This is a genomic window from Dactylosporangium darangshiense, from assembly GCF_039537565.1.
GTDB lineage: Bacteria > Actinomycetota > Actinomycetes > Mycobacteriales > Micromonosporaceae > Dactylosporangium > Dactylosporangium darangshiense.
Genome location: NZ_BAABAT010000003.1, coordinates 454,906 through 569,899 on the forward strand (window position 1 = coordinate 454,906; position 114,994 = coordinate 569,899).

A 114,994-nucleotide genomic window follows, 5' to 3' on the forward strand; every position below is an offset into this window, starting at 1 on the left:
CAGGAGGGCGAGGCCCTGGCTGCGGTACGCCAGGTTGGCGAACGCCTGCGTGGCGAGCGCCCCGACGTCGGCCTCGGCGGCCGGCACGGCGGCCCCGACGGCGAGGAACTTGCTGGCCACGGCAACGCCGAAGGACTGCCCGTCGGCCGAGCGCCCGACGATCGAGAACGTCATGGACCCACCGTAGAGCAGTGCTTCATTCCGAAAGCACTCCCGGTGGCTGGGACAGGCAGACGAAGGGGCCGCGGACGCCGGCGCTGAAGCGTTCGGCGGCGCGCAGGGCGACCTCGACGCGGCGTTCGGGGGCCATGCGGGACTGTGCGGTGGCGAAGAGGGCGCCGAGGGCGATCTCGTCGCCGACGCCGACGGCGGCGTACCCGTCGGCGGCCTCGGCGACCTGATAGTCGTCGTGGACGGTGAAGAGCCGGCCCTTGACCCCGACGAGGAACGTGCCGCCCTCCTCGCGCTCGCTGTCGCGGCGGGCCCAGCCGCCGGTCTTGAGGCACTCGCGGACGGCGTCGATGAACTTGGTGGCCATGAACCGTTCGATGTCGCCGACCGGCTTCGGAGGCTTCAGGGAGTACCGGATGAGCTGACCCATGCGGAAGGACGTGGTGAAGCCGAAGAGGTAGCCGTTGTTGTGGAAGACCTTGCTGTCGGCGCGGACGGTCAGGCTCCAGCCGGAGGCGCCGGCGCTGTCGCCGCCGATGTAGACGGTGCCCCGGTGCACGAGGCCGACGATCGCGGTCACCGGGCGGCACCCTTCGCGTGACGGGCGAGGCCGTCGACCATGAGGTCGATGGCGAACGCGAACCGCTCGTCGCCGCTGCCCTCGATGAACGCGGGGGCCATGGCGACGAGGTTGGGGAACTCGTCGGCGGGCAGGCTCGCCATGTAGTCGCGGACCTGGGCGAGGTAGGGGGCGGCGTCGGCCTCGGTGCGCCGGCCGAGGTCGGCGTGGACGGCGGCCTCGACGGCGTCGGCGACGATGACGAGCGCGAGCTGGTCCATGCCCCACGCGCAGATGCGGTCGGGGATGCCGGCGCCGCGCAGGACGGCGAGGAGCGCCTCGGTGTACCGCAGCGAGTTGGGGCCGGTCGGGATGTTGGCCCGGGCGACCTTGACGAGGTCGCGGTGTGCGCAGAAGACGGCGCGGCTGGCGTAGCAGCTGCGCTTGACCTCCTCGGTCCAGTCGGGCGCGCCGGCGGACGGGAGCGGGATCTCGCCGACGATCCGGTCGAGGAGCTGTTCGAGCAGCTCGTCCTTGTTGGCGAAGTACGCGTACAGCGAGGCCGCGCCGGTGCCGAGCTCCTGCGCGACGCGGCGCATGCTCAGCGCGTCGAGGCCGTCGCGGTCGACGAGGCGCAGGGCGGTGCTCAGCACCGCCTCCGCGCTCAGGGGCTGGCGGGCGGCCGGTGGCTTCTTCGGCGCCCGCCATGGTGGGGCGGGGATTGCGGCTGCTGGCACCCGACAATATTACTTGACACGAACAGTGTTCGAACGTAGAACGATGTTCGTGACCAACGAACACCGTTCGCAACCAAGCGCCGATGAGCAGCCGAACATCCACGACCAGCCGGGCGCCGAAGAGCACACGCGGGCGCCCGACCCCCACCGATGGCGGTGGGCCGTCCTCGCCGTCGTGCTCGCCGCCGAGGTGATGGACCTCCTCGACGCCACGATCATCGCCATCGCCGGCCCCTCCGTCCGCGCCGACCTCGGCGGCGGCACCGCGTTCCTGCAGTGGCTCGCCGCCGGCTACACCCTCGCGTTCGCCGTCGGCCTCGTCACCGGCGGCCGGCTCGGCGACATCTTCGGCCGCCGCCGCATGTTCCTCGCCGGCGCCGCCGGGTTCACCCTCATGTCCCTGCTGTGCGCCGTCGCGCCCGGCCCGGCCTGGCTGGTCGCCTGCCGCGTCCTGCAGGGGCTGTGCGGCGCCGTGCTCATCCCGCAGGGCCTCGGCCTGATCAAGGCCGCCTTCCCGCCCGACAAGCTCGGCTCCGCGTTCGGCGCGTTCGGCCCCGTCATGGGCCTGTCCGCGGTCTGCGGCCCGATCCTCGCCGGCGTCCTCGTCGACGCCGACCTCTTCGGCACCGGCTGGCGGATGATCTTCCTGATCAACCTGCCGGTCGGCCTCGCCGCGCTCGCCGGCGCCGCGCTCGTGCTGCCCCGCGCCGCCGAGCGCGACCGCGCCCTGCGCCTCGACCTGCCCGGCACCGCGCTGCTCGGCGGTGCGCTGCTGCTGCTCGTCTTCCCGCTCGTGCAGGGCCGCGAGCTCGGCTGGCCGTGGTGGTGCTGGGCGGCGATGGCCGCCTCGGCGCCGGCGCTGTGGGCGTTCCAGCGCTACGAGCGGGGGCGGGTGCGCGCCGGCCGCTCGCCGCTGGTCGAGCCGTCCCTGCTGGCCAAGCGCCGCTTCAACGCGGGCCTGCTGGTCGGGCTGATCTTCTTCGCCGGGTTGATGGGCCTGACGCTGATCATCAGCGTGTACCTCCAGTCAGGCCTCGGCTACTCCCCGCTGCGCGCCGGCCTCGCCCAGTCGCCGTGGGCGTTCGGCACCGCCGTCGGCGCGGTCGCCGCGCAGGTCCTCGGCGCCCGGTTCGGCGGCCGCCGGCTGCTCGTCGCCGGCACCGCCGTCGTCGGCCTCGGCGCCGCCGCGCTGCTCGCCACGCTCGCCGCGACCGGCGGCCCGGCCACGCCGTGGCCGCTGGTGCCGGCCCTGCTGGTGCTCGGCATCGGCATGGGCGCGTCCATGGCCCCGTACTTCGACATCGTCCTGGCCGCCGTCGACGAGCACGAGGTCGGCTCGGCGTCGGGCACCCTGACCGCCGCACAGCAGGTCGGCGGCGCCATCGGCGTGGCCGTGCTCGGCACCGCGTTCTTCTCGTGGGTCGGCGGCAACGGGTTCACCGGCTCGCTGGAGCGGGTCCTGTGGCTCGAGATCGCGCTGCTCGCCCTCGCCGGCGCGCTGTGCTTCCTGCTGCCGCCCCGCGCCCGCGAGGAGCCGGGCGACGGCAGCGAGCCGGACAGCACCGTCGTGACCCGCGAGACGGACGGTGCGCACGCGGCCACAGTTACGGGTTAGCCCCGGCCACGGCGGGGAATCAGGGGAATACGGGCGAGAGGAGAAGCCATGACGTACACCCTGAACGACCGCCCGGCCGCCGCGCCGCGCGTGCAGAACCCGATCACCAGCCCGGCCACGCCGGTGAGCGAGCGGTCCACCGCAGAGCTCGTCCGGCTCGCGGCCGAGCAGATCTCCACGCTGGTACGCGACGAGCTGAAGCTCGCCCAGATCGAGCTCACCCAGAAGGGCAAGCGGGCCGGCGTCGGGGTCGGCATGTTCGGCGGCGCCGGCGTCGTGGCGCTCTATGGCGTCGGCGCGCTGCTCGCCGCCGTCATCATCGGGCTGGCCACCGTCATGCCGGCGTGGCTGTCGGCCCTCATCGTCGGCGTGGTCCTGCTCGCCGTCGCCGGGCTGCTCGCGCTGCTCGGCCGCGGCCAGGTCCGCAAGGCGGTGCCGCCGATGCCGCAGGAGACCGTCGCGGGCGTCCGCGCCGACATCGACACGATCACCGCCTCGGTCAAGCACGGGGGGAACCGATGACCGCGACCGAGTCCTCCCAGGACCGCTCCGGCATGGGCGAGGACGCGAGCCAGCAGCAGCACGACCGCCACAACGGCCACAAGACGGTGACCGACCCGGCCGCGCTGCGCGAGGAGATCGCCCGGACCCGGGCCGACCTCGGCCAGACCGTCGAGGCGCTCGCCGCGAAGGCCGACGTCAAGGCGCGCGCGCAGGGTGCGGTCCACTCGTCCGTCAACGCCGCGAGGCTGCGCATGCGCGAGGGCGTCGAGCAGGTGGCGGTCAACGCCGCCTACGCCAGCCGCGAGCTGCGCACCCGCCCGCGGCAGAGCGTCGAGCGGGGCCTGTCGCGCATGGCCCGCTCGGTGCGGGAGCGCCCGGCGCCGTGGGTGGTCGGCTCGGCGCTGCTGATCCTGGCCGCGTTGATCGGCTACCGCAACAACTACCGCAATGACCTCCGCAACTCCTACCGCACCTACTACTGGAACTGACCCGCCGCCCTGCACGCCAAAGCCGCCGAGCCGAGGAGCGTACGTGAGCAAGCTGTTGTACAAGCCGTTCAGCATCGCGTCCAGCGTCGCCGGCGGGGTCGCGGCGGGCTTCGTGTTCCGGCAGGTGTGGCGGCGCCTGGCCGGGGAGGACGAGGCGCCGGAGGCGACGTCGCGCGAGTACGGCTGGGGCGAGGTCCTGGCCGCCGCCGCCCTGCAGGGGGCCATCTTCGCGGTGGTGAAGGCGGCGATCGACCGCGGCGGCGCGGCCGGCGTGCGCCGCCTGACCGGCAACTGGCCGGACTGACGGCCGCACCGGAAAGGTACGGCCGCCCCGATGATGCCGGGCCCCGAGGAACACCGGCCCCGAACCACGCGGTGACGCGCACCGCGGATCCCGGGCCGGCGCGGCGCACCGGCCCGGGAGTCGTGCTACTTGAGCAGCGCCTGTGCGCGGTCGCGCACTTCGGCGTACACCTTGCGGATCCCCTCGGTGGGCACGGCGGTGACCTCGGCCGCGGACAGCGGCCAAGACGGCGCCTCCGCCGTGCCGCGGAGCGCCCACGCCGCCTGGCGGGCGGCGCCGAGCGCCACGTACTCCCCCGGCTCCGGCACGCTGACCGGCATCCCGAGCAGCGCCGGCGCGATCGCCCGCACCGCCGCGGAGGCCGCCGCGCCGCCGATGAGCAGCACCCGCTCCACGGGGACGCCGACCGCGCGGACGGCGTCGAGGCCGTCGGCGAGGCCGCACAGCATGCCCTCGTACGCGGCGCGGGCCAGGTTCGCGGGGCCGGCGTTGGCGCGGGTGAGGCCGTTGAGCAGGCCGCGCGCGGCGGGGAGGTTGGGGGTGCGCTCGCCGTCGAGGTAGGGCAGCAGCGTCAGCCCGCCCGCGCCCGGCTCGGCCGACAGCGCCAGTTCATCCAGTGTGGACAGTGACACGCCGAGGAGGTCCGCGGCGGCGGTGAGCACCCGGGCCGCGTTCAGCGTGCAGACCAGCGGCAGGTGCCGGCCGCTCGCGTCGGCGAATCCGGCGACGGTACCGCTGCTGTCGGCCACCGGCGTCTCGCACACGCCGAACACGGTGCCGGAGGTGCCCAGCGACACCACGACGTCGCCGGGGCGCAGGCCGAGGCCGAGCGCCGCCGCCATGTTGTCCCCGGTGCCGGGGGCGAGCAGCGCGCCGCCCGCGGTCTCGCCGACGACCTCGGCCGGCCCGGCGACCCGGGGCAGCGCGAGGTCGCGGCCGAACGCCAGCCGGACGAGGTCGGTGCGGTACTCCCCCGTCGCCGGGGACCAGTACCCGGTGCCGGAGGCGTCACCGCGATCGGTCGTCGGTCCGGCGCCCTTGTCGGCGCGCAGCAGGTGCGTGATCCAGTCGTGCGGCAGGACGACGGCCGCGGCGCGCGCCGCGACCTCCGGCTCGTGCCGGGCCACCCAGCGCAGCTTGGTGACGGTGAAGCTCGCCACCGGCAGCGAGCCGGCGGCCTCCGCCCAGCCGGCCGCGCCGCCGGGCAGCTCGGCGATGAGGTCCTCGGCGGCGCCGGCGGAGCGGGTGTCGTTCCACAGCAGCGCGTCGCGGACCACCTCGCCGGCCTCGTCGAGCAGCACCATGCCGTGCTGCTGGCCGCCGACGCCGATCGCGGCGACCCCGTCGAGCAGGCCGCCGGCGGTGGCCTCCTCGAACGCGTGCCACCAGTGCGCGGGCGCGACCTCGGTCCCGTCGGGGTGGCCGGCGCGGCCCTCCCGCAGGACCGCGCCGGTGTCCGCGTCGCACACGAGCACCTTCGTCGACTGGGTGGACGTGTCCACCCCCGCGACAAGGGTCATGAACGCACCCCGAGCAGGTGCTCCATCGCGAGCTGGTCGAGGACCTCGAACGCGCCGCCGCGGGCGGCGAGCTTGTCGACGTCGAACTCCTCGGCGCGCAGCGACTCGATGGTCTCGCCCTCGCCGAGCGTCGGCTCGTAGAGCTCCTCGACGCGCGCCGCCGCCAGCGCCGCGGCCACGTCCGGGTCGGCGCGGAAGGAGCGGACCCGCTCGCGCAGGATGAGGTAGTTGCGCATGCAGGCGCGGGCGGTCTCCCAGACCCCGTCGTAGTCCTCGGTGCGCGGCGGCTTGTAGTCGAAGTGGCGGAAGCCCGTGTACCCGCCGGTCTCGAGCACGTCGACGGTCCAGAACGCGCCGCGGAGGTTCCCGGCGCCGAAGCGCAGGTCCTGGTCGAAACGCGGCCCGTGCTGCCCGTTGAGGTCGATGTGGAACAGCTTGCCGTGCCACAGCGCCTGGGCGATGCCGTGCGCGAAGTTCAGCCCCGCCATCTCCTCGTGGCCGACCTCGGGGTTGAGGCCGACGCGGTCGGGCTCGTCGAGCGTCGCGATGAGCGCGAGGGCGTGTCCGATCGTGGGCAGGAGGATGTCGCCACGGGGCTCGTTGGGCTTCGGTTCAAGAGCGAAGCGGATGTCGTACCCCTGGTCGCGCACGTAGGCGCACAGCAGGTTGAGCCCTTCGCGGTAGCGGTCGAGCGCGGCGGCGACGTCCTTGGCACCGCCGGACTCGGCGCCCTCGCGCCCGCCCCACAGCACGTAGGTCTCCGCGCCGAGCTCGGCGGCGAGGTCGATGTTGCGCAGCACCTTCTTGACGGCGAACCGCCGGACGGCGCGGTCGTTGGAGGTGAACCCGCCGTCCTTGAAGATCGGGTGGCTGAACAGGTTGGTGGTGACCATCTCCACCCGCACGCCGGTCTCGTCGAGCGCGTCCTTGAACCGCCCGATGAGCTTGTCCCGGGTCGCGTCGTCGCTGCCGAACGGGAACAGGTCGTCGTCGTGGAACGTCACCGCGGCGGCACCGAGGTCCGACAGCCGGTGCACGGCCTCGACGGAGTCCAGCGGCGCGCGCGTCGGCCCGCCGAACACGTCCTGGGCCTGCCAGCCGACGGTCCACAGCCCGAAGGAGAACTTGTCTTCGCGGCTGGGCTGGTAATCGTTCATGAGCTACCTCTTCGCGGGCGGGGTGTTGGCGGATGTGGGCCTCAGGTTACGCCGCGGGCGAGGGTTTGTTCAAGATAAGAACTAACCTCGATCACACGAGGTTCCCGCCCCTTCTCCACGGCAATTTCACCCGGTAGAGGGCGATCTGTCCCGGCTGCGGCGCACAGGAAGCCCCCTACCCGCAGCAACGCCTCACACAACGCCGGACGGCAACGGGCGCGCCGTCAGCGGCAGCGCAGCGCGGCGCAGCGCGGCGCGGCGCGGCGTTGGAAGCGACGCGGCGTTGGAAGCGACGCGGCGTTGGAAGCGACGCGGTGCTGAACGGGAACGCAGCCTCAGGCGCGGAACACCACGCGGTAGTACGTCTCCGAGTGCTGCAACGCCAGCAGCACCGCCCCTCGCACCTCGGCATCCGGCCCGAGCACCGACGCCCGGATCTCCACCCCGCGCAGCGCCGGCGCGAGCGCGTGCCGTTCCACCGCGGCCCGCAGCGGGTCGAGCAGCAGGTCGCCGATGGCCGCGAGGCCGCCCCCCACCACGACGAGCGCCGGGTTGTACGCGTTGATGAGCCACGACGCCGCCAGCCCCAGGTGCTCGCCGACGGCCGCGATCACCGCACCCGCCACCGCGTCACCGGCCTGCGCGGCCGCCGCCACGTCCCGCGCGTCGAACCCGTCGAGCCCGGCCAGGCTGGAGTCCTCCCCCGCCGCCAGGGCCCGCCGCGCGGCCCGCACGATCGCCGGGCCCGACGCCACCGTCTCCAGGCATCCGACGTTGCCGCAGTTGCAGGGCTCCGAGAGCCCCGGTACCGCGTTGTGCCCGATCTCCCCCGCGGTCCCGCCGACGCCGTGGAACACCCGCCCGTCGGACAGCACCCCGGCGGACAGGCCCGTTCCGGCGTAGAGCAGCGCAAGGTCCCCGGCGCGCTCGCCCGCCCCCTCGAGGTTCTCGGCGACGGCCGCCGCCTGGCCGGCGTTGTGCACGTACACGGGCGCCCCGAGCTCGGCGGCGAGCATGTCGCGCACCGGCACGTCGCGCCAGCCGAGGTTCGGCGCCAGCAGGCAGACCCCGGTGTGGAAGTCGGTGAGCCCGGGCAGCACGGCCCCGACGGCGGCGATCTTCGCACCCGGCAGCCCGGCCCCGGCGATCGCGTCGCGCACCTCGGCCGCCACCCGCCCGAGCACCACCCCGGGCTCCGCGGGCGCAAGCCCGTCCCACGAGCTGCTGTCCCTTGCCCCCACGCCGCCGTCCCGCGTCGGAGTGTCGCTGTCACCGCGCATGGTGCCATCCGCTGCGTCGTCGCGAGCGGCCGCGGCCGCTATCTCCTGCGCGGACGGGTCGGCATGGGGTGCGGACGGGCGTTCCATCGGGCGCGGGGTGGGGAACTCGCGGCGGGCTATCTCCTCGCCGGCGGCGTCGCCGATGGCGATCGTGGTGCGGCGGGCGCCGATGTGGACGCCGACGACCAGTTGGGAGCGGGCGTTGAACTCGAGCAGGATCGGGGGGCGGCCGCCGCTGACGGCCGTGGAGCCGGGGCCGATCTCGCGGACCAGGCCGTCGGCGATGAGCTCGTCGACGATCGCGGACACCGTGGGCTTGGCCAGGGTCGTCGAGCGGGCGATGCTCGCGCGCGAGACCGGGCCGCCCTCCTTGACCAGGGCCAGCACCAGTGAGCGGTTGACCTCCCGCATCACATTGTGGTCGGCGCCGCGGCGCGGCTCATCTGATCGCATAATCCGACAACGCTACCCCGGCGATCACCCGTGGGCGGGCCCCCTACATTGGTATCGGACAACCTACGCCACAAGCCCGGCCGGAAAGGCAGCCTTTCGATGCACATCTCGGCGCGCGGGGATTATGCCGTTCGAGCCTCGCTCGGGCTCGCCGCCGCCTACCCGGCGGTGGTGTCGGCCGCCGGACTCGCCGACGAACAGGACATGCCCCGCAAGTTCCTCGAGGCGGTGCTCGGCGACCTGCGCCGTGCGGGCCTGGTGCGGGGGCAGCGCGGCGTCGACGGCGGCTACGTGCTCACCCGCCAACCCTCGGAGATCATGGTCGGCGACGTCCTGCGCGCCGTCGACGGGCCGCTCGCGGAGGTGCGGGGGGTGCGGCCGGAGGAGGCCATGTACTCCGGCACCGCCGAGCACCTGCAGCAGCTGTGGGTCGCGGTGCGGGCCGCAGTGCGCAACGTGCTCGACGAGGTCAGCCTCGCCGACGTCGTGCGCGGGCGGATGCCGGCACACGTGCGGCGCCTCACCACGCCGCCGGCGGCCTGGCAGCCCCGCTGACCGGTGCATGGCGCGGCGCCTCGCCACGCCATGCTCCGGCGGTCCAGCGGCCCCCGCCGACCAGCGCGCATGCGCTGCGCCTTGCCGCATCGCCGGCGGCCTAGAGGCTCCGCCGACCGGCGCACGCGCGGCGCCTCAGCACGCCGCCGGCTTGGACACGCCCGCTGACCAGCGCGCACGCGCGGCGCCTCACCACGCCGCCGGCTTGGACGCGCCCGCTGACTAGCGCGCACGCGCGGCGTCTTACCGCGCCGCCGGCTCGGTGGCCCCGCCGACCGGCGCATGCGCGGCGCCTCAGCACTTACCGGCGACCAGGCAGCGCGCTGGCACGGAGCGCCGCTCGCGCGGATCTCAAGAGCGGCAGTGCTCACCAACGGCACGGCGCATCGCGGGAACCCGAAGCCGCTCACCGGCCAGGCGCATCGCTTCCGGTCGGCCGTTGCATCGATCGACGGCTAGCTCACGCCGGCGGGGGTGAAGGAGTCGCCGATGCGGGTCACGTACTCGGCGGCGGCCGTTCCGGCGTTCGCCAGGTCCTGTTCCACCACGGCCAGGCCGGGGTCCACGGGGACGGCGGCCAGTTCGGTGAGCAGTTCGCGCAGGTGGCGTTCGGTCGCCTCGGCCTGCTGCGGTACGCCGGCGGTGACCACCGTGACGGCGGCCGCGTCGCGGAGGGCCTGCGGCGGGAGCTGGTCGAGCAGGACCTTGAGGACGCCGGTGTAGGTGCCCTTGTACGTCGGGGTGGCCACGACGAGCACGCTGGCGCGGCGCAGGCGGTCCAGGGCGTCCTGGACCTGGCCGTCGGCGGGCTGCAGCAGGCGTGTGCCGAGCGCGGCGACGTCGATGGTGTGCGGCACCGGCTGGGCGAGGCGGGCCGCGAGCGCGGCGCCGACCTCCTCGGCGAGGTGCAGGGTGCGGGAGTGCGGGCGCGGGTTCCCCGAGAGCACGACGATCACCCGCCGATCGTATCCCCTATCAATCCGATGGGGAATAGCGGGTTTTTCGGCTCTTGGCACCGCGGAGGTGGCAGCGGAGGGCCGCCAGGCCCGAAGCGGTGTCTGGTGGGAACAACGGTCGTCAGTTGCGCGGGCCCGAGTCCCGGAAAAAGGTCCTTACACCCAGGCTCGCGGGTCGGCGACCAGGTCGCGCACGCGCTCGGGCAGCTCGCCGGTCACCACGTCCTCGATCGTGACGGTCTCGAGGATGAGGCGCTCGTTGGCGCGCAGCGCGATCCACACGTCCTGCAACGCCGACGCGGCGCCGTGGTAGCCGAGCTCCTCCGGGCGCTGGCCGCGAACGTTGGCGAGCGGGCCGTCGATCACGCGGATGATCTCGGCCAGGGAGATGTCGGCGGCCGGGCGGGCCAGGCGATAGCCGCCCTCGGGGCCGCGCTGGGCGACCACCACGCCGCCGCGGCGCAGCTGCAGCAGGATGCTCTCCAGGAACTTCGGCGGGATCTGCTGGGCGCTGGCGAGGCGGTCCGCGGTCACCAGCTTGCCGTCGGCGGAGGTGGCCGCCAACTCCGCCACCGCGCGCAGCGCGTAGTCAACTCGGGCCGAAAGGCGCATGTCATCATCCTCCCACGCGTCGCAACAGGCCCTCCTGCACGGCCGTGGCGATGTGGCGGCCGTCCACGGTGAACATCCGGCCGGTGGCCAGGCCGCGGGCGCCGGAGGCCGACGGGCTCACGCAGTCGTAGAGGAACCACTCGTCGGCGCGGAACGGGCGGTGGAACCACATCGCGTGGTCGAGGCTCGCGCCGACGAAGCCGCCGGGGCCCCAGACGGCGCCGTGCGCGGAGAGCACCGAGTCCAGCAGCGTCAGGTCGGAGGCGAAGGTGAGCACGCAGGTGTGCAGCACCGGGTCGTCGGGCAGCTTGCCGTCCAGGCGCATCCAGACGCGCTGGCGGGCCTCGGCGGGGCGGTCGCCGGGCGGCACCCAGCCGGGCTCGCCGACGTAGCGCACGTCGATCGGTTGCTGCACGGTGGTCCAGATGCCGGCGCGCTCCGGGTACTTCGCCAGGCGCTCGGCCATCGTCGGCACCTCGTCCGGCGGCGGCACGTCCAGCGGGGCCGGCTCGTGGTGGTCCAGGCCCTCCTCGGGCCGGTGGAACGAGGCCGACATGAAGAAGATGACCTTGCCGTGCTGCTCGGCGACGGAGCGGCGCACCGAGAACGAGCGGCCGTCGCGGATGCTCTCCACGGTGTAGGTGATCGGCACGCTCGGGTCGCCGGGGCGCACGAAGTAGCCGTGCAGCGAGTGCACCTGGCGGCCGGGCTCGACGGTGCGGCCGGCGGCGACGAGGGCCTGGCCGGCCACCTGCCCGCCGAAGACACGCTGGGGGCCGACCGGCGGGCTGATGCCCAGGAACCGGTCGTCCCCCAGCGCCTCGAGGTCCAGGAGCCGCACGAGCGCGTCCACCGCGGCCTGCCCGCTAGCCAGTTCGGTCACACGGACAACATACGCAGGAACTCGCCCGCCGGGCGGCGTCAATCCTGTGACAGTGCTCCCAGCTGGTGGACGCGCAGCGTGTTCGTCGAGCCCGGGGTGCCGGGCGGGGAGCCGGCGACGATGACCACGTCGTCGCCGGGCGCGAGCCACGGCAGGCCGACGAGGGCCAGGTCCACCTGCTGGAACATCTCGTCCGTGTGCTCCACGAACGGCACGTCGAAGGTCTGCACGCCCCAGCTCAGGGTGAGCTGGTTGCGGACCGTGGGCTCCGGGGTGAACGCCAGCAGCGGCAGCTCGCAGTGCAGCCGCGCCAGGCGGCGCACGGTGTCGCCGGTCTGGGAGAACGCGACGAGGGCCTTCGCGCCGATGTTGCGCGCGATGTTGGACGCCGCCGACGTCAGGGCGCCGCCCTTGGTGCGCGGGTCGTGCTGCAGCCGGGGCACGGACAGCGAGCCGCCCTCGGTGGTCGCCACGATGCGGGCCATCGTCGAGACCGTCAGGATGGGGTACTTCCCGACGCTGGTCTCCCCCGACAGCATGACGGCGTCGGCGCCGTCGAGCACGGCGTTGGCCACGTCGGAGGCCTCGGCCCGGGTCGGCCGCGCGTTCTCGATCATCGAGTCGAGCATCTGGGTCGCGACGATGACCGGCTTGGCCTGCTCGCGGCACAGCTGCACGGCGCGCTTCTGCACCAGCGGCACCTGCTCCAGCGGCATCTCCACGCCGAGGTCGCCGCGGGCGACCATGACGCCGTCGAACGCGTTGACGATCGCCTCGAGCGCGGCGACCGCCTCCGGCTTCTCGACCTTGGCGATGACGGGGCGGTGCACGCCCTCCTCCGCCATGATCTCGTGGACGAGCTTGATGTCGTCCGGCGAGCGCACGAACGACAGCGCGATCCAGTCCACGCCCAGGCGCAGCGCGAAGCGCAGGTCCTCGGCGTCCTTCTCCGACAGCGCGGGCACGCTGACCGCCACGTTGGGCAGGGAGACGCCCTTGTTGTTGGAGACCATGCCGCCCTCGGTGACGAGCACCGAGATGTCCGGGCCGGTGACGCCGGTCACCTCGACGGCGACCTTGCCGTCGTCGATGAGCAGCCGGTCGCCGGCCTTGACCTCCTGCGGAAGCTTCTTGTAGGTGCACGAGACGCGGTCGGCGGTGCCGATGATCTCGTCGCTGGTGATGACCGCGGTGTAGCCGGTCGGCCATTCGTGCGGGCCGTCGGCGAAACGGCCGAGGCGGATCTTGGGACCCTGCAGGTCCGCGAGGATGCCCACGGGGCGGCCGGCGCCGATGGCGGCCTCCCGAACGAGGTTGTACACCGAGGCGTGGTCCTCGTGGCTTCCGTGGCTGAAGTTGAGCCGCGCGACGTCCATACCGGCGTCGACGAGGCCACGGAGCCGCTCGGCCGACGAAGTGGCGGGGCCGAGCGTACAGACGATTTTGGCGCGTCGAGTCACACACTGAGGCTAGCCCCTCCACCACAGCGCGTATCCGCTGCCCCGGCCCCCACGCCATCAGTTGAGACGCTGGAAACCCGGGCTTTGCTCGATACTGGTCCGATGTCCACCCTCCCCCAGTGGCGCCGGCCGATGCGGGCCCGCGACAGCAACGAGCCGCACCGCGTCGCCACCCCGCTCGAGCTGCTGTTCGACCTGTGCTTCGTGGTCGCCATCGCGCAGCTGGGCCAGCTGCTGCACCACTCGGTGTCCGAGGGCCACGCGGCGCACGGGATCGCCGGGTTCCTGATGGTGTTCTTCGCCATCTGGTGGGCGTGGATGAACTTCACGTGGTTCGCCTCGGCGTACGACGCCGACGACGTGCCCTATCGGCTGACGGCCCTGCTGCAGATCTCCGGGGTGCTGGTCCTCGCCGCCGGGGTGCCCGCCGCCTTCGAGGGCCGGCTCGGCTTCGTGACCCTCGGTTACGCGATCATGCGGATCGGGCTCACCGCCCAGTGGCTGCGCGCCGCGCACGCCCGCGACGAGGGCCGGGGCACCGCGTTGCGGATGGCGGCCGGCGTCTCGACGGTCATGGTCGGCTGGGGCCTGATCCTGTTCTCCCACGGCACCGCGCACACGCTGCTGTTCGTGCTGATGGCGGCGGCCGAGCTCGCGGTGCCGGTGTGGGCGGAGCGGCGCTGGTCCACGCCGTGGCACCCGCACCACATCGCCGAGCGGTACGGCCTGCTGTTCATCATCGTCCTCGGCGAGATCGTGCTGTCCACCACGCTCGCCGTGGAGGGCGGCTTCGACACGGCCCGCCTGTGGTGGGTGGCCGGCAGCGGCCTGCTGATCGTGTTCTGTTTCTGGTGGCTGTACTTCGAGGAGCCCGTCCACCACCGCCTGGTCGACAACCGGCGCGCGTTCGTGTGGGGCTACGGGCACTTCTTCGTGTTCGCCTCGGCGGCGGCGCTGGGCTCGGGCCTTGCGGTCGCGCTGACCGTCCCCGACGGCCCGACGCTGCGCGGGAACCTGGCGGTCTGCATCCCCGTGGCGCTGCTGCTGGTGTCACTGCAGCTGCTGCACCTGCCGCGTTCCGGGGCGATTTTGGTGTACATCTCGGCGCTGGTTGTGATGTGTGCCGCATTCGCCGGTCCCGCGCTGCCCATCGTGGCCTTCGTCCTGGTGGCGATGGTGGCGGCCAGGGTGCTCATTCGCGCCCGGCTCACTCGCGACCGGTGAACGCTTCTGCCCGGGCGCGGCCGTCGACGCTGTGGCTGAACACGCGGGAGTCGCTGTCGGTGGTGACGGTCTGCCCGGTCAGCGTCGCGTGCACCGGCATTGCCGAGCCCACCTCGGCCCGCAGCCGCGGCAGCGCCGCCGGGTGCGCGTCGCGCAGCCACGTCACCAGGTGCTCGCGCACGAAGCAGCGCAGGTCCCACAGCCGCGGCGCGTCCTGCGCGCTGACGAGCGCCCGCAGCCGCATCGCGCTGCCGGTCGCCTCGATCACCTGCAGCACCGAAACCCGCCCGTCCCACAGGTCCGTGGACTCCAGCCCCCGCCGCAATTCCTCGCGCATCTCCGCCACCGGCAGCCACCAGTCCACGTCGAAGTTGACGGCGCCGAGCAGCGCGGAGTCGGTCCGCGTCCAGTTCTCGAACGGCCGCTCCGTGAACCGCGACGTCGGCAGGATCAGCCGCCGGTCGTCCCAGATGTGCACGACGACGTACGACAGGGTGATCTCCTGCACCCGCCCCCACTCGTTCTCCACGATGACCACGTCCCCGAGCCGCACCGCGTCGGAGAACGCCAGCTGCAGCCCGGCGAACACGTTGCGCAGCACGCTCTGCGCGGCCAGACCGGCGAGGATGCCCGCGAACCCGGCGCTGGCCAGCACGCTCGTGCCCACCAGCCGCGCCTGCGGAAACGTCATCAGCATCACGGCAGCCGCCAGCACCGCCATCACGGCAACGGTCACCCGCCGGACCATCACCACCTGTGTGTGCACCCGCCGCGCCGTACGGTTGTCCGGCACGTCGGTCCGAAACCGCGACAGCGCCGTCTCTTCGGCCACCACGAGCAGCGCCGCAAGCAGCCACGCCGCGGTCCCGATGATGATCAGCTGATCGAGGTGCAGAAACGTGTGCCGCCACGAGGCGCCGTCGGCGGTGGAGCGCACCGACAAGTACACCGAGCAGAGCACAACGACCCACTGCACCGGCCGGTGCGACCGGTTGGCCAGGTCGGTGACAAACTTCGACTGCCTCCCGGCCCGCAACAACACCTTGTGCACGAAGTGCACCGCCAGCAACGCCAGGAGCGCCACCCCGAGCGCAACCCCGAGCGGCGCGAGCGTGTCAACGACCGTCTCCCGCATTCTGCGCGCCTTACCCGCGCCGGGTGATCGCCACACTCCCGCGGGAGGTGATCAATCTCGCGGTACCGTCCCCTCCGGCCTCACCTGCGCACGCGCGCCGCCCGCCACAACACCAGCCCGGCGAGCAGCACCAGCGCCACTCCCCCGGCGGCCACCACTGCCGCCTTGACCGGCTTTCCGCCCGTCCCACCCCCCTCCGCCGAGGCCGACGCCGGGACCGGCGGCGCTCCCGCCGACGCCGACGACGACGGCTGGGGTGGCGGGAGGTCGGCGGTGAGCGCGGCGAGCGGATTCACGACCCCGAAGCCGTACTCGTCATCGCGGCCCGGCCTGCCCTTGTCCGTAGCCGTGGCCGTGATCCGATGGACCACCTCGGGCCCGGACAGGCTCGGATACTTGGCCCGCACCAGCGCCACGACCCCGGACACGAGAGCCGCCGCATCACTCGTACCGCTGCTGACGGCGTACTTCCCGGACGGCTTCGTCGAGACGACGTCGACCGCCGGGGCAGCGATCACCAGCTGCGGCCCGGTAGCCGAAATCGATGCATGGTTGCCGCCGCGGTCGGTTCCGCCGACAGCGAGTACTCCGGGTAGCGACGCCGGAAACGCGACGGCGGTCTGGTCAGGGGTGTTGCCCGCAGCGGCGACGATGACGACATCCGATCGCATCGCCCGCTCGACGGACTCCCGCACCGTGGCATCCTCACCGGTACCCCCGGCGATGCAGATCACCCTCGCACCATGGTCGACGGCCCAGTCGATACCCGCCGCGAGGAACGCCGGGACGCCGTGCCCGTCCTCGCTGCGCAGCGTCTGGAGCGGCAGGATCATAGACTTCGGCGCAACTCCGAGCACACCTCCGCCACCGGGCAGCCCACGGCCCGCAATCAGCCCGGCCATCGCGGTGCCGTGGCCGATCCAGTCGATCTTGCCCTCGCTGTCGTTGCCCTCGCCGAAGCCTTTGCCCGGCAGCACGGCACCTGCCAATTCGGCATGGGTGACGTCGACCCCGGTGTCCGCGAGGCCGACGACGACCCCCTCGCCCTGACCGAGCTTCTGCGCCTCGGCAATCCCGAGCGCGGCCAGGTACCACTGCTCGTCCCGAATGTTGTCGGCGGTTGCCGGACGGAGCGCGGTCAGCAGAACGACAACGACCGTAGCGGTGACAACGCCCGCGCGGCGAAGCGAGGCGGTCAACGGTCGATCCCGAGGACTCCGGGGCCTGGATCGTGCCGTCCAGCGGCCGGCGCGTCCAGCACGGGCGGAACTCCCTCGTCCACCGCCCAGAGCCCGTCGTCGTCAACGCGCCTCGACCGGCGGCGCTCGGCGTACACCTCGAACGAACGGTCCCGGTATCCGCCGGCCGGGCTGCTCGAGCCTCGCGACCCGGCAGACTCGGACGAGGCGGCGGGCCGGCCGGCCGTGGCCCGCCGAGCCGCCGGCGCCGAACCGGCTCGGGACCCGGCACCAGTCGTGGGTACGGTGGTGAACCGGCCGCCGGCCTGGGCGTAGGTTCCTGGCGCACCGATCACGCCGCCCGGACCGATGACACCCGGACCCAGCGAGCTCCCGACGCCCGATCCCGCTGTCGGGCGGCTTGGGCCCGCACCGAAGTCCCCGCCGATCACTCCGACCGAGCCCGGCGGCGTGGCGCCGACGATGGCTCCGACGGCGCCGCCCGGGCGCTCACCCAGGTCGCCCGTGAGTACGACATCGTTGCCGCCAGTCGATCCGGGATCGGAGTCCGCGAGACCGCCGTCAATCGGGCCTGAGACAGGCGGCGCATCGAAGATCGGCGGGCGCAGCAACTCCGACTGGCTGCTGCCGTTCGACGCCCGCGAGCCCGCGGACGATCCTGCGCCGCCATCGACGCCGTCCGTTGGTTGCCGGTCGATGGTTTGGCCGTCATCGGCGTAACGGCTGTACGGCGGCAGGCCAGTGTTGATCTTTTCGGAGGCCTTGGCGACCTTCGCGTCGGCCGCGACGAGTACAGCTCGACCGCGCTCGTTCAGCTGCGCGTCGTTCGCGCTCGGGGCCACCATGTCCGCGCCGCGACCTCGGTGAGAGTACGCAGCCATCAGCGGCTCGATCTGGCGCCTGGCGTCGCGGATCGCGGCGAACACCTCGTCAACGCCGACACAGACACGCCCGGCCGCGTCCGCAGCGAGCGTCAGAGTATCGATCATGGCGTTGATCCGGCCGACAAAGGCGGCGGCAGCCTGGCTCCTTGCCGGAGGCCAGCCGTCGATCAGGCGGTCCCGCTGCGCCCTGAGGTTGTCGCGTTGCTGCTCGAGCGCCACGCGAAGCCGATTCAGGGCGTTGACATGGATGAATCCAGCCTCTGGGTCCTCACTCGCGACCATGTCCCAGAGCTTGGGCAACGGGAGCCCGTCGTAGGCCTCTGCCATCAGACGGGCCTGCCAGTCTTCGGATCAACCGCTTGCGCATCAGCCGCCGAAAGACGCTTCGCGCTACCGAAGGCGCCATCAACCTGCTCCTGCGACATCACGTCCGCGTCCGCGTACGCATCGGCGATGTCCTGCGCCGCCTGTGCCATGACCGCCCCGTTATGCAGCAGGACGTCCAGCAGGTCGTACAGTTCGAGCAGCCGGGCGTAGTAGTCCGCGGCCGCCTGCCGCACGACCGGACTTCGCGTCGTCGCACCGAACATCTGCGCGCCCGAAAAGATGTGCAGGGTCTGGATCTTCTCGGACGACAGATGTACGTCGAGGTCGTGCCGAAGGTCCGCAGCAAATGCCCGGACCGCCTGGGGGTCCACCGCGAAGCCGCGCTGGTCACTCATCGCGCCCTCCCCGCCACGATGCGCATCGAACATCGTGACCGTAGCGGAAAAGGCGGGTGTGGTGCGGTCCCGGCGGGGCGATCCCGCACAAGGCGCAAAACGGGCGCGTCAGCGGTGGCCTGGGAGCGAACCGGCTGCGTGGTCCGCTCCCGAAGAGCGTCTCAGGCGGACAGGGCCACCGCGGACGGGTCGACCGGCGACGGCAGGGTGCCGTCGCCGCCCAGGTAGGCGTGGATCGACGCGGCGGCGGCGCGGCCCTCGGCGATCGCCCACACGATGAGTGACGCGCCGCGGTGCATGTCGCCGGCGATGAAGACGCCGGGGGCGCTGCTCTGCCAGTCGCTGCCGGTGTCGATGCCGCCGCGGCGGTTGCGGGTCAGGCCGAGGTTGGCCAGCAGCGGACCCTCCTCGGTGCCCTCGAAGCCGATGGCCAGCAGCACCAGGTCGGCGGGGTACTCGCGCTCGGTGCCCTCCACGACGCTGACCGTGCGGCGACCGTCCAACCTGGACACCTGCACTTCGGCGATGCGCACCGCGGTGAGGTTGCCCTCGGCGTCGCCCTCGAACGAGGTGACGGCGACGGCGAAGGCGCGCTCGCCGCCCTCCTCGTGCGCGGGGTAGTTGCGCAGGATCCACGGCCACGTCGGCCACGGGTCGCGGGACTCGTCGCGCTCGTCCGGCGGCAGCGGGTACTGGTCCAGCTGCAGCACCGAGCGGGCGCCCTGGCGGTGCGTGACGCCGAGGCAGTCGGCGGCGGTGTCGCCGCCGCCGATGATGACCACGTGCTTGCCCTCGGCGCTGATCGACGCCGACGGCTGCCGGCCGGCGACGACCCGGTTGGACTCGACGAGGTGCTCCATCGCGAGGTGGATGCCGCGCAGCTCGCGGCCCGGCGTCTGCGGGGTGTCGCGGCCGGCGAGCGCGCCGCAGGCCAGCAGCAGCGCGTCGTGCGAGGCGCGCAGCTCCTCGACGGAGACGGTCACGCCGACGTTCACGCCGGTCTTGAAGCGCACGCCCTCGGCGCGCAGCTGCTCGAGGCGCTTGTCGATGTGCTCCTTCTCGAGCTTGAAGTCCGGGATGCCGTACCGCAGCAGCCCGCCCAGCGCGTCGTCGCGCTCGTAGACGGTGACGTCGTGGCCGGCGCGGGCCAGCTGCTGCGCGGCGGCGAGGCCCGCGGGGCCGGAGCCGACCACGCCGACGCTCTTGCCGGAGCGCTCCGGGGCCGGCCGCGGCGTGACCCGCCCGGCGGCGACGGCCCGGTTGATGATCTCGACCTCGACCTGCTTGATGGTGACCGCCTGGCCGCCGGCGATGGACAGCACGCAGGCCGCCTCGCACGGCGCCGGGCACAGCCGGCCGGTGAACTCCGGGAAGTTGTTCGTGGCGTGCAGCGCCTCGATGGCGAACTCCCAGTCGCCGCTCCGGACGAGGTCGTTCCAGTCCGGGATGCGGTTGCCCAGCGGGCACCCGTCGTGGCAGAACGGGATGCCGCAGTCCATGCAACGGCTCGCCTGCTCACGGACCAGCTCGTCGGAGGCGGGCGGGTACACCTCCCGCCAGTCCTGCAGGCGGACCGGCACCGGCCGCCGGGCCGGCAGCCGCCGCTCGTAGCGCAGGAAACCGTTCGGGTCAGGCACGTGCCACCTCCATGACAGCCGCATCCACGTCGCGGCCGGCAGCCTCGGCGGCCCGCATCGCCTCCATCGCGCGCTCGAAGTCGCGCGGCATGACCTCGGTGAACTCGGCGACCGCCGAGTCCCAGCCGGCCAGCATCCGCTCGGCGACCGCCGAGCCGGTTTCGGCGAGGTGCTCCTCGACCCGGGCCCGCAGCGCCGCCGGGTCCGACACCGGGCGCAGGTCGACCAGCTCGGCGTTGACGAGGTCCCGGTCGAGCCGCCAGACGAAGGCCACGCCGCCGGACATGCCCGCGGCGAAGTTGCGGCCGGTGGCGCCGAGCACGACGACGGTACCGCCCGTCATGTACTCGCAGCCGTGGTCCCCGACGCCCTCGACGACCGCGTCGGCGCCGGAGTTGCGCACCGCGAAGCGCTCGCCGGCGCGGCCGCGCATGAACAGCTGCCCACCGGTCGCGCCGTAGAGGACGGTGTTGCCGCCGATGATCTGCTCCTCGGCGACGAACGGCGCCCGCTCGTCGGGGCGCACGACGAGCCGCCCGCCGGACAGGCCCTTGCCGACGTAGTCGTTGGCATCGCCGATGAGCCGCAGGGTGACTCCGCGAGGGACCCACGCGCCGAACGACTGCCCGGCGGTGCCGCGCAGAGTAATGTCCACCGTGTTGTCGGGCAGGCCCGCGCCACCGACGCGGCGCACGATCTCGCCGCCCAGCATCGCCCCGACGGAGCGGTGCTCGTTGCGCACCGCGACCTCGAGCCGGATCGACTCGCCCGCGTCCAGGGCGGGCGACACGGCGGCGATGAGCTGGTTGTCCATCGCCCGCTCCAGCCGGTGGTCCTGCTTGGTGGTCTGGCGCCGGGCGGCGTCGTCGGCGAGAGGGGGAACGTGCAGCAGCGGGGTCAGGTCCAGCCCGCCGGCCTTCCAGTGGTCCACCGCCGGGCGCACGTCGAGCAGCTCGGTGTGGCCGATCGCCTCGTCCAGCGTGCGGAAGCCGAGCTCCGCGAGGTAGCCGCGGACCTCCTCGGCCATGAACCAGAAGAAGTTCTCGACGAACTCCGGCGAGCCGTTGAACCGCTTGCGCAGCACCGGGTTCTGCGTGGCGATGCCGACCGGGCACGTGTCGAGGTGGCAGACGCGCATCATGATGCAGCCGGAGACGATGAGCGGCGAGGTGGCGAAGCCGAACTCCTCGGCCCCGAGCAGCGCCGCGATGATCACGTCCCGCCCGGTCTTGAGCTGGCCGTCGACCTGGACGCTGACCCGGTCACGCAGGCCCGACAGCAGCAGGGTCTGCTGCGTCTCGGCCAGGCCCAGCTCCCACGGCGTGCCGGCGTGCTTGAGCGAGTTCAGGGGCGACGCACCAGTACCGCCGTCGTGTCCCGAAATCAGGATGACGTCGGCCTTCGTCTTGGCCACGCCGGCCGCGACGGTGCCCACGCCGACCTCGGAGACGAGCTTGACGTGCACGCGCGCCTCGGGGTTGACGTTCTTGAGGTCGAAGACGAGCTGCGCGAGGTCCTCGATGGAGTAGATGTCGTGGTGCGGCGGCGGGGAGATGAGCCCGACGCCGGGCGTCGCGTGGCGGGTCTTGGCGATCCACGGCCAGACCTTGTTGCCCGGCAGCTGCCCGCCCTCGCCGGGCTTGGCGCCCTGGGCCATCTTGATCTGCAGGTCGTCGGCGTTGACGAGGTACTCCGTCGTGACGCCGAAGCGGCCGCTGGCGACCTGCTTGACCGCCGAGCGGCGGCGCGGGTCGTGCAGCCGGTCCGGGTCCTCGCCGCCCTCGCCGGTGTTGGACCGGCCGCCGATGTTGTTCATCGCGATGGCGAGCGTCTCGTGCGCCTCGGCCGAGATCGAGCCGTAGGACATGGCGCCGGTCGCGAAGCGCTTCACGATCTCGGCGGCCGGTTCGACCTCGTCGATCGGCACGGCCGGGCGCGCGCCGGTGCGCAGCTCGAACAGGCCGCGCAGCGAACCGGCGCGCCCGGCGAGCTCGTCGACCTTGGCGGTGTAGCGGCGGAAGACGTCGTACTGCTTCGAGCGGGTCGCGTGCTGCAGCAGGAACACGGTCTCCGGGTTGAACAGGTGCAGCTCACCCTCGCGCCGCCACTGGTACTCGCCGCCGACCTCGAGGCGCCGGTGCGCCCGCTCGGCCTCGTTGGCCGGGTAGGCCCGCGAGTGCCGGGCGGCGATCTCGGCGTGCACCTCGGCCAGGCCGATGCCGCCGATCTTGCTCGGGGTGCCGGTGAAGTACCGCTCGACGAAGCGCGGGTCGAGCCCGACGGCCTCGAAGACCTGGGCGCCGCAGTACGACGAGACGGTCGAGATGCCCATCTTGGACATGATCTTCAGGACGCCCTTGCCGAGCGCCTTGACGTAGTTGTGGACCGCCTTGTCGGGGTCGATGTGCGTGAGGGCGCCGGTGGCGATGAGGTCCTCGACGCTCTCGAAGGCCAGGTACGGGTTGACGGCCGAGGCGCCGAAGCCGACCAGCACCGCCACGTGGTGCACCTCGCGGCAGTCGCCGGACTCGACGACGAGCGACACCTGGGTGCGGGTCTGCTCGCGCACCAGGTGCTGGTGCACGGCCGCGGTCAGCAGCAGCGACGGGATCGGGGCGAGGTCGGCGGTGGAGTCGCGGTCGGAGAGCACCAGGATGCGCACGCCGTCCTCGATGGCCTCGGACACGCCGCGCATGATCTCGACCAGGCGACGCTTGAGGCCGGTCGCGCCGTCGCGGACCGGGTAGAGGCCCGACACCCGCACGGCCTTGAAGCCGGGCAGGTCGCCGTCGTCGTCGATGTGCAGGATCTTCGCCAGGTCGTCGTTGTCGATGACCGGGTACGGCAGGGCGATCTGGCGGCACGACGCCGGCCCCGGCCGCAGCAGGTTGGCCTCGGGGCCGATCGTCGCCGCGACGCTGGTGACGAGCTCCTCGCGGATCGCGTCCAGCGGCGGGTTGGTGACCTGCGCGAAGAGCTGGGTGAAGTAGTCGTACATCAGCCGCGGCCGCGTCGAGAGCACCGCGACCGGGGTGTCCGTGCCCATCGAGCCCAGCGGCTCGGCGCCGGCGCGGGCCATCGGGCCGATGAGGATCTTGAGCTCCTCCTCGGTGTACCCGAACGTCTGCTGCCGCCGCTGCACCGAGTCGTGGGTGTAGACGACGTGCTCGCGCTCCGCCAGCTGCTCGAGGTCCATCAGCCCGGCGTGCAGCCACTCGTCGTAGGGCTCGGCGGCGGCCAGCTCGGCCTTGATCTCGTCGTCGGTGCGGATGCGCCCGGCGGCGGTGTCGACGAGCAGCATCTTGCCCGGCGCCGAACGGCCCTTGGCCACGATGGTGGCCGGGTCGAGGTCGAGCACGCCGGCCTCGCTGGCCAGCACCACCAGGCCGTCGCTGGTCTGCCACCAGCGGCCGGGGCGCAGCCCGTTGCGGTCCAGCACGGCGCCGACGACGGTGCCGTCGGTGAAGGCGACGCTCGCGGGGCCGTCCCACGGCTCCATGAGACAGGCGTGAAAGCGGTAGAAGGCCCGGCGGGCCGGTTCCATGCGCGGGTCGTTCTCCCACGCCTCGGGGATCATCATCAGCACCGCGTGCGGCAGGCTGCGCCCGGCCAGGTGCAGCAGCTCGAGCACCTCGTCGAAGTTCGCCGAGTCCGACGCCTCGGGCGTGCAGATCGGGAACAGCCGGCGAATGCTGCCCGGCAGGTTCTCGGTGGCCAGCAGCGCCTCGCGGGCGGCCATCCAGTTGCGGTTGCCGCGGATCGTGTTGATCTCGCCGTTGTGGGCGATGATGCGGTACGGGTGCGACAGCTCCCACGACGGGAACGTGTTGGTGGAGAAGCGCGAGTGCACCAGCGCGATCGCCGAGGCGACCCGCTCGTCGGACAGGTCGGGGAAGAAGGACACGACCTGGTCCGGGGTGAGCATGCCCTTGTACGTCATCGTGCGCGACGACAGCGACGGCAGGTACAGCTGCAGGCCCCGCTCGCGGGTCTCCCGCTCGGCCTGCTTGCGCACGCAGTAGACGACCCGGTCCAGCTCGAGGCCGGACAGCACCACGCCGGGCGAGCCGAGCTTCTCGGCGCTGACGAACACCTGGCGGATGCGCGGCATGGCGGCCAGCGCCGTGGCGCCGAGGTCGGTGGCGTCGGTGGGCACGTCGCGCCAGCCGAGCACCTGCGCGCCCTCGACGAGCGCGTACTTCTCCAGCACCCGCTGTGCGCGCTGCGCGGCCTCGTCGTCGGTCGGCAGGAACGCCAGGCCGGTCGCATACTGCCCGGCGGGCGGCAGCACGAACGGCACGACCTCACGCAGGAACGCGTCCGGGATCTGGATCATGATGCCGGCGCCGTCGCCGGTGTTGGGCTCTGCACCGCGGGCACCACGGTGGTCCATCCGGCGCAGCGCCGAGAGCCCCTTGAACACGACGTCATGGGACCTGCGGCCGTGGATGTCGGCTACGAAGGCGACCCCGCAGGCGTCGTGCTCAAAGGCAGGGTCGTACAGACCCTGCAGCTGCGGTCCGGGGTAAACCATCGGGCCTCCTGACGTCATCGAGTGCAAATCGGGACAACGTCGGCCCTGGGGAGCGGTCTTGCCAGTGTACGCGAAGAGCGGGCGCAATTTGCATGCTCGGTACTCGAGTCCGTACCGCATGCCAGCGCGCCCGCCGTATGTGTTGCCGACCAACGTACCGTGCGCACCGGCGGCCGACCTACAGCATGAGATCGTGACAAATCCCACGGGCCTGCACCACACCTCGGAGCGGCAATACGGCCGGTCGGGACGCCGTTACCGAACTGTCACGCAACCTCGTGCCGCCCGGATCGCGTCCAAGGAGCGGATGGCCACGGTCATCCGTTACTTCCTACGATGTTGCACGGCAAGATCGCCCGCCACCACGAGGTTCTCCCGAAGCCGCCCCGCGTAAACCGGGATCCGGCGACCGTCTCCGGGCCCACGAATCGGACACTGTGCGAAACGTGACCCGGCGAAGTTGAACCGGTGGCACAAACCCGGGATACACCGGCGTTGCAACCGGTGCATGCTCTAGTCCAACGAAGCTGACCCCAAGCAGGAACAAAGCCCAAAAAGGAGGTGTGGACATGGGAGTCTCCGCACGCGCACTGGCCACGATCGCCGCCCTCACCGGCGTTGTCGTTCTCGCTGCTGGCTGCAACGGCAGCGACGAGGTCAAATCGAAATGGAACGGCTCTGACGGCGGTGCCGGCGGCCCCTCGGCTTCCGCGTCCGCCGATCTGCCCAAGGCGGCCTTTGCCGCTCCCGCCGACGGCGCCGGCAACGTCTCCACCGCCACCGAGCTGTCCCTGCAGGGCGGGCCCGGCGCGAACGCGCAGGTCACGCTCACGGACGCGTCCGGTGCCACGGTGGCGGGCGCGCTGCGCGCGGACGGGACCAGCTGGGTCCCCAGCACGCAGCTCAAGTACGGCACGCAGTACACGGCGAGCGTGACCTCGGCCGGCGACCAGGCCGGCAAGAAGATCACGTTCACGACGATGGCCAAGCCCGGCAAGACGGTCAACGTATCGACCGCGATCTCGGACAACAAGACGTACGGCGTGGGCATGCCCATCGTCGTGCGGTTCGGCTCCAGCGTCCCGCAGGAGTTGCGCGCGGCGGTGGAGAAGCGGCTGTTGGTGACCTCCGACCCGCCCCAGGTCGGCACCTGGTACTGGTTCAACGGCGGCGAAGTGCACTACCGCCCGAAGGAGTACTGGCAGGCCGGCACCAAGATCAACGTTCGGCTCGCCGTCGGCGGCCTCCAGCTGACCAAGACCGGCTGGGGCACCAAGGACGTCACGAGCACGTTCAGCATCGGCGACAAGATCGTCATGACGACCGACGACAAGACCCACCAGATGACGGTGGAGCAGAACGGCCAGGTCATCAAGACGATCCCGGTAAGCCTCGGCAAGGCCAAGACCCCCTCCTCCAGCGGGAACATGGTGGTCATGGACAAGAACCAGTCCGAGCTGTTCGTGGGGACCGACCCCTCCGACCCGTACCGCGAGACGGTCTACTGGACGCAGCGGATGACCAGCGGCGGCGAGTACATCCACTCCGCCCCGTGGTCGGTGGACAGCCAGGGCAAGCGCAACGTCTCGCACGGCTGCACGAACGTCTCCGAGACGAACGCGAAGTACCTGTACAACCTCACCAAGATCGGCGACGTCGTGATCGTGAAGAACACGACCCGCAAGCTCGCGTGGGGCAACGGCTGGACCGACTGGGACAAGTCCTGGGACGAGTACGTCAAGGGCAGCGCCCTGCCGAAGCCGGCGGACACCGCGAGCCCCAGCACCTCGGCCTCGGCCGCCGCGTCGACGTCGGCCTCGGCCAGCGCCCCGGCCGCGTAACACCGAACCGAACAGGCAAGGCACAGCAACAGGGCAGCCACATCCTTCGCCGGGGCCGCCGTCCTGCTCCCACCGGGGCAGACGGCGGCCCCGGCGCTGTTGCAAGCCCGTCCGGCTGTCCCCGAAGGAACGATGTGAGGCTGAACGATCCCCGGATGAGCAGGGGCATCGACGGGCGCTAGCCTCTCGCGCATGGCTCTGGTCCGACGCAATGCCGTCCTCGGTACCTCGAACAACCGGGTCGTGGCCGCCGCCGCGGTCGCACCCCCGAACCTCGCCCGCCCGCCCGCCGCCCCGATCCCCGCGCAGGCGGCGCCCGCCGAGGACGTGACGCAACGCATCCCCGTCCCGGGAGCGCCCGGAGCACCCGGTGCGCCCGGTGCGCCGATGCCCGAGGTCGGCGCCGCGGTGGCCGTCGGCGGCGACGCGGCGCCCGCGCCCGGTGGCGAGGCCGCCGCCGTGGCCACCCAGCCGGCCAGCATCGGCTCGCTCATCGCCGCGTTCCTGCTCGTGGCGGCCGGCGGGGCGGGGTCCTGGGCGCTGTACCACTTCGGGGTCAACGCCGACGAGATCCACCTGCCCGACGCGACCGCGCTCTTCGGCGTGCTGTTCGCGTTCGCCACGGCCGTCGAGCGCGTGCTGGAGCCCTTCGCCCGGTTCATGCCCGGCCAGCACGCCAAGGGCGAGCTCGAGCGGGCGGTGGCGAACATGGCGAACAAGTACCACGACGCGACCCTCGACGACCTCATCCAGGTCGCGCACGCGAAGTCCCTGGTCGAGCGGGGGCGGGCCAGCCGCGGGCTGATCTCGTGGGGCATCGCGGTGGCCCTGGCCACCGTCGCGTCAGCGTCCGGCGGGCTCTACCTGCTGCACTCCATCGCCGGCGACGGCTGGCAGGGCATCCCCGTCTGGGTCGACGCCGTCATCACCGGCGTGGTCGTGGGCAGCGGCACCAAGCCCCTGCACGACGTCATCTCCAAGGTGCAGAAGAACAAGGAGAAGGGCGAGGACAGCACCAGCGCCTAGAGAATGAGCAGACCGTCGGTCTGGCCGCGTTCGGCGAGGCCCGTCAGGGCCTCCTCCGCCGACAGGTACGGCAGGTAGGGCAGGTCGTGCGGCTGGGTGCGCAGCACCTGCGTCGCGTGGTGTGCGGGCACGGTGCCGGATGGGTACGCGCGGGCGCACCGCGCGTCCACGAGCGCCCGGCGGGACGCGAACGCGGCCACCGCCTCCCACTCGGCCAGCGGCGCCGTCGTCGGCAGCGCCACGCCCGGCGGCTCCGGCAGCACGTCGACGCAGGTGAAGGGCTCGCTGCCGGCCAGCCACCACGACAGCGCCCGCACCGCCGAGCGCAGCGGGTACTCGCACCAGTAGGGCACGAGGCCGGCGCGCACCACGTGCCACGGGTCCAGCAGCCGGCCGCACTCCACGACGAGCCGGTTGCCGGTGCGGGAGCCGGCGCGCAGCCAGTCGCGGTACACGTCGGCGACGGCGCCGGAGAGCACGTCGGGGTGGCGGTAGAGGACCTGGCGGACCGGGTGGCCGTGCGCGGAGGCGAAGCGGCGCAGGTCCTCGACGAACCCGCGGTCGACGCTGCGCTCGCCGTCGCTGTCCTGCGGCCCCTCCTCCGTGCCATTGCCGCCCAGGCCGGGGACGGGGCCGTTCGCGGTGCGGCGGTCGTAGTAGTCGCCCGGCGTCAGGCCGGTGGCGCGGCCGCCGAGCTGGAAGGAGTACCCGGCCGGGCCGGCCAGGGTCAGCCAGCGGCTCACGTCGCGGGTCACGATGATCGGCGCGCCCGGGCGCAGCCGGTCGGCGACGAGCTCGCGGTAGGCCTCCGGCAGCCGCTGCCAGCGCACGACGGCGTACGCGGTCGAGGTCGCCGACCAGCCCCGCCACACCGGGTCGTAGACCTGGCGCACGGTCACGTCCGGGTTGGCGTCGAGGATGCCGCGGGCGTTGCGCTCACCGGCCTTGGCCGCGGCGGCACCGTCGGCGCCGACGCCGTTGGGCGACATGCCGTCGTGCGTGGCGATGTCGGCGGTCGGCAGCTCGAACGCGGCCGGCAGCCACGGTACCCCGAGCGCGGACGCGAGGTGCAGCGCGGCGCCGTGCGGCGAGCCGATGACGAGGCCGTTGTACCGGCCGGGCGGCAGCTGCCCGACGAGCCAGCGGGCGACGACGCCGGCGTCGAGCGTGGTGCCGGGGTCGCGGCGGGCGTGCCGGCCGCGGGCGGCGCTCCAGCGGGGGGCGGCGACGACCGGGCGGGGCACACCGCGGCGGTAGGACAGCGCCCGGCCCGAGGCGATGGCCAGCGCGGTGCCGAGCCCGGTGGGCCACTGCAGGTCGGCATCGGAGGTGGTTTCGGCGCGCCCGGACTCGGTGCGCCGCCTCACCGGACCATCTCCCCGTGCCCTGCGGCCTCCCCGTGCCGTGCGACCAGGTGTCGTGACCAATACCAGTGCCATACCGTTGCCTGCCGCGCCATGCCGCCCCGCCACTCCCGTCCACTGTGTGCACCGGGACTGCCCAGCGGCGGGAGGACTAAACCCCTGCCGTGGCGCGGCGAGCCGCCAACCCGTAGACTCGCTACACATGAAGGCGGACGCGCTACGCGGGCATCTCGACGCACTCCTGCTCGCGGTGCTCGACGGCGAACCCCGCCATGGGTACGCGATCATCGAGGCCCTGCAGGAGCGCAGCGGCGGCTCCCTCGCGCTGCCGACCGGCACCGTCTACCCGGCGCTGCGCCGGCTCGAGCGCGCCGGCTACGTGGAGAGCGCGTGGTCCACGGTCGGCGGCCGGGAGCGGCGCACCTACCGGCTGACCAACGCCGGGCGCAAGGTGCTCGCCGAGGAGCGCTCGGCCTGGCAGGAGTTCACCGCCACGATCGGCTCGGTGCTGCTGCCCCCGCCGGCGACGACCTGAGCCGTCAGGCAGGCAGCGACAACCTGAGCCGTCAGGCGGCGACGACCTGAGCCGTCAGGCAAGCACGCCCCGGCGGTTTCGCAGCGCGGTGCCGGCGAAAGCCACGCACCGGACGGCGAGCAGGCCGGCGTAGGCGAACGCACCCATGTTGACGGCCATGCCGGCCAGCACCGGCGGCCAGGTCGCCGCGGCCGGCCACTGGTAGATGCTCAGGCCGAACACGGCGGCGCCGACGAGGCCGTGCAGGCCCAGGAACGTGACCGCGCCGAGGCCGACGAGCCGCGCGTAGCGCACACCGTCGCGCAGGTAGCGGCTCCCCCACGAGAAGCCGGCGACGACGAGCGCGGCGACCGCGGCGGCGAGGAACGACGTGTACTTGAAGTGGTCGACGAGGACCCAGTAGAGATGGCTCGCGTGGTCGGTCCCCCACGGGCTGTCCCACCACATCAGCGGTGCGAGCACGTTGACCAGCGGCAGCGCCAGGGCGATCCACAGCGCCGTGCGCCGGCCCTGCTGCGCGGCGAGCTCGGCCTGGTAGCCGGGCACGACCTCGCGCAGGGTGCCGAACTCGGCGACCGCCCGCGCCTGCGCCTCGGCGGGCTCGAGGCCGGCGTCCTCGTAGGCCGCGGCCGCGTCCTCGAGGCTGTGCCGCGCCTCGGTGATCATCTCCAGGCGCGTGGCCCGCGGCCCGCGCAGGGCGGCCGCCAGTCCGCCGACATAGACGTCGACGGGTTGTGTGACCGAATCGTGTGACACCCCCTCCACGTGCTCAAGGGTCCCACACGCGCCGCGGTTGCCGTCAACCGCTCAGCCCGCGACGAGCCGCCCGTCCTCGACGGTTATCACCTGGTCGAAGCGGTCCAGATCGGCACGGCGGTGTGTGACGACCACCACGGTGCGCTCCCCCGCCGCCAGCAGCGCGGTGGCCAGGACGGCGTCGGCGGCGGCCGGGTCGAGGCCCTCGGTCGGCTCGTCCAGCAGCAGCACCGGCGGCGGGTCGAGCAGCGCCCGGGCGAGCAGGAGCCGCTGGCGCTGCCCGCCGGAGAGCCGGCCGCCGTCCTCGCCGACGACGTCGTCGAGGCGCCCGGCGTGCTCGGCGAGCCCGGCGGCGCCCAGCGCGGCCCGCAGCTCGTCGTCGCCGAAGCCGTCGCGGCCGAGCGTGAGGTTCTCGCGCACGGTGGCGTGGAACACGTGTGCGTCGGCGAACACGCCCCCGGCCACCTGCCACGGCTCGGCGCCGTCCGGGCGGCCGTCCACCGCCCCGGCCACCAGCGGCGCCCGGCCGGCGATCGCGTCCAGCAGCGTCGACTTGCCGGCGCCGCTCGCGCCCACGACGGCGACGCGGCGGCCGGCGGGCAGGTCGAGGTCCACGCCGTCGAGGGCGGCCTTCGCGCCGTGCGGGTAGCGGACGGTGACGCCGCGCAGCCGCACGCTCACCGGCCCGCCCCAGGCGCGCCGCTCTGGCTCCTGCGTGACCGTTGCGGCCGAGCGGGTCAGGTCGCGGACCCGGGCCACGGCGGCGCGGACCTCGCCCTGGCGGGCGGCGGCCGCGGCGAGCGGGACGACCACCTCGCCGACGGTGAGCGCGACGAGCGCGAGCACCGGCGCCGACGGTCCGGCGACGAGCACGGCGATCGCGACCGCGGTGGCCGCCGGCACCAGGGCGGCGGCGCCGGTCACGAGGCCGGACACGGCCGCGGCGCGGGCCTCGAGCCGGGCGAGGCGCCGCCCGCTCGCCGAGGCCTCGGCGAGCGCGGCCGGCATCGCGCCGAAGGCGGCGAGCTCGGCCGCGCCGTGCGCCAGGTCCACCGTCGACTGTGCGACCGCGCCGCGGGCGGCGGCGATCGCGGCGCCCGAGCGGTTCAGGGCGTTGGCGAGCAGGGGCAGCAGGAGGCCGGCGATCAGCAGGCCGCCGGCGAGGACCGCGCCCGCGCGTGGGTCGGCGGCGCCCACCCCGGCGACGGCCGCGACGCCGATGACGGCGGCGACCCCGGCCGGGAGCACGGCGCGCAGCAGGAGATCCTGGACGGCGTCCACATCGGACACCACGCGGCTCAGCGCGTCACCCTCGACCACGGCACCGTGGCGGGCGGCCAGGGCGGCGAAGGCGCGGGCGCGCAGGTCGGCGAGGACGCGCAGCACGACGTCGTGGCTGGCGAGGCGTTCGGCGTACCGAATCCCGCCCTTGAGCAGCGCGAACGCCCGGACCGCGGCGATGGCGACGGCCAGCGCGGACAGTGGCGGCCGCTCGGCGGCGCGCACGATCATCCAGGTGGCCGTGCCGACGAGGCCGACGCCCGCGGCCTCGGTCAATACGGCGAGGAGCCCCGCAAAGAGCAGGCGGGCCAGGACGCGCCTCATGCGAGCACCGCCGGGACGGACTCGGTGAGACGCCCGGCCTCGACCGTGACGATGCGGGTGGCGATGGACAGCAGCGCCGGGCGGTGCGCGACGAGCAGCGCGGTGCGCCCGGTCGCGAGCCTCGCGGCGGAGGCCACCACGGCGGCCTCGCTGTCCGGGTCGAGCCGCGCGGTCGGCTCGTCGAAGAGCAGCAGCCCGCCGCCGCCTGCCGAACAGCGCAGCCAGGCGCGGGCCATGGCGAGGCGCTGCCGCTGGCCGCTGGACAGCCCGTGCTCGGCGAGGTCGGTGTCGTAGCCGCGCGGCAGCGCCCGCACGAACCCGTCGGCCTCGGCGGCGCGCGCCGCGGCGACGACCTCGTCGAGGGTCGCGTCCGGCGCGCCGAGGCGGATGTTGCCGGCGACGGTGCCGGCGAACAGGTGCGGCCGCTGCGGCAGCCACGCCAGCCGGGCCCGCCACGCGTCGAGGTCGAGGGCGGCGAGGTCGGCGCCGCCGACGAGCACCCGGCCGGCCGACGGCGTCGTGAACCCGAGGACCAGGGAGAGCAGTGTGGACTTCCCGCCGCCGCTCGGGCCGACGAGGGCCACCCGGTCGCCGGGCTCGACCGCGAGGCTCGCGTCGCGCAGGGCGACGATGTCGCCGTAGCGGACCTCCACCTGCTCCAGGACCACAGCGGCGTCCGCCGGTGGAACCCGGGGCTCCGTCGTGGCTTGCGGACGCGGCAGCAGTACCGCATGCATCTCCGCCGCCGCCGCGAGCCCCTCCTGGCTGGCGTGGAACTTCGTGCCCAGTGCGCGAAGGGGCAGGTACGCCTCGGGCGCCAGCAGCAGCACCACGAGCGCGGCGCCGAGCGTCAGCCCGCCGTGCAGCAGCCGCAGCCCGACCGGCACCGCGACCAGCGCGACGGAGACGGTGGCGACGAGCTCGAGGACCAGCGCCGACAGGAACGCCAGGCGCAGGGTGCGCATGGTCGCCGTCCGGTACGCCTCGGCGCTCGCCCGGACCCGCGCGGCGTAGCCGGACTCGCGGCCGAAGGTGCGCAGCGTCGGCAGGCCGCGCACGGTGTCCAGGAAGTGCCCGCCGAGGCGGGCCAGCAGCCCCCACTGCCGAGCGGTGCGGGGGCCGGTCGCCTTGCCGACGAGGACGCCGAAGACGGGGATGAGCGGCAGGGTCAGCGCGACGACGAGCGCGGACGTGAAGTCGGTGAGCGCCAGCCAGCCGAGGGCGGCGAGCGGGACGAAGGCGGCGAGGAACACCTGCGGCAGGTATCCGGTCAGGTACCCGTCGAGGCCGTCGACCCCGCGCCCGGCCAGGGTGGCGAGCTCGCCGGCCCGTTTGCCGGCCAGCCACGCCGGCCCGCGCCGGGCGGCGGAGTCGAGCAGCTCCTCGCGCAGGTGCGCCTTGATCCCGGCGGCGGCCCGCCCGGCGACGGCGGTGAGCGCGCCGGCGTGCAGGCCGCGCAGGGCGACCGCGGCGATGGCCACGACGAGGGCGGTGCGGTCGAGCCTGCCGTCGACCAGCCCGGCGAGGAGCGTGGCGAGGCTCACGGCCTGCGCCACGATCAGCACCGCGGCCAGCAGCGCGGAGCCGGCCAGCACGATCGCGTAGCGCCGCACCGGCCCGATACGCAGCAGCCGTTTATCCACCGGCTGTCCTGTCCATGTGCTGTCCGCCCTTACCAGTACAGCGACGTCCGGCGCCGGAAGAGCCACCAGCAGGCGGCCTGCACCGCGACGAGCACCGGGAGGAGCGGGGCCGCGCCGAGGGCGAGCAGCCGCAGCGTGTCGCCGCCGGCCGCAGCGTCGCCGACGGTGACCGTCGCGCCCGGGTCCAGCGTGGACGCTAGCACGGCCGGGAACAGCGCCGACGCCGCCGCGAGCACCGGTAGGGCGCACGCCACAGCGGTGGCCGCGAACGCGCGCCCGCCCGTGGCGAAGCTGGCGGCGAAGGCGGCACCGGCGGCGGCCAGCGCGAGGACCGTGCCGGCGACCGGGTGGCGCACGCCGTCCGGCGCCGCGAGGTACCAGCCGCCGACGGCGAGGACGGCGACGCCGGCGGCGATCGGGGCGAAGCGCACGAGCACCCGGTGCATCCGCGCGCGCAACGGCCCTGCTTCGAGGCGCCAGCCGAGGTAGGCGGCGCCGTGCACGAAGACCAGCATCGCGTTCGCGACCGCGGTGAGCCAGACCCGCGGGTCGCTCAGGGCGGGCTGGCCGTGCACGTGGCCGTCGGCGTCCAGCGGTACGCCGTGCAGCAGCACGCCGAACAGCAGCCCCCAGCCGAGGGCGAGTGCCAGGCCGCTGGCGGCGATGAGCGCGTCGAAGCCGGATCGCCACCGGCCGCGGCTGCGCAGCTGGACGCCGGCGTTGAGGGCCAGCAGGCCGAGCACGATCGCGATGACGGCCGGGTAGGCGGCGCCGAACAGCTCGCCCTCCAGGCGCGGGAACGCGGCGACGAGCACGCCGGCGGCGCCGACCGCCCACACCTCGTTGCCCAGGAACATGGGGCCGATCGCGTTGAGGGCGGCGCGCCGCTCGCCGTCGCCGCGCAGCGCCGGCAGCAGCATGGCGACGCCCTGGTCGAGGCCGCCGAGCACGAAGTAGGCCACGAAGCAGAAGCCGAGGATGGCGTACCACAGATTGCTCATGCTGCGACCTCCTCGAGCTCGGGCTGTGCCTCTTCTTCCTCCACGCCGAACTCGCCGCCGGGCGGCCGGGCCGCCGCGCGCGCGAGGAGCCACCAGTCGACGAGCGCGAGGGCCGCGACGAGGACGGTGAACAGCAGCGTGGAGGCCCGCAGCGCACCGGCGCTCATCGGCGAGACGGCGTCGGCGGTCTTCAGCAGCCCGTACACCGCCCACGGCTGGCGGCCCTCCTCGCGCACCATCCAGCCGAGGATCGCCGCGGCGAACGGCAGCGGGATCATCGCGGTGAGCAGCCACAGCGCGGGCCGGGCCCAGCGGCGGCGGATCAGGGTGTCGCGGATCGTGAGCAGCTGCACGACGAACAGCACGAGGAACAGCAGGTTGGCGATGCCGATCATCGAGTCGAGCGAGGTGCGCACGATGTCGCCGGGCAGGTAGTGGCCGGGGCCGAAGCGGGTGACCATGTCGGCCTGTGCGGCGATCGCCTTCTCGCCCTCGGCGAGCTTGGTCGGCTGGTTGTCGCCGATCGGGCCGAGCTGGGCGTAGCCGACACCGATGGTGAAGAACGCGCCGACGAGGCCGATGTGGATGCCTAGGCGCAGCGAGCGGCGGAACAGGTCGTGGTCGTCGGGCTTCGCGGCCTTGCGGATGCGCCAGGCGCTGATGCCGGCCATGAGGATGCCGCCGGTCGTCAGGGCCGCGGCCACAGCGTGCGCGAGGGCGAACCACAGGGCGCTGTTGGTGAGCAGCGCGCCGAAGTCGGCGAGGCGGACGGTGCCGTCGGCGTCGCGGGCGTACCCGACCGGGTGCTGCAGGAACGCGTTGCTGACCATGACCCAGAAGGCCGACAGCAGGGCGGTGGCGGCGACGCCCCAGATGAGTGCGAGGTGCAGCTTCTTGCCGAGCCTGCCCCAGCCGAAGATCCACATGCCGAGCAGCGTCGACTCGAGCACGAAGGCGATCAGCGTCTCCAGGGCGAGGGGCGCGCCGAACACGTCGCCGGTGAGCCGGGACAGGCCGCTCCAGTTGAGCCCGATCTCGAACTCCATGACGAGCCCGGTGGCGATGCCGACCGCATAGTTGATCGCGTACAGCAGCCCCCAGTAGCGGGCCATCCGGCCGTACACCGGCTTGCCCGACACCACGTAGCGGGTCTGCAGGAAGGCCACGAGCAGCACGAGGCCGAGCGTGACCGCCACGAACAGGAAGTGCAGCGATGCGGTGAGCCCGAACTGCAGCCGGGCATATTCAAGGGCACTCATGTATCGCCCCCCGACATGTACCCTGTCAACATGTCGTCACCCTACACGTAGGCGGGCGCAACAAAAAGCGCCCCCTCGATCAACGAGGGGGCGCTCTCAGGCTGTTCTCAGGAAGCCGTGTGCCGTGCTCCTACCTTCGCGACCTCGACCAGCGCCTGCGCGCGGGCGTACTCGGCCGGGGTGAACGCGGGAGCCGGGCGGCGGACGTACAGCGTGCCGCCGGCCGGGTCGGGCAGCTGCATGCCGGTCGCCGTGAAGCCGGCGGCTGCCACCGCAGATGACTTGGTTGTAGCGCCCGCCCGCCAGGAGATGTCGCAGTCGCCGAGCAGCGCCGCGATCGCCTCCTCCAGGGTCGCCGTGCCGTCGAGGACCTTCGCCGCGAGGGCGAGGACCCGGGTCGGCTCGTCGACGAGCCCGCGCACGTCCGCCGGCGACACCCACGGGTCCCGGCCGCGGCCGCGCTGCACGGCGTCGACCAGGTCGGCGCGGGTCAGGTGCTCGGGCGCCTCGACGAGGAAGTCGTCGACCGCGCCGGTCTCGGTGGTGTGCACCTGCACGGAGAGGATGTTGACCTTCCGCAGGGCGAGGCTCGCCGTGAGGACGGACAGGAAGCCCGGGCGGTCGTCGACCGTCGCACGGATACGCCACAGCGTCATGCCCGGAACTCCTGTCGCCGAGGTCAGGCCGCCCATGACGGGGCTGATCCGTTTGTGCCGGCGGGAGCGGGGGCTCCGGCAACGGAGCCACCCGCCTCACCCGGTTCCGCCAAACCGGGCCCCGCCAGCCGTTCCCCGAGCACAAGTGCCGTTGCACCGACCAGCTGCGCCAGCCGTTCCACCTCGGAACCGTGGAACGGTGGTGCTCCCGCGTCGCCGTCCGCCCCGCCGCGTCCGACAACAAGGACCAGCCCTCCACGCTGAAAAGGCGCGACAGCGAGATGAACGCCGTCAGCTGCGCTCAACGCGCGAGGGCGGAGTGGTGCGATGTCCACCTGTGGGGGGACATCCGGAGCGCGCCAACTGGCGCATACCACCGAGGAGCCGGACCATGCCTGGGCGCGCGCGCCGCCGCCCGCCCAGTCGGATCCGACCTGGATCGCGACCGCCCAGTCCGCGCCGAACAGTGCGGGAGCCGCGTCCACGACCGTCGCCAGGCCGTGTCCGGGGTTCGCCGCCACCTGTCCGATGAGCGCGACCTCGCGGCCGCTGCTCGGCTCCGAAAGCTCGGTCCCGCGCCACACACCGTCCACGCGAACGCCTGGGATCGCCGCGAGGCCGGTGAGCACGCGGTCGACCGCGGCCGAAGCCGGCCAGACCACGGTGAAGTCGTCCACCGCACGGCCACTGACCCGTTCCAGCACAACGACCGAAACGATGTCCGCGCCGACCACACCCAGCGTCCGGGCGACCTGCCCGAGTGAGCCGGGACGGTCGGGCAGCGCAACCCGCAGCCTCAGCAGCATATGAGTCGACCTCCCGTTCGTCCTTAGGCCTGAGGATGTACGCCGCCGTTGGTGTACGTCTTGCTCTCCGGTACTGCGAACAGGTTGCCTACCGCGAGTTTCCGCGCCGTTTCGCAGCGGTGTCGATGCCGGAACGTTTCGTGTCCACGAAAACGGGACATTTGCCACCAAGTGGGAGGCGAGCGCTTGACAGAGAATGTGTCTCACCCATGGACTGGCCGGATGAGCACCCCGCCCGGTCTCGATCTCACCCGCCTGCAAACCTATCTCGACGAGAAGGTCCCCGGCCTGGTCGGCGGCCCGCTGACCGCCGAGCTCATCGCCGGGGGCCGGTCGAACCTGACGTACGTCCTCAACGAGGTCTTCGTCCTGCGCCGCCCGCCGCTCGGGCACGTCCTGGCCACGGCGCACGACATGACCCGCGAGTTCCGGGTGATCTCCGCGCTGGGGCCGACCGCGGTACCGGTACCGGAGGCGCTGCTGCTGTGCGAGGACGACAGCGTGCTGGGTGCGCCGTTCTACCTCATGTCCCGGGTGCCCGGCGTCGTGCTGCGCCATCGCGACCAGACCGACGCGCTCGGCGACGACAACCGGCGGCGGGTCGCGTTCGCGATGATGGACACTCTCGCCGAGCTGCACCTCGTCGACCCGGCGGCGGTCGGCCTGGCGGAGTTCGGCCGGCCGGAGGGCTTCCTCGAGCGGCAGGTCCGCCGGTGGACGGGCCAGCTGGAGAAGTCCCGCAGCCGGGAGCTGCCGGCCGCCGACGAGCTGCGCGACCGGCTCGCCGCGGCCATCCCCGCCACCGCGCGAACCGGCATCGTGCACGGCGACTACCGCCTCGACAACCTCATCGTCGACCCGGACACATTGCGCGTGGCCGCCGTGCTGGACTGGGAGATGGCCACGCTCGGCGACCCGCTCACCGACCTGGGGCTGCTGCTGGCGTACTGGAACGTGCTGGACACCATCAAGACCGGCCGGAACCCGGTCGCCGACGGCCTGGGCGCCGCCGCCGGCTTCCCCAGCGGCGCCGAGCTGCTGGAGCGCTACGGCCGCTCCGCGCCGGTCGGCGACGACCTGCACTGGTACGTCGGGCTGGCCTGCTACAAGCTGGCCGTCGTGCTCGAGGGCATCCACTACCGCTACACGCACGGGCAGACCGTCGGTGCCGGCTTCGACGAGATCGGCGAGCTCGTCGTGCCGCTGTTCGAGGCCGGCATCACCGCCATGAGCGAAGAAACAGCGATCAACGGAGAGAGCTGATGGACTTCGGTTTCGACGACCGCACCGCCGAGCTGCACGAGAAGCTCACGGACTTCATGGACGAGGAGGTGTACCCCGCGGAGCACGTCCTGGAGGCGCAGCTCGCCGCCGCCGAGGACCCGTGGGCGCGCCCCCCGGTCATCGAGGACCTCAAGCACGCCGCGCGCGAGCGGGGCCTGTGGAACCTGTTCCTGCCCGACCCCCGGCACGGTGCCGGCCTGACCAACGTGCAGTACGCGCCGCTGGCCGAGATCACCGGCCACAGCCCGCACCTGGCGCCCGAGGCCCTCAACTGCGCCGCACCCGACACCGGCAACATGGAGGTCCTGGCCCAGTTCGGCTCCCCCGAGCAGCAGGACCGCTGGCTCAAGCCGCTGCTGGAGGGCCAGATCCGCTCCGCGTTCTGCATGACCGAGCCCGACGTCGCCTCCTCGGACGCGACGAACATCGCCACCCGCATCGAGCGCGACGGCGACGAGTACGTCATCAACGGCCGCAAGTGGTGGTCCTCCGGCGCGATGAACCCCAACTGCGCCGTCCTCATCGTCATGGGCAAGACCGACCCGGCCGCCGCGCGCCACCAGCAGCAGTCCATGATCTGCGTGCCGCGCGACACCCCCGGCATCACCGTGCGGCGCGGCATGCACGTCTTCGGCTACACCGACGCCTCGCACGGCGGCCACGCGGAGGTCGTCTTCGAAGACGTCCGCGTCCCGGCCGACGCCCTCATCGCCGGCGAGGGCGAGGGCTTCGCGATCGCGCAGGCCCGCCTCGGCCCCGGGCGCATCCACCACTGCATGCGCCTCATCGGGATGGCCGAGCGGGCGCTGGAGCTGCTGTGCGGGCGCGTCTCCCAGCGGGTGGCGTTCGGCCGGCCCCTCGCCGAGCAGGGCGTCATCCAGGACTGGATCGCCGAGTCGCGGGTCCGCATCGAGCAGGCCCGCCTGCTGGTCCTCAAGACCGCGTGGCTCATGGACACGGTCGGCAATAAGGGCGCGCACACCGAGATCCAGGCCATCAAGATCGCCGTGCCGTCGATGGCCGAGTGGGTCATCGACAAGGCGATCCAGGGCTACGGCGCCGCGGGCGTCAGCCAGGACACGCCCCTGGCGGCCCTGTGGTCGAACGCCCGCACGCTGCGCCTGGCCGACGGGCCCGACGAGGTGCACAAGGCCTCACTGGCCCGACGCGAGCTGCGCAAGTACAGCTGACACACGGCACGTATCGCGGCCGGCACCCGCACGGTGCCGGCCGCAATCATGTACCGGTAGCGAGGAATGATCTCAGCTGGGTCCGTACGAGGCCGGTAGCTCCTCGACCTCGTCGGCCTCGTCGGGTTCGATCGCGAATCGCTCGGTCGCGGCCTGGATGGCCCGTGGCGCCGACGCGGCCACCGCCCAGCCCACCGCCACGCCGCCGAGCACCGCCACCGCGATCCAGCCCCAGGGCTTGCGCGGCCGGCGCCCCGACAGCGCGTCCAGGGCCAGGTTCGCCCGCCGCCACGCCTCGCTCGATGCCTCACCGACCCGGTGCGACGCCGAACCGTAGCGCTGCGACGCCTCGCCGGCCAGGTCGGAAGCCCGGTCCCGGACCGTGCCGCCGAACGTCTTGGCGTTGTCCAGCGCCGCGACCACGTGGTCCCAGGCTTCTTCGGCCACGCTCTCGGCGTGGTGTCTGCGTCTCGTCCACTGTGCGCTCATCGTCCTGCCACCTCCTCCTCCGAAGTCCGGATGCCCCCGACGGAGAAACGGCAAACGCCAGGCCGGACACGCTAGGCGGAGGCGCGCCGCACCAGATGGGTCTCCACCATCACCGACGAGGAGGCCGCCCCGCCGATGCGGGCGATGAGCAGCCGGGCCATCTCCCGGCCCATCGCCTCCACCGGCTGGTGGACGGTGGTCAGCGGCGGGTCGGTCTGCCGGGCGATCGCCACGTCGTCGAAACCCACCAGGGCCACGTCGTCGGGGACGCGTTTGCCGAGGTCGCGCAGCCCGCGCAGGGCGCCGACGGCCATGAGGTCGGAGGCGGCGAACACCGCGTCGATGCCCGGGTCGGCCTCGAGCAGGTCGTGGACCGCGCGCTCGCCGCTGGCCTCGGAGAAGTCGCCGTAGGCGATGAGGCGCTCGTCGACGCCCAGCCCGGCGCGCTCGAGGGCCTCGCGGTAGCCGGTCAGGCGGGAGACGCCCACCGCCATGTCCTGCGGGCCGGCGATCGCGGCGATGCGCCGGCGCTGGCGGTCCAGCAGGTGGCCGACGGCGATGCGGGCGCCGCCCTCGTTGTCGGCGTCGACGTAGGACAGCTGCGACAGCTGCGCGGTGAAGTTGAGCTGCTCGTCGTCGGCGAGCATCTGCGCCGGCCGGCCGCCGAGCACGACCGGCAGGCCGCGGCGCTCCAGCAGCAGCGGCAGCGGGTCGGCGTCGTGCAGGGACAGCAGCATCACGCCGTCGACGTGCTGGTTGGTCAGGTGGTGCTCGACGCGCTCACGCTCGGCCGGCGACTGCGCCATCGCCAGCCACAGCTGCAGCTGCGTGCCGGCCAGGGCCGAGCTGATGCCGCGCACGATGCCGGCGAAGAAGGGCTCGCCGAAGACGCGCTCCTCCGACTCCGACACCACGAGCGCGACAGAGTCGGTGCGCTGCGTGACGAGCGCGCGGGCCGCCCGGTTGGGCACGTACCCCAGCTCGTCGATCGCCTTCTGCACCGCGGCGCGGGCCTCGGGGCTGACCTGGGGCGAGCCGTTCACCACTCGCGACACGGTGCCGCGCCCGACTCCGGCGCGCAGCGCGACCTCGTCGAGCGTGGGCCGGCCGGCGGAGCGCGGGCGGCCCGGGGACGGGATGTTCACGCCCCATTGTGCGCACATCCCGTCATCGGGCCACCCGAGGGAGGGGCGAATCTTGTTCAAGACCCCTCAGTTCTTTTACGAAACCGTCAGGATCACCTCAACGTCCGTACCGGCCTGGGCCAGCGGGAGGACTGCATCCGGGCTGACCGCGACGCCGTCGACGGTCAGGGAACGCTCGTCGCCGCGGCGAACTTCGATGCGGTACGTGGCACCGCGGAAGCGGCGAACCGCCGTGAACCCGGGCCAGTCCGCCGGAATCACGGGAGCGACGCGCAGGCCGGTCAGCTCCGGGCGGATGCCCAGGATCCACTGGGTGATCGCCGCGTAGTTCCAGGCCGCGGTCCCGGTCAGCCACGAGTTCTTCGCCTCGCCGTGCGTCGGCGCGTCGCGCCCGGCGATCATCTGCGCGTACACGTACGGCTCGCACCGATGCACCTCGCTGATCGCCTCACGGGCGGCGGGGTTGATCCGCTTGTAGTAGTCGAACGCGGCGTCGCCGTTGCCGACGATCGCCTCGGCGATCATGAGCCACGGGTTGGTGTGGCAGAAGATGCCGGCGTTCTCCTTGTACCCGGGCGGGTACGAGGAGATCTCGCCGAGCTCGACGCGGTAGGAGCTGTAGGCCGGCTGCTGCAGGATGATCCCGTGCGGGGTGGCGAGGCGCTCGCGGACGCTGGCCAGGGCCGTGGCCGCCGTGCCGTCCTCGACGCCGACGCCGCCCATCACGCACATGCCCTGCGGCTCGATGAAGATCTGGCCCTCGTCGTTGGAGGCGGAGCCGACGACGTTGCCGTGGAAGTCGTACGCCCGGCGGAACCACGCGCCGTCCCAGCCGTGCTCGGCGATGGTGCCGGACATCTTCTCGGCGGCGTCGAGGTACTCCTGCCCGGGCCGCCCGACGAGCGCGGCGATCCCGGCGAGCTCCCGCGCGGCCAGCACGAACTGCCCGGCGATGAACACCGACTCGGCGACGCCGCCGGTGGCGTTCTCGGTCGTCTGGAACGGCTCGCCCGGCGTCTCGGAGAAGCAGTTGAGGTTCAGGCAGTCGTTCCAATCGGCGCGCCCGATCAGCGGCAGGCCGTGCGGGCCGAGGCGGTCCAGGGTGTACCGCAGGGATCGCTGCAGGTGGTCGTAGAGCGGCTGCTCGGTGCCGGGGTCGTTGTCGTAGGGCACGAGCGCCTCGAGGATCGACGTGTCGCCGGTCTCCTTGAGGTACGCGGCCACGCCGAGGATCAGCCACAGCGGGTCGTCGTTGAAGCCCGATCCGATGTCGTTGTTGCCCCGCTTCGTCAGCGGCTGGTACTGGTGGTAGGCCCCGCCGGTGGCCAGCTGGGTGGCGGCGATGTCGAGGATCCGCTCCTTGGCCCGCTCCGGGATCATGTGCACGAAGCCGAGCAGGTCCTGGTTGGAGTCGCGGAAGCCCATGCCCCGGCCGATGCCGGACTCGTAGAACGACGTCGAGCGGCTCATGTTGAACGTGACCATGTTCTGGTAGGCGTTCCAGATGTTGACCATGCGGTCGGTCTCGCCGTCGGGCGTGCTCACCTGCAGGCCGCCGAGCAGGTTGTCCCAGTGCTCGCGCAGCGCGCGGAAGCCCTCGTCGACCGTGTCCTGCCGCAGCCAGCGGGCGATGACCGGGCGGACCATGTGCTTGTTGATCGTCTGCGAGCCGGGCGGGTCGAACTTGGCGTCGCGCGGGTTCTCCCAGTAGCCGAGCACGAAGCCGATCTCGCGGGTCTCGCCCGGTTGCAGGGCGATGCGCACGTGGTGCGAGCCGTGCGGCTGCCAGCCGTGGGCGACCGAGTCCGACGAGCTGCCGCGCTCCACGGCGATCGGGCGGTCCCACGAGCGGTACGGGCCGAGGAAGGACTCACGGGCGGTGTCGAAGCCGGCGAGGGGCTCGCTGCAGGCGAAGTACGCGAAGTGGTCGCGCCGCTCGCGGTACTCCGTCTTGTGGTAGATGACGCCGTCGACGACCTCGACCTGGCCGGTGGAGAAGTTGCGCTGGAAGTTGGTGGCGTCGTCCTGGGCGTCCCAGAGGCAGAACTCGACGGAGGAGAACACCGACAGCTCCGCGGCCTCGGCGCGCTCGTTGGTCAGCCGCAGCCGCCACACCTCGAGCGTCTCGCCCAGCGGCACGAAGTACGACACCCGGGCCCTGATGTTGCGGTAGGACGAGGCGATCTGCGTGTAGGACATCCCGTGCCGGCACTCGTACTCGTCCAGCTCCGGCTGCGTCGGCTGCCACGTCGGCGACCAGAACTCGCCGGTGCCCGGATCGCGCAGGTAGAGGTAGCGGCCGCCGAAGTCGAACGGGGCGTTGTTGTAGCGGTAGCGGGTGAGCCGGCGCAGCCGCGCGTCGCGGTAGAACGAGTAGCCGCCGGCGGTGTTGGAGATGATGCCGAAGTACGCCTCGGTGCCCAGGTAGTTGATCCAGGGCAGCGGGGTGTCGGGCCGGTCGATCACATACTCGCGACGTTCGTCGTCGAAGTGGCCGAAGCGCACGGGGTGCCTCCTAGCGGCCGCAGTTCCTGCAGCCAGGTCAGGCCGACTCGCGCACCACGAGGTGCGTGTCGAGCACGGTCGAGTGGGCCGGCCCGCCGGCGATGCGGGCCAGCAGGAGCCTTGCCATCTCGCGACCCATGCCCTCCACCGACTGGTGCACGGTGGTGAGCGGCGGCAGGGTCTGCCGGGCCACGGTGGAGTCCTCGAAGCCGACCACGGCGACGTCCTCGGGGATCTGCCGGCCCTGCTCGCGCAGCGCACGGATGGCCCCCGCGGCCATCAGGTCGGAGGCGGCGAAGACCGCGTCCAGGCCCGGGTTGAGATGCAGCAGGCGGTACATCGCTTCGGCGCCGCTCGCCTCGCTGAAGTCGCCGTATGCGATGAGTCGTTCGCCGTTGGGATACGGCTGGGACGCCAGGCGCAGCGCCTCACGGTAGCCGCGCAGGCGGGCCTTGCCGACCCCCATGTCCTGCGGGCCGGCGATCGCCGCGACGCAGCGGCGCCCCAGGTCGAGCAGGTACTGCACGGCGATGCGGGCGCCGCCCTCGTTGTCGTTGTCGACGAACGCGACGCCGTCACCGTTGGTGGTCTCCAGCATCTGCGCCGGCCGCCCGCCCAGCACCGTCGGCAGGCCGCGGCCGGCCAGCAGGCCGGGCAGCGGGTCGTCGTCGTGCAGGGAGAGCAGCAGGACCCCGTCGACGTGCTGGTCGGACAGGTGCCGCTCGACCAGCTGCCGCTCGGCGGTCGACTGGGCCATCGCCAGCCACAGCTGCATCTGGGTGTCGGCCAGGTGCGAGCTGACCCCGCGGACGATCCCGGCGAAGAACGGCTCGCCGAAGACCCGCTCCTCGGACTCGGAGACGACCAGCGCCACCGAGTCGGTCCGGCGGGTCACCAGCGCCCGCGCGGCCCGGTTGGGCACGTAGCCCAGCTCGTCGATCGCCTTGCGCACCGCGGCCCGCGCCTCCGGGCTCACCTGCGGCGAGCCGTTGATGACCCGGGAAACGGTGCCGCGCCCGACACCGGCCAGGGCAGCGACCTCGTCAAGTGTCGGGCGGTGCACGCTACTCGGCCAGGCCGTTGCGCTCGATGACCTCGCGGTAGCGATGACCGCTGGCCTTCACGATGCGCTGCTGGGTGTGATAGTCCACGGCCACTAGGCCGAAGCGCTTGGTGTAGCCCCACGCCCACTCGAAGTTGTCCAGCAGCGACCAGGCGAAGTAGCCGCGCAGCGGCGCGCCCTGCTCGATCGCGGCCAGGCAGGCCCGGAAGTGGGCGTCGAAGTAGGCGACGCGGTCGGCATCATGGATTTCCCCGTCGGTACCGCGGGAGTCGACGTAGGCCGCACCGTTCTCGGTGATGTAGAGCGGGACGGGCGGGTACTCCTGCGCGACGCGGACCAGCGTCTCGGTGAGCCCGGGCGCGTCGACCTCCCAGTCCATGTCGGTGACCGGCACGCCGGGGCGCTTGAGGAAGCGCACGTCCTCGCTGCCCGGCCACGACGTGGGCGCCCGCCAGTAGGGCTCGGCCGGCGCTTGCGGGTCGGGCGCGGCGACGACGTGCCGGCTGTAGTAGTTGATCCCGAGCAGGTCCAGCGGCGCGGAGATGGTCTTGAGGTCGCTGTCGTGCACGAAGCCGAAGTCGGTGACGCCGGCGACGTCGCGCCGGACGTCCTCGGGGTACTCGCCGCGCAGGACCGGATCGAGGAAGATCCGGTTCGCCAGGCCGTCGATGCGCCGGGCGGCCTCCAGGTCGCCCTCGGCGGCCGGGTCGGCGGGCGAGATCGCGTAGAGGTTGAGCGTGATGCCCAGCTGCGCCTGCGAGTCCGCCGCCCGGATCGCCTCCACCGCCTGGCCGTGGCCGAGCAGCAGGTGGTGCATCGCGGCGAACGCGTCCGGTGCGTGCTGGCGGCCCGGTGCGTGCACGCCGGAGGCGTAGCCGAGGAAGGCCGAGCACCAGGGCTCGTTGAACGTGGTCCAGTTCCGCACCCGGTCGCCGAGCGCGCCGTGCACCAGCGCGGCGTACTCGGCGAACCGGGCGGCGGTGTCGCGGGCGGGCCAGCCGCCGGCGTCCTCGAGCTCCTGCGGCAGGTCCCAGTGGTACAGCGTGACCCACGGCCGGATGTCCCGCTCCAGCAGCTCGTCGACGAGCCGCTGGTAGAAGTCCAGGCCCTTGGCATTCATCGGCCCGCTGCCGCCCGGCTGCACGCGGGGCCACGCGATGGAGAACCGGTAGGCCCGCAGGCCCAGGTCCCGCATCAGCGCGACATCCTCGCGATAGCGGTGGTAGTGGTCGCACGCTTCGTCGCCGGTGTCGCCACCTCTGGTGCGCCCGGGGGTGTGGCTGAACGTGTCCCAGATGGACGGGGTGCGGCCGTCCTCGGCCACCGCCCCTTCGATCTGGTACGACGCGGTCGCCGCCCCCCACAGGAATCCGGGTGGGAACGTCAGCGGGTCGATGATGGTCACGCCTTGACCGAACCTTCCATGATGCCGCCGATGATCTGGCGGCCGAATGCGATGAACACGATGAGCAGCGGCACGATCGCCAGGGCTGTCCCGGTAAAGACTTGCACGTAGTCGGTCTTGTAGTAACCGGTCGCCAAAATGTTCAGCGAAACCTGCACGGTCGGCGTGTCACCGTTGAGCACCACGTAGGGCCACAGGAAGTCGTTCCACGTCTCCATGAACGTCAGCAGGCCGAGAACGGCCGCCGCCGGGCGCAGCGCCGGGAGCACGACGCTCCAGTACGTCCGCCAGGTGGAGGCGCCGTCCATGCGGGCCGCCTCGATCAGCTCGTCGCTGATCGCGGACTCGGCGTACTGCCGGATCATGAACACGCCGAAGCCCTTGACCAGGAAGGGCACGATGACCGCCTGCAGCGTGTTAGTCCAGTCTAGCTTCACCATGAGCAGGTACAACGGGATGATGTTGACCTGCGTCGGGATCATCATCGTCATGATGATGATCAGCAGCAGCGCGTTCTTGCCCTTGAACCTCAGCTTGGCGAACGCGAAGCCGGCCAGGGTGGAGAAGAACACCACCGACAGCGTGACGCAGCCCGAGACGATGGCCGAGTTGACCAGGCCGTAGACGAAGTTGGCGTCGGTGTTCTCCAGCACGCGGGAGGCGTTGGAGAAGAAGTTCGGCCCGGGGGTCAGCGGCGGCGGGATCGCCGTCACCGCGGAGTTGTCGCGCGAGGCAACGATGAACGACCACACGATCGGGAAGATCGACAGGACGATCGTGATGATCAGTCCCAGGTACGTCAGCGGGCTGGCCTCCCACAGCGCCGCGGAGGCGCTGCGGACCCTGCCGGGCTTCTTCGACGAGCCCGGCGCGGGCCGGGGCGGTGCGGTCCGGGTCATGGTGCTCATGAGGTCTGCCCCCGAACCGAGCGGCGCACCAGCAGGAAGTTCACCAGCGCGAAGATCAGGATGATGAGGAACAGCAGCCACGAGATCGCGGCGCCCTTGCCCACGTTGAAGTTGTTCATGAACGTGGTCTCGTAGATGTACATCGCCACGGTCTGGAACTCGTTGAGCGAGCCGCCCTGGATCCGGCCGTAGTTGAACAGCAGCGGTTCGGTGAACAGCTGCATGCCCCCGATGGTCGAGATGATCACGGTGAAGAGGATCGTGGGCTGGATCAGCGGTACCGTGATCCGCCAGAACCGGCGGAAGGCCGACGCCCCGTCCAGCGAGGCGGACTCGTAGAGCTCCTTCGGGATCGCCTGCATGGCGGCGAGGTAGATCAGCGCGTTGTAGCCGGTCCAGCGCCAGTCGACCATGAAGGCGATGGCGGTCCAGGACGACCACTGGTGGTTGCGCCACTCGACCGCGTTGAGGCCGATGCTCTGCAGCACCCAGTTCGCCAGGCCGTAGCGGTCGGCGAAGATGAGGCCGAAGACGATGCCGACGGCGGCGACCGAGGTGATGTTCGGGATCAGCACGCCCATGCGGATCGCGGTGCGGGCGCGCATCTTCTTGTTCAGCCAGCTGGCGATCATCAGGGCCAGGATCAGCTGCGGCACGGTGGCGACGACGAACAGCCCGAAGGTGTTGCCGAGGACCTTCCAGAAGTGCTCGTCGTGCAGCACCTTCGAGTAGTTCTCGAAGCCGACGTACCCCGCGTCGCCGCCGGTCAGCGTGTTCTTGCGCAACGACAGCACGGCCGTGTAGACCAGCGGGTACGCGCCGAACACCGCGAAGAGCAGGAAGAACGGCGCGACGAACAGGTACGGGGAGATCTTGAGGTCCAGCCGGCCGAGACGCAAGGAGCGCCGCCTCGGCGGCGTCACCGGGTCCTTTCGCCCGTGACGAGGCCCGGCGACCTCGACGTTGGTGGTCATGGTGGTGGTCCTTCTTCCGTAGCAATGCGGTTCCCGGTCGCCACTGCGCTTCCCGGTCGCCACTGCGGTCTCCGGTCGCCAGCGCGGCTTCGCCGGTCGCTAGCCCGGCTTTCGCCGGTCGGCTTCGCCGGTCGCTAGCGAGCGGAGGTGGCGCGAAACGCCACCTCCGCCCGGTGTCGATCGGTTACCGATCAGCCCTCGGCCAGCGCCTTGCTGTCCTTGATGGCCTTGTCCCAGCCCGCCTGGGCCGAGAGCTTGCCCTGCTCGGCGGCCTGCATGGCCGGCTCGAAGGCGTTCTCCCACAGGGCCTGGTGCTTCGGGCCCAGGTAGATCGGCTTGAGGTCCTTCGCGGCACCGGCGTAGATCTTGCCGACCGGGGCGTTGTTGAAGTAGTCGTTCGTCGCGTCGGCAACGGCCGGGTCGGACAGCGCCGACACGGACGACGGCAGCGGGCCGGCCTCCTTGAAGGCGTCGATGCCACCCTGCTTGCCGGTCAGGAACTTGATGAGCTCGAACGCGGCCTTCTTGTTCTTGCTCTGCTCCGGGACGGCGAGGTAGGAACCGCCCCAGTTACCGCCCTTGCCGGGGATGGTGGCGATGTCCCACTTGTTCTTGCCGCCGTCGCCGGCGCGCTCCTTGATGACGCCGGTGTACCACGGCGGGCACGGCACGGTCGCGAACGCGGCGTTCTTGAACGCGGCGTCCCAGTCCGCCTGCCAGCGGGCCAGCTTCGCGGTCAGGCCCTTGCTGGCCAGGTCCATGCCCAGGTCGTAGGCCTTCTTGACGACCGGGTTGGTGTCACCGATGTACTTGTCGCTCTTGTCGTAGAACCAGGTGTCGCCGTTCTGCATGATGTACGGCTGCATGATCGAGGTCGCCGAGTCGATCCAGGCCGCGCCCGTGTTCTTCGACTTGAAGGTCTCGCCCTGCTTGATGTAGTCCTCCCACGTCGGCCAGAGCTTGCTGACCTCGTCGCGGTTGGTGGGCAGGCCGGCCTTCTGGAACAGGTCGGTGCGGTAGCACATGGCCAGCGGGCCGACGTCGGTGCCGAGGCCGACGAGCTTCTTGCCGTCCGCGGTGAACGCGTTCTTCCACTTGAACGACAGGTACTCGCTCTCCAGCGACGAGGCGCCGAGGTCGAGCAGGTTGGCGAAGCCCTTGTTGTCCTTCAGGTACTGCAGCAGCATGCCCTCTTCGAGCATGACCACGTCGCTCGCGCCGCTGCCGGCCGAGATCTGCTGGGCGAGCTTCGGCACGAAGTCCTTGGTCTGGCCCTCGTTCTTGACGTCGACCTTGATGTTCGGGTTCGCGGCCTCGAAGTCCTTGACGGCCTGGGTGAAGCCCGGGGTGCCGAAGTAGGACAGCGAGATGGTGACCGGCCCGCCGGCCGTGCTGTTGTCCGAGCCGGCATTGTCCTTCTTGGCACTGCAGGCGCCGATGCCGAGGGCGAGCCCGACGGTCAGCGCGGCCGCGGCGACGGATCGCATGCGGCGCGAGGTGAAGCTCATCCTGACCCCTCTCTCAGGTCGTGATGGGTGTGTGGTGTGGGTGCGGTGCGGGGTGTTGATGCGTTCGGGTGTTGATTGCTTTGCGGTGTTCATCCGGTGCGGTGTTGATGCGTGCTGCGGCGGGCAGGGTGAAGCCCCGCCGGGGTATGGCGGACATGCGAGTTGATGCCCCCCGCGGCTGCGGGGTGTGTCACCGGCCACAGCCGCGGGAGCGCTCCCATGAGACTGAACCGCGAACGCCGACGTGTCAATGGGGCAATGGGAGCGTTCCCATTTCGTTACCGCAAGATTTCTACGCGGGTTTTGGTCCGTCTATATCGCGCAATGTCCCTTTTGCCCCGCCACGCACGGTAACATTGACGCCCGCCTGCCCCGCATCGCGTAGCAATCGAATTACATGAATGTATTCACGCGCCGGAAACTTACACGGCCATCGATTCGTGGCATCGATTTCAGTCGTCGTTCGGGGCCGAACTAGATGCCCTCTCCGCCCGCCCGGCGACACTCTCCGCCGTCATCGGGCCAGCCGCCGCGGCGAGACAAGCACAGGTTTGGTCAGGCACCGCGTTGGTCAGCGTCGCGTGGGTCAGCCACCGCGTTGGTTGAGCGTCGCGTGCGTGAGGCACCGCGCCGGTCGAGCACCGCGTGCGTCAGGCACCGCGCTGGTCGAGCACCGTGCTGGTTGAGCGCCGTGCCGGTCGAGCGCCGCGGGTCAGACGCCACACCGGTGCGCGGCACATACGTCAGGCACCCGCGCCAGTTGAGCGGCGCGCACGTCGGGCACCGCGCCGGTTGCGCGGCGCGGGTCGGGCACCGCGCCGGTCAGGCGCCGCGCTGGTCGGACACGGCGTCGGGTCGTCCGTCTTGTCAGGTCATCCGCCGCAGCAGCGTGCTGGCCGGCTCCGGGTCGAACGCCGCCGGATCGAACTCCCGCCCGAGCCAGGCCCGCATGGCAGCGTGATCGGGATGGCCCGGATCCCCATACGCCGCAAGGAACTCCCGATACCCACCGGGCCCGCCGACGTCGTCCGGCGGACAGGCCCTCTCCCCCGCGATACACATCGGATAGCGCGTATCGGGATCGGCCGGCACAACGTCCTCAACGCTGATCTCGTGCTCCCACCAGTCCCCGAAGTCGTACGTGTACCGCAGCCGCACCCCTTTCCCGGCCACGGCATCGAGCCGCACATCAAGCTCGTCCCGCACCTCGAGCAGCCCGTCCGGATCCGGCACCCCGTACTGCACCCCGTCGACGTCGAACACATGCAGATGCCGATCCCGCCACCCCATCGCGAACTGCACCACCCGATGCAGCCGATCAAGCGTGAACCCGCCAGGCACAAGGACGCGCCGCCACACGACAGGCTCAACCCCGTCGAGCGCGACGCGCAGCTGAAAGATCATGCGAGCCATGGTGGAGCCATTGTCGGCCGCCTACGGCCCACCGCGCACCCCGAACCTCGAAAGCCCTTCTCAACCCCCACTCCCGCACCGCCCTCCCACGCGGACCTTCCCCACCCGCACCGGGTCACCCCGCACGCACTCTCTTGCACCCTCCGACCTCACTTTTCCTGCACCCTCTGACGTCACGTCTCTCGCGCCCGCCGGCATCACGCATCCGCCCGGCGCTTCCCCTCGCCTCACTCCGCATCGCACCTGCATTGCTCGCGTCGCGCTGGCACCGCTCACATCGTTGCGCCGCTTGCATCATGCGGATCCAATTTGCAGTGGACCGCGTATTTCGTGGCTGGGACGCATCACGCTTGCGCCAGGCGCATTCGCCTTGCGCTGCGAGGTTCAGAGAGGCCGCCGCTGCAACGGCGATTGCCCGGTGCGCAAGGTGTTCGCAGGAAACCGCGATCAACTTGGCCGCGACGGCGGTTGCAGAGGCCACACTGGAGCGGTGATCTGTCAGGCCTGCCGCGACAAGCAGCACGACAAGTGCCGCGGAAGCAACTGGTGCGACTGCCAGCACCGCACGCCGCAACCGACGCCCCCGGTCACCGGGCCGCCCGGCGAATAGCCTCCGGCCGGGAGCAAGTCCCGCTGGGTAAGTCCAGCTGAGCAAGTTTCCTGGCGAGCAGGGCTCGCAGCGAGCAAAGTCCCGCCGGGCAAGTTCCTGACGAGCAAAGTCCCAGCGGGCAAGGCCCCGCCGAGCTAGGTCCCGGCGAGCAGGGCTCGCAGCGAGCAAAGTCGCCCCGAGCAAGTGCGGAGCCGACACGATCCCGGGCTGCCAATGGCTCGGCGACCCATGGTCCGGCGGCCAACTGGCCGGTCAGAGAGGGGCCGGCGAGTAGGGTCGTCGGGTGCAGCAACTGTGGCCCGTCCCCGGCGACGCTCCCGACCTCATCGAGCTCTACCGGCCCCCGGACCAACCGTGGCTGCGGCTCAACTTCGTGTCCAGCCTCGACGGCGCCGGGCACGTCGGGGGCAAGAGCGAGCCGCTGTCCGGGCCCGCCGACAAGCGCGTCTTCGGGCTGCTGCGCATGATGTGCGACGCCCTCGTGGTCGGGGCCGGCACCGTGCGCGACGAGGAGTACCACGCGCTGCGGCTCGACGAGAACCGACGGGCCTGGCGGCTCGCGGCCGGCCTGCCCGAGTACCCGACCCTGGTGATCGTCTCCGCCCGCGCCAACCTCGACCCGGGACACCGCGCGCTCGCCGGCGCGCCCGTCCGGCCGATCGTCGTCACCCGCCGCGGCACCGACCCGGGCCGCCTCGCCGAGGTCGCCGAGATCGTCGCCGCCGGTGACGACACCGTCGACCTGCCGGCCGCCCTCGACGAGCTGCGCGCACGCGGGCTCCGGCAGCTCCTCAGCGAAGGCGGGCCGCAGCTGTTCGGCTCGCTCACCGCGGCCGGCCTGGTGGACGAGCTGTGCCTGACCGTCTCACCGCTGCTGGCCGGGCCCGGCGCCGGGCGCATCACGTCCGGCCCGCCGATCGAGACCCCCGAGAAGCTCACGCTGCGTCACGCATTGCTCGCCGAGGGTCTGTTACTCCTGCGGTACACCAGGTAAACCCCAAATCCACAGCCACGTCCACAGCCCTGTGGAAAACCCGCGGGCAGCCTGTGGACAGCGCGGCGCTCCGCCCGGATTTGCGCGGGTTTGTAACCGTGAATCGGACACTCAACCATCCCCTCGGGCGTGGTGCCTTCGACCCGCGGGCCGTGTTGGGGCACGATGCACAGGCGAACACATGTACTGGGGGTCGAACACCATGGAGGACGAATCCGCGCCGACACCGGGCGGGCCCGTCGTCGGGCGCGTGCTCGGCACCGCCGACGCCACCCCGCTGACCTTCTGGGTCGCGGTGGAGGACGGCGCCTACCTCCAGCTCGACGACGTCGTCGTCACGGAGCGTGACCTCCCGCAGCACGACCCGGTGACGATCGCCGGGGTGGTGACCGCGGTGCGGGCGCGGCACGAGGGGGTCGTGTTCGACTCCGACGTGTTCCTCGTCGCCGACGGCACGCTGCCCGCGACGATCCAGGAGGCCGCCGAGATCACCACGACGCGGGTCGATCCGGAGGTGTACGTCCCGCCGACCCCGGGCGCCCTGGTGCACCGGGCGCAGGGCGACGCGCGAGCCGGCGCGCTGTACTTCGACCGGATGGACCGCACGATCCCGATGGGCTTCGGCCGCGACGGCGCGCCGATGTTCCTCAACGCCGACTTCCTCGACGGCTCCCGCGGCGCGCACGTGTCGATCTCCGGCATCTCCGGCGTGGCGACGAAGACGAGCTTCGCGACGTTCCTGCTGTACTCGGTGTTCCGCTCCGGCGTCCTCGGCGGCGCCGGCGAGACCGCCAACACCCGGGCGCTCATCTTCAACGTCAAGGGCGAGGACCTGCTGTTCCTCGACCACCCGAACAGCCGTCTCGACCAGGCGACCGAGGCCGCCTACGCCCGGCTCGGCCTGGTCGCGGGCCCGTTCCCGGACGTGCGCGTCTACGCGCCGCCGCGCGCCGGCGACTCCTCCGGCACGCCGGACGTGAGCAGCCGGCTCAGCGGCGTCGACGCGTTCTACTGGACCCTCGCCGAGTTCTGCGCCGACCGGCTGCTGCCCTACGTGTTCGCCGACGCCGACGACGAGCGCCAGCAGTACACGATGGTGGTGCACTCCGTCACCGCGCACCTGGCGCGCATCGCGCAGCCCGCGGAGGGCGGCGTGGCCGTCGACGGCACGCGGCTGAACTCCTACGCCGACCTCGTCGACTTCCTCGTCGAGCAGCTCAACGACGACGCCACCCGCGGGCAGTGGGCCGGCAGCGCCGTCGGCCTCGGCACCGTCAACGCCTTCGCGCGGCGGCTCATCGGCAGCAAGAAGGACCTGTCGCGGCTCATCCGCGGCGACCTCGCCACCCGCAAGCCGCACGCGATCAACACCGCCGAGTCGGCCCAGGTCACCGTCGTGGACCTGCACAACCTGCCGGACCGGGCGCAGCGCTTCGTCGTCGGCGTGACGCTGCGCACCGAGTTCGAGCGTAAGGAGAAGGCCGGCACCTCCAAGCCGCTGCTGTTCGTGGTCCTCGACGAGCTCAACAAGTACGCGCCGCGCGAGGGCACCAGCCCGATCAAGGAGGTGCTGCTCGACATCGCCGAGCGGGGCCGCTCCCTCGGCGTGGTGCTCATCGGCGCGCAGCAGACGGCGAGCGAGGTCGAGCGGCGCATCGTGGCCAACTCGGCGATCCGGGTGGTCGGGCGGCTCGACCCGGCCGAGGCGTCGCGGCCGGAGTACGGCTTCCTCCCGCCGGCGCAGCGCCAGCGGGCGCTGCTGGCCAAGCCCGGCACCATGTTCGTGTCGCAGCCAGAGATCCCGGTGCCGCTGTGCATCGAGTTCCCGTTCCCGTCGTGGGCGACCCGGCCCGCGGAGGCCGGTCCCCCGCCGTCCTCGACGCTGCGCTCGATCGCACAGCACGCCGCGGACCCGTTCGCGGTGGTCGCCCGGGTCGGGGCCGGCGGCATCTCCGACGACGACATCCCGTTCTAGGAAGGGGTCACCAGGTGCGGATCCTGCACACCTCGGACTGGCACGTCGGCAAGGTCCTCAAAGGACAGTCGCGCGCCGCCGACCACATCACGGCGCTGCGCGCACTGGTCGACGTGGCCGAGGCCGAGCGGCCCGACCTCGTGATCGTGGCCGGGGACCTCTACGACACGGCCACCCCGACCGCGGAGTCGACCACGATCGTCACCCGCGGGCTGACCGCGCTGCGGGGCACCGGCGCCGAGGTCGTCGTCATCGGCGGCAACCACGACAACGGCAAGGGCCTCGATGCCCTGCGCTCGTGGGCGGACGCCGCCGGGATCACGCTGCGGGGCGCGATCGGCAAGCCCGAGGAGCACCTGATCTCCGGTACGACGAAGGACGGCGAGGAATGGCGGCTCATCGCCCTGCCCTTCCTCTCCCAGCGCTACGCCGTGCGGGCGAACGAGATGTTCGAGCTGTCCGCGGCCGAGATCACCCAGTCGTACGCGCACTACGTCGGCAACCTGATCAACCACCTCGCGCAGGGCTTCGGGGCCGGCACCGTGAACCTGCTCACCGCGCATCTCACCGTCATCGGCGCCACGATGGGCGGCGGGGAGCGCGAGGCGCACACCATCATGGGCTACGCCGTGCCGGCCTCGGTCTTCCCCACCTCCCTGCACTACGCGGCGCTCGGGCACCTGCACCGCGCGCAGGCGGTCAACGGCCCGTGCCCGATCCGCTACAGCGGCAGCCCGCTACCGATCGACTTCGGCGAGGAGGAGAACCTCGCCGGGGCCGTGATCGTCGACGTGACCGCCTCGACGGCGGCCCGCGTCCGCGAGGTACCACTGCCGGTTGCGACACCACTGCGGACGGTGCGTGGCACCCTCGAACAGCTCGCCACCCTGGACACCGGCCCGGCGTGGCTTCGGGTGTACGTCCAGGAGGCGCCCCGCGCCGGGCTGCGCGAGGAGGTGCAGGAGCTGCTGCCGAAGGCCCTCGAGGTGCGCATCGACCCGAAGCTGCTGCCGTCGGCCGGCTCCGGGCGCGCCGAGGCGGCGCGGGCCGGGCGCTCCGCCGGCGAGCTCTTCGCCGACTACCTCGACCAGCGCGGGCACGCCGACGAGGCGACCGTGACCCTGTTCCACCGGCTGCACGACGAGGTGATGCACTCATGAGGCCCGTACGGCTGGATCTCGACGGCTTCACGGTCTTCCGCGAGCCCACCACCGTCGACTTCACCGACACGGACTTCTTCGCGCTGGTCGGGCCGACCGGCTCCGGCAAGTCCACGGTCCTCGACGCGATCTGTTTCGCGTTGTACGGCACCGTGCCCCGCTGGGGCGACCGGCGCGCCATCGCCAACGCCCTGGCCCCGTCCGCGGCCGAGGCGAGGGTGCGCCTGATCTTCGAGTCGGTCGGGAAGCGGTACGTCCTGACGCGGGTCGTGCGCCGCGACGCCAAGGGCGCCGTCACCACCAAGCACGCCGGGCTGGAGATGCTGGCGCCCGGCCTCGACCTGGCCAAGCTGGAGTTCGGCCTGGAGCAGGACGACATCGCCGAGGTCCTGGCCGGCACGCCCGGCGAGGTCGACACGGCGGTGCAGACCGTCGTCGGGCTGCCCTACGAGCAGTTCACCAAGTGCGTGGTGCTCCCGCAGGGCGAGTTCGCGGCGTTCCTGCACGCCAAGCCGGCCGAGCGGCAGAAGATCCTGGTCAACCTGCTCGGGCTGGACGTGTACGGGCGGATCCGGGAACGGGCGACGAGCGAGGGCGCCACCGCCGAGGCCAAGCTCAAGGTCCTCGACGACCAGCTGCACGCCATGTCCGGCATCGACGACGAGGCCCTGGCCGCGGCCGCCGCGCGGGTCGAGGCGCTGCGCGAGGTCGCCGCCGCCGTCGACCGGATCGCGCCGCGCCTCGGCGAGGCGGACCGGCTCGCCGCGCAGGCCGCCACGGCCCTCGCGGCCCTGGACGAGGAGATCGCGCGGCTGGGTGCGGTCGCGGTACCCGCCGAGGCCGCCGGGCTGGCCGCGGCCGCCGCGTCCGCGCGCGCCGCCGTCGCCGACGCCGTCGAAGGCACCCGCGCCGCCGAGGAGCGCGAGGAGAAGCTGCGCGGCGAGCTGCAGGCGGCCGGCGACGTGGCGGCGCTGCGCCGCCTGCTGGACCGCCACGCCGAGCGCGCCCGCCTGGCCGCGGAGGCCGCCACCGTCGGCGCCCGCGTCGAGGCGGCCGCCGCCGGGCACGCCGACGCCGCGCGGGCCGTCGAGGTCGCGCGGGCCGACGCCACCGGCGCACGGCAGGCCCTGGAGGCGGCCCGCGAGGCATACCAGGCGGCCGTCGCCGCGGACCGGGCCGTCGCGCTGCGCCCGCACCTGCGCGTCGGCGACGCCTGCCCGGTCTGCACCCAGACCGTTCAGGAACTTCCGGCGGTACCGCACGAGCCGGCCGTCGCCGCCGCCGAGGCGGCCGGGAAGGCGGCCCGCAAGCGCAGCGAGGCCGCCGACCGGGTCGTCGAGGAGCGCGACCGGGCCCTGCGCGAGCGCGACCGCGACCTCGCCGCCGCCCGCGCGCACGCCGAGCAGGTCGCCCGGCGCGCCGGCGAGCTGGACCGGGAGCTCGACGGTGCGCCCGCGCCCGAGGCGGTGCAGCGGGACCTCGACGGCATCGGCCGGCTCACAAAGGCCCTGGAGCGGGCCGGCGCCGAGGTGCGCAAGGCCCGCGACGCGCACCGCACCGCCGCCGGGCAGGCGGACCGGGCCGAGGAGCGGCTGCGCAGCGCCTGGCGCGGCTTCGACGCCGCCCGCGACGCCCTCGCCGCGCTCGGCGCGCCGCCGGCCAACCGCGACGACCTCGCCGACGCCTGGTCGACCCTGCACGGCTGGGCCACCGGCGAGGCGGGCCGCCGCCAGGCCGGGCGCCCGGAGGCGCAGGACGAGGTGAGCGCGGCACAGCTGCGCGCCGCCGCCGACCGCGACGAGCTCGCCGCCCGCTTCACCGCGGCGGCGCTGCCCGCGCCCGTCGCCGACCCGGCCCGCGAGGCGGCCGTCGCCCTGGAGCGCGCCGACGCCGCGCGGGCGCGCATCGAGGAGCGGCGCGCCGACGCCGCGCGGATGCGCGAGCAGCGCGACGGCCTGGCCCGCGAGGCGCAGGTCGCCCGGGCCCTCGCGCAGCACCTGCGGGCCGACCGCTTCGAGCGCTGGCTGCTCGCCGAGGCCCTGGACACGCTCGTCGAGGGCGCATCGCTGACGTTGCGGGAGCTGAGCTCGGGGCAGTACGACCTCGGCCACGACAAAGGCGAGTTCTTCGTCGTGGACCATCACGACGCCGGCCTGCGCCGGGGGGTGCGCACCCTGTCCGGCGGCGAGACGTTCCAGGCCTCCCTGGCCCTGGCGCTGGCCCTGTCGGAGCAGCTCGCCGGCCTGTCCGCGGCGTCGGCGAGCCTGGAGTCGATCGTGCTCGACGAGGGGTTCGGCACGCTGGACACCGCCACCCTGGAGACCGTCGCGGCGACGCTGGAGAACCTGGCCGCCCGCGGCGACCGGATGGTCGGCGTCGTCACGCACGTCGGCGCGCTCGCCGAGCGGATACCGGTGCGCTTCGAGGTGCGCCGCGACGCCCGCACCGCGCGCATCGAACGGGTCGGGCTGTGAAGCTGCACGTCGACGCCTGGGACCCGGCGTACGGGCTGTCGTTCGAGGCGTCGGCCGCCGACGGTCCGCAGGCGCCCTCCAGCGCCCAGATCCAGGCCGACGTCGAGCTGCCCGAGTCCGCGTGGCGCCCCGTCGACCCGCCGGCCGGCCTGGCCGCGCCCGGCACGGTGCTCATCGTCGACGGGGTGCAGCGCATCGACGCCCGCGTCTGGATTACCGACGACGAGGGCACCACCCACCCCGGCGTCGCCGCCTCCTACGCGGCCGGTGTCGTGCGGTGCGACCTCGGCCGCGGCGCCGCGCAGGTCGCCACCACGCGGATCGAGCGCGGGCTGTTCACCCCCGTGCCCGACCTGCCGCCGATCGTCGCGGGCAACATCCGGTACCCCGGCCGGCGCGTCTCCCGTGGCGAACCGAAGGACCTCGCGCTCGGCGTGCAGCGGCACATGCGGGCCCTGGAGGTCGGCGTGTCCGGCGAGGAGCGCACCGACGGCGACCTGCTCATCGTCGACGGGCCGCTGCAGGAGCGCGCGCACCTGCCGCGGGCGCTCGGCTACATCAAGACGCACCGGGTCGAGTACCTGCCGGCCGAGCTCACGGCCGTGGTCACGGCGCTGCGGGGCGGGCAGCGCACGCCCGTGTTCGGGCTCGGCACGTCGTGGCACCGCTTCGCGTGGTACCTGCGGCTGCCCGGCCCCTCGGGCGCGCCCTGGTCGGGGATCGTGCGCGCCGAATGCTCGGCCGACCTCACCACCGGCGACGCCGTCGCGCTCGCCCACCTGTCGGCGGTCACGCTGCCGCGGTTCGCGTCGCAGGCGTACAAGGACCCGCGGGCGCCGCAGAACCTCGTGCCGATCGCGGGCCTGGAGCGTAAGCTGCGCGCCATGCTCGGCGACCCCCGGCTGCTGCACCGGGCCTTGGCGCGGATCGCCGCATGAGGGTTCCTCTTCGGTACGACCTGACGCGCACCATGCGGGGCCTGGCGGTCATCCAGGGCGATCCCACGCTGTCCATCGGCCCCGCCACCTCGTGGTTCGCCACCAGGACACCGGACGGCCCCGGCACCCTGGCGCTCATGCTGCGCGGCGACGAGCTGTCCTTCGAGGCCTTCGGCCCCGGCGCAGACTGGCTCCTGGCACGCGCCGACGCCATCGCCGGGCTGCGCGACGACCTCACCGGCTTCGACGAGCTCGCCCGCGCGCACCCGCTCGTCGCCCGGCTCGCCCGCGAGCACGCCGGGCTGCGCATGGCCGCCACCGGCCGCGTCTTCCACCACCTCGTGCCGGCGGTCATCGGCCAGAAGGTGAGCGGCAAGGAGGCACACCACTCCTACGTGCGGCTGCTGCGCCGCCTGTCCGAGCCCGCGCCCGGACCGCGCGCCGGCCTGCTGCTGCCGCCCGACCCGGGGGTCATCGCCGCCACGCCGTACTGGGCCATGCATCCGTTCGGCATCGAACAGAAGCGTGCCGACACGCTGCGGCGGGCCGCGACGCAGGCGGCGGCCCTCGAACGCTGCCCGGACGCCGCCAGCTGCACTGCCCGGCTGGTCAGCATCGCCGGTATCGGGCCGTGGACGGCCGCCGAGGTGACCCGGGCCGCGTACGGCGACGCCGACGCCGTCTCCGTCGGCGACTACAACATCAAGAACACCGTGGCCTTCGCGCTGACGGGGGCGCCGCGCGGCACCGACGAGCACATGCTGGAGCTGCTGGCTCCGTTCGCGCCGCACCGGGGCCGGGTTTGCGCGCTCATCGCCGCGGCCGGCATCGGCGCCCCGCGCTTCGGGCCGCGGATGCCGCTGCGGTCCTACGCGCGCTTCTGAGGTCGTCTCGGGGCCATTTCCTGTCGTACCCGTGTGGTTGACTTGGCGGCGTGGAACTGCCAGTCCTGCCGCCAGTCGAGCCGATGCTCGCCAAGAGCATCCCCAGCCTGCCCAGCGCGCCCGGCATGAGCTATGAGCCGAAATGGGACGGGTTCCGCTGCATCGTGTTCCGCGACGGCGACGAGGTTGAGCTCGCCAGCCGCGGCGGCAAGACGCTGACCAGGTATTTTCCCGAGGTCGTCGAGCAGGTCCGGACCCAGTTGCCGCCCCGCTGCGTCGTCGACGGCGAGATCATCGTGATCCGGCGCGACACCGGCGAGCCGCGCCTGGACTTCGAGCTGCTCGGCCAGCGCATCCACCCGGCCGCGTCGCGGGTGCGCCTGCTCGCCGAGCAGACGCCCGCCTCGTTCGTCGCCTTCGACCTGCTCGCCATCGGCGAGGAGTCGCTGGTCGGCGAGGGCTATGCGCAACGCCGCGCCCGCCTCGCCGAGGCGCTCGGCGACGTCAAGGCCCCCGTGCACGTCACCCCGGTCACCACCGACATCGAGGTGGCCCGCGACTGGTTCGAGCGCTTCGAGGGCGCCGGGCTGGACGGGGTCATCGCCAAGCCGGCCGACGGGGCGTACGAGCCGGGGAAGCGCACCATGTTCAAGATCAAACACTCCCGGACGGCGGACGCCGTGGTCGCCGGGTTCCGCTGGCACAAGGATGGGCCGATCGTGGGTTCGCTGCTGCTGGGCCTGTATGACGACGAAGGGCGCCTGCACCACGTCGGGGTGGCCGCGTCGTTCACCCGCGAGCGGCGGGCCGAGCTGGTCGAGGAGCTCGCGCAGTATCGCGAGAACGTCGTCGACCACCCGTGGAACTGGGCCGGCCTGGCCCCGGGCAGCGCCGCCGACAGCATCGAGTCCGTCCCCGCCGGCGACGCCGCCACCCGCCTGCCCGGCGGGGTGAGCCGCTGGACCGGCAAGAAGGACCTGTCGTTCGTGCCCCTGCGCCCCGAGCTGGTCGTCGAGGTCGGCTACGACGCGATGGAGGGCGACCGGTTCCGCCACACCGCCCAGTTCAAGCGCTGGCGGCCGGACCGCGACCCGCGATCGTGCACGTACGAGCAGCTGGACCGCCCCGTGCGCTTCGACGTCGAGTCGGTGCTGGCGGGTCGTCCGTGAAGCTCCGTCGTCCGCGGCGCCTGGTGGCGCGCCTCGCTCCCGTGTTCATGGCCGCCGTGCTGCTCGCCGGGTGCACCAGCCCGCCGCAGTTCACCACGCCGACGTCGGGCCGGCCGCTGCACGCCCCGTCCGCGCAGGCCTCCGGCCCGCCGGCCAACCAGTCCGGCGGGCTCGAAATCCCGCCGGCGAGCTGGACGCCGTGCCCGGACGTGTACAAGGGCATTCTCGCCTCCCCGCCGCAGACCACCCAGTTCTCGTGCGCGACGGTGAAGGTGCCGCAGGACTGGGCGCACCCGAAGGACTCGGGCACGTTCGACATCGCCCTCGTCCGCGGCCGCTCCACCAGCCAGCGCGACCGGGTCGGCTCGCTGTTCATCAACCCGGGCGGCCCCGGCGGCTCCGGCTTCGACTACGGCGTGTACCGCTCGGTGTTCCTGCCCGCCGAGATTCTGCGCCGCTTCGACGTCATCGGCTTCGACCCGCGCGGCATCGGCCGCTCCTCCCCGGTGAAGTGCTTCTCCGACGCCGACCTCGACCAGAACTTCGGCCTCGACCCCGACCCGGTCAGCGACGAGGGCTACCAGCAGACGGTGACCCTGACCCGCAAGCTGGCCCAGAGCTGCGGCGACAAGTACGGCGACAAACTCCCGCTGTTCTCCACCGAGCAGGCCGCCCGCGACATGGACGCCCTGCGCGCATCCGTCGGCGAGCGCCAGCTCACCTACCTCGGCTACAGCTACGGCACGCTGCTCGGCGCCGTCTACGCCCAGCTGTTCCCGAAGAACGTCCGCGCCCTGGTCCTCGACGGCGCCGTCGACCCGACCCTGTCGGCCCAGACCGCCGCGGAGAAGCAGGCCGGCGGCTTCGAGCTGGCGTTCAAGAACTTCAGCACCTGGTGCTCCAGCACGCCCAACGACTGCCCGATCGGCCCCGACGCCCGCGCCGTGGTCATGAAGGCGATCGCCGACGCCCGCACCGCCCCCGTCCAGGGCAACGGCCGCACGGCCACGGCCGGCTGGGTCTTCACCGCCGTCGTGTCGTCGCTGTACAGCGAGTCCAGCTGGCGCACCCTGGCCCAGGCCATGCAGGACCTCCGCAACGGCAAGCCCGCCAAGATGTTCCAGCTGGCCGACCTCTACGCCGAGCGCGACCCCAGCGGCCACTACACCAACATGTTCGACGCCAACTCCGCCGTGAACTGCGCCGACAGCGACAACGTCCCGACCGTCGAACAGTCCCGCGCCCTGCAGTCGCAGTGGCGCCAGAAGTACCCCTTGTTCGGCGGCGCCCTGGCCCTGAACCTGATCTGCGCCCAGTGGCCGGGCAAGCACGACCCCTACCCCACCGGCCCCGCAACCGGCTCCGCCCCGATCGTCGTGATCGGCACCATCGGCGACCCCGCCACCCCGTACGAGCAGGCCCCCGCCCTGGCCAAGATGCTCGGCGTCGGCACCCTGGTCACGTGGAAGGGCGAGGGCCACACCGCCTACCCGCAGACGGGCTGCATCATCGACGCGGTGAACCGCTACCTGATCGACCTGAAGGTCCCCCCAGCCGGCACAACCTGCGAAAAGTAGCCACCCGAAGCCCTCAGCCAGGCCACCGCCCTCGGCGGTGGCCCGCCCAGCCCCGCCGCCTCGTCGATCGCCCGCCCAGCCGCCGGCGCCCTCGTCGGGTCACCCGCCCAGCACCGCCGCCTCGTCGATCGCCCGCCCAGCGCCGCCGCCACCCTCGTCGGTCGCCCATCCAACGCCGCCACCTCGGCGATTGCCCGCCCACCCGCCGGCGCCCCCGAACGCACCATCGCCAGCCCCGTCGGTGGTGGCGCGCTCGCTGTGACTGCCCGATCGCGCCATCGCCTGCCCACCAGCCCATGGCCCCCGCAAACGCGCCATCGCCAACCGCGGCAGTGGCCCGCCGCCCGGCAGTGGCCCGCTCGCCGCTCGTGACGGCCCCCAACCCCTGCGAGCGCCGGGTTTTCATGATCGTGGAGAGAAAATGTCGGCCGACGAGCTGCCGGCTGAATAGCCCAGCTGGCCGCCTACGGCATGCGGAAATCGCAAGCTGGTGCCGGGCGCGGCGCCGGGCAAGCTCGTCCGGTGGATCGCTCGGTCAGGCCTCGGGCTTCTTCGCGCGGCTGGGCTGCACGCGCATCGGCTCGCCCTCCATCTTGGGGTACTCGGGCGGGTACGGCATGTCGCCCTCGCCGTTCGCGGCGTCCCGCTCCGACCATTCCAGCAGCTCGCTGATGTCGTGCGCCACGTCGTCGATGCCGGCGTGCGGGTCGCCCTGGGCGGCGATGCGGGCCGGCACGGTGCGCAGATCGAAGTCGTCGGGCTCGACGTCCGGCAGTTCCTCCCACCGCAGCGGCGTCGAGGCCGTGGCCCGGGGGTTGGCCCGCAGCGAGTATGCGCAGGCGATCGTCCGGTCGCGCGCCATCTGGTTGAAGTCCACGAACACCCGCTCGCCGCGCTCCTCCTTCCACCACTTGGTGGTGACGAGGTCCGGCCGCCGCCGCTCGACCTCGCGGGCGAGCGCGATCACGGCCCGCCGCGCCTCGACGAACGTCCACTTCGGCTGGATCCGCACGTACACGTGGACCCCGCGCCCGCCGGATGTCTTCGGCCAGCCGGTGAACCCCAGATCGTCCAGCACGCCCTTCAGCTCGCCGGCCACCACGGCCGCGTCGGCGAAGTCCGTGCCCGGCTGCGGGTCCAGGTCGATCCGCAGCTCATCCGGGTGGTCCACATGATCGCGGCGCACCGGCCACGGGTGGAAGACGATCGTCCCCATCTGCGCCGCCCACGCCACGTGCGCGAGGTCGGCCGGGCACAGCTCATCGGCCTTGCGCCCGCTGGGAAACGCGATCTGCGCGGTCTCGATCCACGGCGGTACCCCCCGATTGGGAACCCGCTTCTGAAAGAACGCCTCGCCCCCGATGCCTTCGGGAAACCGTTGCAGGGTCGTGGGCCGGCTGCCGAGGGCTCGCATGATCCCGTCGCCGACGGCCAGGTAGTACTCGAACACGTCCCGCTTCGTGTATCCCCGCTCGGGAAACACGACCCGCTCCGGGCTGGTGAGCCGTACCGCCCGCCCCGCGACCTCGATCTCCAGCGCATCGGCCATGCAAAGGACCTTACGCCGCCACCCGACCTCCCCGCCGCCACCAACTCCGACAACCCGCGCCGGCGGGAACCATTCACCAACGGGCCCACTCCCAGCCACGCCCGCTGCAAGCCACTTGCATCCTGCGGGCCCCCACTCGCAACAGGCGCCGAACGGAACCGGGGCCGGGACGCAGCAGACGGATTCGGCGGGAACGGCGGTGCGACTGAGGACCGGGACGCGCTGGGCGCGGCGCGGCGCCGGTGGCCAACCGCGTACCACAAATGATTCGGGCAAGTCGGAACAAAAGCCTAAGTCGGAATGAAAGACCCGAGCATGACAAGGGCCGGACCAGGGCCAAGAGACAGTGCGGAGGGCGTTCGAAGGCCGTAATGGTCGCGACGGTGAGCGGCGCCTACCGTGGAGGCATGACCGAGCCACTTGTCCAGCTGCCCACGACCGACGCGGAGTGGCGGGTGCGGCTTTCGCCGGAAGAGTTCCGGGTGCTGCGCCTCGCCGGGACCGAGGCGCCGTGGAGCGGAGAGTACGTCAATACGAAGACAGACGGTGTGTACCGGTGCCGGGCCTGCGGCGAGCAGCTGTTCGAGAGCGGCGCCAAGTTCGACTCGCACTGTGGGTGGCCCTCGTTCGACGATGCCATTCCGGGCACCGTCAAGGAGATCGAGGACCGCTCGCACGGCATGGTGCGCACCGAGATCCGGTGCGCGCGCTGCGACTCGCACCTCGGGCACGTGTTCCGTGGGGAGCGGATGACGGAGAAGAACACGCGGCACTGCGTGAACTCGCTGTCGATCACGCTCGAGCCGAACAAGTAAAGATCCGAAACGGTAGCGAAAGATCGGACCCGGGGCCTGTGACAGGGCCCCGGTGACACATGCGAAGGGGCCGAGGGCGAGGTGCCCGGCCGGCTCCAGATCATGATCCGGTTGCGCAGCGTCCCGGGGCCCGGCCAGGGGCAACCGCCTACGACGCCGGGCGGCGCATCGGGACGTGTTCGACGCCCTCGTCGTCGAAGGCCGGGCCGCTGACCGCGAAACCGAAGCGGGCGTACACGCCGGTGGCGCCCGTTTGCGCATCGAGCACGACCTCGCGACCGGGGCCGATCCGCTCCAGGGCCGCCGACAGGAGCCGGGCGGCGAGGCCCTGGCCGCGGTGCGAGGCGGCGGTGACGACGCGGCCGATGCGGGCGCCGCCGCCGGGCTCGTCGAGGACCCGCAGGTACGCCGCGACAGTGCCGTCCGGCGCGTCCAGCCACAGGTGCAGCGTGCCGGGCTCGGTGTCCCGGCCGTCGAGCTCGGGATACGGGCAGTGCTGCTCGACGACGAACACGTCGCAGCGCAGCTTCAGCAGGCGGTACAGGTCCGCGGCGGACAGGTCGGCAAAAGTTGCGATCACGCCGACGACCTTACGAGCCCAAAGCCCTCACGAGCCCAGAGCCCCTACGAGCCCTTCGCCCTTACGAGCCCGGCGCCCCCACGAGCGCAGAGCCCTTACGAGCCCGGCGCCCCTACGAGCCCGGCTCCCTTACGAGCCCAGAGCCTCGGCGGCCTTGCGGGCCGCGATGAGGATCGGGTCCCAGACCGGGGCGAACGGCGGGGCGTACGACAGGTCGAGCGAGGTCATCTCCTCCACCGTCATGCCGTTCCACAGTGCGACGGCGAGCGCGTCGATGCGCTTCGCGGCGCCCTCCCGGCCGACGATCTGGGCGCCGAGCAGCCTGCCCGAGGTACGTTCGGCGATGATCTTGGTTCTGATCTTGGTCGCGCCTGGGAAGTAGCCGGCGCGGGTTGTGGACTCGGTGACGACGCCGAACGGGGCGAAGCCGGCGGCCTCGGCCTCGGCGGTGCTCAGGCCGGTGCGGGCGACCTCGTGGGCGCACAGCTTCGACACGGCGGTACCGACCACGCCGGGGAACGTGGCGTAGCCGCCGCCGATGTTGATGCCGGCGGCGCGGCCCTGCTTGTTGGCGTGCGTGCCGAGCGCGATCGCGACCGGGCGCTGCGAGACGAGGTGGAACGTCTCGACGCAGTCGCCGGCGGCCCAGATGCCCTCGACCGGCGTGCGCATGCGGCGGTCGACGCGGATGCCGCCGGTGGCGCCGACGGCGATGCCGGCGGCGCGGGCGAGGTCGCTGCCGGGGCGGGTGCCGAGGCCGAGGATGACGACGTCGGCGGGGATCTCGCCGCCGCTGGTGTGCACGGAGGCGACGCGGCCGGCGGCGGCGGTGAAGCCCTGCAGGGTCTCGCCGAGGCGCAGCGTGACGCCCTCGGCGCGCAGCGCGTCGCCGACCAGGGCGCCCATGTCGGGGTCGAGGGTGCGCATGGGCTGTTCGGCGGCGTCGACGAGGGTGACGTCGAGGCCCCGGCGCAGCATCGCCTCCGCCATTTCGAGGCCGATGTACCCGCCGCCGACGACGACCGCGCGGCGCGGTGCGTGGCGCTCGAGGTACCCCAGCAGCCGCATCCCGTCGTCGAGCGTCTGCACGCCGTGGATCCCCAGGGCGAGCGCGCCGGGGACCTCGGGCCGCAGGGGCACCCCGCCCGTGGCGATGACGAGCTGGTCGAAGGGCTCCCGGTACTCCCGGCCGTCGGCGCGCACGAGCACTTCGCGCCGGTCGGTGTCGATCGCCGCGACCTCGCTGCCGAGGCGCAGGTCGATGTGCTGGCGGTCGCGGAACTCGGCCGGGTGCCGGGCGACGAGGTCGTCGGGGTCGCCGACGTCGCCGGCGACGAGGTACGGGATGCCGCAGGCGGAGTACGACACGTGCCGGCCCCGCTCGAAGGCCACGATGGACAGCTCGTCCGGGCCGCGCCGCCTGCGCGCCTGCGAGGCCGCGCTCATTCCCGCGGCGTCGCCGCCGATCACCACCAGCCGCTCGGTCACGGCTCCATTCTTCTCAGTCGTGGCGGCTGGGTGCGGGGATCGGCGCGCCGGTGTCGTCGAAGACGTTGCCGGAGTTCTCGGTGAGCGTGGTGCGGGTCGACAGCAGGATCGGGCAGGCGAACGTCGAGGCGCGCCCGAACCGGTTGCCCACGACGGCGATGCCGGTCATCGGCGGGCCGCCGGCGTGGGACAGGTTGAGCGTGCAGGCGCCGCCGTCGAGCCAGTTGCCCTCGATGCGCAGGTCGCCGCTGGCGGCGCCGCCGGTCTGGCGCACCTGGTAGGCGGCGTTGCCGTGCGCGCCGACGACGAGGACGTTGTGCCGCAGCGTGACGCGCCGCTGCCCGACGGTCTCGACGGCGTCGGTCTCGGTCTCCCCGCCGCCGGGCGCGCCACTGGCAAAGAACGCCGAGTCGTGCACCCACGAGTCCTGCAGCAGCACGTCGGGCCCGGTGGCCTTGACGCCGTTGACGCCGCCGTGGACGTTGACGCGCGTCAGGGACGCGGCGTTGGCCCAGATCCCGTCGAGGCACGGGCCGGTCGCCGCGGGCGCGATCTCGACGTCCTCGATGACGGCGCTGGCCCCGGCGGCGACCTGCACGACGGCGCCGCAGCGGGCAGGCCCGCCCCGGATCACGGCGTTGCGGATGACCACGCGCTTGCCGGTGATCCGGACATAGCCGTGAATGTCGACGTTTTCGACGATTTTCCCGTCGGTACCGTAGGTCTGATCGCCGTTGACGACCGTGAGCCCGACCCCGGCGATCGCGCCGGTGTTCCCGGGCCCGGCCGCCCTCCGGGCCGGGGCGGCCGGCTGGCACCGGCCGGCGCGGAGCGCAGCACGGCGACGCCCGCCGACTCCGACACGACCGGGTCGGGCGAATCGGAAATCTCCGAAACATCCGAAGGTGTCACCGAGTCCGCCGCGCGCGGCACAGCGGCGGGCTGGGTCAAGGGGTACGCCAGGAAGCTCCCCACCGTGATGACCAGAACACCGCCGGTGGCGAGCGCGATCGGCCCCCACCGCATCGTCACGCTCTGTTTCTAGTGGGACGCAAGTGACGACGCAAAGGCGAAGGGCGCTTCGGACGCTAGGTGAGTTCTTTCGACATCTGTACCGACATGGCGGCGTAGCCGAGGCTCTCGTAGAGCGCCTGCGCTCCCGGGTTGTGCCCGAACACGTTGAGCCCGAGCCGGGTCACGCCGCGGGCCCGCACCACCTCCTCGGCGGCGAGCAGCATGGCCCGCGCGTAGCCGCGGCGCCGGTGCGCCGGGTCGACCTCGATGTCATACACCCACGCCTGCGGACGCCGCTCGTCGGGCAGCCCGAGCCAGATGCGCCCGACCACGGCCCCGTCGCCGTCGACCCCGACGAACAGCAGCTGCCCGGGGCTGTCGACCCCGTCGGGCAGGAGCCGCGCGAACAGGTCCTCGACCTGGGCGTGCACGGCCTCCGGGGTGCCGCGCCCGGCCCGCAGCTCGTCCTGCGCGTACTCCCGCTTGAGCGCCGGCAGCAGCGCGTCCAGCTCGGCCTGGCTCATCGGTCGAAGTTGCATCTGGCCTCCAAAAGAAGGTGTCACAGGTCCCAAAAAATCCTCACAGGACAAACGCGTCGGTCCACAGCTGCCGCGACCGGCCGGACAGCGCGTCGAGCAGCCCGACGGCCTGCCCGTCGGTGAGCGCGGCGACGAAGTCGACGATCGCCCGGCCGCGGGCCATGGACGGCACGTCGAGGGTGGCGAGGCCGTAGTCGGCGGCGGTGAGCTGCCCGGTCTCGGCCTCGGCGAGCTCGACGAGGTCGTGCAGGCGCCGCGGCAGCCGCGCCTCCTCGCCGGGGTCGGTGAGCCAGGCGTGCAGCGCCTCGACGAGGCTGGCGATGAGCCGCGCCTGGCCGCGCTGGTGCAGGGCCAGGTCGGGGCGCTCGAGGACGAACCGGTGGTGGATGAACTTGAGGACCTGCACCTCGTGCCACTGCGCCCGGGCGAGCAGCACGTGCCCGGAGCGCACCGGCGGGTCGGCGCGCACGTGGACGGCGTCGATGAGCCGGCGGGTCCAGCGGGCGGAGAAATGGGCGACGGCCTGCTCGGCGTCGATGGAGCCGTCGAACGGCGCGGCGAGCAGCCCGTCGGCGAGCTCGGCCCGCACGTGCTCGACGGCGGCGGCGAACGCGTCGTCGTCGCAGATCCAGCCGTCCTTGCGCCGCAGGGTGCGCCGCAGCTGCTCCACGGAGCGGCCGGGGCGGCGGGCGGCGGCGCGCAGCTCGTCGTCGCCGGCGGCGCGCAGCTGCGCGGCGTCGCGCTGCCAGGCGACGAGCTCGGCGGCGACGGCGCCCTGCTGCAGGACGCCGACGCGGTGGAAGTCCTCGAGGTCGTGGATGGCGTAGGCGATGTCGTCGGCGGTGTCCATGACGGACGCCTCGGCGGTCTGCTGCCAGTCGGCGATGCGCCCGGCGAACGGCGCGCGGGCCTGGCGTACGTCGGCGAGCTCGGTGACGTAGGCGCCGAACTTCGACGAGCCGACGGCCGGGTCGCCGCCGGCGCCGCGCGGGGTCGGGTGCAGGTGCATCGGGTGCGGGTCGGGGTAGGTGCGGCGGGTCCACGGGTACTTCAGCAGCGCCGCCCGCACGGCCGCGGTGAGATCGAGGCCGATGGCGGCGCCGCGCACCTGGGTGCTGGTGACGATGCGGTACGACTGGGCGTTGCCCTCGAACCCGTCGGGCAGCCCGAGCCGCTCGCGGGCGAGGCGGTCCAGGACGTGCTCGCCGAGGTGGCCGAAGGGCGGGTGGCCGAGGTCGTGCGCGAGGGACGCGGCCTCGACGACGTCGGGGTCGCAGCCGCCGAGCTTGTCCAGCATGGCCTGCTGCTCGGGGTCGGCGCAGAGCCGCTCGACGATGCCGCGGGCGACGCTGGCGACCTTGAGGCTGTGGGTGAGCCGGTTGTGTACCAGCAGGCCGGACCCGCCGGGGCTGATCACCTGGGTGACGCCGGCGAGCCGGGCGAAGAACGGCGATGCGACGATGCGGTCGCGGTCGGCCCGGTAGGGGCTGGTCGCGAGGTCGCCGGGTGCGACGCTCGCCCCGCCGAAGAGCCGTTGGCTGCGCTGGTCATCCATCCTCAAGTTGTACCAAGGCGGGGATCAGCGGGTTCTGCGGCTCTGCATGAGTGCTTCGAGGCCGTCGAGGAAGCGTGCGACGCCGAACTCGAAGTCGTCGTCGGGGATCTCCGCGGGGTTGTCCAGGACGCCGGAGTCGATGAGCTCCCCGACGGCCGGGAAGCGCGCCGGGTCGGCGAAGTGCTTGAGCAGCCGGCCGTAGCCCTGCATCGCCTGCTCGGTGCTGACCCCGCCGGCCCGGGCGGCCGCGTCGATGTCGGCGGTGACCAGCGCCCAGTTCCGGGCCAGCCCACTGACGATCATGATCGTGGACAGCCGCTCGTACTGGTGCAGCGTCGTGCCGTGCATGGTCTGCAGGCCGTAGTTCATCCACCCGATCTGGTTCGGCGTCAGCGGCGGGCTGTTGATCGGCACGCGGGCGATCCACGGCTGCTCGCGCAGCAGCCCCAGGTAGCGGCGAGCGAAACCGGTGAGCCCGGCCCGCCAGCCCTCGCCGGGCGGCAGCGGCGGCGGCTGGCCGATCGCGTGGTCGACCATGAGGTCCAGCAGCTCGTCCTTGGCGTTGATGTGCCGGTAGAGCGACATCGTGGCGGCGCCGAGCTCCTTGGCGACGCGGGCCATGGACACCGCGCCGAGCCCTTCGGTCGCCGCGACCTTCACCCCGGCGGCGACGATCCGCTCGAGGGTCAGCCCGGGCCGCGGCCCCTTGCCGGGCCGTTCCCGCACCCCCCAGGCCATCGCCAGGACCGGCGGTATGCCGATTTCACGCTCGCTCATTGACTCGGGATTCTACTTCTGCGTATAACGTACGCATAAGCGTACGCGATACGCAGAAAGGATCACTCATGGACCTCGCGATCGAGGCGAGCGGGCTGCGCAAGTCCTACGGCAGGCTCGAGGTGCTCACCGGCGTGGACCTGCAGGTGCCGGCCGGCTCGGTGTTCTGCCTGCTCGGCCCCAACGGCGCCGGGAAGACCACGACGGTGCGCATCCTCGCCACCCTGACCCGCCCGGACGCCGGCACCGCCCGGGTCGCCGGCCACGACGTGGTCCGCGAGCGGCACCGGGTGCGGGCCGCGATCAGCCTCACCGGCCAGTACGCCGCCGTCGACGAACTGCAGACCGGCGCGGAGAACCTGCGCATGATGGCCCGGCTGTCGGGCCTGTCGCGCCGCGACGCCCGCCGCCGCGCCGCCGAGCTGCTCGAGCGCTTCGACCTGACCGCGGCCGCGGACCGCCACGCCGGCAAGTACTCCGGCGGCATGCGCCGCCGCCTCGACCTCGCCGCCGGCCTGGCGGGCCGGGCGCGGGTCATGTTCCTCGACGAGCCGACCACGGGCCTGGACCTGGCGAGCCGCCAGGCGATGTGGGACGTCGTCGACGGCCTCGTCGGCTCGGGCACCACGGTGTTCCTCACGACGCAGCACCTGGAGGAGGCCGACCGGCTCGCCGCGCGCATCGCGGTCGTCGACCACGGCCGGGTGGTCGCGGAGGGCACCCCGGCCGAGCTCAAGCGCCGCTTCGGCGACCAGCGCCTCGACCTCGACCTCGCCGACCGCCCCGCGTTCGACGCCGCCGCGGCGCACCTCGGCTCGCGGGTGGTCCAGCGCGACGACGCCCGCCTCACGCTGGGCGTCACCACGGACGGCAGCGCCGCCCACGTGCGCTCGGTCCTCGACGAGATCGACCCCGCCGGCACGGCGGTGCGCCGCTTCTCCCTGCACAGCGCCACCCTCGACGACGTCTTCCTGTCCCTCACCTCACGCAAGGAGCTCGCCGGTGTCTAGCTCGGTGCTCACCCACTGGACGGTCCTGGGCGCCCGCTCGCTGCGCCTGGGCCGCCGCAACGTCGAGGCGCTGATCATGTCGGTGATGCTGCCGGTCATGTTGATGGTCGTCTTCGTGTACCTCTTCGGCGGCGCCCTGCAGGTAGGAACCGAGTACGTCACCTACGTGGTACCCGGCGTCATGCTGCTGTGCGTCTCCTTCGGCTCGGCGATGACCGCCGTCGCCGTGGCCAACGACCTGTCCGGCGGCATCGTCGACCGCTTCCGCTCCCTGGACGTCGGCGGCGCCGCGCTACTGTCCGGCCACGTCCTGGCCAGCCTGGCCCGCAACACGGTCTCGAGCGTGCTGGTCCTGACGGTGGCGTTCGCGCTCGGCTTCCGCCCGCACGCCGGCGCCACGCAATGGCTGGCCACCGCCGGCATCCTGCTGCTGGTCATCGCCGCCGTGTCGTGGCTGTCGGCCGCACTCGGCCTCCTGGCGGGCTCGGCCGAGGCGGCGGGCGGCTACACGTTCGTCATCACCTTCCTGCCGTACGCGAGCAGCGCCTTCGTCCCCATCGACACCATGCCCACGTGGCTGCGCGGCTTCGCCGGCAACCAGCCGGTGACCCCGATCGTCGAAAGCCTCCGCGGCCTGCTGCTGGACCAGCCGGTCGGCACCGCCCCCTGGCGCGCCGTCGCCTGGTGCTGCGGCATCATGCTGGCAGCGGCCGCCGCAGCGTCGATCCTGTTCCGCGCCAAGACCCGCGGCTAGTTGTTCAAGCTCGCTGCGCTCGCGTCAGTACGACGGGCGCCAGCGCGGCCAGCCGTGGTCGCCGGCCAGCTGTGACAGGCGTGAACCCAGCATCAGTGTCGTCGCGGGCTCGGCGTTCACCAGGCGGTGGTGGACCTGCTCGGCGATCTCCGGGGCGCGGTACTCGGCGTGCTCGAGCAGCTGCAGCGTCACCGACCACCAGTACCGGTCCTCGTCGGTGGCGTGCGGTGCGCCCTGGCGGAACCAGTCGGCCAGGCCGTCCAGCAGGTCGTCGCCCACGCCGTCGGGGTCGGTCAGGCGCAGCGCGGCGCACACCCGGGCCACGACGTCGTCGTCCCAGCCGGACAGGTGGCCGCGGACCAGGGTGTGCAGCGAGGCGTGGCCGAGGGCGCCGGCGGCGTCGATCTCCAGGGAGAACACGTTGTCGCGGGACAGGCGCTCGTGCAGGACGGGCAGGACGCGGGTGTCGCGGCGGCGGGCCAGGCCCAGCAGGGCCTCGCAGCGGGTGTCGTCGTGCGGGTCGTCGAGGCGGTTGGCGAGGGCGTCGCGGACCACCGGGTCGTCCACTTCGGACAGTTGGGTGCCGAGGGCGAAGCAGGCCCAGTCGCGCACGTCGTCGTCCGGGTCGGCGCTGAGGAAGATCAGGGCGCGCACGGTGTCGGTGGGGTCGGCATCGCCGAGGACGCTGGGGAGGGCCTGGGCGACCGAGCGGCGTACGCCGGCGTCGGGGTGGCGGGACAACGGCAGCAGCAATGGGAGCGCGGCGTCGTCGTAGCACCAGGCGACGGCGTCGGCGAGCTCGGCCGCCGGTGTCGACGGGCTCTCCAGCATGGCGGCGATGGTATGGGCGGTCGGCTCGATGTCGTCACCAAAAACGACGGGCCCACCGAGATCACCAAAAGCGACAGGCGCACCCGAGTCACCGAAAGCGACGGGCCCAACCGTGTCACCGAAAGCGACAGGCCCAACTGCGTCACCGAAAGCGACGGGCCCACCCATGTCACCCGCAGAACCGGCGTCGCCGAAAGGACCGGAGGAACCGGAAGAACCGGAGAAGCCCGATAGACCGGCGTCGCTGGCGAAACCCTGGAAGCCGGGCTCGTCGGAGTACCCGGAAAGGCCCGCGAGGCCGGTGTCGTCGCCGTAGTCGGCAGGCGCGGTGCCGGAGCCGGACAGGGGGTCGTCGTGGCGGCGCGGGCCCAGGTCGGCCAGGTCGGCGATCACCTCGGCCAGGGGGTTCAGGGCGAAGCCGTCGTCCACGGGGTCGCGCGCGGCCGGCACGAACAACTCCGAGGCCCGCGGGAAGAGGCCGGACACGTCGCTCGGGCCGCCGGGGCGCGGGTCCGGCGGCTCGTCGGGCACGGGGCGGGAGGACGCGAGGTCGCTCATCCCCGAGAGTGTGCGCGCCTTCGCGGAGATCTTCCAGGGGGGTTCGCCCCTCAGATGGACATCGCGGCCCGCCCGATCACCCTACTCGCCGACATATCGACGCACACCGGAACAACGAGCGAGTGGTCGCCGGGAAACGCAAGCCGGCACGCAGTGGCGAATTGCATTGGCAGGAAACGTCAGGCGGTACACCCGCTGCCGACGCAAACCGTGGACCCTGCGTCACCGGTGTGCGTCAACAGGTACACCCGCCGCTGACGCCAACCGAGGACTTTTCGTCACCGAGCGCCCCGCCGCAGGTCGGGAGGGGGTGTGGGTGGAGCGGAGCTCCCCCACCGCGAGCGCAGCGAGCAGGAATACAGATCAGGCGCGTGCACGGCTTGACAGGCGCAGTGACTGCCAGGAGCCGTCGGCGGCCCAGCCGCCGTCGACGGAGAGGGCCGCGCCGTTGACGAAGCCGCTGCGCGACGGGTCGGCGAGGAACGCGACGGCCTGTGCGATGTCGCCGGGCTGGGCGAAGCGGGCCATCGGCACGTGGTCGGTGATGTCGGTGTCGCCGTAGGCGCCGGAGGCCTGGGACGCGTCGTCCATCTCGGTCTTGACCCAGCCGGGGCAGACGGCGTTGACGCGCACGCCGCGGCCGCCCCATTCGACGGCGAGGGTGCGGGTCAGGCCGATGAGCCCGTGCTTGCTGGCGTTGTACGCGACCCGGTCGGCGACGCCCATGAGGCCGGCGACGGAGGCGATGTTGACGATGGAGCCGGTGCCGCGGGCCAGCATGCGCCGGCCGAACGCCTGGCAGAGCAGGAACGGGCCGGTGAGGTTGACGTCGATGACCTGGCGCCACTGTGCGGCGGTGGTCTCCTCGGCGGGGGCGATGCCGGCGATGCCGGCGTTGTTGACGAGGACGTCGGCGCGGCCGTAGCGGGCCTCGACCTCGGCGACGAACCGCTGGACGTCGGCCTCGTCGGACACGTCGCCGGCGAACGTGAGCGCGTCGAGGCCGGTAACGGGCTGGCGGTCCATGACGGCCAGGAGGTACCCCTCCCCGGCGAGCACCTCGGCGGTGCGCCGCCCGATGCCCTGCGCCGCCCCGGTGATCACTGCCACTCGCTCGTCACCCATACGCCGACAATAGACTTGGCGGCATGACACAGCGCGTCGTGGTCGTCGGCGGCGGGATCGCCGGGCTGGCCGCGGCGCATCGCCTTCACTCGCTCCGCCCGGACGTCGAGGTGGTCCTGCTCGACCAGCGTGAGCGTCCCGGCGGGAAGCTGGCGACCGGCGTGCTGGCCGGCGGCCCGGTGGAGCGGGGCGCGGAGTCGTTCCTGATGGGTGCGCCGGAGGGCGGTCCGAGCGCCGCGGTGCGCCTGGCCGGGGAGGTCGGGCTCGGGGCGAGCATCGTGCACCCGACGGCGGCGCGTGCGGCGGTCGCGGTGGACGGGGTCCTGCGGGACCTGCCCGCCGGGACCTTGATGGGCATTCCGATCCAAGCCCCGGATTCGGTACTCGATGAGCCCACCCGATCCCCGCTCCTGGCGCCCGGCGCCGACGTGACGGTCGGTGCGCTGGTCCGCCCGCGACGCGGCGACGCGGTCGTCGACCAGGTCGTGGAGCCGCTGCTGGGCGGCGTCTACGCGGGCCGCGCCGACCGGCTGTCGCTGCGGATGGCGCTGCCGGCGCTGGCGAGCGCGGCGGAGGGTTCGCACACGCTGACGGAGGCGCTCCGGGCGGCGGTGGCGGCGTCCCGGCGTACACCTGGGGCCCCGGTCTTCGGCACCGTCGAGGGCGGCATGTCGCGCCTGGTGGACGCGGTCGCGGCGGCGCTGCCGGACGTGCGCTGCGGCGTGACGGTGCGCGCCCTGCGGCGCCACGGTGCGGGGTGGCGGCTGACGCTGGGGTCGACCCGCGACGCGGCGGCGCTCGACGCCGATGCGGTGGTCCTGGCGGTGCCGGCACGGCCCGCGCAGCGCCTCCTGGAGGGGGTCGAGGGAGCCGATCCGGTGCCGCTGGAGTATGCCTCCGTCGCGCTGGTCGCGCTGGCGCTGCCGGCGACGAAGGTGCCGGACCTGTCCGGGTTCCTGGTCCCGGCGACGGAGGGCCTGGCCGTGAAGGCCGTCACGTTCTTCGACCGCAAGTGGGCGCACCTGCGGCGGCCCGGGGTGACGCTGCTGCGGGCGTCGGTCGGGCGGCACGGCGACGAGGCGCAGCTGCAGCGCACCGACGACGCCCTCGTCGGCGTGGTGCGGGCCGAGGTGGCGCGGCTCATCGGCGTGGACGCGCTGCCGGAGGAGCTCGACCGGGGTGTGTACCGGTGGGGTGGTGCGCTGCCGCAGTACACGCCGCATCATGCGGACCGGGTGGCGGCGCTGCGGGCGGCGCTGGCGGCGCATCCGCCGATCGCCGTGGCGGGTGCCGCGTACGACGGTGTCGGCATCCCGGCGTGCATCACCAGCGGCCGGGCCGCCGCCGACACTGTCCTGGCCCGCCTGTCCGCATAGCCCCCGGACGCCATAACCCCGGACGCCGGACCCGGGACGGCGGGCGAGGACAATGGGTCGCATGACGACCACGAACGCGACACGGATCCGCGAGCTGAACGACACCATCCGCTACACGATGTGGTCGGTCTTCCGGCTCGCCGTGCCGTACGGGCCCGACAGCCGCGACGCGACCCAGGCGACCGCGTTCCTCGCCGACCTCGCCGCGAAGGACGTCGTGGTCCGCGGCACCTATGACGTCGCCGGGCTGCGCGCCGACGCCGACCTGATGATCTGGTGGCACGCGCCGAGCGCCGAGGCGCTGCAGGAGGCGTACAACGGCTTCCGCCGCACCAGCGTCGGGCAGCGGATGGCGCCGGTGTGGTCGCAGATGGCGCTGCACCGGCCGGCGGAGTTCAACAAGAGCCACATCCCGGCGTTCCTGGCCGACGAGCACGCCCGGGAGTGGGTGTGCGTGTATCCGTTTGTGCGCTCCTACGAGTGGTACCTGCTGCCCGACGAGGACCGGCGCGCGATGCTGGCCGAGCACGGGCAGATGGCCCGCACGTTCCCGGACGTGCGCGCCAACACGGTGGCCAGCTTCGCGCTGGGCGACTACGAGTGGATGCTGGCGTTCGAGGCCGACGAGCTGCACCGCATCGTGGACCTGATGCGGGAGCTGCGCGCGTCCCGGGCCCGCCGGCACGTGCGCGAGGAGGTGCCGTTCTACACGGGCCGCCGCCGCGAGTTCGCCGACCTGGTGTCGAACCTGCCGTGAGCATGGACCACCGTGAGCACGCCCGGCGGTGGCTGGTGGCGTGGAACGCGCACGACCTCGACGCGATCCTCGACTGCTACGCCGAGGACGTGGACTTCGCGGCGCCGACGGTGGTGCGCCGGTTCGGGCGGCCCGACGGGCGCCTGACCGGCCGGGCCGAGCTGCGGGAGCATTTCGCGAAGGGGCTGGCGATGGCGCCGGGGCTGCGGTTCACGGAGGTGGCGCTGCTGTCCGGGCCCGGCGGCTACGCGCTGCTGTACCGGCGGGAGAACGGCAACCTCGTCACCGACGTGGTCGAGCTCGACGCCGAGGGGCGCGCCACGCGGGTCCGGGCGTACTACGCGGCCGAGCAGCCCTGACCGGTGTCACACGTGCAGGGCGGTGACGCCCGGCGGCGGCAGGCCGGCGGTCGAGGCGAGCAGGGCGCACCAGGCGTGGACGTGGGCCTGCATGTCGTCGTCGGTCGGGGTCCACGAGGCGCGGATCTCGAGGTCGGCGGCGGCGGGCGGGCCGGCGAGGTCGCCGAAGCGGGTCGACATGGTCTGGGTGACGGTGCCGCCGATCGCCGTGTAGGCGGCGTGGTGGCCGTCGAGGGCGTCGACGAGCCAGCTCCAGCCGACGCCGGGCAGCAGCGGGTCGGTGGCCAGCTCGGCCTCCAGCTCCGCGGTCACGTAGGTCACCAGGCGCATCGTGCCGTCCCAGGCGTCGTGCCCGGCGGGGTCGTGCAGCAGGATGAGCCGGCCGGTGGCCACCTCGTCGCCGTGGCGCAGGACGGTGCCGCCGATCGCGTGGGCGAACGGTGCCAGCCGCTGCGGCGCCGGGACCTCCTCGAGCGTGATCTCCGGCCGGGTGGTCACGGCGCGCAGCTCCTGGACCGCCCGGGTGAACGTGGGCGGAGTCGCGGTCGATGGCGCCATAACGGAAGACTAAATCCGAAACGTGCGCATGGGGTGCCGCCGCGCCGCCGGTGCACACCGAGTGAAACGATGGGCTCGCTATGAACGACACGAAGCTTCTGCTGCGCGCTGCCCGCGGCGACGTCCTGCCGCACGCCCCGGTCTGGTTCATGCGCCAGGCGGGCCGTTCCCTGCCCGAGTACCGTGAGCTGCGCGCGGGCGTCGGCATGCTCGAGTCCTGCCGGCGGCCCGACCTCGTCTGCGAGATCACCCTGCAACCGGTGCGCCGTCACCATGTCGACGCCGCGATCCTGTACAGCGACATCGTGGTACCGCTGCAGGCCGCCGGCGTCGACCTGGACATCGTCGCCGGCACGGGCCCCGTCGTCGCCGCCCCCGTGCGGGCGATGGCCGACGTCGAGGCGATCCGGGCGCTGGAGCCCGGCGAGGTCGGGTTCGTCGCCGACGCGATCCGGCTGCTGCTGGCCGAGCTCGGCGCCACGGCGCTCATCGGGTTCGCCGGCGCCCCGTTCACCCTGGCCAGCTACCTCGTCGAGGGCGGGCCGTCGCGGCACCACGCGAAGACGAAGGCGCTGATGTACGGCGCGCCGGACGTGTGGCACGCCCTGTGCGAGCGCCTCGCCGGGATCACCCGCACGTTCCTGCAGGTGCAGGTCGACGCCGGCGTGGACGCGATCCAGCTGTTCGACTCGTGGGCGGGTGCCCTGTCGGAGGCCGACTACCGCCGCTACGTCCTGCCGCACTCGCGGGCGGTCCTCGAAGGGGTCACGGGCGGCGTTCCGAAGATCCATTTCGGCGTCGGTACCGCTGAGCTGCTGCCCGCCATGGCCGAGGCCGGCGCCGACGTCGTCGGCGTCGACTGGCGCACGCCCCTGGACGTGGCCGCGTCGCGGGTGCCGGGGCGGGTCCTGCAGGGCAACCTCGACCCGTGCGTGCTGCTCGCACCGTGGGAGGTCGTCGAGCAGGAGGCGCGCCGCGTCCTCGCGGAGGGTGCGAAGGCGCCCGGCCACATCTTCAACCTCGGCCACGGGGTGATGCCGGAGACCGACCCCGACGTCCTGACCCGCCTGGTCGAGCTCGTCCACACCGCCTGAGCATGCGAAACGGGGCCCGGCGCGATGCCTGGGCCCCGTCGCGGTGCGCGATCAGCGCTCTGTGTCAGCTCACTGGATGAGCAGCTGCGCCTCGGAGCACGGCTTGTCGGCCTCGTTGAGCTTGTTCTGGGTGGTGGTCTTGTCCCCGTTGCTGGCGGCCTGGGAGGCCTCGAGCAGCAGCCGCAGGCAGGTGCCGATGACGTCGCGCTGGCGCTTGGCCTCGGTGCTGTCGGCCTGGGTGCCGCGCAGGTCCTGCTGGGCCTTCGTCAGCTCGTCGGTCTTGGCCTTGAGGTCGGTGCGGGTCTGCTCGAGGTCCTTGTTGGACTTGTCGAGGGCGACCTGGCGCTCGTTCGAGCGCGCCTCCGACGAGTCGAGCTTGTTGGACTTGTCGACCCACAGGCCGACGAACACGCCGGCGGCGATGACCGCGACGGCGAGCAGGCTCGCCAGCAGCGGCACGGCGACGCCGCGCTTCTTCGGCGGCTCCGCCATCGGGTAGCCGACCGGCTGGCCGGGGAAGCCGACGATCGGCGGGGCCGACACCGGGCCGTAGGCGGTCGGCGGGCCCGACATCGGCGGCCCCGACATGGGCGGCGCGGACATCGGCGGGGCCGGCTGCTGCATCGGCGCGGTCGGCGGCGCCGACACCGACGGGTCGAGGCCGTAGGGCGCCTCGCCGTAGGTGGGCAGCTGGGTGGTGCCCTGGTCGTGGACGGGCTGCGGCTGCGGCGGGACCGGCTGGCCGTACTGCGGTGCAGGCTCACCGTAGGCCGGGGCGGGTGCCCCGTAGGCGGGCTGCGCCGGCGGCGCGTAGCCGGGCTGGGCGGGCGGCTGCTCGCCGAACGGCGCGGCCGGGTAGCCGGCGGCGGGGGGCTGGGCGGGCGGCGGCGGGTACGCGCCGGCCGCCGCGTTCGGGTCGGGATAGCCGTATGGGTCGTTCGGGTTGCCCTGGGGGCTGCCGGGGTACGTCATGGTCTCTTCCTCCTGGTGGTCCCGCCGGGCAGCGCCCCGACGGGAGTCGTGCGACCGGCGCGTCCGGGATGTGCGCCGGCGTTGCGGAGCGCCCGGCCGTGGACCGGGAAGGCAGGTGCGCGAACCGTCGGGTCGGGGGCGCTCGTGGCGCTCGCCGGGGATCGCGGGGTCGGCAGGCTTACAGGGTCACCGAGGATGCAGGGTCAACAGACCGTTGGGATGGTGTCGCACACCACAGAGATCGGGATCGCCAGGCCGATGCCCTCGGCCTGCTGGGCCTTGAGGGTGGCCACGCCCACCACCTCCTTCTTCGCGTTGAACACCGGGCCGCCGGAGTTGCCCGGGTTGATGGCCGCGTCGAACTGCATGAGCGACTCGCCGCTGAGGGTGCGGAAGGCGCTCACGACGCCCGTGGTGACGGTGTCCTCCAGGCCGAGCGGGGAGCCGATGACGAGGACCGGCTCGCCGACCTTCGGCGGGCCCGCAGCGGCGGCGAGGCGCGGGAACTCCTCGTCGGTGTGCAGCACCGCCAGGTCCTTGTCGGGGTGCACCTCGACGATCTTGCCCGGGTAGCGCTGGTCGGTGCGCTCGAGGCTGACGTCCTTCTCGCCGCGCTCGTAGGCGTCGGCGACGACGTGGTAGTTGGTGACGAGGTCGGTGCCGCCGCCGGACGGGGCCTTGCCGAGGGCGAAGCCGGTCCCGGTGGCGTACTTCGTCGACACCCGGAACACGCTGGGCCGCACGGTCGCGGAGACCTCGGCGGCGTCGAGGCTGCCACCGGTCTTCTGCTCGAGCTTGTCGGCGCGGTCCTCCAGGGACTTCAGCCGCGACGCGTCGCCGGCCTGCGCGTTCTTCGCCGCGGCGTCGGCCTTGTCGGCGCGCTGCTCCAGGTTGACGATGAACGCCGCCTGCACGCCGACGACGATGAGCAGCAGGATCGCCAGGACGAGGGCGACCGCGCCGAGCGGGCTGCGGCGGGTCGCGACCGGCACCGGCGGCACGCTGTGCGGCGGCGGGGGCGTCACCGGCGCCGACACGGGCCACGAACTGGTCGGCTGGGCCGGCATCGCGGGCTGCTGGCCGGAGACCGGCTGGGCGGGCACCGGCTGGGCCGGCACCGCCTGGGTCGGCACGGAACCGGTGACCGGGGCGAAGGAGCCGGTGGAGGTCATCCGAGGAGGAAGTGGACCGAGTCGTTCCGAGTCGTCGCCGTTGGCCGCCGCGTGACGCGGACGGTCGTGTGCGTCGGAACTGCCGGAAGCCACCGGGTTGGAGGGGTCATACCCGGCCGTCATGCTTCTCGTTTCCTTCCTGTCACGGTTCCACCCGTTTAGCCCGGACACGTGCACCTCGACGGTGGTCGTCCGGCGATACCGCGGTCGGCCCTCACCCTAGACGGCGTGCACAAGCCCCGCGACCTCCGAGGCTGGGTGTGTACACAACCTGACCGGCCGCGCCAGCGCACCGTACCGGCAACCACGCCCATCTGTCCGTCCCCTTTCACAACCCCCGCACAACAGGCCGTCCGGGCGGGCAGGCAAGATCGACGGGGTAGGCGACGGAACCGAGCGGCCAAGGCCGGAAAAGGAGAGACGGAGATCGCAAGAACGCCGACGCGCCGGACCGGCTGCACCAAGGGACCTATGGCGCAACGTACGGTTGTCGCGTGACCGACGAACCCCCCACGCGGCGTCGGGACGAGGAGCCAGACAGTCCGGGTAAACCGGACACACAGAAAGAGCCCGTCCTGCTGACCGCCCCCCGCGACGGGACCCCCGAGCCGATCGCCGACCGGGTCGAGCTGGAGCGCGCCGTCGAACGGTTCGCCCAGGGCACCGGGCCCGTGGCCGTCGACGCCGAGCGGGCGTCCGGCTACCGGTACACGCACCGGGCCTACCTGGTGCAGCTGCGCCGCGCCGGCGCCGGCACCGTGCTCATCGACCCCCTGCCGTTCGGCCAGCTGCCGGAGCTCGACGAGGTCATCTCGCCGGCGGAATGGATCCTGCACGCCGCCAGCCAGGACCTGCCGTGCCTGACCGAGCTCGGGCTGCGGCCCACCCATCTGTTCGACACCGAGCTCGCGGCCCGGCTGTGCGGGTTCGAGCGGGTCGGGCTCGCGGCGCTGACGGAGTCGCTGCTCGGGTACACCCTGGAGAAACACCACTCCGCGGCCGACTGGTCGACGCGTCCGCTGCCCTCGTCCTGGCTGACGTATGCGGCGCTGGACGTCGAGCTGCTGCTGCAGCTGCGCGACACCCTCGCCGAGGAGCTGGCCAAGCAGGGCAAGACGGACTGGGCGGCGCAGGAGTTCGCGGCGCTCGTCGCCTCCGCCGGCGACCCGCCGCGGGTGCGCGCCGACCCGTGGCGGCGCACGTCCGGCATCCACCGGGTGCGCGGCGCCCGCGCCCTGGCCCGCGTCCGGGCGCTGTGGACGGCCCGCGACGAGATCGCCCAGCGCCGCGACGCGAGCCCCGGCCGGGTCCTCGCCGACGCGGCCATCATCGCCGCCGCCGAGGCCGACCCCCGCGACGAGCGCACCCTGCTGGCCCTGGCCGGGTTCGGCGGGCGGTCGGTGCGCCGGCTCGCCCCGACGTGGCTGAGCGCGCTGTCGGACGCCCGGGCGCTCGGCGAGAAGGACCTGCCGACCACTCCGCCGTCGGAGGGCCCGCCCCCGCCGCACCGGTGGGCCGAGCGCGACCCGGTCGCGGCCGCGCGCCTGGCCCGGTGCCGGGAGCTGGTCACCGGCCTCGCCGGCGCGCACCAGCTGCCGCCGGAGAACCTGATAACCCCGGATTCGGTACGCCGCCTGGCCTGGTCCCCGCCCGAGGACCTCGGCGAGGAGTCAGTCGCGGCGGTGCTGGCCGGCTACGGTGCGCGCCCATGGCAGGTCGCCCTGGTGACGCCCGGACTCACGAATGCGCTGAAGATTCCCTGACGACGAGCGTCGGCGCGCTCGCGCACGGCACGCGCGCGCCGACACGCCGATCCGGGATACCGCGTGAAAGGGTTCACAGCCCGGCACGACCTACTGGCGAGTAACATCGTCGGTAACCCGTTGCTAGGAGGACACCCGTGCCCCGTGCAGTCCGCGACGTCGTCTTCGTCGACGGCGTGCGCACCCCGTTCGGCAAGGCCGGTGGGATGTATGCCAACACCCGCGCGGACGACCTCGTCATCCGCTGCATCCGCGAGCTGCTGCGCCGCAACCCGCAGCTGCCGCCGGAGCGCGTCGACGAGGTCGCCATCGCCGCGACCACGCAGACCGGCGACCAGGGCCTGACCATCGGGCGCACCGCCGCCCTGCTGGCCGGGCTGCCCAAGACCGTGCCCGGTTACGCGATCGACCGGATGTGCGCGGGCGCGCTGACCGCGGTGACCACCGTCGCCGGCGGCATCGCGTTCGGCGCCTACGACGTGGCCATCGCCGGCGGCGTCGAGCACATGGGCCGCCACCCGATGGGCGAGGGCGTCGACCCCAACCCGCGCATCCTCGCCGAGAAGCTCGTCGACCCCTCCGCGCTCGTCATGGGCTCCACCGCGGAGAACCTGCACGACCGCCTGCCCGCCGTCACCAAGGAGCGCGCCGACCGGTTCGGCTACGCCTCGCAGGTCCGCACCGCCGCCGCGTACGCCGCCGGCAAGCTGCAGCCCGACCTCGTCAGCGTCGCCACCCGCGACCCCGAGGCCGGCTGGGGCCTGGCCACCGTCGACGAGGCGCCCCGCCAGACCAGCCTCGAGAAGCTCGCCACGCTCAAGACGCCGTTCCGCCCGCACGGCCGGGTCACCGCCGGCAACGCCGCCGGGCTCAACGACGGCGCCACCGCCTCGATCATCGCCGCCGAGGACGTCGCCCGCGAGCTCGGCCTGCCGGTCGGCATGCGCCTCGTCTCCTACGGCTTCGTCGGCGTCGAGCCCGAGGTCATGGGCTTCGGCCCCGTCCCGGCCACCGAGAAGGCGCTGCGCCTGGCCGGGCTCACCATCGACGACATCGGCCTGTTCGAGCTCAACGAGGCCTTCGCCGTGCAGGTCCTGGCGTTCCTCGACCACTTCGGCATCGCCGACGACGACCCGCGGGTCAACCCGTGGGGCGGTGCGATCGCCGTCGGGCACCCCCTCGCCTCCTCCGGCGTGCGGCTCATGACGCAGCTGTCGCGGCAGTTCGCCGAGCGGCCCGACGTGCGCTACGGCCTGACGGCCATGTGCGTCGGCATCGGCATGGGCGCGTCGGTCATCTGGGAGAACCCGAACTGGGAGGGCGGCAAGTGAGCACGGTTCTGTCGAACCCGAACGAGGTCGTGACGAAGGCGCTGCTGCGCTTCGTGACCCTGCCCAGCCGCGAGCGGGCCGCACTCATCACGCTGGACAACGGCTTCGACCACACCAAGCCCAACTCGTTCGGCCCCGGCGGCCTGGCCAGCCTCGAGGCGGCCATCGACGAGGCCGTCGCCGCGGCGCCGAAGTTCATCGCCCTGACCGGCAAGCCCTACATCTTCTGCGTCGGCGCCGACATCACCGGCATGCCGCTGCTCACCGACCGGGCGCAGGCCGTCGAGCTCGGCCGCTACGGCCACCGGGTCTTCAAGAAGTTCCGGGACTCGCCGGTACCCACCTTCGCCTTCGTCAACGGCGCCGCCATGGGCGGCGGCCTCGAGGTCGCGCTGCACTGCCACTACCGCACCGTGTCCTCCGGCGCCGCCGCGCTCGCCCTGCCCGAGGTCGCCATCGGCCTCGTGCCCGGCTGGGGCGGCACCCAGCTGCTGCCCAACCTCATCGGCATCGCCCCGGCCGCACAGGTCATCCTGCAGAACCCCCTCACCCAGAAGCAGCTCAAGCCGGCGCAGGCGCACGAGCTCGGCATCGCCGACGCGATCTTCGAGCCGGCCGACTACCTGGAGCGCTCCCTGGCGTGGGCCGAGGGCGTCGTCGACGGCGAGATCACCGTGACCCGGCCCGAGGTCGACCGGGACATGTGGGACGGCGTGCTGTACTTCGCCAAAAGCCAGCTCGACGAGCGCCTCCACGGCGCCGTCAACAGCGCGAACAAAGCCCTCGAGCTGCTGGCGCTGGCCAAGGACGCCTCGTTCGAGGACGGCACCGCCGCCGAGGACGAGGCCCTCGCCGACCTCATCATGGGCGACCAGGCCCGCGCCAGCCTTTACGCGTTCGACCTGGTGCAGCGGCGGGCGAAGCGCCCCGCCGGCGCGCCCAACGCGGCCCTGGCCCGCGACGTGAACAAGGTCGGCATCGTCGGCGCCGGGCTCATGGCCTCGCAGCTGGCGCTGCTGTTCGTGCGCCGCCTCGAGGTGCCGGTCGTGCTCACCGACCTCGACCAGGAGCGCGTGGACAAGGGCGTCGGCTACGTCCACGCCGAGATCGACAAGCTCGTGTCCAAGGGCCGCCTCGACGCGGGGAAGGCGGCGAAGTACCGCGGCCTCGTCGGCGGCTCCGTCGACAAGGCCGCGTTCGCCGACGCCGACCTCGTCCTCGAGGCCGTCTTCGAGGACCTCAAGGTCAAGAAGCAGGTGTGGGCCGAGGTCGAGTCGATCGTGCGCGACGACTGCGTCCTGGCCACCAACACCTCGTCGCTGTCGGTCGGCGAGCAGGCCGCCGACCTCGCCCACCCCGAGCGGGTCGTCGGGCTGCACTTCTTCAACCCGGTCGCGATGATGCCGCTGCTGGAGATCGTGCGCGCCGAGCACACCGACGACGCCACCCTCGCCACCGCCTTCGCCGTCGGCAAGGCGCTGAAGAAGTCCTCGGTGCTGGTGAAGGACGCACCGGCGTTCGTCGTCAACCGGCTGCTGACCCGCTTCCTCGGCGTCGTCACCGCCGCCGTCGACGAGGGCACCCCGATCGGCGTCGCCGACTCCGCCCTCGACCCGCTCGGCCTGCCGATGCGCCCGATGGCGCTGCTCAGCATGGTCGGCCCCGCCGTCGCGCACCACGTGGCCGAGACGCTGCACCACGCGTTCCCGGACCGCTTCGGCGTCTCGGCCAACCTCGGCCGCGTCGTCGGCGCCGGCAAGCGCGGCTTCACCGACGCCGAGGGCAACCCCGACCCCGAGGTGCTCGCCCTGCTCGAGGTCGGCGACAACCCGTCGACCGCCGAGCAGCTGCGCACCCAGGCCACCGACGCCCTGGCCCGCGAGATCCGGCTCATGCTCGACGAGGGCGTCGTCGCCGACGCCCGCGACATCGACCTGTGCATGATCCTCGGCGCCGGCTGGCCGTTCCACCTGGGCGGCGTCACCCCGTACCTGGACCGCGAGGGCATCTCCGAGCGGGTCACCGGGGCGCGCTTCCTGCCCGACGGCGCCGCAAACGCCCCGCGCGGCTGACGACGCGGCTCGGCGCGCCCGACGCCCCCGGGCCGACGGCGCGCCCGACGCCCCCGGGCCGACGGCGCGCCCGACGCCCCCGGGCCGACGGCGCGCCGGGCGCCCACGCGCCCGACGCCCTCGTCAGGGCCGAGGGCGCGCCGAGCACCTCAGCGCCCTTTTCAGGGCCAAACACCCAACCCACTCCGCAGGGCCAAATGGGCGTCAAACACCCCGAAAGAGTGACAACAGGCTGATTTCCCGGATCACGGACCCCGGCGGCGCCTAGCGTTGCCGGGGTTCGCGGTCCCCCCGGGCCGAGCCCACCAATCACTCGTACCGGGGGTCCACCATGCGCAAAACGCTCTTCGTCGTCGCCGGTTTTCTGGCCGCATTGGTACCCCCGGTCAGCGCACACGCCGCCGCCACCGCCACGGTCGTGTCGCCCGGGCGCCCGCTGAACGTGCGGGCCGGCGCCGCCGCGTGGACCACGTCGCTGCGCACCCTGCCCGACGGCGCCGCCGTCACCATCGAGTGCCAGGTCAAGGGCCAGCTCATCGACCAGGGCCCGGTCCGCGTCACCGACCGCTGGGACCGGCTCGGCGACGGGACCTACGTGAGCGATGCGTGGGTGCGGCGGGCTCAGGGGGTACCGCTGCCGCAATGTGCACCGGCGACGGCCCAGGCGGCCCACGCGACCCCGGCCACCGCGGGCGCCGTGGCGTCCGGCTCGATCCCGCTGAAGACCCGCGGCGGCCCCGGCCGCACCGGCGCCCTCCTCGGTGCCCTGCCCAACGGCACGGCGCTGTCGATCACGTGCCAGCAGCGCGGCGAGCGGATCGCCGGCACGATGCGCACCACCGACCAGTGGGACCGCCTCGACAGCGGCGCCTTCGTCTCCGACGCCTACGTCAACCGCGGCGCCACCCCGCCCGCCTGCGCCACCACCCCCGCACCGCCAGGGGCACCGGCCGCCACTTCCGCCGCGCCCGCGGCGCCGGCCGCCGCCACCTCCGCCCCGCCCGCAGCGCCGGCCGCCGCGCCCGGCACCGAGGCCGGCCGCTGGGTGAGCCCGCTGCCCGGCTTCCGCGCCCGCCCCGGCTTCCGCACCGCCACCAACCCCAACCACGTCGGCGTCGACATCATGAGCTTCGTCGGCACCCCGATCCGCGCCGCCGCGGCGGGCACCGTCGTCGAGGTCGTGTGCAACATCGAGGCCGGGCACAGCTGCGACCAGACCGGCAGCGCCTCGGTCGGCGGCTGCGGCTGGTACGTGAAGATCCAGCACGCCGGCGGCATCTCCACCATGTACTGCCACATGGTCCGCCGCGGCACCGTCCAGCCCGGCCAGTCCGTCGCCGCGGGCCAGATCATCGGCTACGTCGGCAGCTCCGGCAACTCCTCCGCGCCGCACCTGCACTTCGAGGTCCACGTGAACACCCCGCCGACCACACCGGGCAACGCCATCGACCCACTGCCGTTCATGCGGGCACACGGCGCCCCGATCGGTTGACGACAATCGACGCGTGGATCACGAGTCGAACGAGATCGTCGAGTACTACACGACCCGATACCGCGAGGACGAACGGCTCACCCGCCGGCCGCAGGCCCGGCTGGAGCGGGAGCGGACGATCGAGCTGCTGCAGGAGCTGCTCCCGCCGCCGGGCGCCCGGATCCTCGACGTCGGCGGCGGCCCCGGCGACTACGCCCGCGAGCTGGCCGGCGCCGGCTACCGGGTGCGGCTCCTCGACCTGGTGCCGGCCCACGTCGTCCAGGCCCGCGCCGGGCAGCCCGCCGTCGAGGCCGAGGTCGCCGACGCCCGCGCCCTGCCCGACGCCGACGGCGTCCACGACGCGACGCTGCTGCTCGGCCCGCTGTACCACCTGGTGCACCGCGACGACCGCATCAAGGCCCTCGCCGAGGCGGCCCGGGTCACCCGCCCCGGCGGCCGGGTCATCGCCGCGGCGATCTCCCGCTTCGCCGGCCCGCTCGACTTCGCCGCCACCGGCCGCCTCGACCAGCGGATGACCGACGAGGCGCGAACCCTGCTCACCGACGGCCGCAACGACCCGCGCATCGGCTTCACCCACGCGTACTTCCACCGCGCCGACGAGCTCGCCGGCGAGTGCGCCGCCGCCGGCCTGCGCGACGTCACCGTGCACGGCGTCGAGGGTCCGGCCTGGACCGCAGCGGAGGCCGCCGCGAACGGTCCCCTGGCGGACACCGTCTACGCCGGCGCGCTGCAGCTCGCCCGCGTCTACAGCGCCGAACCCGCACTGATCGCCGCGAGCGCACACCTGCTCGCCACGGGGCTGGTGGTGTAACCCCATCGGGGGTATACAGGGGGTATGCCGAAAATCAACGTGTACCTCCCGGACGAGCTCGCCGACGCCGTTCGCGAGGCCGGCGTCCCCGTCTCCGCCGTCTGCCAGCGCGCCCTCGAGCAGGCCGTGCGCCGGGTCACCGCGATCCGCGAGACCGTCCTCGGCGACCTCGACGACGCGGCGCTCGCCGCCGGCCTGCCCAACTTCACCCAGCGCGCCCGCACGACGCTCCGCCTGGCGGCCGAGCAGGCCGCGGCGACGGCGTCGGACACGGTGGGCACCGGGCATCTCCTCGGCGGCCTCGTCGCGGAGGGCGGCAACCTCGCGCTGCAGGTGCTCCGCGCGATCGAGATCGAGCCGGCCCGCGTCGCGCAGGACCTCGCCGCCCGCTCCCTGGCCGAGGACGGCGCGGGCGCGACCGACCGGCGCTTCAGCGTCGCCGCCGCCGGCGCACTCGAGCTCGCCGTCACCGAGGCCACCGCGCTCGGCCACAACTACGTCGGCTGCGAGCACCTGCTGCTCGGCCTGGTCGCCGAGCCCGACGGCGCCGGCGGCCAGGTCCTGCGCTCCCTCGGCGCCGAGCTGCGCCTCACCCGCCGCGCGGTGGCGGCCGCCCTCGCCGGGTTCGTGCACCTGCAGGCCACCCGCCCGGCCGCCGCGCCCACCCCCGACATGGCCGCCGCAGCAGAGAAGATCATGACCGCGCTCGCCGACCTGACCGCCCGCGTCGAGCGGCTGGAGCGGCGCCCATGACGCCCAGGGTGCTGCTGCTGGCGACGAAGGACGTGATCGCGTACCGGCGACGGCCCGCCGGCATCGCCACCGGCGCCGAGCTCCTCGCGGCGATCCCGCCCGGCCGGCTCGCCGCCGACGTCACCGTCGAGGACGTCATGACCGAGCCCGGCTGGGACATCACGCCCGGCACCATGGCCGCCCTGTCTCGCCGCGCCCTCGCCGCCGACGGCTTCGACGGCGTCGTCGTCACGCACGGCCTCGACACCCTCGAGGACACCGCCTGCCTGGCCGACCTGATGGCCGGCCCGGACGCGCGGGCCCCGATCGTGATCACCGGCGCCGTGCGGGCCCTCGACGACCCGGGCAGCGACGGCCCCGGCAACCTCGCCGCGGCGATCGCCGCCGCCGCCGACCCCGCGCTCGCCGGCGCGGGCGCGGTCGCCTGCCTCGGCGGCGAGCTGCACGCCGCCCGCTGGGTCACCCTCGCCGACGCCACCTCCGCGACCGGCCTCTCGTCGGCGCCGCACCCGACGCTCGGCCACCTCGGCGACATCGGCGTCGAGCTCCTCGCCGCGCCGCCCCCGCGCCCGCCCCGCCCGCACGGCGAGCCGGAGACGGAGGTGGCGCTGGTGCGCACGTACCCGGGCATCGACGGCACGCTGCTCACCGCCCTCGCCGACGCCGGCACGCGCGGCGTGGTCCTGGAGGGCACCGGCCTGTACAACGTGCCCGCCTCGCTGCTGGCCGCGATCAGCGACCTCGTCGAGTGGGACATCCCCGTCGTCGTCGCCTCGCGCGCCCGCGCCCGCCCCGTCGCCCTCGACGCCCTGCCGCTCGGCACCGGCCTGGCCGGCACCGTCGGCGCGATCGGCGCTCGCGGCCTGCCGGCCGGCAAGGCCCGCGCCGCCCTGATGGTCGCCCTGGGCGACGGCGGCGGCGTCGCGGCCGCGCGGGACTACTTCGAGCGCCTCTGAAAGAACTCCCGTAGCTCGCTCGTGTCCGTGGGCACGTCGTGCCCGGCACGGCGCCGCACCGTGAGCGTGGCGTCCGGCAGCACCGCGGCCAGGCGGCGCAGGGTCCGCCGCAGGTACCGCGGGCTGCGTCCCCCACCGAGCAACAGCACCGGCGTCGCGAGATCGCGGTAGTCCTCGAGCGTCCCCTCACTGTCCGCGACGAGGCGCGCGTCGAGCCCCATCGTCGCCGCCAACTCCCGCAACGCCGCGGCCCGCTCCCCCGCCCCCGCGCCCGCCGTCACCGCGCCCGCGCCCGCCGCCCCCGCGGCGGGCGTCACCGCGGCGGGCGCCCCCGTGGCGGGCGTCACCGCGGCCGGCGAGCGGCGACGGTCAAGGCGGCGCAGCGGCCACAGCACCACCCGCAGCAGCCGGCGTCGCCCCGGCCGCGCGCCCATCGCGTCCGGCGCCGAGGCCGCGCGCACGTCGGCCGGGGCCGAGGCCGCGCGCATGTCGGCCGGGGCCGAGGCCGCGCCCAGCGCCGCCGAGAGCGCCCGCCGCAACAGCCACCGCGGCACGAGGCGCAGCAGCGGCCCGCCGGTCCGCGTCCCGCGCATCGCCGTCACCGCCGCCCCGGCCGGATCGCCCGCGGCCAGCTCCCGCTCGTAGCGGCCCACCCACCCCAGCGGCGTCGACCCGCCGACGGACAGCGGCGGCTCGTACACCGCGACCGCGCGCACGCCCGGCAGGTGCCGCGCCGCGTCGAGGACGATCAGCCCGCCGGAGCTCATCCCGAACAGCAGCCCGGCGCCGGTGGCCGCCATGAGCGCGGCCAGGTCGGCACGCTCGGTCGCGATGCCGTAGCCGGCGCCCGCCGGCCCGCTGCCGCCCCGCCCGCGCCGGTCCGGGACGTACGCGGTGAAGCCGTCCGCGGCCAGGATCGCGGCGAGCGCCTCCAGATGCCGGCCCGACTGGCCGCCGCCGTGCACCAGGATCACCGCCGGCCCGGCGTCGCCGAGGCGGCGGTAGGCGATGGTCGTGCCATCGGCCGAGGTCACCGTCAACATGCTGTCAACCGTAGTTGACAAGCATGGCGTCGTCAACCTTGGTTGACGCGGGATCGGCCGTACTCGGCGAGGGCGTGGAAGGCGGCCTTCGGGACCCACGTGCCGTCCGGCAGCACCTTCACGATGCCGCGGCTGGCGAGGTCGAAGTCGCGGTCCGGGTCGTCGGAGGCGGGCAGGTGCCGGGAGGCGAACGTGTACACGAACGCCGCGTCCGCGCCGCCGGCCTCGTAGTCGCGCAGCAGGTCCACCACGTAGCGGGCCTGACCCTCCTCGTCGCGCTCCAGCGGCTCGGTGAGCTTCGCGGCGCGGCCGTGCTCGTCGTACGCCACGGGCTCCCCGCCCCCGGCGACGTCCCCCGCACCGCGGTGGGTCGCGCAGCCGAACTCGGTCGCCGCGAACGGCTTGCCCTGCCCCACCATCGCCCGCAGCGACTCCGGGAACGCGGCGGCGTTGCTCGCGTCGCGGTACCCGGCGTCGTTGGCGACGATGTCGAACGCCGCCCAGTCGACCGCCTCGAACGGCAGCGACGCGTAGCTCACCGGCCCGCCGAAGCGCTCCCGCACGGCGGGCACAGCCTCGGCCAGGAACGCGTGCACCGCGGCGCGCGCCGCCGGAATCGCCGCCCGGATGCGCATCGGGTCGCCGAGCAGCCCCATCCGCTCGACGATCCCGTCGCCGGGCAGGAACCCGTGGTTGCACATGCCGATCTCGGATCCGGTCAGGTACACCACCGCCGCACCCTCCAGGCGCAGCCGCTCCGCCCGCTCGGCCCCGTCGAGGATGAACGCCATCAGTTCGTCGCGGGTCAGGTCGTTGGTGAACGGGCAGTACCACACCTCGAGCCCCGCCTCCGCGGCGAACCGCGCGGCCGTCTCGAGCCGCTCCTGCACCCCACCGGTGACCCGCACCGCGTCGCAGCGCAGCTCGTCGCGGATGACCCGCATGTCGCGCCGCACCGCCTCGGCATCGAACGGCTCATGGGTGCTCGACCCGGCACTGACGAACCCGGTGTCGTAGGTGACGCCCCAGACGCGCATCGCTCCACTCCCCTCACTAAGGTACGACGAGTACCCTATAAGGTACGGCGAGTACCCTGCAACCCATGACGACGCGACGCCGGGGCGAGGAGCTGGAGCACGCGATCCTGCGCGCCGCGGCCGAGGAACTGCGCGAGTCCGGGTACGCGGGCATGACCATGGACCGCGTGGCGCAGCGCGCCGGCACGAACAAGAACGCCATCTACCGCCGCTGGCCGCACCGCGCCGCGCTCGGCATCGCCGCGTACCGCCACCTCTCGGCCGAGCGACTCCCGTCCCCGGACACCGGCACCCTGCGCGGCGACGCCCTGGCGATGCTCCGCGCGGCGAACGCCACGTGGTCCTCCCCGCACGGCGCCGTGCTGCGCGACCTGCTGGCCGCCGCGGCCGACGACCCGCAGCTGCTCACGCTGCTGCGCGAGCGCTCGGGAACGTCCGCAATGGACGCGGCCTGGCTGACGATGCTGACCCGAGCGACCGAGCGCGGCGAGGCCCCAGCGTCGGCGGTGCACCCGCGAGTCGCCGCCGCTCCGCTGACGTTGCTGCGCGGCGAGTACGCGATGCGCGGCACCCCGACGGTCCCCGACGAGACCCTGGTCGAGATCGTCGACGAGATCTTCCTGCCGCTGGTCCGCGGCCGCGGCGCCTAGCCCCGGTCAGGGGTCGCCGCCCGACAGGGCCGGCAGGGCGCGGGCCGCCGCCTGCAGCGCGGTCGCCGCCGCCTCCACCGCCTCGTCGTCCAGGCTCGGCCGCACGCTCAGGCGCACCTCGTGGGTCAGCGCGGCTCCGCCGTCGCCGGCCGCGACCACGGGCACCCACCGGAAGCGGTCGGCGCGCCGGCCGCCGAACTCCATGCCCGGCTTGAAGGCCAGGGCCACGTCCGACGGCACGACGAGGACGCGGCCGTCCCACTGTGCGCCGCTGGCCTCGTGGCGCAGGCGCAGCACCGCCGTCGCCGGGTCGCCGAGGGTCGGTGCGGCGCGGTCCAGGCCCCACGCGGCGAGCCGGTCGTCGGGGACGCCCGGCAGGTGCAGCACCGGGCGGTACCGCTGCCGCAGCTCCACGACCGTGAGCCGCGCGGCGCCGAAGTGTGCCGCCGGGACCATCGCCTCCAAGCGCGCCGTGTAGAGCGGGGCCGAGCGGGTGCCCTCCGGCGGGCGCGGCGGGCCGACGAGCAGGGCGTGGCGGCCGAGGCCCGGGGTGTGGTGGCGCATCCGCAGCTGGTCCGGCGGCAGGTAGTCCACGGCGATGCGCTGGCGGCCGAAGCGCTCCCGCAGCCGGGCCTGCGCGGGCGCGACGAACAGGGCGTGGTGCGGCAGGCAGGCCAGGCGGGGCAGGCCCTCGTCGAGCACGAAGCCCCGCATCAGCTCGTACTCGCCGACGACCCCGCGCGCGGCCCGCTCGAACTCGCGGCCGCGGGCGGTCAGGCGCAGCTGGCCCCGGTCGCCCTCGAACAGCGGCTCGCCGCACCAGCGCTCGATGCGCCGGATGGTCTTGCCGACCAGCTGCCGGGCGTAGGGGCGGTCGCGCAGGTGGCGCGGGCGGGCCGGGGACAGCGCCTCGGCGGCCTTGGTGTGCTGGCGGTGCTCGACGACGGCGAGGAACACGCGGCACTCCCACTCGTCCGGCGCCACCTCGTCGCTCACGGCCATGCCCGAAGAACCTAGGGGTGCCGGGCCCGCCGCGGTAGCCGTCCGCCCGGTTTCGCCGCATGGGGCAAAAACCCCCGGCGATGCTTGCGCCCGTGACCGTCGGTAACCTGACGTATCAAGCGGTCCCATCACCCTGTGTGATATAGACCATAGTGAAGCGGCCGTTGCGAGCGGATTCCACGGTGCGTAGAGGGGGGATCACTCTACGCCGAGTAAGGAACCGTTCGGGTGCGGCCGTCCACGATGACTACGGTGCGCAGGCGCGACGGGGGCGGTAGACATGTCCGAGGGGGTCGGATGGCGCTGAACATCGAGTTCGTGCAGGGCGGCGCGGTGCGCGCGTCGCTCACGGTGCGGGCGCGCCCGGGCGCGATGGCGGCCGGGCCGGTCGGGGCCGGTGCCGTTCTTGACGGCGTCCATCGCCTCGTGCCCGTGGACCTCGAACGGCTCGGCGACGGCCACGTGCAGCCGCTGGAACGGCGCCGCCGGGTCGCCGGCCGGGCCGATGCCCGGCCGCAGGACCACGAGCTCGTCACCGCCGACGCGGGCCAGCACGTCGCCGGGGCGCAGGCGGGCGGCGAGGCGGGCGCCGACGTGGCGTAGCGGCCCGTCGGCGAGGCGATCACACGCTACCGGGCGGCCTGACGGACGGATGCCGTGCCGGACAGCACGGGTGTCACGGCCGCGGCGGGCAGCGACACCGTCACCTCGAGGCCCCCGCCGTCGAGGGCGGCCGCGCTGACCCCGCCGCCGTGCGCCTCGCACACCGCCCGCACGATCGACAGCCCGAGGCCCGTGCCGCGGGCGCCGGTGCGTTCCCGCCCGCCGCGCCGGAAGGGTTCGAACAGGGCGGGCAGATCCGACGGCTCGACCTCGAAGCCGGTGTTGCCGACCACGAGCCAGGCGAGGGTGTCGTCGGTGCCGGTGCGCACCCAGATCCGCCCGGCCAGGTGGTTGTACCGCACCGCGTTCTCGATGAGGTTGCCGGCGAGGCGCTCCAGCAGGCCCGGGTCGCCGACGACGAGGGCGGGCGCCAGGTCGGTGCTCACGTCGAGGTTGAGCCGCTTGACCTCCTTGCCCATCGCCGACAGCGCGCCGCTGACCCCGGTGGCCAGGTCGGTGCTGACCTTGCGGCCGAGGCGGCGGCCGGCCTGCGCCTCGGTGCGGGCCAGCAGCAGCAGCGACTCGACGAGCGCGTTGGCCCGCATCGAGGCGTCGCGAACGACGGTGGCCATCCGCCGGTACTCCTCCGTGTCGGCGTCCGGGTCGTCGAGGGTCACGTCGACCTCGGTGCGCATCACCGCCAGCGGCGTGCGCAGCTCGTGGGAGGCGTTGGCGACGAAGCGTTTCTGTGTCTCGAACGCCGAGGCGATGCGGTCCAGCATCGCGTCGAACGTCTTGGCCAGCTCCGCGACCTCGTCGTCGGCGCCGTCGTAGTTGATGCGGGCGTCGAGAGACTCACCGGAGAGCCGCTGCGCCGTGGTGGTGACCCGCTGCAGCGGCCGCAGCGACCGGCCGGCGACCACGTAGGCGCCGGCGACCCCGACGGCGCCGATGAGCAGCAGCGCCAGGCTGCCGCGGGTGAGCAGCTCCCACTCGGCGGCGTCGACGAGCTCGGTCTGCCAGGTGTGCGCGTCGACCTCGGTGCCGTTCTCCAGCACCACCCGGGTGCCGGGCTGCAGCTGGTCGGCGGGCTTGAGCGCGCCGTCGACGAGCAGGTACGCGAGCACCACCAGCACCAGGCCGGCGCCGACGAGCAGGATGCCGTTGAGCATGGTGAGCCGCAGCCGCAGCGTGGGGCGGAACACGGCGGCGCGGCGGGCGTCGTAGACGGTCATTGCGGCTGCCTGGTGCGGTACCCGGCGCCGACGACGGTCTCGATGAGCGCCGGGTCGCCGAGCTTCTTGCGCAGCGTCATCATCGTCACCCGCACGGTGGTGGTGAACGGGTCGGCGTTGGCGTCCCAGACCCGTTCCAGGAGCTCCTCGCTGGACACGACGGCGCCGCGGGCCTTGAGCAGCTCCTCGAGCAGCCCGAACTCCTTGCGGGTCAGGTCCAGCGGCTGCCCGCCCCGGGTGGCGACCCGCTTGGCCTGGTCCAGGACCAGGTCGGCGATGGTGAGCACCGGCGGCGCGGCCGGCGTGGCCCGCCGGCCGAGGGCCTGCACCCGGGCGACGAGCTCGTCGAACGCGAACGGCTTCGGCAGGTAGTCGTCGGCGCCGATCTGCAGCCCCTCGACCCGGTCGGCGACGCTGCCGCTGGCGGTGAGCATCAGCACCCGGGTCAGCGCGCCGGAGGCGACCAGGTCCGCGCAGATCTCGTCGCCGTGCACGCCCGGCAGGTCCCGGTCGAGGACGACCACGTCGTAGCGGGTCACCATCGCCATCTCGTGCCCGCTGGTCCCGTCGTAGGCGACGTCGACGGCCATGCCCTGCCGCCGTAACCCCCGGACGATCGCGTCGGCGAGATTCGCCTCGTCCTCGATCACCAGCACGCGCACGCCCTTCACCTCCGCCGATCCGGGCCAGTCTGGTGCAGGGGGCGTGAAGTCCCCGTGAAAGGCCTGTGGAGCCAATGTAGCTACCCGGGCAACCGCCACAGGTGGACCGTGTCGCCGCCGGCCAGGCAGGACAGGCGCTGGTGGCGCACCGAGCAGCGGGCGGGGATCGGCGCCACCCGGCCCAGCGACGTGACCGCCCCGGTGCGCAGGTCGATGCGGACCAGCCGGGACCCGTCGCCGTCGGGGCGCTGGAGGATCGCGGCGGGCACCTGTGCGGTGCCGAGATCGTCGTCGTCGGTGCCGGTGCTGGCCGTCGGCACGATCGCCCAGCCGGCCAGGTCGGCCCGGTCGGCGCCGGTGTGCCAGTCCACGATCCGCACGTGGGTGAAGTCGTCGCGGTCGCGGGCCACCAGCACCCCGGGCCCGGCGGCGTCGAGCTGCAGCGGCCGGCGCCACGCCTGCTCGCCGGTGACCGGGTCGAGCACCGCCAGGTCGCGCCAGTTGGGCACGCACACCATGGGCCCGCACGCGACGACGACGGGCCCGTAGGCGATCTCGGCGATCGGGGCCTGGTCGGTGGACGAGAAGAGCCGGTGCCACCGGTAGCGCAGGCCGTCGCGGTGGTACGCCGTGATCAGCGCCCCGTCGGTGCGCGCCGCCACGATGACGAGCAGGTCGCCGACGATCCGCACGCTCGTCGGCGGCGTGCCGGCGAGCTCGTCGAGGTCGGCGGCGACGTTGACCGCGCCGGTGAGCGTGGAGCGGATCTCGGCGCGCCCGCCCGGGTACCACACCGCGAACCATGCGCCGCCGGGCGAGTCGGGCGCCACCAGGCGTGCCCCGCCGGGCAGGTCGAACGCCCAGCGGATCTCGCCGGTCTCGGCGTCGAGCCCGGCCAGGTGCACCGGCGACGGCACGGCGTTGCGGGGCGGCACGACCGGCGGGCACACGGCGCCGCGGTCGTCGACGGTGAGCAGCCCCGGCGGCGCGCCCGGCGGCCCCGCGACGACGGCGATCGGCGCGCCGGAGCGGTTCCAGCGGGCCTGCCCGGTCGCGGGGTCGAGCCGCTCCAGGCTCCAGCCGACCGTCTGGGTGCACGGGCGGTGGCGCAGGTAGGCGCGGTCGGCGGCGAGGTACACCTGCCCGCTCCCGCCCGGCGTCGAGCGGCTCCACATCGTCCGGCCGGTCGCCCAGTCGAACGCGGTGAGCGACGGCGACTCGCGCAGCGCGTAGAGGGCGCCGCGGTCGGCGACGAACGCCGACGCCCGATCGGCGAGCACCCCCAGGTCGTCGATGCCGGCCTGCGGGCGTGACCCGGTGGCGAACAGCACGACCAGCGTCAGCACCGCCACGAGCGGCCACTGCCGGCCGCCGGCCGGTCTGGACGCCGGCCATTCCAGGACGTCGTCGCCGTCCAGCCGCCCGTGTGATTCGCCCAGATCGATCAGTTCGCTCACGCCTCCAGGTTCCCCCGCCACGCCCTAGGTCACAATTCGGCAAACATTCTGGATCTCCTCACCGGTTCGGCTCCCGGTTGCGCCTCACGTGTCCAGGCGCATCAGCACGACGTCGTCCTCGTCGGTCTGGCAGGCCAGCAGCGAACCGTCGAGCTCGCACGCCAGCAGCCGCGCGTCGAGGGCCGCGAACGACGTCACCGCCGCCCGGCCGCCGGGCGCGTCGGAGCGGAACCCCAGCAGCGTCCCGGACTCCGACACCACGCCGAGCAGCATCCGCTGCCCGTCGGTGCCGAGCACGTCCCACCCGGCCAGGTTGACGGCCGGGACCCCGGTCAGCGGGTCCAGCAGCGCCACCGGCCGCACCCCGGCCGCGGCGAGCAGCCCGCCCGGCATCTCGCCGAGCTCGGCGCGCACGCCCGCGTCCCACAGCATCGCCCCGCTCGCCGGGTCGAGCACGACGGTGCGCTGCCCGGCGACGCACAGCACCGGCCCGCACGGGCGCACCGCGAACCGGTCGGTCCGCCCCGGCGCCGGCCCCGTCGGCACCCGCGCCCGCCACGCCGGCGTCGTGTAGTCCCCGCGCCGGTACGCGGTCAGCGCCGCGCCGCCCTGGTCGAACGCCGACACGACGAGCAGGTCCCCGGCGGCCGCGACGGCCTCGTCCGGCGCGACCCGCAGCGTCCCGGCGGCCGAGCGCCCGCCGGTGACGAAGTCGGCGACGCTCACCGCACCCTGCCGGTCGACGAGGGCGGCCCACGACGCCCCGCGCTCAGCGGCGTCCAGCGCCACCCGCGTCCCGGCGTCGACCGGCACCTCCCACCGCTCCCGCCCGTCGGCGTCGAAGGCCTGCCAGCGCAGCGCACCGCCGATCGGCGTGCCCGCCGCGAGGGCGCCGCACCCGTCGGACCACAGGCTGCGCAGCACCACGGTCCCCGGCACGCCCGCCGGGGTGCGCACCGGCACCCCGGTGGCGTGCCAGCGCTCCTGCCCGTTGCGCGCGTCGACGGCGACGGTCGTGCCCGTCACGCCTGAGCGGCACAGGTCGGGCCACAGCACCACGACGCCGTCGCCGGCGGTCGCGTACGACAGCGTCGCCAGCCCGTCCGGCGTGTACTTCCACAGCAGGCTGCCGTCGCGCCCGTCGTAGGCCTCGACGGGCGTCGGCGTCCGGTCGCTCTCCAGCAGCAGCAGCGCCCCACCGGCGAGGTGGAACTCGCCGTTGCGCAACGGCTGCCGGGTGATCTCGTGCGGAGCATCCTGCCGCGGTACCGCGGAGACGAGCGACAGCACCATGCCCAGCACCAGCAGCAGCCCCCACCCGCGGGGCAACCCTTCGGGCCCCCGGTCGGCGTCGACCGCGGGCTCACCACGGACCAGCCCCAGGTCGATCACGGGCCCACTCATGGCGGCGGCATCGGCGTGCATCGCACTCAGCGGCACGCATCCATTGTGCGGACCGCGGCCTCGCCGCGGCAGTGCCCTATCTTCCCGTTCCGTTCCCCGTTCGTTCAGCTCGCAACGCCGCCTCCCCGGGTCTGCGGAGCACGCCAGAGCGTGAGGTCGCCCGCGATGACGCACGCGACGGACCGCGCGTCGTTGTCGCACATCGGCTCCCCCTCCCCGGTCTCGGTGCGCCCGAGGACCGTGACCCGCCCGGTGCGGGCCTCGAGCTGCCCGACGACGGTCGCCGGCCGGCCTTCCTCGCGCCAGAACACCGTGAGCCGGTCGCCGAAGCCGAACACCGGCCGCCAGCGCTCGAGCCGCCGCGTCGTCGCCCCCGTCCCGGTGTCGACGATCCGCACCCCCGGCACGGCCAGCCCGTCGGCGCCGACGCCGCCGAGGACGAGCCGCCCGCCGTCGGCCCCGAGGGTCGCCTCGCCGCCTTCGCTGCGCCACACCGCCGCGCCCGTCGCCGCGTCGTAGCCGGTCATCCCCTGGTTGCCGCCGGTGCACCACCACCCGGGCGCGCAGCCGAAGATCCACGCGGACTGCTCGGCGTCGATCTGCCACACCAGCCGCCCGCTCGTCAGGTCGTACACCTGGTAACGCAACCCGCCGGACGCGGACACCGCGACCTGCCCGCCCCGCGCGCCGGCCGGCTGCGGCAGGTCCCGCCGGTCGCCGAGCACGAACATCCCGACGTTGCCCGACCACGCCAGCTGAATGGTCCGGACGACCGCCCCGGTGCGCAGGTCGTGGACGCGCAGCGCACCGCCGGGGTCGAGCACCGCCATGGAGCGCACCGCGTAGGCCTGCTTTCCCGCGTCCCGCTCGAACGAGATCTGCGATCCGCGCGGCGCGACCAGCTCCCACACCTGTTCGCCGGTCCGCGCGTCGACGGCCACGATGCGGTTCTCCAGCCCGGTCGGCGGCGCGCCGCCGTCCACGTCGACCTGCCGGAACGAGGTCAGGTCCTGCAGCAGCACCACCCCGCCGGCCAGCCCGTCGACGCTCGCCGCCGCCCGCTGCCACAGCTCCGCCCCGGTCCGCGCGTCGCGGGCCTGCACCTGGGTGAACGCGAGGGCCCGACCGGCGAAGGCGGTGTCGATCAGCACCACGCTCGCGTCGCCCCCCGCGACCTGCTGCTGCCCGTCGCCGAAGTCGGCCCCCCACAGCCACCGCCCGCTCCCGGTGTCGTACGTCTCGAGCCGGTGCGGCCCTTCGCCGGTGTACCGGGTGACGAACATCCGCCCGCCCCCCATCACGACGCGCTGCACCCCGATCTCGACATGCAGCAGCGACGGCACGCCCGGCGCCGCCGCACCCGGCAGCAGCCCCGCGACGAGCCCGAGCACCACCGCCGCCACCCACCGCACCCGCCACCGTCGCCGGGCCGGCGGCGGCGCGTCCGGCGCCCTCCACGGCTCGGCGGCCCCGAGGTCGATGACGACGTCGCCCGAGCTCACGGCAGCTCCCACACGTACAGCGTCCCGATCGCGAGGCAGGCCAGCATCCCGTCGGTCTCCGCGCACTGCGGCGACCCGTAGAAGTCCCGCGCCCGCCCGACCAGCTCGACCCCGCCGCTGGACGGATCGAGCCGCGCCACGATCGCATCGGTGTTGCCGATCGGCTGCCACACGTAGTACCCCGGCGACCCGGGCCTTCTGAACATCCCGCTGGCCAACTGCCACCCTTTCCGGTGCCACGCCGTGGCCCCCGTCCGCGAGTCGTACGCGGTCACGTCGTCGGGATGGAACACCTCCACGCTCTGCCGGTACAGCAGCAGCCGCTCACCGACGGCCGCCAGCATCGCCGCGTACCCGCTGGCCCGCCACAGCCGCGCACCGCTGCCCGGGTCGAGGACGTCGGTCCCGCTCTCGCCGAAGACGCAGTACCGGTCGGGCAGGCACGCATACGGCCCTTCGTAGGCGGCCCCGCCCCCGCTCCACTGCCACAGCCGCCGCCCGGACACCCGGTCGTACACCTCGGCCCCGTGCCCACCGGCCCGCCACACGACCTCCTGCCCGTCGACCCCGCGCTGGTGCGACGCGACGGCACCCGCCCCGTCCAGCCGGTACGTGGCCGCCACGCCACCCGTCGCCAGGTCGCGCACCCGCAGTACCCCCGAGGCATCGAGCTCACTGAACTCCAATATCCCCGGATAGTCGGCATACCCGAGACTCCCCACGACCCCGGGCGGCGTGTCGATGCTCCACACGACCCGCCCGTCCCCCGCATCGAGCCCCACCCGCCGCTCGTGATGCGGCAGCAGCGGCAACGTCACCGAGGGATCCTCCGGATCCCCGTAGGCCGGATCGAACCCTTGATCCTCGTCGGGCCACGCCTGATCCTCGACGATCACCAACCGCCCGGCGACCCCGGCGATCCGCGTCTTCTCCCGCTCCCACCGCACCGCACCGTTGCCGGTGTCAAGAGCGATGAGCTTCCCCGTGTACACCCCGTGCTCATCGGCCCGCTCCACCTGCAGCAGCGCGACTTCCCCGGCGAGCGCGACGAACGACTGGTCGACCTCGGTGGGCCGCTCCCACAGCACCTTTCCCGACCGCGCATCGATCGCCTCGATGATGGGCGGTCCGCCGCCTTGCTGGTACCGCGACACGACGAGCCGCCCCCCGGCCGCGTCGAGCGAGAGCACCTGGGAGTCCGCGGTGTACAGCGGCTCGAGATCCCGCGACGCTTCACGCGCCGGCAATGCGAGGCAGGCCCCCGCCAGCAGCGCGAGCACCGCAACGACCCGCAACCCCAGCCCCGCACGCCCACCACGCTCGTCGGGCGGCTCCCAGGGCGCGCTGACGTCGAGCTCGATCATCGCCTCGGGCACGGCCTTCCTTTCGTCGCTCGTAGAGAGTCCCACGAATGCCGCCCGGTTTCCGCCCCGCAGCGTCGGCTTCCGCCCGCCTCCTCACCTCGCCCTAAGCGCCGATTTGCCCGGATAAATCCGGACGCTGGCGCGTCCAGATTTATCCGACTTATCATTATTTAGCGGCGCGCGACGGGATCGGCAGATTGAGCTCACACCGCCGGCCCTGGACATCGCGACACTGTCAACGTGCCGGACCTCGACACTGTCAACGTGACAGTGTCACCATCGACGACCGCGACACTGCCAGCGGCGCCACAGCCCACGGCGCCGCGCTGGTCCTGGACATCGCGCCACCGGCCACGATGCAGGCCACGACGCCGCGCTAGGCCTGGACATCGCGACACTGTCAACGTCCCGGGCGCCGACACTGTCAACGTGACAGTGTCAGCATCGACGGCCGCGACACTGCCAGCGGCGGCACAGGCCACGACAATGCGGCCCCGGACATCGCGCCACCGGCCGCGCTGCAGGCCACGGCGCTGCGCTGGGCCCGGACATCGCGACACTGTCAATGTCCCGGGCGCTGACACTGTCAACGTGACAGTGTCACCATCGACGACCGCGACACTGCCAGCGGCGCAGGCCACGACAATGCCAGCCCTGGACGTCGCGCAACCGGCCGCGCTGCAGGCCACGACGCTGCGCTAGGCCTGGACATCGCGCCACCGGCAGCGCTGCAGGCCACGGCGCTGCGCTGGGCCTGGACGTCGCGACACTGTCAACGTCGGGGGCGCTGACACTGTCATCGTGACAGTGTCAGCGTTCGTGAGCGTGACAGTGTCAGGGTCGGTGTGGGGGCGGAGAGTCGACCGTAAACGCGATCAGCGCCGCCCTGCCGGGCGGCGCTGATCTTGTGGCGTGAAAGCGGGCTAACGGCGCGGGGCGCGGGCCCGCGGAGACGGGGTGCCGGGCAGCGGCGCGGGCTGCTCGATGCGGCTCACCCACTCCGTGACCTGCCGGGCCACGTCCTGGGCGGTCAGGCCCAGGTCGGCCAGGATCTCGTTGCGCGCACCGTGCGGGTGCCAGCCCTGCGGCACGCCCAGGTCGCGCAGCGGCGTCCACACGTCCGCGTCGCGCAGGGACTTGGCGATCGCATCGCCGACGCCGCCGGTGCGGATGCCGTCCTCGAGGGTGACGACCAGGCGGTGCTCGCGGGACAGGGCGACGAGCTCGACGGGGACCGGGCGGACCCAGCGCGGGTCGACGACGGTGACGCCGTAACCCTGCTCGGCCAGGCGGGCGGCCACGTCGACGGCCATGTGGGCGAAGGCGCCGACGCTGACCAGCAGCACGTCCTTGCGCTCGTGCTCGGCGAGGACGTCCACGCCGCCGAAGCCGTCCACGCCGCCGACGCGGCGCAGGGCCGGGAGGTCGGCGGGGACGGAGCCGGTGGGGAAGCGCAGGATCGTCGGGCCGTCTTCGATGCCGACGGCCTCGCGGAGCTCCTCGCGGACGGTCTGGGCGTCGCGCGGGGCGGCCAGGCGCAGGCCGGGCACGACGCCGAAGACCGACATGTCCCAGATGCCGTAGTGCGACGGGCCGTCGGGGCCGGTGATGCCGGCGCGGTCGAGGACGAACGTGACCGGGAGCTTGTGCATGGCCACGTCCAGGAGGACCTGGTCGAAGGCGCGGTTGAGGAAGGTGGCGTAGACGGCCACCACCGGGTGGAAGCCGCCGATGGCGAGGCCGGCCGCGGAGGTGGCGGCGTGCTGCTCGGCGATGCCGACGTCGTAGGCGCGCTCCGGGTACTTGCGCATGAGCTTGGCGATGCCCGTCGGCTCGGCCATGGCCGCGGTGATGCCGACGATGTCGGCTCGTTCGTCGGCGATCGCGACGAGCTCGTCTGCGAAGACGCCGGTCCACTTGACCGAGGCGGGGGCGAGGAGCTTGCCGGTCTCGATGTCGAAGGCGCTGCTGGGGCCGTGCAGGCAGTCGGCCTCGTCCTCCTCGGCGGGGCGGTAGCCGAAGCCCTTGCGGGTGACGGCGTGCACGATGACGGGGCCGCCGAAGTTCTTGGCCCTGCGCAGCGCTGACTCGACGGCCTCGCGGTCGTGCCCGTCGACCGGGCCGACGTACTTGATGCCGAGGTCCTCGAACATCGCCTGCGGTGCGACGGCGTCCTTGATGCCCTTCTTGACGGCGTGCAGGACCTCGTACAGCGGCGGGCCGACGAGCGGCGTGCGGCCGAGGGAGTCCTTGACGAGGTCGAGGACTTTCTCGTAGCCGGGGTTGAGGCGCAGGTTCGACAGGTGGTCGGCGAGGCCGCCGATGGTCGGCGAGTACGACCGGCCGTTGTCGTTGACGACGATCACGAGCGGGTTCTTGGCGGCGGCGATGTTGTTCAGCGCCTCCCAGCACATGCCGCCGGTGAGGGCGCCGTCGCCGACGACGGCGACGACGTGGCGGGGCTCGCCGCGCAGCGCGAACGCCTTGGACAGGCCGTCGGCGTAGGACAGCGCGGTCGAGGCGTGCGAGTTCTCGATGATGTCGTGTTCGCTCTCGGCCTGGCTCGGGTAGCCGGTGAGCCCGCCGCGGCGGCGCAGGAGGTCGAAGCCGTCCTGGCGGCCGGTGACGATCTTGTGCACGTATGCCTGGTGGCCCGTGTCGAAGAGAATCCGGTCCTTCGGCGAGTCGAAGACGCGGTGCAGCGCGAGGGTCAGCTCGACGACGCCGAGGTTCGGGCCAAGATGACCGCCGGTGCGTGAGACCTTCGCGATGAGGAAGTCGCGGATCTCGGCCGCGAGCACGTCGAGCTGCTCGGCGGTCAGGTTGTGAAGATCACCCGGGGCCCGGACCGTGCTCAGCAGGGACGCGGCCTCGTTCTCCTCTGTGCTCATGCCCGCCGAGTCTAGTGGGGACGCGCAGCAGTGCACCTTGGCCGATCGAATCTTGACAGGTTCCACACATCCTGGTCACGGACCGCTCATATAGCCCCCAGGCAGAGGCCGGACGCGCAACAAAAGCCAACAAAAAGGGCGAAACGAAAATCGGCACGGAACAAAGACGACGGCGCGGCCCCGGGGCGTAAACCCCGGGGCCGTACGCGTCAGGCGAGCGAGGGTGCCGGCGGTGTGAACGGCGCGGACGGGGCGGCGGGCGTGATGCCGATCTCGGCGGCCAGCACCGAGGTGGACAGCGGCTCGGTGCGGGCCCGCATGTCCGCGTAGGCGGTGAGGACGAGCACGCACGTGAAGGTCCGCAGCAGCGCCCCGAGCAGGTCGCGGACCACGGTCTGCACGATGACCGCCGTCGTGGACAGGGTCGCGACCTGGCCGGGGGCCGGGCCGCCGGTCTGGCTGAGGTCGACGGCCGCGATCACCACGCCGACGACGGCCGAGACGATCGCGAGGACCACCGCCGCGGCGCCGATGGTGGCGACCCGCGACGCGGCGACGCCGACGTCGTTGTGGAACAGCCTGAAGCAGCGGCCGATGCCGGCGCCGCCGCGCTCGAACGTCACGACGACCGGCAGGACCATGAGGACGGCGTAGAAGTAGATGCCGGGCAGGATGCAGGCGCAGAGGCCCAGGGCCAGCATGAGGGCGGCGAGGATCTGCCAGCCCATCAGGGGCAGGCAGCGGCGCACGGCCAGGGCGAGCGCCGGGCCGAGGCGGGGCGGCAGGCCGGCGGCGGCCGCGACGATCACGTGGTTGGCGGCCACCGCGATCACGGCGCCGAGGACGGCGAGCGCCGCCGAGACGAGCAGCGACGCGCCCAGCACGGCGAGGGCGCTGGACGGGTCGGCCTGCGCCCGGCCGCTGTAGCTGGTGTTGGAGAAGCTGGTGTTGGAGAAGTCGGTGAGGAACTTGTTGCTGTACAGGGCGCCGGGGATCGTCACGACCAGGCCGAGGACGAACTGGGCCAGCTGCAGCGGCAGCAGCAGCGGCCAGGCGCGGCGGAAGACGGCGGTGCTGCGCCGCCACCAGCCGCCGTAGTCGGGGCTGATCAGCGGGTCGTTGCCGCCGGGCGCGGTGAAGCCGGACAGGCCCGCCGCCTGGTACACGACGTAGGTCTGCCGCGGGTCGTACTGCGCGGCCGGGGGCCGCAGCGCCGGTGGGGGCGTCGCGGGCGGCGGGATCACCGCCGGCTGCGGGCCGAAGGGGTGATCGCCGGGGGTCGCGGGGCGCAGCGCCGGGGTCTCGGGGGCTCCCGCGGGCGGTGCGGAGTCGGGCGGCAGGAAGTCGGGCGGCAGGAAGTCGGGCGCGCCGGCCGGTGGCCTGCGCTGCCAGTCCGGCGCCTCTTCGGGCCCCGGCGGCTGGTTCATGTCGTCGTGCGGCACGATCACGAAGGTTAGGGGCAACCCGCCATCCGCGCCGCCCCGCAAACCGGGCAAAACGCCCCAGGGTCGCGGAACACCACCGCGGCGAGCGGCGGCGCGGTTCAGCGGGGCGTCGGCGGCGGGACCATCCCGGTGTACACGATGGAAAGCACGAGGCCGGCCGCCCAGATCCCGGCGCACCACCACGCGGTCGCGCGGCCCGTCCGCGCGGGCGCCTTGCCGCGCAGCATCTGCACCGCCAGGACCGACGCCACGACCATGAGCGCGACCCCGATCCCCCACACCGTCCACGCGGCCGCGGAGCGGTCGACCTTGACCCGCCCGAGCCCGAGGACCGCCTGCCCGATGGCGAAGACGAACGGGATCGTGAACAGGACGACGACCTGCCCGATGGTCCTGCGCAGCGCCCGCAGCGGGTCGCGGCGCGGCGTGTAGTCGTCGGGCCCGGGGCTCATGCGGCGGCCCGCGACGCGGCGTAGGCGGGCGAGAACTGCGACAGCAGCCGCACCGTGTCGGCGAAGGGCAGCTGGCCGGGTGCGGGGCGGCCGCCGATGGCGGAGTAGGTGACGCGGGAGCCGAGCAGCGGGAAGAACACCCGCGAGCCGGCGCCCTCCGCGCCCATGCCGATGACGATCATGGAGTCGTACCGCACGAGCAGCCCGGCGAGGACGCGCAGGTCACGAGCGCCGTGCGCCATCGTGCTGATCTTGACGAGGTCGGCGCCGGCGGCGAGGGCGGCCTCGACGGTGGCGCGCAGCGCGGGCTCGGGCGGGGTGGCGTCGAAGTCGTGGTACGACACGATCACCGGCCGGTCGGCGGCGCGCGCGGCGGCGATGACGCCGGGCAGGATCTCGGCGGAGGAGAGCTCGACGTCGACGGCGTCGACGTGGGGCAGGACGGCCTCGAACAGCCGCAGCCGCGCGGCGTCGTCGCCGGGCCAGTAGCCGCCCTCGGCCTTCGAGCGGATCGTGGCGAGGGTCGGCAGGCCGGCGGCGCGGAACGGCTCGACCGCGCGGAGCACGTCGCCGGGCTCGGTGCTGCGGTGCCAGTCGATGCGCAGCTCGGCGAGGTCGACCCCGAGGTCGCGGGCCCGCGCCGCGTCGCCGGCCGCGTCGTCGTCGCCGAAGCTGACGGCGACGAGCGGCACGTCGCCGGCGAGGCGCTCACGCAGCGTTGCCATGGGACTCCCCCTTCGAAACCACGTGGCAGTCTACGGCCGCGGTAAACGGGATGACCGCGAAGGGCGGCAACGCTCATCCTGGCCGCATGACACCCTTCGACCTGCGCGCGACGGACCTGCGGGTGCTCAACTCGCTGACGAAGTACCCGTCGATCCCGACGTATCACGAGCTCGACCCGCGCAACGGCGGCCTGCTCGAGTCGCCGGCCGCCTTCCCCGGAGCGGTCATCGCGACCGAGAAGGTCGACGGGACGAACAGCCGCCTGGTGCTGCTGCCCGACGGCAGCTACGTGATCGGCTCGCGGGAGGAGCTGCTCTTCGCCCGCGGCGATCTCATCGGCAACCCGGCGCTCGGCATCGTCGAGCAGCTGCGCCCCGTCGCCGACCGGCTCGCCGAGGGCCACGACGGTGGACTGCGGGTGTTCTTCCTCGAGTTGTACGGCGGGAAGGTCGGCGGCGCCGCGAAGCAGTACACGTCGGACCCGTCGGTGTTCGGCTGGCGCCTGTTCGACGTGGTGGAGCTCGACGACTGGGCGGCGGCGCTGACCTGGCCGGCGGCGCAGATCTCGGCGTGGCGGGAGTCCGGCGGGCAGCCGTTCGCCTCCGAGGAGGCCCTCGCCGCGCTCGCCGGGCGGGCCGGGCTGGCGCTGACGCCGCGGCTGTTCACCGCCGAGGCGCTGCCGGAGTCGGTGGCGGGGATGCACGCCCTGCTGGTCGAGCGGCTGCCGCGGACCCTGGTGTCGCTGGACGGTCGCGACGGCCGGGCGGAGGGCATCGTGTTCCGCACCGCCGACCGCAAGGTGATCGCCAAGGCCCGCTTCCAGGACTACGAGCGGACGCTAAAGCGACGGCGTTAGCAGCCCGATCGTCTCGAAGTGCTGCGTCATCGGGAAGCTGTCGAAGGCGCGCAGGCCGGTAAGCGCGTAGCCCTGCTCGGCGAAGGTGCGCACGTCGCGGGCGAAGGCCGCCGGGTCGCAGGCCACGTAGGCCACGGCCCGCGGCCGGCGGGCGGTGATCGCGGACACGACCGGGCGGCCGGCGCCGGAGCGGGGCGGGTCGAGCACGACGATGTCGACGGAGCGCCAGCCCGGGTTGGCCAGGACCTGCGCCACGTCGCCGCGGGCGAAGGCGACGTTGCGCAGGTCGCGCAGCGCCCGGCGGCCGGACGCGACCGCGCGCGCGTCGGACTCGACGACGGTGACGGGGCCGCAGTGCGGTGCGAGGGCGGCGGCGAAGACGCCGGCGCCGCCGTAGAGGTCCCAGGCGCGCTCGCCGGCGGCCGGGCGCAGCATCGACAGGACCGTGTCGGTGAAGGCGTCGACGGCTTGCGGGTGTACCTGCCAGAAGCCGCCGGCGTCGAGGGTCCACTCGTGGCCGGCCGCCCGTTCCCGGACCTGGGCGGGCGGCGAGGTCACCCGGCCGGTGCGGGAGGCGCGGGTCACCACGGCGGTGTCGCCGCTGCCGGCGGCGACGGCCTCGATGGTGGTGCCCGGCGGCCAGGTGCGCTCGAGGATCGGCAGGGCCTGGATCGACGGGTGGGCGATGCGGCAGCGGTCGACGGCGACGATGCCGGCGGAGCGGTGGGCGTGGAAGCCGGGCCGGCCGTCGGGGCCGGCGGCGTACTGCACGCGCGTGCGCCAGGACAACGGGCCGCCGGGAAGCGGCTCGACGTGTACCGCCAAACCGGAAAGGTCGGTGAGACCGCCGAGGCGGGTCAGCTGCTCGCGCAGGACCTCGGCCTTGAGGCGCCGCTGCGCGTCCCAGGAGACGTGCTGCCAGTCGCAGCCGCCGCACGCGCCCGGGCCGGCGAACGGGCACGGCGGGATGACCCGGTCCGGGGACGGCAGCAGGATCTCGACCGCGTCGGCGCGCAGGAAACCCTTGCGCCGCTCCGTGACCCGGGCCCGGACCCGCTCCCCCGGCAGGGCGTGGCGGACGAAGACGACCTGGCCTTCGTGGCGGGCGACACAGATCCCGCCGTGCGCGACCGCGCCCACCTCCAGCTCGAGGTCGGTGATGACGGTCACGACTCGGGGGTGGCGGCCGAGCGGGGGCCGCGCTTCGGGCCGCGGCTCAGGGTCGCGTCGAGGCGGTCGATGTCGACGTCGCCGATGGAGCTGAGCTGCCACGGGACGCTGGTCACCATCACGCCGGGCTCGAACAGCAGCCGGCCCTTGAGCCGCAGCGCGCTCTGGTTGTGCAGCAGGTGCTCCCACCAGCGGCCGACGACGTACTCGGGGATGAAGACCGTCACCACGTCGCGCGGGGAGTCGCGGCGCTTGCTGCGCACGAAGTCGAGGATCGGGCGGTTGATCTCGCGGTACGGGCTGTCGACGACGGTCAGCGCGACCGGGATGCCGCGGCGCTCCCAGTCGTCCTGCAGCAGGCGGGTGTCGTGGTCGTCGACGTTGACGGTGAGCGCGGTCAGGCTGTCGGGGCGGGTCGCCTGCGCGTAGGCGACGGCGCGCAGCGTCGGGCGGTGCACCTTGCTGACCAGCACGACGGCGTGGTTGCGGGCCGGCAGGACCGGGCGGTCCTCGGTCGGTGCGAGCTCGCGGGCGACGGTGTCGTAGTGCTTCTTGATGCCGACCATCAGGAAGTAGATGACGATCATCGCGATGATGGCGATGTACGCGCCGAGCAGGAACTTGGTGATGAGGACCACGATCAGCACGGCGCTGGTGAGGGTCAGGCCGACGATGTTGATGGTCCGCGAGCGGATCATGCGGTTGCGGGCCTGCTTGTCGCGCACGGTGCGCAGCAGCCGGTTCCAGTGCCGGATCATGCCCGCCTGGGAGAGCGTGAACGACACGAAGACGCCGACGATGTACAGCTGGATGAGGCGCGTCACCTCGCCGTTGAAGCCGACGATGAGCACCATGGCGGCCAGCGCCAGCAGGATGATGCCGTTGGAGAACGCGAGCCGGTCGCCGCGGGTGTGCAGCTGGCGGGGCAGGAAGCGGTCCTGGGCGAGGATCGAGCCGAGGACCGGGAAGCCGTTGAACGCGGTGTTGGCGGCCAGGAACAGGATCAGGGCGGTGATGACCGCGACCACGTAGAGCATGACGGAGCCGGCACCGAAGACGGTCTGGCCGAGCTGTGTGGTGACGGTCTTCTGCACGTAGTTGGCGGGGCCGCTCTCGATCTGGCTCGGGTTCTCGACGAACTTCAGGCCGGTCTTGTTGGCCAGCAGGATGATGCCGAGCAGCATCGTGATGGAGATCGTGCCGAGCAGCAGCAGCGTCGTGGCGGCGTTCTTGCTCTTGGGCTCCTTGAAGGCGGGCACGCCGTTGGAGATGGCCTCGACGCCGGTGAGGGCCGCGCAGCCGGAGGAGAAGGTGCGCAGCAGCAGGAAACCCATCGCCAGGCTGGTCATGTTGGTGTGCTCGGCGTGGATCTGCAGGTCGGCGCTGGGGGCGCGCAGGTCCTCGCCGAGGACGAAGATCTTGAAGAAGCCGGTGACGACCATCCCGATCATGACGATCATGAAGCCGTAGGTCGGGATGGCGAACGCCGCGCCGGACTCCCGGATGCCGCGCAGGTTCATGGCGGTGAGCAGCGCGATGGAGATGATGGAGATGGCGACCTTGTGGGTGGCGACCCACGGCACGACGGAGCCGAGGTTGGCCACGCCGGAGGCCGTCGACACGGCCACGGTGAGCACGTAGTCCACGAGCAGGGCGCTGGCCACCGCCACCCCGAACCGCGGGCCGAGATTGACCGTCGCCACCTCGTAGTCGCCGCCGCCGGACGGGTAGGCGTGCACGTTCTGCCGGTAGCTGGCGACGACTGTGAGCATCACCACGGCGACCGCGAGGCCGATCCACGGCGAGATCGTCAGCGCCGTCGCGCCCGCGATGGACAACGTCAGCAGGATCTCGTCGGGTGCGTAGGCGACCGACGACAGAGCGTCGGAGGCGAACACCGGCAACGCGATGCGCTTGGGCAGCAGCGTGTGTTTGAGCCGGTCCGATCGGAACGGTCGGCCCAGGAGCAGCCGCTTCATCAGGGAGGTGGGACTGGCCACGACGCCTAAGCGTACGGAACGCCCCGCCTCCCGGTGCACCGGTCCGGTCCGCGCATGACATCCTCGTGTCGGAGCGCTCGAGGACACGGAGGCGGGGACGTGCACGTCGTGATCATGGGCTGCGGCCGCGTGGGATCCACGCTGGCGCAGAGTCTGGAGCAGCGCGGACATACGGTCGCGGTGATCGACGTCGACGCCGACGCCTTCCGCCGCCTCGGCTCGGACTTCCACGGCACCACCGTCACCGGCGTCGGCTTCGACCGCGACGTGCTGCTGCAGGCCGGCATCGAGCGCGCCGACGCGTTCGCGGCCGTCTCCTCCGGCGACAACTCGAACATCATCTCCGCCCGGGTGGCGCGGGAGACGTTCGGCGTGGACCGGGTCGTGGCGCGCATCTACGACCCGAAGCGCGCCGAGGTGTACGAGCGCCTCGGCATACCGACCGTGGCGACGGTGCGCTGGACCGCCGACCGGATGCTGCGCCAGCTGGTGCCCGAGGGCAACGTGGAGGTGTGGCGCGACCCGACGAGCACCGTGTCGATCGTCGAGGTGCCGATGCACCCCGAGTGGATCGGGCACACCGTCGGGCAGCTGGAGCAGCGCAGTGGCGCCCGGCTGGCCTACCTGATGCGCTTCGGCCTGGCGATGCTGCCGACCGACTCGACCGTGATCCAGGACGGCGACCTCGCGTTCATGCTGCTGACCGACGAGATGGCCGGTTCCGTGACAAAGGTCACCAGCCTGGCGCCCGAAGGGGGACACTGACCATGCGCATCGCGATCGCCGGGGCCGGCAACGTGGGCCGCTCCATCGCCAAGGAGCTCGTCGACAACGGCCACCAGGTCATGCTGATCGAGCGGGTGCCGCGGATGGTGCGTCCCGAGCGGGTGCCCGCCGCCGAGTGGATCCTCGCCGACGCGTGCGAGCTGTCCAGCCTGCAGGAGGCCGACCTGTCCTCGTGCGACGTGGTCGTCGCGGCGACCGGCGACGACAAGGTCAACCTGGTGGTGTCGCTGCTGGCCAAGACCGAGTTCGCGGTACCCCGGGTGGTGGCCCGCATCAACCGGGCCGAGAACGAGTGGCTGTTCAACGAGCAGTGGGGCGTCGACGTCTCGGTCAGCAAGCCGCGGCTCATGGCGGCGCTGGTCGAGGAGGCGGTGTCGGTCGGCGACCTGGTCCGGCTGATGACGTTCCGGCAGTCCGAGGCGAACCTCGTCGAGATCACGCTGCCGGAGAACGCGCCCTACGTCGGGCACCCGGTCCGCGACGTGCCGCTGCCGCACGACTCGGCGCTGGTCGCGGTGCTGCGGGGCCGACGGGTGCTGGTCCCCACCCCGGACGACCCCCTGGAGGCGGGCGACGAGCTGGTGTTCGTCGTCACGTCCGAGATGGAGGACTCGGTCCGCGCGGTCATCCTGGGCGAGGACAGCGTGGAGAAGACCCGCGGCGGGAAGATCTTCTAGGCTGCCGGTTCCTCGGCGGGCTCGTCGCGCAGGATGCGGCGGGCCTGCCAGACCGTCAGGGCGGCCAGCAGCGCATACGGCGGCCAGCCCAGCGCCAGCCGGGCGATGCCGAGCAGGTCGTCGGAGTCGGCGCTGGAGTCGCGGTAGAGCATCACCTGCACGCCCAGCTTCAGGGCGTAGACGACGGCCCACACCACGGTCAGCCACACGAAAGCGCGGCGCAGGCGCACGTTGTCGTACCAGCGGGTGGCGCCACCGTCGAGGGTGACCGACCACAGCCAGCCGACCAGCGGCCGGCCGATGGCGACCGAGACCAGCATGCCGAGCACGTAGCCGACGGTGATGAGCATGCCCGGCAGGTAGACGTCCTTGGCGTCGCCGCTCTTCCAGGCGATGTAGGCGCCGATCGCGATGCCGAACACGCCGTTGAGCGCGTGGCGGGTCGGCTCCTTGCGGGCCAGGCGGTAGACGCCCATCGACAGCGCCGCGCCGACCGCCACGATCAGGGACGTGCGCAGCGACCACCACTTGAAGTGGTCGCCCAGGAAGTTGACCACGATGAACAGCGTGATCGGGATGCTGGACTCGATGAGCCCGCGCACACCGCCGAGCTGTTGCGCCATCTGGACCGAGAACGGTGGGAGTGGCTCCTCCTCGTCCGTGGACTTCTCGGCGGTGGTCTCGTTACCTGGCTGCATCCGTCCTCATGCTTCAGCGTCGGTTACCGGGGGTTTTCGAGCTCGTAGTAGGGGTTGTAGAGCACCTTACGGCCATCCCGGACCGCGATGCGGCCCTTGGCCGTGATCGCCCGCCCCGGCTCGATGCCGGCGATGTGCCGCCGGCCCAGCCACACCAGGGTGACCAGGTCGCTGCCGTCGAAGAGCTCGGCCTCCAGGGTCGGCAGGTTGGTCCGCGGGGTGTACACCACCGTGCGCAGCCGCCCCTTGAGGCTCACCACCTGCCCCCGCTGGCACGTCAGGGCCGGCATGCTGCCGCACTGCTTCGCGTCGCGCTGCAGCTCCTCGGCGTCCAGCTCGGAGTCGCTCGCGGTCAGCCGGCGAAGAAACTTTCGCAGGCCCCGTTCACCGGCTACCGCTTCACTGTCCGTGGCCATGATGACGGTGCCACCCTCCCGCTCGGCTGTCATGACACCTTCATTACGACGGTACGCGCTTTTCCACTATTTGCGACGCGGCCGGGGTGACGGCTTTCGGCGAGGCTCCTC

The 114,994-nt window shown here is 73.1% G+C and carries 102 protein-coding genes (2 of these 102 running past the window's edge); 38 read left to right on the forward strand and 64 right to left on the reverse strand.

Translation table 11 applies throughout. The features are described 5' to 3' along the window. The 3 genes in view from ABD901_RS08835 to ABD901_RS08845 are tightly spaced (at most 22 nt apart) and all read right to left on the reverse strand, a layout consistent with a single transcriptional unit that may run on beyond the window. Positions 1–174, reverse strand: partial view of a DUF1028 domain-containing protein gene (locus tag ABD901_RS08835; protein WP_345123171.1) — the start only. It extends 660 nt beyond the left edge of the window; only the first 174 of its 834 coding nucleotides appear in the window; its start codon is at positions 172–174; its stop codon lies off the left edge, out of view. A gap of 22 nt (positions 175–196) precedes the next feature. Then, positions 197–751, reverse strand: coding sequence for a hypothetical protein (locus tag ABD901_RS08840; RefSeq protein WP_345123173.1), 555 nt, complete (start codon positions 749–751; stop codon positions 197–199). Beyond that, positions 748–1,467 carry a TetR/AcrR family transcriptional regulator gene (locus ABD901_RS08845; protein WP_345123175.1) on the reverse strand — a complete coding sequence of 240 codons (720 nt, stop codon included), beginning with the start codon at positions 1,465–1,467 and terminating at the stop codon, positions 748–750. Before ABD901_RS08845 ends, ABD901_RS08840 begins: the two co-directional genes overlap by 4 nt. Positions 1,468–1,516: 49 nt before the next feature. Here ABD901_RS08845 and ABD901_RS08850 point away from each other — a divergent pair, with 49 nt between their 5' ends. The 4 genes from ABD901_RS08850 to ABD901_RS08865 are packed head-to-tail and all read left to right on the forward strand — an operon-like array spanning position 1,517 to position 4,378. Then, complete coding sequence (locus ABD901_RS08850) at positions 1,517–3,082, forward strand: MFS transporter (protein ID WP_345123177.1); 1,566 nt, start codon at positions 1,517–1,519, stop codon at positions 3,080–3,082. A 48-nt stretch (positions 3,083–3,130) separates the two neighbouring features. Beyond that, the gene (locus ABD901_RS08855) at positions 3,131–3,604 is read left to right on the forward strand and encodes a phage holin family protein (protein ID WP_345123179.1); all 474 of its coding nucleotides are present in this window, start codon (positions 3,131–3,133) and stop codon (positions 3,602–3,604) included. Continuing rightward, entirely contained in the window at positions 3,601–4,074 is a 474-nt protein-coding gene (locus tag ABD901_RS08860; RefSeq protein WP_380136501.1) for a DUF3618 domain-containing protein, read from the forward strand. The genes ABD901_RS08855 and ABD901_RS08860 overlap by 4 nt, the downstream gene beginning before the upstream one ends. A 43-nt stretch (positions 4,075–4,117) precedes the next feature. Further along, positions 4,118–4,378, forward strand: coding sequence for a DUF4235 domain-containing protein (locus ABD901_RS08865; RefSeq protein ID WP_345123181.1), 261 nt, complete (start codon positions 4,118–4,120; stop codon positions 4,376–4,378). A 125-nt stretch (positions 4,379–4,503) separates the two neighbouring features. Here the strand turns inward: ABD901_RS08865 and xylB are convergent, their stop codons facing one another. The 3 genes from xylB to ABD901_RS08880 all read right to left on the reverse strand — a co-directional run bounded on the left by xylB (position 4,504) and on the right by ABD901_RS08880 (position 8,788). Beyond that, positions 4,504–5,898, reverse strand: coding sequence for a xylulokinase (gene xylB, locus ABD901_RS08870; protein WP_345123183.1), 1,395 nt, complete (start codon positions 5,896–5,898; stop codon positions 4,504–4,506). Then, positions 5,895–7,055 (reverse strand): xylose isomerase, encoded by a 1,161-nt coding sequence (xylA, locus tag ABD901_RS08875; protein WP_345123186.1) that lies wholly within the window; start codon positions 7,053–7,055, stop codon positions 5,895–5,897. The genes xylB and xylA overlap by 4 nt, the downstream gene beginning before the upstream one ends. A gap of 335 nt (positions 7,056–7,390) precedes the next feature. After that, positions 7,391–8,788, reverse strand: coding sequence for an ROK family protein (locus ABD901_RS08880; RefSeq protein ID WP_345123189.1), 1,398 nt, complete (start codon positions 8,786–8,788; stop codon positions 7,391–7,393). A 99-nt stretch (positions 8,789–8,887) separates the two neighbouring features. Between ABD901_RS08880 and ABD901_RS08885 the strand changes: the two genes are divergently transcribed. After that, on the forward strand, positions 8,888–9,343 hold the full coding sequence (locus ABD901_RS08885; RefSeq protein ID WP_223102116.1) for an RrF2 family transcriptional regulator: 456 nt from the start codon (positions 8,888–8,890) through the stop codon (positions 9,341–9,343). 455 nt (positions 9,344–9,798) lie between these two features. Here the strand turns inward: ABD901_RS08885 and ABD901_RS08890 are convergent, their stop codons facing one another. The 4 genes from ABD901_RS08890 to pyk all read right to left on the reverse strand — a co-directional run bounded on the left by ABD901_RS08890 (position 9,799) and on the right by pyk (position 13,254). After that, a complete protein-coding gene (locus ABD901_RS08890; RefSeq protein WP_345123192.1) occupies positions 9,799–10,299 on the reverse strand; it encodes an NADPH-dependent FMN reductase in 501 nt (166 codons plus the stop codon). Between the two features lie 156 nt (positions 10,300–10,455). Continuing rightward, positions 10,456–10,911, reverse strand: a complete 456-nt coding sequence (locus ABD901_RS08895) for an RrF2 family transcriptional regulator (protein WP_345123194.1) — start codon at positions 10,909–10,911, stop codon at positions 10,456–10,458. A 4-nt stretch (positions 10,912–10,915) separates the two neighbouring features. Then, positions 10,916–11,785: an acyl-CoA thioesterase gene (locus ABD901_RS08900; protein ID WP_345123583.1), complete on the reverse strand. Its 870-nt coding sequence runs from the start codon at positions 11,783–11,785 to the stop codon at positions 10,916–10,918. Between the two features lie 47 nt (positions 11,786–11,832). Continuing rightward, positions 11,833–13,254, reverse strand: coding sequence for a pyruvate kinase (pyk, locus tag ABD901_RS08905; protein ID WP_345123197.1), 1,422 nt, complete (start codon positions 13,252–13,254; stop codon positions 11,833–11,835). A 102-nt stretch (positions 13,255–13,356) separates the two neighbouring features. On the opposite strand from pyk, the gene ABD901_RS08910 reads away from it, so the two are divergent. Next, positions 13,357–14,478, forward strand: coding sequence for a low temperature requirement protein A (locus ABD901_RS08910; RefSeq protein WP_345123199.1), 1,122 nt, complete (start codon positions 13,357–13,359; stop codon positions 14,476–14,478). On the opposite strand, the gene ABD901_RS08915 is transcribed toward ABD901_RS08910, so the two are convergent. The 6 genes from ABD901_RS08915 to gltB all read right to left on the reverse strand — a co-directional run bounded on the left by ABD901_RS08915 (position 14,462) and on the right by gltB (position 24,589). Further along, positions 14,462–15,613: a mechanosensitive ion channel family protein gene (locus ABD901_RS08915; RefSeq protein ID WP_345123201.1), complete on the reverse strand. Its 1,152-nt coding sequence runs from the start codon at positions 15,611–15,613 to the stop codon at positions 14,462–14,464. The genes ABD901_RS08910 and ABD901_RS08915 overlap by 17 nt on opposite strands. An 80-nt stretch (positions 15,614–15,693) precedes the next feature. Then, complete coding sequence (locus ABD901_RS08920; RefSeq protein WP_345123204.1) at positions 15,694–16,812, reverse strand: S8 family serine peptidase; 1,119 nt, start codon at positions 16,810–16,812, stop codon at positions 15,694–15,696. After that, complete coding sequence (locus ABD901_RS08925) at positions 16,809–18,023, reverse strand: hypothetical protein (RefSeq protein WP_345123206.1); 1,215 nt, start codon at positions 18,021–18,023, stop codon at positions 16,809–16,811. Before ABD901_RS08925 ends, ABD901_RS08920 begins: the two co-directional genes overlap by 4 nt. Next, positions 18,023–18,451 carry a hypothetical protein gene (locus tag ABD901_RS08930; protein WP_345123208.1) on the reverse strand — a complete coding sequence of 143 codons (429 nt, stop codon included), beginning with the start codon at positions 18,449–18,451 and terminating at the stop codon, positions 18,023–18,025. Before ABD901_RS08930 ends, ABD901_RS08925 begins: the two co-directional genes overlap by 1 nt. Positions 18,452–18,579: 128 nt before the next feature. Beyond that, positions 18,580–20,055 carry a glutamate synthase subunit beta gene (locus tag ABD901_RS08935; RefSeq protein ID WP_345123210.1) on the reverse strand — a complete coding sequence of 492 codons (1,476 nt, stop codon included), beginning with the start codon at positions 20,053–20,055 and terminating at the stop codon, positions 18,580–18,582. Next, positions 20,048–24,589, reverse strand: a complete 4,542-nt coding sequence (gene gltB / locus ABD901_RS08940) for a glutamate synthase large subunit (protein WP_452094411.1) — start codon at positions 24,587–24,589, stop codon at positions 20,048–20,050. Before gltB ends, ABD901_RS08935 begins: the two co-directional genes overlap by 8 nt. Positions 24,590–25,158: 569 nt before the next feature. On the opposite strand from gltB, the gene ABD901_RS08945 reads away from it, so the two are divergent. Both ABD901_RS08945 and ABD901_RS08950 read left to right on the forward strand, forming a co-directional pair. Next, entirely contained in the window at positions 25,159–26,430 is a 1,272-nt protein-coding gene (locus ABD901_RS08945) for a L,D-transpeptidase (protein WP_345123214.1), read from the forward strand. 192 nt (positions 26,431–26,622) lie between these two features. Further along, positions 26,623–27,456, forward strand: coding sequence for a hypothetical protein (locus ABD901_RS08950; protein ID WP_345123217.1), 834 nt, complete (start codon positions 26,623–26,625; stop codon positions 27,454–27,456). On the opposite strand, the gene ABD901_RS08955 is transcribed toward ABD901_RS08950, so the two are convergent. Continuing rightward, positions 27,453–28,823, reverse strand: coding sequence for a hypothetical protein (locus ABD901_RS08955; protein ID WP_345123219.1), 1,371 nt, complete (start codon positions 28,821–28,823; stop codon positions 27,453–27,455). The genes ABD901_RS08950 and ABD901_RS08955 overlap by 4 nt on opposite strands. A 199-nt stretch (positions 28,824–29,022) precedes the next feature. Here ABD901_RS08955 and ABD901_RS08960 point away from each other — a divergent pair, with 199 nt between their 5' ends. Continuing rightward, complete coding sequence (locus ABD901_RS08960) at positions 29,023–29,355, forward strand: PadR family transcriptional regulator (RefSeq protein WP_345123221.1); 333 nt, start codon at positions 29,023–29,025, stop codon at positions 29,353–29,355. Positions 29,356–29,409: 54 nt separating this feature from the next. Here the strand turns inward: ABD901_RS08960 and ABD901_RS08965 are convergent, their stop codons facing one another. From ABD901_RS08965 to ABD901_RS08995, 7 genes are all read right to left on the reverse strand, one after another. Further along, positions 29,410–30,120: a permease prefix domain 1-containing protein gene (locus ABD901_RS08965; protein WP_345123224.1), complete on the reverse strand. Its 711-nt coding sequence runs from the start codon at positions 30,118–30,120 to the stop codon at positions 29,410–29,412. A 42-nt stretch (positions 30,121–30,162) separates the two neighbouring features. Beyond that, positions 30,163–31,716, reverse strand: a complete 1,554-nt coding sequence (gene cydC / locus ABD901_RS08970; RefSeq protein WP_345123227.1) for a thiol reductant ABC exporter subunit CydC — start codon at positions 31,714–31,716, stop codon at positions 30,163–30,165. After that, positions 31,713–33,359 carry a thiol reductant ABC exporter subunit CydD gene (gene cydD / locus ABD901_RS08975; protein WP_345123230.1) on the reverse strand — a complete coding sequence of 549 codons (1,647 nt, stop codon included), beginning with the start codon at positions 33,357–33,359 and terminating at the stop codon, positions 31,713–31,715. Before cydD ends, cydC begins: the two co-directional genes overlap by 4 nt. 29 nt (positions 33,360–33,388) lie before the next feature. After that, on the reverse strand, positions 33,389–34,360 hold the full coding sequence (locus tag ABD901_RS08980) for a cytochrome d ubiquinol oxidase subunit II (protein WP_345123232.1): 972 nt from the start codon (positions 34,358–34,360) through the stop codon (positions 33,389–33,391). Next, complete coding sequence (locus ABD901_RS08985; protein WP_345123234.1) at positions 34,357–35,619, reverse strand: cytochrome ubiquinol oxidase subunit I; 1,263 nt, start codon at positions 35,617–35,619, stop codon at positions 34,357–34,359. Before ABD901_RS08985 ends, ABD901_RS08980 begins: the two co-directional genes overlap by 4 nt. A gap of 107 nt (positions 35,620–35,726) precedes the next feature. Beyond that, positions 35,727–36,275 (reverse strand): ACT domain-containing protein, encoded by a 549-nt coding sequence (locus ABD901_RS08990; protein ID WP_345123235.1) that lies wholly within the window; start codon positions 36,273–36,275, stop codon positions 35,727–35,729. A gap of 23 nt (positions 36,276–36,298) precedes the next feature. Continuing rightward, positions 36,299–37,081 (reverse strand): ACT domain-containing protein, encoded by a 783-nt coding sequence (locus ABD901_RS08995; protein ID WP_345123237.1) that lies wholly within the window; start codon positions 37,079–37,081, stop codon positions 36,299–36,301. Between the two features lie 222 nt (positions 37,082–37,303). On the opposite strand from ABD901_RS08995, the gene ABD901_RS09000 reads away from it, so the two are divergent. Then, entirely contained in the window at positions 37,304–38,344 is a 1,041-nt protein-coding gene (locus ABD901_RS09000; protein WP_345123239.1) for a phosphotransferase family protein, read from the forward strand. Next, complete coding sequence (locus ABD901_RS09005) at positions 38,344–39,555, forward strand: acyl-CoA dehydrogenase family protein (RefSeq protein ID WP_345123241.1); 1,212 nt, start codon at positions 38,344–38,346, stop codon at positions 39,553–39,555. Before ABD901_RS09000 ends, ABD901_RS09005 begins: the two co-directional genes overlap by 1 nt. Positions 39,556–39,627: 72 nt before the next feature. On the opposite strand, the gene ABD901_RS09010 is transcribed toward ABD901_RS09005, so the two are convergent. From ABD901_RS09010 to ABD901_RS09050, 9 genes are all read right to left on the reverse strand, one after another. Continuing rightward, complete coding sequence (locus ABD901_RS09010; protein ID WP_345123243.1) at positions 39,628–40,044, reverse strand: hypothetical protein; 417 nt, start codon at positions 40,042–40,044, stop codon at positions 39,628–39,630. A gap of 71 nt (positions 40,045–40,115) precedes the next feature. Beyond that, positions 40,116–41,183 carry a LacI family DNA-binding transcriptional regulator gene (locus tag ABD901_RS09015; RefSeq protein WP_345123585.1) on the reverse strand — a complete coding sequence of 356 codons (1,068 nt, stop codon included), beginning with the start codon at positions 41,181–41,183 and terminating at the stop codon, positions 40,116–40,118. An 81-nt stretch (positions 41,184–41,264) separates the two neighbouring features. After that, positions 41,265–43,694, reverse strand: coding sequence for a glycoside hydrolase family 94 protein (locus ABD901_RS09020; protein ID WP_345123245.1), 2,430 nt, complete (start codon positions 43,692–43,694; stop codon positions 41,265–41,267). A 37-nt stretch (positions 43,695–43,731) separates the two neighbouring features. After that, positions 43,732–44,802, reverse strand: a complete 1,071-nt coding sequence (locus ABD901_RS09025; RefSeq protein WP_345123586.1) for a LacI family DNA-binding transcriptional regulator — start codon at positions 44,800–44,802, stop codon at positions 43,732–43,734. Next, positions 44,759–46,162: a GH1 family beta-glucosidase gene (locus ABD901_RS09030; protein ID WP_345123247.1), complete on the reverse strand. Its 1,404-nt coding sequence runs from the start codon at positions 46,160–46,162 to the stop codon at positions 44,759–44,761. The genes ABD901_RS09025 and ABD901_RS09030 overlap by 44 nt, the downstream gene beginning before the upstream one ends. Next, positions 46,159–47,061 (reverse strand): carbohydrate ABC transporter permease, encoded by a 903-nt coding sequence (locus ABD901_RS09035; RefSeq protein ID WP_345123588.1) that lies wholly within the window; start codon positions 47,059–47,061, stop codon positions 46,159–46,161. Before ABD901_RS09035 ends, ABD901_RS09030 begins: the two co-directional genes overlap by 4 nt. Positions 47,062–47,066: 5 nt before the next feature. Beyond that, complete coding sequence (locus ABD901_RS09040; protein ID WP_345123249.1) at positions 47,067–48,044, reverse strand: carbohydrate ABC transporter permease; 978 nt, start codon at positions 48,042–48,044, stop codon at positions 47,067–47,069. Positions 48,045–48,235: 191 nt separating this feature from the next. Next, the gene (locus ABD901_RS09045) at positions 48,236–49,552 is read right to left on the reverse strand and encodes an ABC transporter substrate-binding protein (RefSeq protein WP_345123251.1); all 1,317 of its coding nucleotides are present in this window, start codon (positions 49,550–49,552) and stop codon (positions 48,236–48,238) included. 867 nt (positions 49,553–50,419) lie between these two features. Further along, positions 50,420–50,965: a plasmid pRiA4b ORF-3 family protein gene (locus ABD901_RS09050; protein ID WP_345123253.1), complete on the reverse strand. Its 546-nt coding sequence runs from the start codon at positions 50,963–50,965 to the stop codon at positions 50,420–50,422. A gap of 893 nt (positions 50,966–51,858) precedes the next feature. On the opposite strand from ABD901_RS09050, the gene ABD901_RS09055 reads away from it, so the two are divergent. The 8 genes from ABD901_RS09055 to ABD901_RS09090 all read left to right on the forward strand — a co-directional run bounded on the left by ABD901_RS09055 (position 51,859) and on the right by ABD901_RS09090 (position 62,746). Then, positions 51,859–52,569 carry a pyrimidine reductase family protein gene (locus ABD901_RS09055; protein ID WP_380136521.1) on the forward strand — a complete coding sequence of 237 codons (711 nt, stop codon included), beginning with the start codon at positions 51,859–51,861 and terminating at the stop codon, positions 52,567–52,569. 202 nt (positions 52,570–52,771) lie between these two features. Further along, positions 52,772–54,544: an ATP-binding protein gene (locus ABD901_RS09060; RefSeq protein ID WP_345123255.1), complete on the forward strand. Its 1,773-nt coding sequence runs from the start codon at positions 52,772–52,774 to the stop codon at positions 54,542–54,544. A gap of 14 nt (positions 54,545–54,558) precedes the next feature. Further along, positions 54,559–55,704, forward strand: coding sequence for an exonuclease SbcCD subunit D (locus ABD901_RS09065; protein WP_345123257.1), 1,146 nt, complete (start codon positions 54,559–54,561; stop codon positions 55,702–55,704). Beyond that, positions 55,701–58,178, forward strand: coding sequence for an AAA family ATPase (locus tag ABD901_RS09070; protein WP_345123259.1), 2,478 nt, complete (start codon positions 55,701–55,703; stop codon positions 58,176–58,178). The genes ABD901_RS09065 and ABD901_RS09070 overlap by 4 nt, the downstream gene beginning before the upstream one ends. Beyond that, positions 58,175–59,116, forward strand: a complete 942-nt coding sequence (locus ABD901_RS09075; protein WP_380136523.1) for a hypothetical protein — start codon at positions 58,175–58,177, stop codon at positions 59,114–59,116. The genes ABD901_RS09070 and ABD901_RS09075 overlap by 4 nt, the downstream gene beginning before the upstream one ends. After that, positions 59,113–60,000, forward strand: coding sequence for a DNA-3-methyladenine glycosylase family protein (locus ABD901_RS09080; protein WP_425556669.1), 888 nt, complete (start codon positions 59,113–59,115; stop codon positions 59,998–60,000). The genes ABD901_RS09075 and ABD901_RS09080 overlap by 4 nt, the downstream gene beginning before the upstream one ends. An 83-nt stretch (positions 60,001–60,083) precedes the next feature. Next, entirely contained in the window at positions 60,084–61,169 is a 1,086-nt protein-coding gene (locus tag ABD901_RS09085; protein ID WP_380139769.1) for an ATP-dependent DNA ligase, read from the forward strand. Between the two features lie 47 nt (positions 61,170–61,216). Further along, positions 61,217–62,746 carry an alpha/beta hydrolase gene (locus ABD901_RS09090; RefSeq protein ID WP_345123598.1) on the forward strand — a complete coding sequence of 510 codons (1,530 nt, stop codon included), beginning with the start codon at positions 61,217–61,219 and terminating at the stop codon, positions 62,744–62,746. Positions 62,747–63,281: 535 nt separating this feature from the next. On the opposite strand, the gene ligD is transcribed toward ABD901_RS09090, so the two are convergent. Further along, positions 63,282–64,295, reverse strand: a complete 1,014-nt coding sequence (gene ligD, locus ABD901_RS09095) for a non-homologous end-joining DNA ligase (protein WP_345123265.1) — start codon at positions 64,293–64,295, stop codon at positions 63,282–63,284. Between the two features lie 407 nt (positions 64,296–64,702). Between ligD and msrB the strand changes: the two genes are divergently transcribed. Beyond that, a complete protein-coding gene (gene msrB, locus ABD901_RS09100; protein WP_345123268.1) occupies positions 64,703–65,110 on the forward strand; it encodes a peptide-methionine (R)-S-oxide reductase MsrB in 408 nt (135 codons plus the stop codon). Positions 65,111–65,258: 148 nt separating this feature from the next. Here msrB and ABD901_RS09105 read toward each other — a convergent pair whose 3' ends face one another. The 3 genes from ABD901_RS09105 to ABD901_RS09115 all read right to left on the reverse strand — a co-directional run bounded on the left by ABD901_RS09105 (position 65,259) and on the right by ABD901_RS09115 (position 67,830). Next, on the reverse strand, positions 65,259–65,690 hold the full coding sequence (locus ABD901_RS09105) for a GNAT family N-acetyltransferase (protein WP_345123270.1): 432 nt from the start codon (positions 65,688–65,690) through the stop codon (positions 65,259–65,261). Positions 65,691–65,819: 129 nt separating this feature from the next. Next, complete coding sequence (locus ABD901_RS09110; protein ID WP_345123272.1) at positions 65,820–67,178, reverse strand: FAD-dependent oxidoreductase; 1,359 nt, start codon at positions 67,176–67,178, stop codon at positions 65,820–65,822. Positions 67,179–67,191: 13 nt separating this feature from the next. Further along, on the reverse strand, positions 67,192–67,830 hold the full coding sequence (locus ABD901_RS09115) for a hypothetical protein (protein WP_345123274.1): 639 nt from the start codon (positions 67,828–67,830) through the stop codon (positions 67,192–67,194). Positions 67,831–67,857: 27 nt separating this feature from the next. Between ABD901_RS09115 and ABD901_RS09120 the strand changes: the two genes are divergently transcribed. Further along, positions 67,858–68,223 carry a hypothetical protein gene (locus ABD901_RS09120; protein ID WP_345123275.1) on the forward strand — a complete coding sequence of 122 codons (366 nt, stop codon included), beginning with the start codon at positions 67,858–67,860 and terminating at the stop codon, positions 68,221–68,223. Between the two features lie 43 nt (positions 68,224–68,266). Here the strand turns inward: ABD901_RS09120 and ABD901_RS09125 are convergent, their stop codons facing one another. From ABD901_RS09125 to ABD901_RS09135, 3 genes are read right to left on the reverse strand one after another with little or no spacing between them, the layout of a single operon-like run. After that, positions 68,267–68,731: a GNAT family N-acetyltransferase gene (locus tag ABD901_RS09125; protein ID WP_345123276.1), complete on the reverse strand. Its 465-nt coding sequence runs from the start codon at positions 68,729–68,731 to the stop codon at positions 68,267–68,269. A 40-nt stretch (positions 68,732–68,771) separates the two neighbouring features. Next, positions 68,772–70,286 (reverse strand): deoxyguanosinetriphosphate triphosphohydrolase family protein, encoded by a 1,515-nt coding sequence (locus ABD901_RS09130; RefSeq protein ID WP_345123277.1) that lies wholly within the window; start codon positions 70,284–70,286, stop codon positions 68,772–68,774. Between the two features lie 24 nt (positions 70,287–70,310). Next, positions 70,311–71,063, reverse strand: a complete 753-nt coding sequence (locus ABD901_RS09135; protein WP_345123278.1) for a TetR/AcrR family transcriptional regulator — start codon at positions 71,061–71,063, stop codon at positions 70,311–70,313. Positions 71,064–71,131: 68 nt separating this feature from the next. Here ABD901_RS09135 and ABD901_RS09140 point away from each other — a divergent pair, with 68 nt between their 5' ends. Beyond that, positions 71,132–72,073 carry an ATP-binding cassette domain-containing protein gene (locus ABD901_RS09140; protein WP_345123281.1) on the forward strand — a complete coding sequence of 314 codons (942 nt, stop codon included), beginning with the start codon at positions 71,132–71,134 and terminating at the stop codon, positions 72,071–72,073. Continuing rightward, a complete protein-coding gene (locus ABD901_RS09145) occupies positions 72,066–72,827 on the forward strand; it encodes an ABC transporter permease (RefSeq protein ID WP_345123283.1) in 762 nt (253 codons plus the stop codon). The genes ABD901_RS09140 and ABD901_RS09145 overlap by 8 nt, the downstream gene beginning before the upstream one ends. A gap of 24 nt (positions 72,828–72,851) precedes the next feature. On the opposite strand, the gene ABD901_RS09150 is transcribed toward ABD901_RS09145, so the two are convergent. Together ABD901_RS09150 and ABD901_RS09155 are read right to left on the reverse strand one after the other, a co-directional pair. Then, the gene (locus tag ABD901_RS09150) at positions 72,852–74,216 is read right to left on the reverse strand and encodes a HEAT repeat domain-containing protein (RefSeq protein WP_345123285.1); all 1,365 of its coding nucleotides are present in this window, start codon (positions 74,214–74,216) and stop codon (positions 72,852–72,854) included. A gap of 363 nt (positions 74,217–74,579) precedes the next feature. Further along, positions 74,580–75,341, reverse strand: coding sequence for an SDR family NAD(P)-dependent oxidoreductase (locus tag ABD901_RS09155; protein WP_345123288.1), 762 nt, complete (start codon positions 75,339–75,341; stop codon positions 74,580–74,582). Between the two features lie 23 nt (positions 75,342–75,364). Between ABD901_RS09155 and hemG the strand changes: the two genes are divergently transcribed. The 3 genes from hemG to ABD901_RS09170 all read left to right on the forward strand — a co-directional run bounded on the left by hemG (position 75,365) and on the right by ABD901_RS09170 (position 77,833). Then, a complete protein-coding gene (hemG, locus tag ABD901_RS09160) occupies positions 75,365–76,717 on the forward strand; it encodes a protoporphyrinogen oxidase (RefSeq protein ID WP_345123290.1) in 1,353 nt (450 codons plus the stop codon). 61 nt (positions 76,718–76,778) lie between these two features. Beyond that, positions 76,779–77,474 carry a hydrogen peroxide-dependent heme synthase gene (gene hemQ, locus ABD901_RS09165; protein ID WP_345123292.1) on the forward strand — a complete coding sequence of 232 codons (696 nt, stop codon included), beginning with the start codon at positions 76,779–76,781 and terminating at the stop codon, positions 77,472–77,474. Positions 77,475–77,476: 2 nt separating this feature from the next. Beyond that, on the forward strand, positions 77,477–77,833 hold the full coding sequence (locus ABD901_RS09170) for a nuclear transport factor 2 family protein (RefSeq protein WP_345123294.1): 357 nt from the start codon (positions 77,477–77,479) through the stop codon (positions 77,831–77,833). Positions 77,834–77,839: 6 nt separating this feature from the next. On the opposite strand, the gene ABD901_RS09175 is transcribed toward ABD901_RS09170, so the two are convergent. Then, complete coding sequence (locus ABD901_RS09175) at positions 77,840–78,391, reverse strand: DUF3000 domain-containing protein (protein ID WP_345123297.1); 552 nt, start codon at positions 78,389–78,391, stop codon at positions 77,840–77,842. An 80-nt stretch (positions 78,392–78,471) separates the two neighbouring features. On the opposite strand from ABD901_RS09175, the gene hemE reads away from it, so the two are divergent. Further along, positions 78,472–79,485, forward strand: a complete 1,014-nt coding sequence (gene hemE, locus ABD901_RS09180; RefSeq protein ID WP_345123299.1) for a uroporphyrinogen decarboxylase — start codon at positions 78,472–78,474, stop codon at positions 79,483–79,485. Positions 79,486–79,554: 69 nt separating this feature from the next. Here hemE and ABD901_RS09185 read toward each other — a convergent pair whose 3' ends face one another. Next, on the reverse strand, positions 79,555–80,457 hold the full coding sequence (locus ABD901_RS09185) for a hypothetical protein (RefSeq protein ID WP_345123301.1): 903 nt from the start codon (positions 80,455–80,457) through the stop codon (positions 79,555–79,557). A 203-nt stretch (positions 80,458–80,660) separates the two neighbouring features. Next, positions 80,661–81,629: a S1C family serine protease gene (locus ABD901_RS09190; protein WP_345123303.1), complete on the reverse strand. Its 969-nt coding sequence runs from the start codon at positions 81,627–81,629 to the stop codon at positions 80,661–80,663. A 494-nt stretch (positions 81,630–82,123) separates the two neighbouring features. Here ABD901_RS09190 and ABD901_RS09195 point away from each other — a divergent pair, with 494 nt between their 5' ends. The 7 genes from ABD901_RS09195 to ABD901_RS09225 all read left to right on the forward strand — a co-directional run bounded on the left by ABD901_RS09195 (position 82,124) and on the right by ABD901_RS09225 (position 90,807). After that, entirely contained in the window at positions 82,124–83,392 is a 1,269-nt protein-coding gene (locus ABD901_RS09195) for an HRDC domain-containing protein (RefSeq protein WP_345123305.1), read from the forward strand. 137 nt (positions 83,393–83,529) lie between these two features. Then, a complete protein-coding gene (locus ABD901_RS09200; RefSeq protein ID WP_345123307.1) occupies positions 83,530–84,723 on the forward strand; it encodes a thiolase family protein in 1,194 nt (397 codons plus the stop codon). Then, positions 84,720–86,795 (forward strand): 3-hydroxyacyl-CoA dehydrogenase NAD-binding domain-containing protein, encoded by a 2,076-nt coding sequence (locus tag ABD901_RS09205; protein ID WP_345123309.1) that lies wholly within the window; start codon positions 84,720–84,722, stop codon positions 86,793–86,795. Before ABD901_RS09200 ends, ABD901_RS09205 begins: the two co-directional genes overlap by 4 nt. A 331-nt stretch (positions 86,796–87,126) precedes the next feature. Continuing rightward, positions 87,127–88,287 (forward strand): peptidoglycan DD-metalloendopeptidase family protein, encoded by a 1,161-nt coding sequence (locus ABD901_RS09210; protein ID WP_345123311.1) that lies wholly within the window; start codon positions 87,127–87,129, stop codon positions 88,285–88,287. A 13-nt stretch (positions 88,288–88,300) separates the two neighbouring features. Then, positions 88,301–89,098, forward strand: a complete 798-nt coding sequence (locus tag ABD901_RS09215) for a class I SAM-dependent methyltransferase (RefSeq protein WP_345123313.1) — start codon at positions 88,301–88,303, stop codon at positions 89,096–89,098. A gap of 24 nt (positions 89,099–89,122) precedes the next feature. Beyond that, the gene (locus ABD901_RS09220) at positions 89,123–89,851 is read left to right on the forward strand and encodes a Clp protease N-terminal domain-containing protein (protein WP_345123317.1); all 729 of its coding nucleotides are present in this window, start codon (positions 89,123–89,125) and stop codon (positions 89,849–89,851) included. Next, positions 89,848–90,807, forward strand: a complete 960-nt coding sequence (locus ABD901_RS09225) for an asparaginase (RefSeq protein WP_345123319.1) — start codon at positions 89,848–89,850, stop codon at positions 90,805–90,807. The genes ABD901_RS09220 and ABD901_RS09225 overlap by 4 nt, the downstream gene beginning before the upstream one ends. On the opposite strand, the gene ABD901_RS09230 is transcribed toward ABD901_RS09225, so the two are convergent. Both ABD901_RS09230 and ABD901_RS09235 read right to left on the reverse strand, forming a co-directional pair. Next, entirely contained in the window at positions 90,789–91,850 is a 1,062-nt protein-coding gene (locus tag ABD901_RS09230) for an alpha/beta fold hydrolase (RefSeq protein WP_345123321.1), read from the reverse strand. The two genes, ABD901_RS09225 and ABD901_RS09230, sit on opposite strands and share 19 nt — an antisense overlap. A gap of 32 nt (positions 91,851–91,882) precedes the next feature. Beyond that, positions 91,883–92,887 carry a glycoside hydrolase family 113 protein gene (locus tag ABD901_RS09235; protein ID WP_345123323.1) on the reverse strand — a complete coding sequence of 335 codons (1,005 nt, stop codon included), beginning with the start codon at positions 92,885–92,887 and terminating at the stop codon, positions 91,883–91,885. Between the two features lie 65 nt (positions 92,888–92,952). Here ABD901_RS09235 and ABD901_RS09240 point away from each other — a divergent pair, with 65 nt between their 5' ends. Further along, on the forward strand, positions 92,953–93,537 hold the full coding sequence (locus tag ABD901_RS09240) for a TetR/AcrR family transcriptional regulator (RefSeq protein ID WP_345123326.1): 585 nt from the start codon (positions 92,953–92,955) through the stop codon (positions 93,535–93,537). A 6-nt stretch (positions 93,538–93,543) separates the two neighbouring features. Here the strand turns inward: ABD901_RS09240 and ABD901_RS09245 are convergent, their stop codons facing one another. The 12 genes from ABD901_RS09245 to ABD901_RS09300 form a co-directional block, all read right to left on the reverse strand. Continuing rightward, the gene (locus tag ABD901_RS09245; RefSeq protein WP_345123328.1) at positions 93,544–94,539 is read right to left on the reverse strand and encodes a LysR family transcriptional regulator; all 996 of its coding nucleotides are present in this window, start codon (positions 94,537–94,539) and stop codon (positions 93,544–93,546) included. A 198-nt stretch (positions 94,540–94,737) separates the two neighbouring features. Next, complete coding sequence (locus ABD901_RS09250; protein WP_345123330.1) at positions 94,738–95,094, reverse strand: hypothetical protein; 357 nt, start codon at positions 95,092–95,094, stop codon at positions 94,738–94,740. A 74-nt stretch (positions 95,095–95,168) separates the two neighbouring features. Beyond that, positions 95,169–96,377 (reverse strand): sensor histidine kinase, encoded by a 1,209-nt coding sequence (locus ABD901_RS09255; RefSeq protein ID WP_345123332.1) that lies wholly within the window; start codon positions 96,375–96,377, stop codon positions 95,169–95,171. After that, positions 96,374–97,039: a response regulator transcription factor gene (locus ABD901_RS09260; RefSeq protein WP_345123334.1), complete on the reverse strand. Its 666-nt coding sequence runs from the start codon at positions 97,037–97,039 to the stop codon at positions 96,374–96,376. Before ABD901_RS09260 ends, ABD901_RS09255 begins: the two co-directional genes overlap by 4 nt. Positions 97,040–97,119: 80 nt before the next feature. Next, the gene (locus tag ABD901_RS09265) at positions 97,120–98,496 is read right to left on the reverse strand and encodes an outer membrane protein assembly factor BamB family protein (protein WP_345123336.1); all 1,377 of its coding nucleotides are present in this window, start codon (positions 98,494–98,496) and stop codon (positions 97,120–97,122) included. An 84-nt stretch (positions 98,497–98,580) separates the two neighbouring features. Beyond that, positions 98,581–99,936 (reverse strand): PQQ-binding-like beta-propeller repeat protein, encoded by a 1,356-nt coding sequence (locus ABD901_RS09270; RefSeq protein ID WP_345123338.1) that lies wholly within the window; start codon positions 99,934–99,936, stop codon positions 98,581–98,583. Positions 99,937–100,004: 68 nt separating this feature from the next. Then, complete coding sequence (locus ABD901_RS09275) at positions 100,005–101,402, reverse strand: outer membrane protein assembly factor BamB family protein (RefSeq protein ID WP_345123340.1); 1,398 nt, start codon at positions 101,400–101,402, stop codon at positions 100,005–100,007. Continuing rightward, the gene (locus tag ABD901_RS09280; protein WP_345123342.1) at positions 101,399–102,778 is read right to left on the reverse strand and encodes an outer membrane protein assembly factor BamB family protein; all 1,380 of its coding nucleotides are present in this window, start codon (positions 102,776–102,778) and stop codon (positions 101,399–101,401) included. The genes ABD901_RS09275 and ABD901_RS09280 overlap by 4 nt, the downstream gene beginning before the upstream one ends. A 911-nt stretch (positions 102,779–103,689) precedes the next feature. Further along, positions 103,690–105,657, reverse strand: a complete 1,968-nt coding sequence (dxs, locus tag ABD901_RS09285; RefSeq protein WP_345123344.1) for a 1-deoxy-D-xylulose-5-phosphate synthase — start codon at positions 105,655–105,657, stop codon at positions 103,690–103,692. A 209-nt stretch (positions 105,658–105,866) separates the two neighbouring features. Further along, the gene (locus ABD901_RS09290; RefSeq protein WP_345123345.1) at positions 105,867–107,099 is read right to left on the reverse strand and encodes a proline-rich domain-containing protein; all 1,233 of its coding nucleotides are present in this window, start codon (positions 107,097–107,099) and stop codon (positions 105,867–105,869) included. A gap of 101 nt (positions 107,100–107,200) precedes the next feature. Continuing rightward, positions 107,201–107,554, reverse strand: coding sequence for a hypothetical protein (locus ABD901_RS09295; RefSeq protein WP_345123347.1), 354 nt, complete (start codon positions 107,552–107,554; stop codon positions 107,201–107,203). Then, a complete protein-coding gene (locus ABD901_RS09300; RefSeq protein ID WP_345123349.1) occupies positions 107,551–108,279 on the reverse strand; it encodes a type I 3-dehydroquinate dehydratase in 729 nt (242 codons plus the stop codon). Before ABD901_RS09300 ends, ABD901_RS09295 begins: the two co-directional genes overlap by 4 nt. A gap of 86 nt (positions 108,280–108,365) precedes the next feature. Between ABD901_RS09300 and ABD901_RS09305 the strand changes: the two genes are divergently transcribed. After that, the gene (locus ABD901_RS09305) at positions 108,366–109,136 is read left to right on the forward strand and encodes an RNA ligase family protein (RefSeq protein ID WP_345123351.1); all 771 of its coding nucleotides are present in this window, start codon (positions 108,366–108,368) and stop codon (positions 109,134–109,136) included. On the opposite strand, the gene ABD901_RS09310 is transcribed toward ABD901_RS09305, so the two are convergent. Continuing rightward, positions 109,119–110,306, reverse strand: a complete 1,188-nt coding sequence (locus ABD901_RS09310; RefSeq protein WP_345123353.1) for a class I SAM-dependent RNA methyltransferase — start codon at positions 110,304–110,306, stop codon at positions 109,119–109,121. The genes ABD901_RS09305 and ABD901_RS09310 overlap by 18 nt on opposite strands. Then, entirely contained in the window at positions 110,303–112,306 is a 2,004-nt protein-coding gene (locus tag ABD901_RS09315) for an APC family permease (protein WP_345123355.1), read from the reverse strand. The genes ABD901_RS09310 and ABD901_RS09315 overlap by 4 nt, the downstream gene beginning before the upstream one ends. Positions 112,307–112,405: 99 nt before the next feature. On the opposite strand from ABD901_RS09315, the gene ABD901_RS09320 reads away from it, so the two are divergent. Next, a complete protein-coding gene (locus tag ABD901_RS09320) occupies positions 112,406–113,071 on the forward strand; it encodes a potassium channel family protein (protein ID WP_345123358.1) in 666 nt (221 codons plus the stop codon). Next, complete coding sequence (locus ABD901_RS09325; protein ID WP_345123600.1) at positions 113,068–113,769, forward strand: potassium channel family protein; 702 nt, start codon at positions 113,068–113,070, stop codon at positions 113,767–113,769. Before ABD901_RS09320 ends, ABD901_RS09325 begins: the two co-directional genes overlap by 4 nt. Here the strand turns inward: ABD901_RS09325 and ABD901_RS09330 are convergent. From ABD901_RS09330 to ABD901_RS09340, 3 genes are all read right to left on the reverse strand, one after another. Beyond that, complete coding sequence (locus tag ABD901_RS09330; protein WP_345123361.1) at positions 113,766–114,467, reverse strand: DUF3159 domain-containing protein; 702 nt, start codon at positions 114,465–114,467, stop codon at positions 113,766–113,768. The genes ABD901_RS09325 and ABD901_RS09330 overlap by 4 nt on opposite strands. A 23-nt stretch (positions 114,468–114,490) precedes the next feature. After that, a complete protein-coding gene (locus ABD901_RS09335) occupies positions 114,491–114,883 on the reverse strand; it encodes an OB-fold nucleic acid binding domain-containing protein (RefSeq protein ID WP_345123601.1) in 393 nt (130 codons plus the stop codon). A 66-nt stretch (positions 114,884–114,949) separates the two neighbouring features. Further along, a protein-coding gene (locus ABD901_RS09340; protein WP_380136552.1) for a DUF3710 domain-containing protein crosses the window boundary here: on the reverse strand, positions 114,950–114,994 show its end. It continues 723 nt past the right edge of the window; 45 of the gene's 768 nt are visible here — the last part of the coding sequence; its start codon lies beyond the right edge, outside the window; it ends in the stop codon at positions 114,950–114,952.

Bases quoted from the DNA above. Each gene is read 5' to 3' on its own strand.
- ABD901_RS08855 (WP_345123179.1), top strand. From the start codon at position 3,131: ATGACGTACACCCTGAACGACCGCCCGGCCGCCGCGCCGCGCGTGCAG.
- ABD901_RS08860 (WP_380136501.1), top strand. From the start codon at position 3,601: ATGACCGCGACCGAGTCCTCCCAGGACCGCTCCGGCATGGGCGAGGAC.
- xylB (WP_345123183.1), bottom strand. From the start codon at position 5,898: ATGACCCTTGTCGCGGGGGTGGACACGTCCACCCAGTCGACGAAGGTG.
- xylA (WP_345123186.1), bottom strand. From the start codon at position 7,055: ATGAACGATTACCAGCCCAGCCGCGAAGACAAGTTCTCCTTCGGGCTG.
- ABD901_RS08880 (WP_345123189.1), bottom strand. From the start codon at position 8,788: ATGCGATCAGATGAGCCGCGCCGCGGCGCCGACCACAATGTGATGCGG.
- ABD901_RS08885 (WP_223102116.1), top strand. From the start codon at position 8,888: ATGCACATCTCGGCGCGCGGGGATTATGCCGTTCGAGCCTCGCTCGGG.
- ABD901_RS08895 (WP_345123194.1), bottom strand. From the start codon at position 10,911: ATGCGCCTTTCGGCCCGAGTTGACTACGCGCTGCGCGCGGTGGCGGAG.
- ABD901_RS08910 (WP_345123199.1), top strand. From the start codon at position 13,357: ATGTCCACCCTCCCCCAGTGGCGCCGGCCGATGCGGGCCCGCGACAGC.
- ABD901_RS08915 (WP_345123201.1), bottom strand. From the start codon at position 15,613: ATGCGGGAGACGGTCGTTGACACGCTCGCGCCGCTCGGGGTTGCGCTC.
- ABD901_RS08925 (WP_345123206.1), bottom strand. From the start codon at position 18,023: ATGGCAGAGGCCTACGACGGGCTCCCGTTGCCCAAGCTCTGGGACATG.
- ABD901_RS08930 (WP_345123208.1), bottom strand. From the start codon at position 18,451: ATGTTCGATGCGCATCGTGGCGGGGAGGGCGCGATGAGTGACCAGCGC.
- gltB (WP_452094411.1), bottom strand. From the start codon at position 24,589: ATGGTTTACCCCGGACCGCAGCTGCAGGGTCTGTACGACCCTGCCTTT.
- ABD901_RS08945 (WP_345123214.1), top strand. From the start codon at position 25,159: ATGGGAGTCTCCGCACGCGCACTGGCCACGATCGCCGCCCTCACCGGC.
- ABD901_RS08950 (WP_345123217.1), top strand. From the start codon at position 26,623: ATGGCTCTGGTCCGACGCAATGCCGTCCTCGGTACCTCGAACAACCGG.
- ABD901_RS08960 (WP_345123221.1), top strand. From the start codon at position 29,023: ATGAAGGCGGACGCGCTACGCGGGCATCTCGACGCACTCCTGCTCGCG.
- cydC (WP_345123227.1), bottom strand. From the start codon at position 31,716: ATGAGGCGCGTCCTGGCCCGCCTGCTCTTTGCGGGGCTCCTCGCCGTA.
- ABD901_RS08980 (WP_345123232.1), bottom strand. From the start codon at position 34,360: ATGAGCAATCTGTGGTACGCCATCCTCGGCTTCTGCTTCGTGGCCTAC.
- ABD901_RS08985 (WP_345123234.1), bottom strand. From the start codon at position 35,619: ATGAGTGCCCTTGAATATGCCCGGCTGCAGTTCGGGCTCACCGCATCG.
- ABD901_RS08990 (WP_345123235.1), bottom strand. From the start codon at position 36,275: ATGACGCTGTGGCGTATCCGTGCGACGGTCGACGACCGCCCGGGCTTC.
- ABD901_RS08995 (WP_345123237.1), bottom strand. From the start codon at position 37,081: ATGCTGCTGAGGCTGCGGGTTGCGCTGCCCGACCGTCCCGGCTCACTC.
- ABD901_RS09000 (WP_345123239.1), top strand. From the start codon at position 37,304: ATGAGCACCCCGCCCGGTCTCGATCTCACCCGCCTGCAAACCTATCTC.
- ABD901_RS09005 (WP_345123241.1), top strand. From the start codon at position 38,344: ATGGACTTCGGTTTCGACGACCGCACCGCCGAGCTGCACGAGAAGCTC.
- ABD901_RS09010 (WP_345123243.1), bottom strand. From the start codon at position 40,044: ATGAGCGCACAGTGGACGAGACGCAGACACCACGCCGAGAGCGTGGCC.
- ABD901_RS09035 (WP_345123588.1), bottom strand. From the start codon at position 47,061: ATGACCCGGACCGCACCGCCCCGGCCCGCGCCGGGCTCGTCGAAGAAG.
- ABD901_RS09040 (WP_345123249.1), bottom strand. From the start codon at position 48,044: ATGACCACCAACGTCGAGGTCGCCGGGCCTCGTCACGGGCGAAAGGAC.
- ABD901_RS09045 (WP_345123251.1), bottom strand. From the start codon at position 49,552: ATGAGCTTCACCTCGCGCCGCATGCGATCCGTCGCCGCGGCCGCGCTG.
- ABD901_RS09050 (WP_345123253.1), bottom strand. From the start codon at position 50,965: ATGGCTCGCATGATCTTTCAGCTGCGCGTCGCGCTCGACGGGGTTGAG.
- ABD901_RS09060 (WP_345123255.1), top strand. From the start codon at position 52,772: ATGGAGGACGAATCCGCGCCGACACCGGGCGGGCCCGTCGTCGGGCGC.
- ABD901_RS09070 (WP_345123259.1), top strand. From the start codon at position 55,701: ATGAGGCCCGTACGGCTGGATCTCGACGGCTTCACGGTCTTCCGCGAG.
- ABD901_RS09080 (WP_425556669.1), top strand. From the start codon at position 59,113: ATGAGGGTTCCTCTTCGGTACGACCTGACGCGCACCATGCGGGGCCTG.
- ABD901_RS09085 (WP_380139769.1), top strand. From the start codon at position 60,084: ATGCTCGCCAAGAGCATCCCCAGCCTGCCCAGCGCGCCCGGCATGAGC.
- ABD901_RS09090 (WP_345123598.1), top strand. From the start codon at position 61,217: ATGGCCGCCGTGCTGCTCGCCGGGTGCACCAGCCCGCCGCAGTTCACC.
- ligD (WP_345123265.1), bottom strand. From the start codon at position 64,295: ATGGCCGATGCGCTGGAGATCGAGGTCGCGGGGCGGGCGGTACGGCTC.
- msrB (WP_345123268.1), top strand. From the start codon at position 64,703: ATGACCGAGCCACTTGTCCAGCTGCCCACGACCGACGCGGAGTGGCGG.
- ABD901_RS09125 (WP_345123276.1), bottom strand. From the start codon at position 68,731: ATGCAACTTCGACCGATGAGCCAGGCCGAGCTGGACGCGCTGCTGCCG.
- ABD901_RS09130 (WP_345123277.1), bottom strand. From the start codon at position 70,286: ATGGATGACCAGCGCAGCCAACGGCTCTTCGGCGGGGCGAGCGTCGCA.
- ABD901_RS09135 (WP_345123278.1), bottom strand. From the start codon at position 71,063: ATGAGCGAGCGTGAAATCGGCATACCGCCGGTCCTGGCGATGGCCTGG.
- ABD901_RS09140 (WP_345123281.1), top strand. From the start codon at position 71,132: ATGGACCTCGCGATCGAGGCGAGCGGGCTGCGCAAGTCCTACGGCAGG.
- ABD901_RS09150 (WP_345123285.1), bottom strand. From the start codon at position 74,216: ATGAGCGACCTCGCGTCCTCCCGCCCCGTGCCCGACGAGCCGCCGGAC.
- ABD901_RS09155 (WP_345123288.1), bottom strand. From the start codon at position 75,341: ATGGGTGACGAGCGAGTGGCAGTGATCACCGGGGCGGCGCAGGGCATC.
- hemG (WP_345123290.1), top strand. From the start codon at position 75,365: ATGACACAGCGCGTCGTGGTCGTCGGCGGCGGGATCGCCGGGCTGGCC.
- hemQ (WP_345123292.1), top strand. From the start codon at position 76,779: ATGACGACCACGAACGCGACACGGATCCGCGAGCTGAACGACACCATC.
- ABD901_RS09170 (WP_345123294.1), top strand. From the start codon at position 77,477: ATGGACCACCGTGAGCACGCCCGGCGGTGGCTGGTGGCGTGGAACGCG.
- ABD901_RS09175 (WP_345123297.1), bottom strand. From the start codon at position 78,391: ATGGCGCCATCGACCGCGACTCCGCCCACGTTCACCCGGGCGGTCCAG.
- hemE (WP_345123299.1), top strand. From the start codon at position 78,472: ATGAACGACACGAAGCTTCTGCTGCGCGCTGCCCGCGGCGACGTCCTG.
- ABD901_RS09185 (WP_345123301.1), bottom strand. From the start codon at position 80,457: ATGACGTACCCCGGCAGCCCCCAGGGCAACCCGAACGACCCATACGGC.
- ABD901_RS09190 (WP_345123303.1), bottom strand. From the start codon at position 81,629: ATGACCTCCACCGGCTCCTTCGCCCCGGTCACCGGTTCCGTGCCGACC.
- ABD901_RS09210 (WP_345123311.1), top strand. From the start codon at position 87,127: ATGCGCAAAACGCTCTTCGTCGTCGCCGGTTTTCTGGCCGCATTGGTA.
- ABD901_RS09220 (WP_345123317.1), top strand. From the start codon at position 89,123: ATGCCGAAAATCAACGTGTACCTCCCGGACGAGCTCGCCGACGCCGTT.
- ABD901_RS09225 (WP_345123319.1), top strand. From the start codon at position 89,848: ATGACGCCCAGGGTGCTGCTGCTGGCGACGAAGGACGTGATCGCGTAC.
- ABD901_RS09230 (WP_345123321.1), bottom strand. From the start codon at position 91,850: ATGTTGACGGTGACCTCGGCCGATGGCACGACCATCGCCTACCGCCGC.
- ABD901_RS09235 (WP_345123323.1), bottom strand. From the start codon at position 92,887: ATGCGCGTCTGGGGCGTCACCTACGACACCGGGTTCGTCAGTGCCGGG.
- ABD901_RS09240 (WP_345123326.1), top strand. From the start codon at position 92,953: ATGACGACGCGACGCCGGGGCGAGGAGCTGGAGCACGCGATCCTGCGC.
- ABD901_RS09245 (WP_345123328.1), bottom strand. From the start codon at position 94,539: ATGGCCGTGAGCGACGAGGTGGCGCCGGACGAGTGGGAGTGCCGCGTG.
- ABD901_RS09255 (WP_345123332.1), bottom strand. From the start codon at position 96,377: ATGACCGTCTACGACGCCCGCCGCGCCGCCGTGTTCCGCCCCACGCTG.
- dxs (WP_345123344.1), bottom strand. From the start codon at position 105,657: ATGAGCACAGAGGAGAACGAGGCCGCGTCCCTGCTGAGCACGGTCCGG.
- ABD901_RS09295 (WP_345123347.1), bottom strand. From the start codon at position 107,554: ATGAGCCCCGGGCCCGACGACTACACGCCGCGCCGCGACCCGCTGCGG.
- ABD901_RS09300 (WP_345123349.1), bottom strand. From the start codon at position 108,279: ATGGCAACGCTGCGTGAGCGCCTCGCCGGCGACGTGCCGCTCGTCGCC.
- ABD901_RS09305 (WP_345123351.1), top strand. From the start codon at position 108,366: ATGACACCCTTCGACCTGCGCGCGACGGACCTGCGGGTGCTCAACTCG.
- ABD901_RS09330 (WP_345123361.1), bottom strand. From the start codon at position 114,467: ATGCAGCCAGGTAACGAGACCACCGCCGAGAAGTCCACGGACGAGGAG.
- ABD901_RS09335 (WP_345123601.1), bottom strand. From the start codon at position 114,883: ATGGCCACGGACAGTGAAGCGGTAGCCGGTGAACGGGGCCTGCGAAAG.